This is a genomic window from Moorena sp. SIO3A2 (assembly GCF_010672265.1).
Classification (GTDB): domain Bacteria; phylum Cyanobacteriota; class Cyanobacteriia; order Cyanobacteriales; family Coleofasciculaceae; genus Moorena; species Moorena producens.
This window is the reverse complement of record NZ_JAAHHC010000006.1, coordinates 115,343-230,685: the sequence shown is the minus strand read 5'-3', so window position 1 is coordinate 230,685 and position 115,343 is coordinate 115,343. Positions and strand designations below refer to the sequence as shown.

81 protein-coding genes and 5 pseudogenes (2 of these 86 running past the window's edge) are annotated in these 115,343 nt (G+C 44.5%); 41 read left to right on the top strand and 45 right to left on the bottom strand.

All coding sequences use genetic code 11. The features are described from left to right. The 3 genes in view from F6K64_RS08710 to F6K64_RS08700 are tightly spaced (each overlapping or abutting the next) and all read left to right on the top strand, a layout consistent with a single transcriptional unit that may run on beyond the window. Positions 1–669: the final stretch of a P-loop NTPase fold protein gene (locus F6K64_RS08710; protein ID WP_287265276.1), read on the top strand. 693 nt of this gene lie to the left of the window's left edge; the window shows 669 of its 1,362 coding nt (coding positions 694–1,362); its start codon lies off the left edge, out of view; the stop codon is at positions 667–669. Next, positions 615–6,035 carry a WD40 domain-containing protein gene (locus tag F6K64_RS08705; RefSeq protein ID WP_287265274.1) on the top strand — a complete coding sequence of 1,807 codons (5,421 nt, stop codon included), beginning with the start codon at positions 615–617 and terminating at the stop codon, positions 6,033–6,035. Before F6K64_RS08710 ends, F6K64_RS08705 begins: the two co-directional genes overlap by 55 nt. Further along, the gene (locus tag F6K64_RS08700; RefSeq protein ID WP_287265273.1) at positions 6,019–6,168 is read left to right on the top strand and encodes a hypothetical protein; all 150 of its coding nucleotides are present in this window, start codon (positions 6,019–6,021) and stop codon (positions 6,166–6,168) included. Before F6K64_RS08705 ends, F6K64_RS08700 begins: the two co-directional genes overlap by 17 nt. A gap of 5 nt (positions 6,169–6,173) precedes the next feature. Here F6K64_RS08700 and F6K64_RS08695 read toward each other — a convergent pair. Next, positions 6,174–6,990 (bottom strand): annotated as a pseudogene (locus F6K64_RS08695) (Rpn family recombination-promoting nuclease/putative transposase). A 69-nt stretch (positions 6,991–7,059) separates the two neighbouring features. Next, positions 7,060–8,550, bottom strand: a complete 1,491-nt coding sequence (locus F6K64_RS08685) for an FAD-dependent oxidoreductase (RefSeq protein WP_287265271.1) — start codon at positions 8,548–8,550, stop codon at positions 7,060–7,062. 347 nt (positions 8,551–8,897) lie between these two features. On the opposite strand from F6K64_RS08685, the gene F6K64_RS08680 reads away from it, so the two are divergent. Both F6K64_RS08680 and xseB read left to right on the top strand, forming a co-directional pair. Beyond that, entirely contained in the window at positions 8,898–9,029 is a 132-nt protein-coding gene (locus tag F6K64_RS08680; RefSeq protein ID WP_267875608.1) for a hypothetical protein, read from the top strand. A gap of 12 nt (positions 9,030–9,041) precedes the next feature. Next, positions 9,042–9,320, top strand: a complete 279-nt coding sequence (xseB, locus tag F6K64_RS08675) for an exodeoxyribonuclease VII small subunit (RefSeq protein WP_083373696.1) — start codon at positions 9,042–9,044, stop codon at positions 9,318–9,320. A 6-nt stretch (positions 9,321–9,326) separates the two neighbouring features. On the opposite strand, the gene F6K64_RS08670 is transcribed toward xseB, so the two are convergent. Next, positions 9,327–9,935: a hypothetical protein gene (locus tag F6K64_RS08670; RefSeq protein WP_287265269.1), complete on the bottom strand. Its 609-nt coding sequence runs from the start codon at positions 9,933–9,935 to the stop codon at positions 9,327–9,329. A 398-nt stretch (positions 9,936–10,333) separates the two neighbouring features. Then, the gene (locus tag F6K64_RS08665) at positions 10,334–11,527 is read right to left on the bottom strand and encodes a DNA double-strand break repair nuclease NurA (protein WP_008178770.1); all 1,194 of its coding nucleotides are present in this window, start codon (positions 11,525–11,527) and stop codon (positions 10,334–10,336) included. 254 nt (positions 11,528–11,781) lie between these two features. Here F6K64_RS08665 and F6K64_RS08660 point away from each other — a divergent pair, with 254 nt between their 5' ends. After that, positions 11,782–13,236 (top strand): NF038122 family metalloprotease, encoded by a 1,455-nt coding sequence (locus tag F6K64_RS08660; protein ID WP_287265268.1) that lies wholly within the window; start codon positions 11,782–11,784, stop codon positions 13,234–13,236. A 109-nt stretch (positions 13,237–13,345) separates the two neighbouring features. Here the strand turns inward: F6K64_RS08660 and F6K64_RS08655 are convergent, their stop codons facing one another. Further along, complete coding sequence (locus tag F6K64_RS08655) at positions 13,346–14,830, bottom strand: zinc ribbon domain-containing protein (RefSeq protein WP_229414271.1); 1,485 nt, start codon at positions 14,828–14,830, stop codon at positions 13,346–13,348. A 243-nt stretch (positions 14,831–15,073) separates the two neighbouring features. Between F6K64_RS08655 and F6K64_RS08650 the strand changes: the two genes are divergently transcribed. Beyond that, entirely contained in the window at positions 15,074–18,838 is a 3,765-nt protein-coding gene (locus tag F6K64_RS08650) for a two-partner secretion domain-containing protein (protein WP_008178767.1), read from the top strand. 103 nt (positions 18,839–18,941) lie between these two features. Here F6K64_RS08650 and F6K64_RS08645 read toward each other — a convergent pair whose 3' ends face one another. Beyond that, complete coding sequence (locus F6K64_RS08645; protein ID WP_154659656.1) at positions 18,942–19,103, bottom strand: hypothetical protein; 162 nt, start codon at positions 19,101–19,103, stop codon at positions 18,942–18,944. Between the two features lie 762 nt (positions 19,104–19,865). Between F6K64_RS08645 and F6K64_RS08640 the strand changes: the two genes are divergently transcribed. The 5 genes from F6K64_RS08640 (at position 19,866) to F6K64_RS08620 (ending at position 27,265) form a co-directional block, all read left to right on the top strand. Then, entirely contained in the window at positions 19,866–21,026 is a 1,161-nt protein-coding gene (locus tag F6K64_RS08640; RefSeq protein ID WP_008178765.1) for a phosphotransferase family protein, read from the top strand. 107 nt (positions 21,027–21,133) lie between these two features. Continuing rightward, the gene (locus F6K64_RS08635; protein ID WP_008178764.1) at positions 21,134–22,249 is read left to right on the top strand and encodes a T3SS effector HopA1 family protein; all 1,116 of its coding nucleotides are present in this window, start codon (positions 21,134–21,136) and stop codon (positions 22,247–22,249) included. Positions 22,250–22,627: 378 nt separating this feature from the next. Next, positions 22,628–23,011: a hypothetical protein gene (locus F6K64_RS08630; RefSeq protein ID WP_131827006.1), complete on the top strand. Its 384-nt coding sequence runs from the start codon at positions 22,628–22,630 to the stop codon at positions 23,009–23,011. Positions 23,012–23,479: 468 nt separating this feature from the next. Further along, entirely contained in the window at positions 23,480–23,659 is a 180-nt protein-coding gene (locus F6K64_RS08625) for a hypothetical protein (protein WP_008178761.1), read from the top strand. A 354-nt stretch (positions 23,660–24,013) separates the two neighbouring features. After that, positions 24,014–27,265 carry a type 2 lanthipeptide synthetase LanM family protein gene (locus tag F6K64_RS08620; RefSeq protein ID WP_008178757.1) on the top strand — a complete coding sequence of 1,084 codons (3,252 nt, stop codon included), beginning with the start codon at positions 24,014–24,016 and terminating at the stop codon, positions 27,263–27,265. 74 nt (positions 27,266–27,339) lie between these two features. Here F6K64_RS08620 and F6K64_RS08615 read toward each other — a convergent pair whose 3' ends face one another. The 4 genes from F6K64_RS08615 to F6K64_RS08600 form a co-directional block, all read right to left on the bottom strand. Continuing rightward, on the bottom strand, positions 27,340–28,077 hold the full coding sequence (locus F6K64_RS08615) for a peptidylprolyl isomerase (RefSeq protein WP_044492047.1): 738 nt from the start codon (positions 28,075–28,077) through the stop codon (positions 27,340–27,342). A gap of 557 nt (positions 28,078–28,634) precedes the next feature. Continuing rightward, entirely contained in the window at positions 28,635–30,188 is a 1,554-nt protein-coding gene (locus F6K64_RS08610; RefSeq protein WP_008178749.1) for a beta-barrel domain-containing protein, read from the bottom strand. Between the two features lie 243 nt (positions 30,189–30,431). Beyond that, positions 30,432–33,170 (bottom strand): peptidase domain-containing ABC transporter, encoded by a 2,739-nt coding sequence (locus F6K64_RS08605; RefSeq protein ID WP_008178747.1) that lies wholly within the window; start codon positions 33,168–33,170, stop codon positions 30,432–30,434. Between the two features lie 4 nt (positions 33,171–33,174). Next, the gene (locus F6K64_RS08600; protein WP_044492126.1) at positions 33,175–33,768 is read right to left on the bottom strand and encodes a helix-turn-helix domain-containing protein; all 594 of its coding nucleotides are present in this window, start codon (positions 33,766–33,768) and stop codon (positions 33,175–33,177) included. 53 nt (positions 33,769–33,821) lie between these two features. On the opposite strand from F6K64_RS08600, the gene F6K64_RS08595 reads away from it, so the two are divergent. Beyond that, a complete protein-coding gene (locus F6K64_RS08595) occupies positions 33,822–33,980 on the top strand; it encodes a hypothetical protein (RefSeq protein ID WP_287262753.1) in 159 nt (52 codons plus the stop codon). Between the two features lie 1,303 nt (positions 33,981–35,283). Here the strand turns inward: F6K64_RS08595 and F6K64_RS08590 are convergent. The 5 genes from F6K64_RS08590 to F6K64_RS08570 form a co-directional block, all read right to left on the bottom strand. After that, the gene (locus F6K64_RS08590; protein ID WP_008178744.1) at positions 35,284–35,673 is read right to left on the bottom strand and encodes an RNA-guided endonuclease InsQ/TnpB family protein; all 390 of its coding nucleotides are present in this window, start codon (positions 35,671–35,673) and stop codon (positions 35,284–35,286) included. A gap of 73 nt (positions 35,674–35,746) precedes the next feature. Continuing rightward, positions 35,747–36,607, bottom strand: coding sequence for an RNA-guided endonuclease InsQ/TnpB family protein (locus tag F6K64_RS08585; RefSeq protein ID WP_008178741.1), 861 nt, complete (start codon positions 36,605–36,607; stop codon positions 35,747–35,749). Between the two features lie 338 nt (positions 36,608–36,945). Next, positions 36,946–38,745, bottom strand: a complete 1,800-nt coding sequence (locus F6K64_RS08580; protein WP_229414267.1) for an adenylate/guanylate cyclase domain-containing protein — start codon at positions 38,743–38,745, stop codon at positions 36,946–36,948. 580 nt (positions 38,746–39,325) lie between these two features. After that, a complete protein-coding gene (locus F6K64_RS08575) occupies positions 39,326–40,108 on the bottom strand; it encodes an HAD family hydrolase (RefSeq protein ID WP_008178737.1) in 783 nt (260 codons plus the stop codon). A gap of 1,644 nt (positions 40,109–41,752) precedes the next feature. Continuing rightward, a complete protein-coding gene (locus F6K64_RS08570; RefSeq protein WP_008178736.1) occupies positions 41,753–41,959 on the bottom strand; it encodes a hypothetical protein in 207 nt (68 codons plus the stop codon). Positions 41,960–42,302: 343 nt separating this feature from the next. Here F6K64_RS08570 and F6K64_RS08565 point away from each other — a divergent pair, with 343 nt between their 5' ends. Further along, positions 42,303–42,674: a hypothetical protein gene (locus tag F6K64_RS08565; RefSeq protein WP_008178733.1), complete on the top strand. Its 372-nt coding sequence runs from the start codon at positions 42,303–42,305 to the stop codon at positions 42,672–42,674. 333 nt (positions 42,675–43,007) lie between these two features. Here the strand turns inward: F6K64_RS08565 and F6K64_RS08560 are convergent, their stop codons facing one another. Next, entirely contained in the window at positions 43,008–43,787 is a 780-nt protein-coding gene (locus F6K64_RS08560) for a hypothetical protein (RefSeq protein ID WP_008178731.1), read from the bottom strand. 1,096 nt (positions 43,788–44,883) lie between these two features. On the opposite strand from F6K64_RS08560, the gene F6K64_RS08555 reads away from it, so the two are divergent. After that, the gene (locus F6K64_RS08555) at positions 44,884–46,992 is read left to right on the top strand and encodes a cellulase family glycosylhydrolase (RefSeq protein ID WP_438941754.1); all 2,109 of its coding nucleotides are present in this window, start codon (positions 44,884–44,886) and stop codon (positions 46,990–46,992) included. Between the two features lie 239 nt (positions 46,993–47,231). After that, positions 47,232–47,408 (top strand): hypothetical protein, encoded by a 177-nt coding sequence (locus F6K64_RS08550; RefSeq protein WP_287248398.1) that lies wholly within the window; start codon positions 47,232–47,234, stop codon positions 47,406–47,408. Positions 47,409–47,604: 196 nt separating this feature from the next. On the opposite strand, the gene F6K64_RS08545 is transcribed toward F6K64_RS08550, so the two are convergent. From F6K64_RS08545 to lepA, 8 genes are all read right to left on the bottom strand, one after another. Next, a complete protein-coding gene (locus tag F6K64_RS08545; protein WP_008178726.1) occupies positions 47,605–50,199 on the bottom strand; it encodes a glycosyltransferase family 2 protein in 2,595 nt (864 codons plus the stop codon). 169 nt (positions 50,200–50,368) lie between these two features. Further along, complete coding sequence (locus F6K64_RS08540) at positions 50,369–52,981, bottom strand: cellulose biosynthesis cyclic di-GMP-binding regulatory protein BcsB (RefSeq protein ID WP_008178723.1); 2,613 nt, start codon at positions 52,979–52,981, stop codon at positions 50,369–50,371. Positions 52,982–53,170: 189 nt separating this feature from the next. Then, positions 53,171–54,475 carry a family 8 glycosyl hydrolase gene (locus tag F6K64_RS08535; RefSeq protein WP_202799141.1) on the bottom strand — a complete coding sequence of 435 codons (1,305 nt, stop codon included), beginning with the start codon at positions 54,473–54,475 and terminating at the stop codon, positions 53,171–53,173. Positions 54,476–54,839: 364 nt separating this feature from the next. After that, the gene (locus F6K64_RS08530; RefSeq protein WP_008178718.1) at positions 54,840–57,272 is read right to left on the bottom strand and encodes a tetratricopeptide repeat protein; all 2,433 of its coding nucleotides are present in this window, start codon (positions 57,270–57,272) and stop codon (positions 54,840–54,842) included. Further along, complete coding sequence (locus F6K64_RS08525) at positions 57,269–61,006, bottom strand: hypothetical protein (protein WP_008178716.1); 3,738 nt, start codon at positions 61,004–61,006, stop codon at positions 57,269–57,271. The genes F6K64_RS08530 and F6K64_RS08525 overlap by 4 nt, the downstream gene beginning before the upstream one ends. Positions 61,007–61,954: 948 nt before the next feature. Next, complete coding sequence (locus F6K64_RS08520) at positions 61,955–63,346, bottom strand: UDP-glucose dehydrogenase family protein (protein WP_008178714.1); 1,392 nt, start codon at positions 63,344–63,346, stop codon at positions 61,955–61,957. A 111-nt stretch (positions 63,347–63,457) separates the two neighbouring features. Beyond that, positions 63,458–64,408, bottom strand: a complete 951-nt coding sequence (locus F6K64_RS08515; RefSeq protein ID WP_008178712.1) for a UDP-glucuronic acid decarboxylase family protein — start codon at positions 64,406–64,408, stop codon at positions 63,458–63,460. Between the two features lie 275 nt (positions 64,409–64,683). Next, on the bottom strand, positions 64,684–66,495 hold the full coding sequence (lepA, locus tag F6K64_RS08510) for a translation elongation factor 4 (protein WP_008178709.1): 1,812 nt from the start codon (positions 66,493–66,495) through the stop codon (positions 64,684–64,686). Positions 66,496–66,670: 175 nt separating this feature from the next. Between lepA and F6K64_RS08505 the strand changes: the two genes are divergently transcribed. The 3 genes from F6K64_RS08505 to F6K64_RS08495 all read left to right on the top strand — a co-directional run bounded on the left by F6K64_RS08505 (position 66,671) and on the right by F6K64_RS08495 (position 70,002). Next, positions 66,671–66,955, top strand: a complete 285-nt coding sequence (locus tag F6K64_RS08505; RefSeq protein WP_008178707.1) for a type II toxin-antitoxin system CcdA family antitoxin — start codon at positions 66,671–66,673, stop codon at positions 66,953–66,955. Positions 66,956–67,087: 132 nt separating this feature from the next. Next, on the top strand, positions 67,088–68,809 hold the full coding sequence (locus F6K64_RS08500; RefSeq protein ID WP_044492116.1) for an ATP-binding protein: 1,722 nt from the start codon (positions 67,088–67,090) through the stop codon (positions 68,807–68,809). A gap of 542 nt (positions 68,810–69,351) precedes the next feature. Beyond that, positions 69,352–70,002: a DUF3386 domain-containing protein gene (locus F6K64_RS08495; RefSeq protein WP_008178703.1), complete on the top strand. Its 651-nt coding sequence runs from the start codon at positions 69,352–69,354 to the stop codon at positions 70,000–70,002. A gap of 129 nt (positions 70,003–70,131) precedes the next feature. Here F6K64_RS08495 and F6K64_RS08490 read toward each other — a convergent pair whose 3' ends face one another. Next, complete coding sequence (locus F6K64_RS08490) at positions 70,132–70,923, bottom strand: cobalt-precorrin-6A reductase (RefSeq protein ID WP_008178701.1); 792 nt, start codon at positions 70,921–70,923, stop codon at positions 70,132–70,134. Between the two features lie 2 nt (positions 70,924–70,925). Then, entirely contained in the window at positions 70,926–71,120 is a 195-nt protein-coding gene (locus tag F6K64_RS08485; protein ID WP_008178699.1) for a hypothetical protein, read from the bottom strand. Positions 71,121–71,848: 728 nt separating this feature from the next. Here F6K64_RS08485 and F6K64_RS08480 point away from each other — a divergent pair. The 4 genes from F6K64_RS08480 to F6K64_RS08465 all read left to right on the top strand — a co-directional run bounded on the left by F6K64_RS08480 (position 71,849) and on the right by F6K64_RS08465 (position 76,859). Then, positions 71,849–74,386, top strand: coding sequence for a mannose-1-phosphate guanyltransferase (locus F6K64_RS08480; protein ID WP_008178697.1), 2,538 nt, complete (start codon positions 71,849–71,851; stop codon positions 74,384–74,386). Between the two features lie 243 nt (positions 74,387–74,629). Further along, positions 74,630–75,265, top strand: a complete 636-nt coding sequence (locus F6K64_RS08475; protein ID WP_044492043.1) for a single-stranded DNA-binding protein — start codon at positions 74,630–74,632, stop codon at positions 75,263–75,265. 135 nt (positions 75,266–75,400) lie between these two features. Continuing rightward, positions 75,401–75,691: a hypothetical protein gene (locus F6K64_RS08470; RefSeq protein WP_008178693.1), complete on the top strand. Its 291-nt coding sequence runs from the start codon at positions 75,401–75,403 to the stop codon at positions 75,689–75,691. A gap of 220 nt (positions 75,692–75,911) precedes the next feature. Further along, complete coding sequence (locus F6K64_RS08465; RefSeq protein WP_008178691.1) at positions 75,912–76,859, top strand: lipase family protein; 948 nt, start codon at positions 75,912–75,914, stop codon at positions 76,857–76,859. Positions 76,860–77,278: 419 nt separating this feature from the next. On the opposite strand, the gene F6K64_RS08460 is transcribed toward F6K64_RS08465, so the two are convergent. After that, a complete protein-coding gene (locus tag F6K64_RS08460) occupies positions 77,279–77,437 on the bottom strand; it encodes a hypothetical protein (protein WP_287265267.1) in 159 nt (52 codons plus the stop codon). Positions 77,438–77,475: 38 nt separating this feature from the next. Here F6K64_RS08460 and F6K64_RS08455 point away from each other — a divergent pair, with 38 nt between their 5' ends. From F6K64_RS08455 to F6K64_RS08450, 3 genes and pseudogenes are all read left to right on the top strand, one after another. After that, positions 77,476–77,676 carry a hypothetical protein gene (locus tag F6K64_RS08455; RefSeq protein WP_008178689.1) on the top strand — a complete coding sequence of 67 codons (201 nt, stop codon included), beginning with the start codon at positions 77,476–77,478 and terminating at the stop codon, positions 77,674–77,676. Positions 77,677–78,097: 421 nt separating this feature from the next. Continuing rightward, positions 78,098–78,196: pseudogene (locus F6K64_RS38150) on the top strand (BrnT family toxin); the annotation flags it as partial. A 2-nt stretch (positions 78,197–78,198) separates the two neighbouring features. Continuing rightward, complete coding sequence (locus F6K64_RS08450; protein ID WP_044492115.1) at positions 78,199–78,453, top strand: BrnA antitoxin family protein; 255 nt, start codon at positions 78,199–78,201, stop codon at positions 78,451–78,453. A 308-nt stretch (positions 78,454–78,761) separates the two neighbouring features. On the opposite strand, the gene F6K64_RS08445 is transcribed toward F6K64_RS08450, so the two are convergent. The 5 genes from F6K64_RS08445 to F6K64_RS08425 all read right to left on the bottom strand — a co-directional run bounded on the left by F6K64_RS08445 (position 78,762) and on the right by F6K64_RS08425 (position 82,425). Then, entirely contained in the window at positions 78,762–80,342 is a 1,581-nt protein-coding gene (locus tag F6K64_RS08445) for a polyamine aminopropyltransferase (RefSeq protein ID WP_071104280.1), read from the bottom strand. Between the two features lie 3 nt (positions 80,343–80,345). Next, positions 80,346–80,639 carry a hypothetical protein gene (locus tag F6K64_RS08440; RefSeq protein ID WP_008178681.1) on the bottom strand — a complete coding sequence of 98 codons (294 nt, stop codon included), beginning with the start codon at positions 80,637–80,639 and terminating at the stop codon, positions 80,346–80,348. Positions 80,640–80,833: 194 nt separating this feature from the next. Then, positions 80,834–81,829 (bottom strand): hypothetical protein, encoded by a 996-nt coding sequence (locus F6K64_RS08435; protein ID WP_008178678.1) that lies wholly within the window; start codon positions 81,827–81,829, stop codon positions 80,834–80,836. 27 nt (positions 81,830–81,856) lie between these two features. Then, complete coding sequence (locus F6K64_RS08430; protein ID WP_267871971.1) at positions 81,857–81,991, bottom strand: hypothetical protein; 135 nt, start codon at positions 81,989–81,991, stop codon at positions 81,857–81,859. A 212-nt stretch (positions 81,992–82,203) separates the two neighbouring features. Continuing rightward, positions 82,204–82,425, bottom strand: a complete 222-nt coding sequence (locus F6K64_RS08425) for a hypothetical protein (protein ID WP_008178675.1) — start codon at positions 82,423–82,425, stop codon at positions 82,204–82,206. A gap of 91 nt (positions 82,426–82,516) precedes the next feature. Between F6K64_RS08425 and F6K64_RS08420 the strand changes: the two genes are divergently transcribed. From F6K64_RS08420 to F6K64_RS08410, 3 genes are all read left to right on the top strand, one after another. Further along, positions 82,517–82,717, top strand: coding sequence for a hypothetical protein (locus F6K64_RS08420; protein WP_008178674.1), 201 nt, complete (start codon positions 82,517–82,519; stop codon positions 82,715–82,717). Between the two features lie 230 nt (positions 82,718–82,947). After that, positions 82,948–83,268, top strand: a complete 321-nt coding sequence (locus tag F6K64_RS08415; RefSeq protein WP_202799140.1) for a hypothetical protein — start codon at positions 82,948–82,950, stop codon at positions 83,266–83,268. A 453-nt stretch (positions 83,269–83,721) separates the two neighbouring features. Beyond that, positions 83,722–84,222 carry a tetratricopeptide repeat protein gene (locus F6K64_RS08410; RefSeq protein WP_008178670.1) on the top strand — a complete coding sequence of 167 codons (501 nt, stop codon included), beginning with the start codon at positions 83,722–83,724 and terminating at the stop codon, positions 84,220–84,222. Here F6K64_RS08410 and F6K64_RS08405 read toward each other — a convergent pair. Continuing rightward, positions 84,208–85,413, bottom strand: a complete 1,206-nt coding sequence (locus F6K64_RS08405) for an RNA-guided endonuclease InsQ/TnpB family protein (RefSeq protein WP_008178668.1) — start codon at positions 85,411–85,413, stop codon at positions 84,208–84,210. The genes F6K64_RS08410 and F6K64_RS08405 overlap by 15 nt on opposite strands. Positions 85,414–85,470: 57 nt before the next feature. On the opposite strand from F6K64_RS08405, the pseudogene F6K64_RS08400 reads away from it, so the two are divergent. The 6 genes and pseudogenes from F6K64_RS08400 to F6K64_RS08375 form a co-directional block, all read left to right on the top strand. After that, a pseudogene (locus F6K64_RS08400) lies at positions 85,471–85,617 on the top strand (transposase); the annotation flags it as partial. Positions 85,618–85,918: 301 nt separating this feature from the next. Beyond that, a complete protein-coding gene (locus F6K64_RS08395) occupies positions 85,919–87,208 on the top strand; it encodes a tetratricopeptide repeat protein (protein ID WP_287265266.1) in 1,290 nt (429 codons plus the stop codon). Beyond that, positions 87,205–88,344 (top strand): tetratricopeptide repeat protein, encoded by a 1,140-nt coding sequence (locus F6K64_RS08390; protein ID WP_287265265.1) that lies wholly within the window; start codon positions 87,205–87,207, stop codon positions 88,342–88,344. Before F6K64_RS08395 ends, F6K64_RS08390 begins: the two co-directional genes overlap by 4 nt. Before the next feature lie 137 nt (positions 88,345–88,481). After that, positions 88,482–89,501: a PDDEXK nuclease domain-containing protein gene (locus tag F6K64_RS08385; protein ID WP_287265263.1), complete on the top strand. Its 1,020-nt coding sequence runs from the start codon at positions 88,482–88,484 to the stop codon at positions 89,499–89,501. An 82-nt stretch (positions 89,502–89,583) separates the two neighbouring features. Next, positions 89,584–89,688, top strand: a pseudogene (locus F6K64_RS08380) (PDDEXK nuclease domain-containing protein); the annotation flags it as partial. A gap of 46 nt (positions 89,689–89,734) precedes the next feature. Next, positions 89,735–90,190 (top strand): nucleoside deaminase, encoded by a 456-nt coding sequence (locus F6K64_RS08375; protein WP_044492035.1) that lies wholly within the window; start codon positions 89,735–89,737, stop codon positions 90,188–90,190. A 366-nt stretch (positions 90,191–90,556) separates the two neighbouring features. Here F6K64_RS08375 and F6K64_RS08370 read toward each other — a convergent pair whose 3' ends face one another. Further along, entirely contained in the window at positions 90,557–91,849 is a 1,293-nt protein-coding gene (locus F6K64_RS08370) for a glycosyltransferase family 4 protein (protein WP_044492033.1), read from the bottom strand. Positions 91,850–92,321: 472 nt separating this feature from the next. Here F6K64_RS08370 and F6K64_RS08365 point away from each other — a divergent pair. Continuing rightward, positions 92,322–93,392, top strand: a pseudogene (locus tag F6K64_RS08365) (ISKra4 family transposase); the annotation flags it as partial. A gap of 361 nt (positions 93,393–93,753) precedes the next feature. Here F6K64_RS08365 and F6K64_RS08360 read toward each other — a convergent pair. Both F6K64_RS08360 and mnmE read right to left on the bottom strand, forming a co-directional pair. Beyond that, the gene (locus tag F6K64_RS08360; RefSeq protein WP_008179108.1) at positions 93,754–94,506 is read right to left on the bottom strand and encodes a TauD/TfdA family dioxygenase; all 753 of its coding nucleotides are present in this window, start codon (positions 94,504–94,506) and stop codon (positions 93,754–93,756) included. 1,100 nt (positions 94,507–95,606) lie between these two features. Beyond that, a complete protein-coding gene (gene mnmE / locus F6K64_RS08355; RefSeq protein WP_008179110.1) occupies positions 95,607–96,986 on the bottom strand; it encodes a tRNA uridine-5-carboxymethylaminomethyl(34) synthesis GTPase MnmE in 1,380 nt (459 codons plus the stop codon). Here mnmE and F6K64_RS08350 point away from each other — a divergent pair. Then, positions 96,972–97,202, top strand: coding sequence for a hypothetical protein (locus F6K64_RS08350; RefSeq protein ID WP_131826988.1), 231 nt, complete (start codon positions 96,972–96,974; stop codon positions 97,200–97,202). The genes mnmE and F6K64_RS08350 overlap by 15 nt on opposite strands. Before the next feature lie 806 nt (positions 97,203–98,008). After that, the gene (locus F6K64_RS08345) at positions 98,009–102,004 is read left to right on the top strand and encodes a CHAT domain-containing protein (protein ID WP_161603123.1); all 3,996 of its coding nucleotides are present in this window, start codon (positions 98,009–98,011) and stop codon (positions 102,002–102,004) included. Positions 102,005–102,229: 225 nt separating this feature from the next. Here F6K64_RS08345 and F6K64_RS08340 read toward each other — a convergent pair whose 3' ends face one another. The 3 genes from F6K64_RS08340 to F6K64_RS08330 form a co-directional block, all read right to left on the bottom strand. Beyond that, a complete protein-coding gene (locus F6K64_RS08340; RefSeq protein ID WP_287265262.1) occupies positions 102,230–103,771 on the bottom strand; it encodes a phytoene desaturase family protein in 1,542 nt (513 codons plus the stop codon). A 50-nt stretch (positions 103,772–103,821) separates the two neighbouring features. After that, on the bottom strand, positions 103,822–104,178 hold the full coding sequence (locus F6K64_RS08335; RefSeq protein WP_008179116.1) for a Spx/MgsR family RNA polymerase-binding regulatory protein: 357 nt from the start codon (positions 104,176–104,178) through the stop codon (positions 103,822–103,824). A gap of 320 nt (positions 104,179–104,498) precedes the next feature. Then, positions 104,499–105,734: an LL-diaminopimelate aminotransferase gene (locus F6K64_RS08330; RefSeq protein WP_287265260.1), complete on the bottom strand. Its 1,236-nt coding sequence runs from the start codon at positions 105,732–105,734 to the stop codon at positions 104,499–104,501. Between the two features lie 489 nt (positions 105,735–106,223). On the opposite strand from F6K64_RS08330, the gene F6K64_RS08325 reads away from it, so the two are divergent. After that, positions 106,224–107,144 (top strand): class I SAM-dependent methyltransferase, encoded by a 921-nt coding sequence (locus F6K64_RS08325; RefSeq protein WP_287265259.1) that lies wholly within the window; start codon positions 106,224–106,226, stop codon positions 107,142–107,144. 93 nt (positions 107,145–107,237) lie between these two features. On the opposite strand, the gene F6K64_RS08320 is transcribed toward F6K64_RS08325, so the two are convergent. After that, positions 107,238–107,594 (bottom strand): hypothetical protein, encoded by a 357-nt coding sequence (locus tag F6K64_RS08320; protein WP_287265258.1) that lies wholly within the window; start codon positions 107,592–107,594, stop codon positions 107,238–107,240. A 142-nt stretch (positions 107,595–107,736) separates the two neighbouring features. On the opposite strand from F6K64_RS08320, the gene F6K64_RS08315 reads away from it, so the two are divergent. Further along, on the top strand, positions 107,737–108,312 hold the full coding sequence (locus tag F6K64_RS08315; protein ID WP_287265257.1) for a Uma2 family endonuclease: 576 nt from the start codon (positions 107,737–107,739) through the stop codon (positions 108,310–108,312). Here the strand turns inward: F6K64_RS08315 and F6K64_RS08310 are convergent. Beyond that, a complete protein-coding gene (locus F6K64_RS08310) occupies positions 108,301–108,450 on the bottom strand; it encodes a hypothetical protein (RefSeq protein WP_287265256.1) in 150 nt (49 codons plus the stop codon). The genes F6K64_RS08315 and F6K64_RS08310 overlap by 12 nt on opposite strands. A gap of 1 nt (position 108,451) precedes the next feature. Here F6K64_RS08310 and F6K64_RS08305 point away from each other — a divergent pair, with 1 nt between their 5' ends. Continuing rightward, a complete protein-coding gene (locus F6K64_RS08305; protein WP_287265255.1) occupies positions 108,452–108,913 on the top strand; it encodes a GNAT family N-acetyltransferase in 462 nt (153 codons plus the stop codon). Positions 108,914–109,445: 532 nt separating this feature from the next. Here F6K64_RS08305 and F6K64_RS08300 read toward each other — a convergent pair. From F6K64_RS08300 to F6K64_RS08285, 4 genes are all read right to left on the bottom strand, one after another. Next, positions 109,446–110,036 (bottom strand): transglutaminase-like domain-containing protein, encoded by a 591-nt coding sequence (locus tag F6K64_RS08300; protein WP_287265254.1) that lies wholly within the window; start codon positions 110,034–110,036, stop codon positions 109,446–109,448. A 699-nt stretch (positions 110,037–110,735) separates the two neighbouring features. Next, complete coding sequence (locus tag F6K64_RS08295) at positions 110,736–113,846, bottom strand: CHAT domain-containing tetratricopeptide repeat protein (RefSeq protein ID WP_287265252.1); 3,111 nt, start codon at positions 113,844–113,846, stop codon at positions 110,736–110,738. A gap of 6 nt (positions 113,847–113,852) precedes the next feature. Then, positions 113,853–114,944: a tetratricopeptide repeat protein gene (locus F6K64_RS08290; protein WP_287265250.1), complete on the bottom strand. Its 1,092-nt coding sequence runs from the start codon at positions 114,942–114,944 to the stop codon at positions 113,853–113,855. Continuing rightward, a protein-coding gene (locus F6K64_RS08285) for a tetratricopeptide repeat protein (RefSeq protein WP_287265248.1) crosses the window boundary here: on the bottom strand, positions 114,944–115,343 show its final stretch. The gene runs 842 nt beyond the window's last position; only the last 400 of its 1,242 coding nucleotides appear in the window; its start codon lies off the right edge, out of view; its stop codon occupies positions 114,944–114,946. The genes F6K64_RS08290 and F6K64_RS08285 overlap by 1 nt, the downstream gene beginning before the upstream one ends.

Genomic DNA, 115,343 nt, shown 5'->3' with positions numbered 1-115,343 from the left:
GAATACTTATTCATTGACCGGGGTGAACAGTTACGCCGACTCAATTGCCATATTGTGTACACAATTCCCTTGGCGTTAACTTTCTCCAATGAGTGCGAAACCCTGAAGAATCGCTTAGGTGGTGGACTTACTCCTAAAATATTACCGATGGTGCCAGTTAAACTGCGCACAGGTAAGGAGTTTCCCGATGGCATGGCTTTGCTACGAGAAATGGTACTGGTTAGAGCTTTCCCCAATCAAACTACTGAGGAACAATTTGCTTTGCTCCCGGAAGTATTTGATAATATAGAAACCTTAAACCGCTTGTGCCGAATTAGTGGTGGTCATGTGCGCAACTTGCTAGGATTATTGTTTGATTGTCTTAGGCAAGAAAACCCACCGATTCCCAGTGAGTGTTTAGAAAATGTGATTCTCGAACGTCGCGATTATCTGATCTCATCAATTACTGATGAGGAGTGGGAATTGCTGTTTCAGGTGGTGCAACAGCAAAAAGTCAGGGGTGATACGGAATACCAAACTCTATTGCGCAGTATGTTTGTCTTTGAATACCGCGATCGCGATGGAAATTGGTTTGGTATAAATCCAGCATTAGAAGAGGCACCGCAGTTTAAGTCATGGTTGAAACAAAATCACCAGCAGACGCTGCCCAATACAACGATAGTACATTAAAGGCTCTCTCTAGAGCGATCGCATTTTCACAAGGGGAATTTTCTCTTGTGATCGTGCGATGTAACTACCAGGGTTTGCAACAACAGATGCTGCAACGCCTCAAAGCACTGTGTCAGCCGCAATACCAGATTACAGAGTTTATCATACCGCCATCAGCTACCACCCTTTATACCACCATCCAAAACTACGAACACAGGGAATTGGGGCGTGGACAGGACAAGGGGATAGACAGATGCGGGAACAGGCAGAGTTCTAGTCCCATTGACTCTTCATCCCTTGACCCTCTTACCTCCTCACCCCCTCATTCCGCATTACTGATTGTTGGTTTAGAGTCAGTGGTTGCCCTTGAGGAATTACTGACCTCTACTAATCAAGTCCGGGATGAGTTTCGTAAACGCCTAACCTTTCCTCTAATATTGTGGGTTAATGACCAAGTACTGCAAAAACTGATCCGGTTGGCACCAGATTTTGCCAGTTGGGCAGCCACTCCCCTCAAGTTTGAACTGACCACCACAGAGTTAGTCAATTTTCTCGGACAAAAGGCTCAAATGGTATTTGCCTGTCTATTGAACTCTGGAAAGCCTTCCCCCTCAACCACGCCACAAATCCCAAATCCTAACCTACCCTACTCGAACGCCAAAGGCGAACAACCTCCCAACCTCCAACCAACCAACCAACCTTGGCCAAAAGGCCACGCTACGCGAACAACCAACCTTGGCCAAAAGGCCACGCTACGCGAACAACATTCCAACCTTGGCCAAAAGGCCACGCTACGCGAACAACATTCCAACCTTGGCCAAAAGGCCACGCTACGCGAACAACATTCCAACCTTGGCCAAAAGGCCACGCTACGCGAACAACCTCCCAACCTTGGCCAAAAGGCCACGCTACGCGAACAACCTCCCAACCTTGGCCAAAAGGCCACGCTACGCGAACAACCTCCCAACCTTGGCCAAAAGGCCACGCTACGCGAACAACCAACCAACCTCCAACCAACCAACCCCGATATTTGTATTACCTATTCCAGAAACTCAGCACTGCAAAACCAACGTCGATTTGAACTGGATTTCGCCCTAAAAGATTTGCACAGTCGTGGCATTACCTTGGACAAGGAATTAGACGCTAGTCTAGAATTTGTTTTGGGTCTAGATGACTATAAACGCGATCGCATAAATCTAGCCAAGAAGCGGTTTCGTAAAAGCTTAAGAGTTTGGCAGCAAACCGATAACTTAGAACGGCAGGGGTTATTATTGTTTTATCTCGGTTTGTGTTACTGTCGCCAGGCTGACCAAAATCAAGCTCATAAACAGCGCTATTGGGAAGAAGCTTGGCCGTATCTGCATCGATGTATGGGAATTTTCACCCAAGCGGGGCGTCACGATCTGGTGGCTATTTTTATTAGTAAGCTAGCTGAACTGCTGCAGCATCTACAAGCGTGGTCATTCTTACAAACCACCTCTCAACAGGCTCTGTCCCTTCATGAAACCTATGGGACTCAGGTGCAACTAGCCCAAGATTACGGTTTTCTGGCAGAAGTAGCCCTTGAGCAATCCCGATGGGACGATGCTGTTCAATTAGCCGAGAAAGCTCTATTAATTTTGGTTGTTGCTGCTGATGATCAGCCCCATGACCAAGGCTTGCATCCATTGCTATTAGCCCAGCTCTATCGATTATTTTTGGTAAAATCCCAAGGAAAGCAGGGAAATTTAGCAGAAGCGGTCAAGCAGCTGGAAAAAGCGAGTCATAAACTAGCAGATGCCATAGAATCCAGCAATTATCACTATGAGCCTCAGCGTTACCTGCACCTGTTGGAACGATTACGTAGCCTTTACTTTGAACAAGGGCAATACCTAGAAGCATTTCGGATTAAACAAGAACAACGGGCAGTGGAGCAGCTGTATGGCTTCCGTGCCTTCATTGGTGCTAGTCGTCTACAGCCACCACGAGGAGCTAATAATCCCAGCTGGCATGGCGTACAGCCACAAGACCTTATTCCCCAGGAAATGGCAGCTTCCGGACGTCAGCGAGATGTAAACCGCTTAATGGAACGGATTACCCGTGCTGATCACAAACTGACAGTTATTCATGGTCAGTCAGGGGTTGGAAAAAGTTCCATTGTTCATGCCGGATTAGTGCCAGCACTCAAAAATAGACCCCTTGGCGATCGCATTGGGTTACCGATTGTGGTACAAGTTTACACCGATTGGGTGGGGGAACTAGATAAACACTTGGCCGATCAGGTATCAGGAAATGGAAATGAAGACCTCTTGATCAGGGAAAAATTTATAAATTCTAATGGTAACGGTAATGGTAACGATCTAATTTATTCTATCCTGGAGCAATTACAACACAACGCCGACAATAACTTGTTAACGGTTTTAATCTTTGATCAGTTTGAAGAGTTTTTCTCCGTTTATTCCCATCAATACCAACGCAAACTGTTTTATATTTTTTTAGTAAATTGTCTTAAATTACCCTATTTAAAACTAATTTTTTCTATCCGAGATAACGCCTTACATAAATTACTAGAACTAGAACATTATACTTGGGAAGTTATAGAAAGTAATATCTTAGATAAAAAGATTCGTTATCCATTAGTCAATTTTTCCTTAGAAGATGCTTATGCAGTTATTCAAAGCTTAACCCATCGGGCTAATTTTTATTTAGAGCCAGCTTTAGTTGACGAATTAGTCAGAGAATTAGGATCTGAAATTGGAGAAGTTCGTCCCATTGAGTTGCAAGTGGTAGGTGCTCAACTCCAAGCTGAAAATATTACGACTTTAGCTCAGTATCAGCACCATGGTCCCAAAGCCAAACTGGTGGAACGGTTTTTAGAAAAAGTTATTAAAGATTGTGGTCCTGAGAATGAAACAGCGGCTTGGCTAGTGTTGTCGTTACTCATTGATGACAATAAAAATCGACCCCTTAAGAATCGCTCGGAGCTAGCCATAGAATCATCCTTAGAAGACCATACATTAGATTTAATATTAGAAATTTTTGAGAAATCAGGATTAGTATTTATATTACCAGAAATTACGATCAACCGCTATCAACTGGTTCACGATTACCTGGTAGACGTTATCCGCAAGAAAAAGCAATCGAAACTGCAAGCAGAATTAGAAAATCTGCGCCAGAAAGACAAACAGAGCCAGGATAAAATTGAGCAACTGGTTAAAGAACAAGAACTCCAAAACCAACTGGCTGAAATAACTAAAAAACAAAGGAAAACCGAAGAAAAGCTGAATCGAATTCTCAGACAACGATTGCGAGAAGCACGTTGGGCAGGAATGGCATTGTTCAGTCTGATGGTGATTACCGGTATACTTGGGGTTCGCTACGCTATCAGTAAAACCAACAACCATTTGAGTGACCTGAGCTACTCCTCAAAAGCTCTAGTTGATGCCAACAGAACCTTTGATGCCCTAATCCTAAGTTTAGAGGCAGCCCAGCAATTGCAGCAATCCCTTGGGGTGAATGCAGAGACCCAGACACGGGTAGTCACTGCTCTACAACAGGCAGTTTATGGGGTCAGAGAACGCAACCGTTTAAAGGGACATCGAGATTGGGTTAGTAGTGTCAGTTTTAGTCCAGATGGTCAGCTGATTGCCTCTGGGAGTCGAGACAAGACTATCAAACTTTGGGGCAAAAACGGTAAGTTGCTCAAAAGTTTCCGAGGTCATCGGGCTGGAATCCAAAGTGTCAGTTTTAGTCAAGATGGTCAGATGCTGGCTAGTGGTAGTGAAGACAAAACCGTCAAGCTATGGGGTAAGGATGGATCCCTAGTAATGACCTTAGATGGGCCAGATGGGCATACCGAAACAGTCCATTGTGTTAGGTTTAGCCCCAATCGCCAGATGATCGCATCGGCTAGTGAGGATAAAACTGTGAAACTTTGGAGTAAAGATGGTGCTTTACTCCATACTCTCACTGGTCACAGTGATTCAGTGTTGGGGGTTAGTATTTCTCCCAATAGTCAGTTAATTGCTTCTGCTAGTAAGGACAAAACTATCAAACTTTGGCGCAGGGACGGAACACTCCTGAAAACCTGGCAAGCTCATACCAAACCAGTGGTGAGTGTCAGTTTTAGTCCTGATGGCAACACTATTGCCTCTACCAGTACAGACAACACTGTCAAACTCTGGCAAACTAATGGGGAATTAATTGATACCCTCGAAGGTCATCGTAATTGGGTTCTTGATGTCAGTTTTAGCTCCGATGGTAAGAGGCTAGCTACGGCTAGTGCTGATCACACCATTAAACTCTGGAACAGTGATGGGGAATTAATCGAAACCTTGGCTGGACATAGCGAAATGGTGGTAGATGTCACTTTCAGTCCCGACAACAAGACCATTGCATCGGCTAGTGCAGACAAAACCATTAGACTCTGGGCTAGTGACGGGGGGATACTGGCACCGATCCGCCATAATCAAACTGTCAGAAGTGTAAGTTTCAGCCCCGATGGTGAAATGATTGCTACTGCTAGTGCAGACAATACCATTCAACTCTTGAGGCGTAAGGATCGTACCAGCAAAACCTTCTTGGCTCATGGTGAACCTTTGACTGCAATTAGTTTCAGCCCTGATAGCACGATTATGGCTAGCGCTAGTGAAGATAAAACGGTTAAACTCTGGAGTTTAGATGGCTCCTTGCTTAATACTCTAGAAGGACACCAGGATCAGGTTTGGGGAGTTAGTTTTAGTCCCGATAGTAAGTTAATTGCCTCTGCTAGTGCTGACAGAACCGTGAAACTCTGGGATTTAGACGGCACCTTAGTCAAGACCTTAGAGGGGCACCAGGATAAAGTTTGGGGAGTCAGTTTTAGCCCAGATGGCAAGCAGATTGCTTCTGCTAGTAATGATGGGACTGTAAAACTCTGGAATACTAAGGGTAAGTTGCTCAAAACCTTAGAAGGGGATAATCAAGAGCATAATGATGCGGTGAATTGGGTTAGTTTCAGTCCAGACGGCGAGATGATTGCTTCTGCTAGTAGTGATGGCACGGTAAAACTCTGGAATCGTGATGGCAAGTTACTCAATACCTTGAAAGGCCATAATGGTGCCGTGAATTGGGTTAGTTTTAGTCCCGATGGAACCTTAATCGCATCTGCTAGTGGTGATACAACGGTTAATCTTTGGAGTCGGGATGGACATTTAATTAATACCTTTAAGGGACACAACGATTCGGTGTTTGGAGTTAGTTTTAGTCCCGATGGCAAGTGGCTAGCTTCTGCTAGTAAAGACAAAACCGTGATCTTGTGGAATTTAGATGTGGATTATTTGCTAGAGCGTGGTTGTAGTTGGTTGTACGATTATTGGCACTATAACCGTGAGGGTCAGAGGGATCAGCTTTGTGGATTTTCACTATAAGGGAGTAGGGAATCGGGAATCGGGAATCGGGAATCGGGAATCGGGAATCGGGAGCAGCGCTATAGTTTATGAACTCTTGACTATTGCCTATTGCCTATTGCCTATTGCCTATTGCCTATTACCCATTACCTAAATATGTCAACTATCAGAAGACTGCTCAACCACCTGTGTAACTTGTTCCACCTCTAATTCTAAAGCTTGGGCAACTTGTTCTATGGTTAACCCCAACGCTAATAACCGAGGTATCGACTTTAATTTGCCTTGAATTTCACCTTCAAGTCTCCCCTCCTGTATACCTTCGGCTTTTGCCTCCTGATAAACTTTGGTTTGCCGTAAATCACTTAAGCTAAACATGGCTTCGATCTCCGTGCGACTGAGTTTGGGTAACTTATACACCAGTATGGTCTCTATTAATTGTAGAAGTTCTCGCTTTTGTCGTTCATTCTCCACCTCCTCAGTGGTTCGTTGAATCAAGTCTTGAGCAAATGCAATGGCAGAATCTTCCTCAGTGACAATTAGCTGTACTGTGGAGATACCCACCGATGGTGCAGAGGTCTCGGCTAATTCATCGAGATAAATCCGAGATACCCTTGGAGAATCGAGTAATTCTCGATACCTAAAAGTAGCTCCTTTCTCCACATTGCGGCTAGGGTAAATCACCACACCACGCCAATCATTGCTGAGTTCGGTTTTGTCTAAGTACAGAAAAATTTCACTAAAAAACCGGGAGTAAAATTGAGAGTCCCTCTGAAATTGGACTTCTACAAAATAAATTGGTTGTTGGGCTGTGGTGATTGTGGGCAGGAATACCCCATCAATTCTTGCATGCTAGTTGTTTGACTTCTACAGAAGCGAATTGATAAGCTTGTGCTTCTGTAGGGGAATGGTTAATTAATTCAAAAAAGATGCTGGGAAACGATTGAAACAGGCGATAAAATATGGTATCGGTTTTCACATTTAGTTCATTACTTAACTATAGAAATTCTACTACCTCATGGGTAGTAGAATTGCACTAACTAATTTGCTAGTAAATACCCCAATCATCAATAATTTTTTCTCTTTCAGAAACCGCCAATTGAGATAGATTTTTACCAAGAGCAGATTCCATTTCAGGGGAGAGAATTATGTGCTGATTTTGGTCAATAGCTATGTGCTTATCTACTTGCTCTTGGGTAAGAATACCCTGGCATACATAAGTTGATAGTATTTCGAGAACAACCTGAAATGCATTGTAAGGAATAGAAGTTAATTTAAACCCAGGAATATGAATATATTTACCCCCATTTTTATGGTGATATAGATAACGAATAGGATTATCATCTCGTTTGGCAGCATCTACCTCATCGATAGTTTTTCTACCAGGATAAACTTGAACCGCTTTTTTGAGCTTAATATTTTCCAATCCCTTAGCCCAAGGAATCCAGCGAGAAATATCCTGCTTAATTGTGCTCAACATTTCTGCTTCCGTTCTACCAGTTATTTTTTCCAAATTATCCAACCATTCCCTAGGAATAGTTTTCGGATTTTCGGCCAAGGGAATATCTAATTCTGCCTGGTTATATTCTCGACCAGAAAAAATTGCCAGATGATCGTATCCGACTTTAATTATTCCACCATATTGACCTCGAATGAGCATAGTACTAGAAAAACTTTTTTCGATTTCTGGAAACTGTTTTTTCAAGTCTGAGGGAATCTTGTATAGTCCATAAACTTTTAGCTTTACTAGATTTCCTTCGATATATTGCTCAAATTTTAGTTCTGGAATCGGAATGCCCAAACCCTTGGCATAACCAGCATTAACTATCGTATCGAAATAAAGTTGATTATTGTGATTTATCTTTAACTCGAAGTTTTGACTATTGATGGCAATATTACGTACTTCCTTATTGTAGTGAATGTCAACAAAATTTTCTCTAACAAGAAAATTAAACAGATTGATCATGTGACAAACATATTCGGCAATATTTAAGACAAATTGCCTAACTTTGACTGCACCAGCGATGTCCTGTTTGGCCGGATCGAAATTTCCAAGTAAGGGTTTGATGGCTTCTTGATCTAGTATCTTTACTAAGTCTTCTGGCTTGCCAAAAATAGCTTCATTATGAGAGTATTTTAAATGTTGCTGATAAATTTCAACCAAAGCAGCAGCAACATCTTTATAAGTTATCCCTTCTTGGTTAATAGCAGTGTTTCCTATTTCATTGGGTACTAAATAATTAACATAGCTATCTACAAAAACATACTCAGGCATTAATTGTTTAAATAAAATACTTTGTTTGAATAAATGTTCCAGTGTCTTTTTATGTGCACCATAAACAAAATGATGCAAAATACCTGTATTATTGAGAGAAGCTCCATTTTTATTAAAAACTTTTGATTCAGCTTCAAAAACCGATACTTTGGCGATACCTAATCTAGCTAAAATACATGCTGTTGAGACTCCCATAGCACCGGCTCCAATAATGGCTATATTTTGTCTTTGCTGAAGTGGTAGATTAAATACAGTTTCTAGCATTTTTTTATAGGGCAATCCCATCTAAATCAGGTTAAAATAGAAGCAAACGTGATTGGACTTCTTTTCCACGAGACTTCTTATTTTTGCTTGCTTCAAGGAGCATAGCAACGGAGTCGGAACGTTGATTTTATTTAAAGGGGCTACTTTTAGTATTTATGTTTAGTTCAATTGTTCTCTATGGCTGGTATCACAGTTGAGGGTGTGGAATGTGCCTTAAAAGTCACTAAGTCCGATTGTCATAATTGGTTTACTGACTGCTGTTACTTTACCTCATAAGTCTTAGAATTGCTATATACTTTATTAACTATTGCCTCTATTCCTCTCCTGGGATGGGTTAGGGGTGGGTTATGCCTCTTGCCTCTTCTCCCGATTACCGATTACCGATTCCCGATTCCCAATTCCCGATTACCGATTCCCTGTTCCCGATTCCCTGTTCCCGATTCCCTAAAATCCAAAAATTCTGTACCTTACCCCATTGAGAATTACTATCTATGGAAACTCAACCTGATTCAAACCTAACTGATTCAAACCTAACTGATTCAAACCTAACTGAAATCCCTTCTGGAGAAACCTGGAACTATGAAGCGACGGTGGCTAAAGTGGAAACTATCATTAGGCAAATAGAAACGGGAGAACTAGCACTAGCCGACGTGTTTGATCAGTTCTCCGCTGCTGTCGAATATCTCCATGAATGTGAATATTTTCTGGATCAGCGACAGCAACAGATGGATTTGTTGATTGAGACGCTGAGTGATGATTCAGATTTTTAAGAGTAATTAGCCCATTCCTTGAATACCAACATGTCCAGCAAAGGCATACCAATCTTCACTAAAGCCCTTGAATTCCAGATCTTTCAGGGTAAATTTTACGTGATTCTCCTCCAGGGTAAACTTAATCGTATTATCAGCACTAGGTTGATCGGCAACAATCACCAAATCAGTGCCTGCTGGAATTTCCTGCTTTGATGCTTCATTCAAGATATTAGATTGAATAGGAGCTCGCTTAATTACCGTATCTTGATTAAAGAAAAGGTTAAGTAAAACGGGTTGATTGACTAAGGTATTCTGATAAATAGGAATGTTGAAAGCAGTCTTATCATCTTGTTTAGAGACTACATTACTAACCGTTTCTACCGGTTGCAGACTCTCCATCATAATGGCTACATGGTCTTCAAAGGCATACCAATCACCACTGAACCCCTTAAACGCAATATCTTTTAAACCCAGTTTAAGGTGATTGCCAGATTCCTGACCATAATAGCCAAGTACTAATATAGTACCTGCTGGTATCAGCTGACGTTTATTATCAGGCAATTGCGACGATTGAATCGGCTCTTGCTTGAGATAGCTATCTTGCTTAAACAGAATTCTTAATACATTTGCCATGACATGATACCGGTTTTTAATTGGATAAGGTAAAAATTTTTTAGAATTGAGAATGTAGAATTAAGAATGTAGAATTAAGAAGGTAGAATTAAGAATGTAGAATTGAGAATGTAGAATTAAGAATGTAGAATTAAGAATGTAGAATTAACCATTCTGCTTTCTGCCTTAACCATTCTGCCTTCACCATTCTTCATGCTCCATTATATATGAATTCTAAATTATCCATTATATATAAATTCTAAATTCTCCATTCATCATTCACTATTCTGCATTATAAATTCTAAATTCTGCATTCACTATTCTTCATTCTGCATTCACTATTCTTCATTCTAAATTCTCCATTCTTCATTCTAAATTCTCCATTCTTCATTCTACATTCTCCATTCTTCATTCTACATTCAACTAATACTACCCCGTTTACGAGCCTCCTTATAGGATATTCCCACATTTTTGACACCTGCACGAATCATTTGTTGTTCAAGCAAAGCAAAGAAGCGATTCCGGTCACCGGCCTTAATCACGGCCTGATTATGAGCTTCAGACACAGCAATGGGATAACCATATCCTTTATAGACCTGGCCCAGCATTAAACTCAAGGCTTGATTGAGCAATGCCGAATTCTGGGCTACCCATTCTGGCATCTCGATCCGAGCAATTTCTGTACCCACATGGACATAACAGAAATAGATCCGGTGATGGTCGTATAAATCCAGAATCCGTGCGGAACTCTGAAATAGAGGGCTACGCTGTCCTGGTTGCAATAAACTTGCCCAGAGAGTGGTATCCCGCAAGGGGTCAATCACCTGACAGGGCAACTTGTCCGTGAGATTACCACATTGGGTGATACATTTGGGTGTTTCATAGGGACAAGCTGGTAATCTGAGGAAATTAACCATTTCCACACTACGAGAAGCGCTCAGGTAACCAATCAGGGGTACATTAACAGAACGCAACTGCTCCCAAGCTGTTAGAATCGGAGGCAATATGCGATCGCGTGCATCCCCTGGCATCCCATCAAGAAACCAGTAAATTAGGGAACCATCTACTATCGCTAAATTGGGAGTATCCCTGTGGGGAGCTGGTGGCTTCACCCAACGGCAAGCCATTTCTGCTAACATCGATACTTCGGAAATGGTGCGCCGATGCCCCATCCACTCCTCCGTGCGAATCCCCCACTGACGAGAAATATATAAGTCTTCCGGTCGGTAGAACACTTCGGGCACACTATCCAACAGAGGGTAAAGACTTTGTCCATAGTGCAACATTACCCGACCCACATTAATCACATAACAGTAGAGAATTTCGTGGTGAGAGGGGGAAATTTGAGACCCATCGGTGGCGAAAACACTATGGCTTTCAGGGGGACTACTGATATCAACACAAGTATCCAGAGATTCTACAGGTGTTGCCGCCGTGAAAATCATGCGATCGCGCCATTGCTGATGAGACTTGACCAAACTCTCTTGTTGTTTTTTAGCCTTTGCCAGTAATTGTTCAGCCCGTTCTAGGCGTTGGCGAGACGCCACTGCCTCTAGTCTCAGGTGCTTACTAATACCAGGAATTTGTCCTGCCAGTTTTGCCAGATCAAGCATGGAGAGCTGATTAGTAGATTTACCGTAGATTTGCTAATTTCAAACTAGTGATCTGTAACACACTTTTCTTGTGATCCTAAACGACTCATTAAGTGATCCTAAACCAACAGAGATAAATAAACACAATTGTATACATCAGGCTCCAATAACAAACGCGATCCTATACACCAGCCTCAGATCACAAACACGATTGCATACATTACCTTTTCATACTGACAGTATTCATGTCAGTAATTTCTACGAGGTAAGATTTTATGAAGAATCGCCAATTAATGATGTCCTTGTCCCTGGCATCCGCAGCCGTAATTGGTGGTAACGCCCCAGCTCAAGCCATAGACTTCGACTTCAGCTATCAACCAGGAACGTCCCTCGAACAAATGCTCGGGTTTGAAATGGCTGGTGAGATTTGGTCTTACTATTTAACCGATAATGTCACCGTCAAAATTCACGTTGATGTCACCGACGACTTGCCCTCAAACATCCTCGGTGGGGCACTCCCTGGTCTGCAAAAGTCTAAAAAGTACAAAAAATTTCGGAAGAAGCTGAAGTCCGATAGAACGTCGGTAGATGATTATACTGCTTATGATAACCTGCAAAAACATAACTATAATGATGGCCATAGTGGCTATCATGCCGTGTTTGAAAGCAGAAATGGGTGGTACAACAAAAACATTGCTCTGACCAATGCCAATGCCAAAGCCATAAATTACCACAGGAATAACTCCCTTCTCGATGGCTATATCGTCATGAATGACGCCTTCAATTGGAGCTATGATTACCAGCGTAACGCCCCAACCCCATCAAACACCATAGACTTTCTCAGTGTCGGCATCCATGAAATTGGTCATATCTTGGGCTTCGTCAGTGGGGTGGATTCGACGATACTCGCGGATTATGACGCTAGTTATCAGATGAACCTTGACCGTCTGATGCGTACTACCTCCCTGGATATGTACCGCTATAGTGCCTGGAGCGAAGACCAAGACATGCTTGAATTAGCCTATGGTGCCGACGCCTACTTTTCCATTGATGGGGGTAATAAAGTTCTGGCATACTTTTCTGAAGGCAAGGATCCCAATTTAGGATTAGGAGGTGATGGCTATCAAGCCAGCCACTGGGACGGTATGGGCAATGATTTGGGTGTTATGAAGCCAGCCCTAGGTTGGGCAGAGAGGGCCGATATCTCAGCACTAGATTTACGAGCATTTGATGTGATTGGCTGGAACCTAAACTCCACTGTGTTGGGCTCAGATGGACGCCCCAGTGACTCAAATATGACCCTAAATCTCAATAACTTGCTCAACAACGCCAAGAATACCTTAGCCAGCAAAATCGGTGCCTACTTCAATGATCCTAACTGGAATGCCTCATGGATCGACTGGTATATCGCCAATGGCTATAACGAAACAGCAGGATCCTGGCTAGATCAAGACCGGATCCAGAATGTGCTCGACATCTACGAATGGGGCTATGGTGGCGGTGCTGGTGGCGGTAGCAGTGGCGGTGGTGGCGGCAGTGGCGGTGGTGGCGGTGGTGGCGGTGGCAGTGGGCAAGTATTAGGCCAGTTGATAGAACAGCAGCGGTTTTCTTCAAATTTCAATTGGTCAACCTTCAATGCTGACCAGGGATCGGCTCAGGTGCCAGACCCTGGGGCTACCAGTGGCTTAATTGGGTTAGGTCTGTTGGGGATACTCTTAAACCGGGATTAATCGGAACAATTCCGAATAAAAAGGTCAAGGTCAATTTATTGTTGTCTGAGTGAGGGGTGGTCATACAGCAATTGGAGTTAAGCCTCCCACCCATCTATCTAGACGTTCCTCACATCCCGGTGAGGAGTTCCTTAAAAGCTTGAGTTTTACTATGCTTAGAGTCAAGCCACCCTAGCTCAACCGCGTCAATAAGACTCAAGTCCATACCTTTCAAGAAACGCGCGGTACGGCGCAACAATACTGCTTGAACTTCAACCCTGGTCATAAACCGGGAGATTTCCTGGTCTGTACCGCGAGCCAGGATATTCTTCGCAGCATTATAGTCAGCCTGCAACACGACCCCATTAAACCTGGTAAAACTGTCCCCTTTCCTGACCCCTAACAGGGTGCCAGTTACGGAGTCAATTTGCGACGTGTAGCTCGGTTGAATTTCTGAAACTACTGAACCAGTCCAGTTAGCCCATTTCTGTAAAGAGTCCCGGATTGCTCCCTTCATCCAAGTATTTAACCTGCGGGACATCGCTAATGATTGACGAAAACCTTTGATTGCTTGGGTCAAATCCTCCGCAAAAACTTTTAACGATTCTCCCCTAAAAAGAGATTTAGAAGCAGCGCCTATTACAAAAATTACTGCTTGGTCTTTTCTTAAGCGACGATTCTCTGTTTTCCGGCTCAGATTATTTTCTAGTATACGAGCCGACTTAGCTGGGTCGATTTTCTCTAATTTTCTATGCAGTGCCCATAACTGGCCACGATTTCGGTTTTTCTTAACAATTCTGTCAGATTTATTGGTCGCTAGTTTACCTAAGCCAAGACCGTGTGCACGACCATCTGAATCATAAAATACTTCTGTGTAACCCTTATCTACACCAACACAACGACATTCAGTCGGATTATTGATAGTTCCATGATCAACCAAAAAATGGATTTCAAAGCGCTGCAAATGAAGATTGTAAATTAGTCGGATCTGTCCTGTTATTTTTCGATTATATCTTACCAGAATTCGATGGCGTTTACCTCGACGTAACCCAGCCAGTTCTAACTGGTAAGTGTGGCGAGAAATCCGTTGGCAGGAGTAACCGTTTTGTTGATAGACTATTTGATTTTTTATCCTTGAATGACCCCGCTGAAACTGCTTCCTAACAATTCGAGGCAAAAATGGATCGTCTAGAAAACTGGGACTTGATAGCTGTTTATAGCATTGATTTCGACGTTTTTTATTTTCTTTACCTGGAAATCGCTTATGCAGGATTTTTCCTAATGCTTCAATACAAGCAGCTTGTTGGGCACTAATGGCTTTACCGACATCGCTAACTGTCCATTCCATTAGTTTAGATGGTAGACCTAAAGATTCTGGAGTTCTCAAAGACCTAACCTCTGGGTAGGCTTTCCGCCAGTCGAGTCCCCAATGGCTAACGCTGCCAAGCTTGTTGTAGGATTCAGAACGAACGATGCCTAAGCGTTGCATCATGGCAACAAGCTCAGCTTCAACTACCATTGACATCCCAATTACTGGAACTACCTGAGTTGAGAGCTTTTTGACTGTGCCTGATTTTTTCTTCCCCTTAGACATATTCGAGCTTGTTGTAATCATTGTCCATTATACCCCAAAAAATCCCATTTTGTACCGCTTTTTGGGGGTTTAATGGCAAGGCATTGGTGGTCTGTTCAAGGGTCGTAGCAGATAGTAAACAGGTATAGCGCTACGCGCTATAACAAGTACGGTAGAGCCAAAAATTTCCCCTTTTCTAGTCATAAGCGTTACTTGGTCTAGAGGTTTGGGAATTCTAGAGGATAGTTCTTGCCCACGACATGCTTCAGTCTCTAGAAAAGCCCCATGGTCACCACAGATTTTTGTAAATTGCCACCTAAGTCGCATCACAATAAACCCTTAAACCAACTCCTGACCTTGCCCATTGCCTGTTACCTAGTGGCTCAGATGCCCTTGCTCTGCTCAGCTCAAATTGTTCCAGATAATACTCTACCGAACAATTCCATTGTTACTCCTAATGGCAATATCATTGAGATTACCGGTGGTACCACTGCAGGAGGTAATCTCTTCCATAGCTTCGAGCAGTTTTCCGTTCTGACTGGGAATACAGCCTTTTTCAACAATTCCCTGACTATTGACAGTATTATTAGCCGGGTCACTGGTGGCTCCATCTCTAAGATTGATGGCTTAATTCGGGCTAACGGTAGGGCTAACCTGTTTTTAATCAATCCCAATGGGATTGTGTTTGGTTCGGAGGCTTCCCTAGATATTGGTGGCTCGTTTATCGGCTCTACCGCCAACAGCATTAAATTTGCCGATGGCAGTGAATTTAGTGCTACCAATCCCCAGGAGCCTCCCCTGTTAACCATTAATATTCCTACTGGTTTACAGTATGGCTCCCAAGCCAATCCAGGCAGAATTGTGATCAACGGGCCTGGGAACAATCTGAGTATTAATCCCGCTACATTTGCAGTAATCAGAGACAATCGACCAGTGGGGCTGGAAGTACAGCCAGGTAAAACCTTAGCCTTGGTGGGGGGTGATGTGGCGGTTGCAGGAGGAAATCTCACCACAGCAGGAGGACGGATTGAACTGGGCAGCGTCCAGGGAGAAGGGATGGTAACGCTAACCCCAACTAACTCAGGTTGGACATTAAGCTATGAAGATGTAGGACAATTTCAGGATATTACCTTGTCCCAAGGGGCGTCGGTGAGTACCAGTGGTAATGGCGGGGGTGAAATCCAGGTGCAGGGTCGGCGGGTGACCCTTAGTCAGGGGTCAGCCATCTTAGCCGATACCCTGGGCAGTGGGGCTGGGGGAAGTTTGACGGTAAAGGCGACGGAGGCATTGCAAGTTATCGGTACCGTTGTAAATAATTTCTTTTTCAGCCGTTTATCTAGTGATGTAGCACCAGGGGCTACAGGGAATGGGGGTAATTTATTCATTGACACGGAACGCTTGCGGGTTGCTGATGGCGCTCAGATCTCCAGTGGCACCTTTAGCTCCGGGAATGCTGGCACCTTGACGATCACCGCTGCTGAGGTAGAGGTGATTGCTGGCTCGAACTTCGGTCCCAGTGGTTTGTTTGTGCCAGTAGCACCAGGGGCTACCGGGAATGGGGGCAATTTGCTCATTGACACGGAACGCTTGCGAGTTACTGATGGGGCTCAGATCTCAGCTAGTACCTTTGGCTCTGGAGATGGAGGAGATTTGCTAGTTCAGGCCAAGGAGGTAGAACTGATTGGTACAGCTTTTGGCATCTTCCCCAGTACCTTGTCGGCAAATGTGGAACTAGGAGCTACAGGGAATGGGGGCAATTTGCTCATTGACACGGAACGCTTGCGAGTTACTGATGGGGCTCAAATTTCAGCTACTACCTTTGGTAAAGGGGATGCAGGTGCTTTGAGGGCGCAAGTCACTGAGATGGAACTAATTGGTACCTCATCAGAGGGATTACCTAGTGGCTTGTTTGCCAATGTGGAACCAGACGCGATCGGGAATGGGGGCGACTTGACCATTGAAACTGAGGGTTTGCAGCTGACTGATGGGGGTCAGATCGCAGCAATTACCCGTGGTGAAGGGGATGCAGGTTCTTTAACCGTAAAGGCAATCGATTTGCAATTGAGTGGTACCTCACCACAGGGATTAGCCAGTGGCTTATTTACAGACGTCAGAGCAGGAGCCATTGGTAATGGGGGCCAATTGACCATTAACACCGAACGCTTGCGGCTAACTGATGGGGCTCAGATTGCAGCTAATACCTTTGGTGAAGGGGATGCCGGTTCTTTAACCGTACAGGCAATCGATCTGCAATTGAGTGGTACGTCAACCGAAGGATTACCCACCGCTCTGTTAGCCAATGTGGAACCAGACGCGATCGGGAATGGGGGTAAATTGACCATTAACACCGAGCGCTTGGGACTGGTTGATGGAGCCCAGATCTCAGCAATTACCCGTGGTGAAGGGGATGCAGGTTCTTTAACCGTAAAGGCAATCGATTTGCAATTGAGTGGTACCTCACCACAGGGATTACCCAGTGGCTTATTTACAGACGTGCGACGAGAAGCCATCGGGAATGGGGGCAAATTGACTATTAACACCGAGAGCTTGCGGCTCAGTGATGGCGCTCAGATTGAAGCTAATACCTTTGGTAAAGGAAATGCCGGTTCTATAGAGGTAAACGCAACAGACATCGAATTAATTGGTACCTCACCACAGGAATTAGCCAGTGGCTTATTTACAGAAGTCCGACGAGAAGCCATCGGGAATGGGGGTAAATTGACCATTGACACCGAACGCTTGCGGCTGAGTGATGGGGCTCAGATTGCAGCGACTACCTTTGGTGAAGGGGATGCTGGTTCTATAGAGGTAAACGCAACAGACGTCGAATTAATTGGTACCGCCACGAATTTTGCTAGCGCTATATTTGCCAATGTGGAATTAGAGGCCATAGGTACAGGGGGTGAGCTGACCCTTGAAACCGAACGGTTGCGCTTGGTGGATGGGGCTCAAGTGGCAACCATTACCAGAGGCGAAGGGGATGGGGGAACCTTGAGAGTTCAGGCACAGGAGATAGAACTGATTGGGAGATCAGACCTAGGTGCCAGCGGATTATTGGCGAATGCGATCGCAGGTAGTGGTAATGGCGGTAAATTAGAGGTCTTCACTGATCAGTTAAGTATCCGAGATGGAGCAACGATCAGTGTCAGTAACTTCCAAAGCAATAACCTCCTAGCACCAGGGCAAGGCCAAGCTGGGGATATTGAGATTGTGGCAAACTCGATCGAGCTTTCTAACAGCGGAGCGGACACTCCCAATGGTGGTGGTATTACCGCATCCAATTTCTCGGCGGGAGGAGGCAATATTGATATTTCCGCTAATCAAATCACCAGTAATCGAGGGCAAATCACTGCCACTTCTGAGCTTAGCGGCGGTGGTGATATTAAACTTACTAGTGACTTACTGTTCCTTTCAAACCAAAGCGCCATTAGTACCAGCGTTAATGACAGTAATGGTGGTGGCGGTGATATTAAGATTAATAGTGATTTTGTAGTGGTTGTAGAAAATAGTAACATCGCAGCCAACGCCATATTTGGTCCTGGCGGTAATATTCAAATCACTACTCAAGGTCTGTTTCTGTCTCCAGATAGCCAGATTACTGCCAGTTCTGAATTTGGTATTGATGGTCAAATCAACATTAGCAACCCAGACCCAACTCAAAACCTGGGATTAATCCCATTACCAGCAACTATCATCGATACCGGTCTACTCATTGCCACAGGCTGTAGCACCGATGATGAGCAGAATGGATTTGCTCTGCTTGGACGAGGGGGCTTACCCACTGACCCCACTGACCCCCTCAAAGGTGAAACCATTTGGATAGATTGGCGAGATTTCTCAGCAACCAGGCGTCAATTGTATCGGGCTGCTCGCAATCGGGGGAAAAAACCCAATCAGGAACCTCAAGTGACAGCGAAAAAGCCACCAATTATTGAAGCTCAAGGATGGATCATTAATCAGGATGGAATTGTGGAGTTGGTGCCTTATCCCACTGGTCCTGAGCTCAAACCAGTATTGAATAGGACCATCAACTGTCATAATCTTAGGTAAGCATAATAGGACTGTCAGCTATCAGCCGTCAGCTATCAGCCGTCAGCTATCAGCCGTCAGCTATCAGCATTCAGCTATCAGCATTCAGTTATCAGCATATGCGCTACGCGCACGCTTGGCCTTTGGCCACGCTCCGCGAACGCGAACAGCTATCACCTAAAGGCTGACGGCTGACGGCTGACCGCTGAAGGCTTACCATCAACAAACGCGATGCTCTTAAGGCCAAAGGCCACGCTACGCGAACAGAGCCACTACGGGAAGGCATACATTAGAATCATAAAACGAATGCGATCGCATACATTAGAATCATAAAACGAATGCGATCGCATACATCAGCCTGTGATACTCAAAGCATAGATTTACCAGAATAAAGTGAAAATTATCCTTAATTTTCGGTCACCAATGTCATTTTATCCAGCAACCGTAGTCTACATAATTTACAAATAAATCATAAAACCCAGACCTCTATAATTTTCTATTCTTTTTAAATATTTTGATGACATAACTAGTTTAGTTATAGAGCAAATGGAATAGGAAGCAGGGAACAGGGACTAGGGAGTAGGGAGCAGCGATGCAGAGCGGTCTTGGGGGAAACCCCCGTGAGGCCACTGCATCGCTTTTGCAATTAGGCAAAAATTCGGGAGAAAATTCCCACACTCCTCACACTCCCCGCGCCCCCGCCCCGCGCCCCCGCCCCACACTCCCGATCTTTTTTACAAATATGAGATGCACCCTTTCCCCATCTCGCTATCTCGCTATCTCGCTATCTCCCGACCCTCCCCACACTTCCCACATTTCCCACATTTCCCACATTTCCCACATTTCCCACATTGATCACATTTACCACACTTACCCTGAATAGTTTAGGGACATAAAAGTTTTAGTTGCGTCTGTTTTTAAGCAGAAATAATTGGCAGAATAACTTTCTTTTTACCTATACTACTGAATATAGTATTTTTCCTATTAATAAGGTTTTAAACACCTATTTTTACCCTGTTCCCTGTTCCCTGTTCCCTGTTCCCTAATTATGACATTCATATTAAACTCTCATAATGTTTTTGACTATCTAGCTGCTCGTGGTTTATGCAATCCCTCCGAGCAAGCTCTCAGTAAAATTGAGCCACTGGAAGCCAAGAACTTTAACTTATTGCTGACCTTTCCAGATGGTCATAAGCTGCTCGTAAAGCAGGAGCGACATAACCAGGAAGGGAAAGCCGCTGGTGAGTTTTTGAATGAATGGCGAATTCAAGAATTCTTACAGCAATTTCCAGAACTTGCTAACCTCCGCTCTTTGATACCAGAGGTGCTGCATTTTGATGGTGAGAATTCCATTATGGTTTTCCGCTATCTCGATGACTATCGGGATTTAATGGATTTCTACGCCAAGGAAAATATCTTTCCTCCAGAGGTTGCTGCCACCATCGGCACCCTTTTAGGAAAAATCCATCATCATACATTTAATCGTAAAGACTATCAAGATTTATTCTGTAGTGAAACCGATAATATAACCACTGACCAAGTGCCTAGATTAGTTAACAGTTTAGAACGAATTGGTCCGGAGATTTTTGGTGCGGTACCTGCTGACGGGCTGAAATTCTTTGCCCTTTATCAACGATACGATAGTTTAGGGCAAGCGATCGCACAACTAGGCAATGGTTTTGCCCCCTGCTGTCTGACCCACAATGACCTAAAGCTAAATAATATCCTTCTGCACCAAGATTGGGAGCATGAGAGTACCAGCATTGTCAGGCTAATTGATTGGGAGCGCTGTAGTTGGGGAGACCCAGGGTTTGATTTAGGAACACTGATCAGTAGCTATGTCCAAATCTGGCTGAGTAGCCTAGTTATCAGTAAATCTTTAAGTATTGAAGAATCCCTAGGTTTAGCCATGACCCCCTTGGAACAGCTCCAGCCTTCCATTGCTGCCCTAACTAAAGGGTATTTTGAAACCTTTCCAGAAATTTTAGAACACCGACCTGATTTTTTGCGGACAGCAGTGCAATTTACCGGTTTTGGTTTGATTCAACGGATTCGGGCGATGATTGAGTACCAAAAATCCTTTGGTAATGCCGGGATTGCCATGCTTCAGGTTGCCAAGACCTTGTTGTGTCGTCCAGAAAAATCCATGCCCACAATTTTTGGCCCTGCTATTGCTGAATTAATTCAACTCAGTCCTTCCGCTGTTTAAGACACTTATAGCGTTTTTCATAGCTATGAGGTACACAGGATTTTTTCCCTACTCCCTACTCCCTACTCCCTACTCCCTACTCCCTACTCCCTACTCCCTACCAAAGCATGATCCAACTACTTGATTCTAGAGAAATTCAACTATCCCAAGTCGCCAATCAGCAATTACTAGATGTTCTAGACGATATTGTTAACAAAGTAAAAATCCAATCAGACTTCTCTATTCACCATTCAGATTACAAACCGTTGGAAATTCCAGCCGAAGCTGTGGAACGTTTTCAACGGATGCCCGAAGAGATGCAGCAAAAATATATCAGTCTGCAACTGCGGAGTTTTCTCTATGGTATTTATTACAATGGCTCAATGCGAGATACTCTCGCACCGGAAGCAGATACTGAAGCTGCGCCACTAGACCTAGAGAACAATACCATCCTGGGAGTAGATGTGGGATTTTATCAGCGACTCCACGACAGCAATAGTGGCAAAGGCTACTTTGACCCTGGTTGGTCTGTTCTCAGAGAAGAAAGTGATGGCACTTTGGCTGTGACTAAGGGAGGATTGAGGCTGCATATTGAACGGGAGCAGCATCTGCCAGCATCCCAGCAATCTGCCACCGTCGGGGATTCAGTAGCAATCCGTATGCCTAAGAATTTGGTGCAAAATGGCTTTTATATGGCCGTTGGCAATCTAGAAGCAAATCGTCCGCAAACAGACCAGTCAGTGACTGTGCGAATTTACTTCAACTTGACTCCTGACGGTGCAGTTGCCGTAATGGGTAGCTTAACCCAACAGCTGAACGACATGGAAATTCCGTTCCACTTTAAAGTTTTGTACAATCCCAAGGACTACGAACGACACGATTCGGGGGTACTCTACTTTGATAAGCGTAACTATGACGCTGTTGAGGGAGTTTTAAAGACTGTTTATACAGAGCACCAATCTCATTTTCAGCCAGATGTTCCCCTATTTACCATGGAGCTAGCACCAGGTTTGGGGTTAGCAGAAGAACCAGACCAAAAATTTGCCGAACAGGAAAGCTTTGGCATGAATCGCTGTCAGATTGTGGCCAATGGGTTGTTGGAAGCTTGGCATCAAGGGGATGATTCCACTGAAGGAAGGATGAAGGCTATCCTTGGGCAATTTTCTAGGCTGGGGATTGACTTGGAGCGTGTTTATCTGAATGCCAATTCTGAAGATATTTACACATCATTAAATTTCTCTTAGTCGAAGTAATCAAAAATTAAACCTTTTTTGGATCTACCGAACCTAGTATGCATAAAAACGCTGAAATTACCACTAAATATGATTGGGTATTATATTTATAATAAATCATTTTATCAAGAACTAAAACTCCCGCCCCATAAGGATTATAATAATTAGTTTTTCAAAGTTTTACATAGCCAGTTCGGTAGAGCCTAAAAAAAAAGGTTTACTTATGACATCAATAAAATAAAAAAAACTAAACCAACTCAATTAATCCAAGTATGATTCAAACAGAGATCAAAAATTACTAATTGATTCCTATAGCAATCCTAAATTAATTGTGATAATTTTTATTCCCTACTCCCTACTCCCTGCCTCACTTGGGTAGGTTTTTTACATTTGGGCGACTACGTACTGGCACTCTTGTTGAAATTTCGCCAAATATGTCTGTCGGAAAATCTCCCAGAATTTCCACCGATTACCGACCCATCTCCCGCTCTTCCCCTCCTGGTCGGGGTTAGGGGTGGGTTCCGATTACCCATTCCCCATTCCCCATTCCCCATTCCCCATTCCCCATTCCCCATTCCCTATTACCTATTACCTATTACCTATTACCTATTACCTATCTCCAAAGTAAAAAACCTACCCTTGTCAGCTACTCCCTGCTCCCTGCTTCCTACTCCCTACTCCCTACTCCCTACTCCCTGCTCTCTGTTCCCTGCTCCAATGCCTTGGAGGCGATCGCAAACTACTCTGGAATTCTGGATGCTGGGTTTGAGGTAATCCCCGTCAAGTCTTTCCCAGTGGATCCGGTAGGGGGTAATCCAATTCCTTTATTAATTTAATTATAATAGGGTAAATGTTGACTGTATCAACCTAGGACGAAAGTGCCTTAACCAATTACTGGTAGAAACTAATCTTAGTCTTTTAGTCCAAGAGTAGTCTTGGACTATTTTTTATGTTTTTTCTCAGCTTCACTAGTTTTGTGGACATAACTAGTTTAGTTGATTCACTAAATTAGAGAGAGGTTAAGTATCAGAATAATGGTAAAGGTTAATTGTGAGCTATGAATAGGTTTAGCAGTAGGTAACTACATCTAATTTAGTGACAAAAGTGTTTTTGGTTTAGCATCAATAAGCTATAAAAATCCTAGACAGACTAAATTAATTTTAATAGGATAAAAATAGGAATCAAAAATTACTAATTGATTCCTGATCAACAACACAAATTCATTATTGGAGCAAAACTCAAATGGCTAACATCAAAGTTAATAACATCAAACCTGCTGGTGCTGAGTTGTTCGGTGATTCTGAAAGTTTTATCAAGGATCTCCAAGACAACGAACTTGAACTAGCAGGGGGTTCGGAGTGCCCTTCTCCATTCCCCACTTCACATCCTGGTAACTGCCCTACAGGCACTGAAGTTTTCTGATCCATTTGCAGCCTATAGCTTAAGCTTAGCACAGGGAGTAGTCACACACAAAAGGGCTTCAGCCTTGTGTCAAGTTTCCTACAGCAGGAGTTGCAGCGGTTTCGATACCTGGCACCAGTGACATGGATTAGGGAGGTTAAACCTCCCTGATTCGCAGCACTACCAGGTTCAAGAGATTATTCATTTATTTATTTGAGCGAACGGGACAAAATCTCCGATATAGCGTTTATCGCAGTTATGAGGTACAGTTTTATTTGATGTTGATTCCCTATATTGATGCAGTGATCTCTATTATCTTTTCCCTATTCCCTATTCCCTGTTCCCTGAAAAACCAGAACTTTGTACCTCATAGCTATGATAATTGCTATAAATGAACTGAGTATGGAAATAACAGCAGTAGAATTATCACAAATAGCTACTATAGCTACCAATGCAGCCTTTCTTTCAGAGTGCTTAAATTGTCCTTTTGAACGGGATTTTAATCCCCATAAGCTTGACCAAAATCTCATTGAAGAACGCCTCAAAACCTGGTGTAAACTCCTGGGAGGAGAAGACAGACTTAAGAAGCGCCTTCAGTGGAATGGATGGGACTTAAACACAGTCCGTATTTTACTGGGAACAGCGGATGTGATTGATAATCCTACTTTGCCACCTTGGGCGGAAACCCTGAAAGAATTAATTGAAAGTGGCGCAATTACCTTACTCGGTATAGAGGGAGAATATAAATCACCAATTGACTCCCAAAATCCCTTACCTTTTGAAGATTTTTATCTTCCCTTTATCCTAGTAGCACAGCGGAAACTATACACTGGTTTATCGGCAACTCGCCCTCTGGAATTGCTGAGTCGAGAAGCCTGGAAAGCCCTAGAAAGGAGCCTCCTACAAAAACTGGTTGATTTAGGGGCAAAAACCTTACTATTTGAATTTTACAAATTTCGGGAAAGTCAGCCCTCTTATGAAAAGATCGATTCCCAAGAAAGCCAAAGTAAAGCTTTGTATTGCGCCTTGATCCAAAACCTTCTCCAAGATGGGGGACTGGCATTTTTTCAGCAATACCCAGTCCTGGCTCGCTTGATAGCCACAACTATTAACTTATGGGTAGAATCTACTACTGAATTTATCCAACGTCTACAAGAAGATTTATCGGCAATTGAACTTATCTTTTCTGACCGCAAAAGCTTAGGAAAAGTTGAAAATGTTGAGACTGCTTTCTCAGAACCTCATAATGGGGGACGCTCTGTATCAGTTCTTACCTTCTCCTCGGGTGTAAAAGTGGTATATAAGCCCAAAGATTTGGGTCTAGATGTTGCTTTCAACCAGTTGCTAGACTGGTGCAACCAAAAGGATACCTCTTTACCCTTCCAACTAACCAAGATTCTTAATCGTCAGGGATATGGCTGGGTTAAATTTGTTGAGCAGCAACCTTGTGAAGATAAAGCTGCAGTCCAACGCTTCTACAAAAGAGCAGGAATGCTATTATCTCTCCTCTATGTCTTAGGCTCAAGTAAATCTCACAAGACCAATGTCATTGCCAGCCGTGAATATCCAATTATCATCAATGTTGACACCTTAATGTCTCCTATAGAAAAAAGTTTTAGTGAATCAGAAAACTGGTTCAAATACTCAGTTATAAAGACAGGCTTTTTACCTTCTTGGGAAGGTAATTTAGCCTCAGCAAATACTCGAGACTATAGTGATATTGGCGGTATTTACCCCCAGCAAATTAATTCCTCAATAGAGTGGAAATTTATTAACACAGATGGGATGCAATTAACTCCCAAAACTACTATTATTCCGCCTCGGAATAATGTCGTCGTGCTAGAAGAGGAAACCGTCTGCCCCAATGACTACCTTGAAGAGGTAGTGACGGGTTTTGAGGAGATGTATCGCCTCCTAATCAAACATAGGGAAACTCTCCTAACCGAGAATAGTATTCTATCAGGCTTAAAATCATTAAATTCTCGATTTATTCTGCGCCCAGCTAGGGCCTATAGTGTTATCTGTAAGCATAGCCTCAACCCACAATATTTGCGTAGCGGAGTTGACTATAGTATTGGAATAGACACTCTCAGTCGAACCTACTTAACTGCTGAAGAAAAACCGGAAGCTTGGGTAACTTTGCCAGCGGAAATCAAATCTTTACAACAGCAAGACATTCCCTATTTCACCGTATCCTGTAATAAGGATACCTTAGATGTTGGACTAGACCAACCCATCAAGCACTTTTTCAAAACTTCTAGTTACCAACAACTAATTTCTAGGCTTCAGAGTCTGGATCAACAAGATTTAGCCCTGCAAATTAAATTAATTCGGGGAAGTTTTTTGGCCAGGTTTGCTCATCTGACAAAAAAGAATGTTGCACCCCAGGCGGATTCTTATCAATTTCTCCCACTTACCCCTGAACAACTACAGCAAGAGGCACTCTCAATTGGCAATCGTCTTATCGCCAATGCGATTATAAATAATGACAGCTGCAACTGGATTGCCATAGAGTATATGTTTAATGCCAAGCGCTATCAACTCCAGGCGTTGGATGATTCTTTATATCAGGGGCGCGCTGGAGTTAGCCTATTTCTAGCAGCCTTAGCAAAACTTACTGGCAAAAGCGAATTTCAAAAAGTAGCTCTAGCAGCTCTCTCTCCTTTACGCCAGTCTCTTCAGAACACTAAAACTACCGGAAGATTAATTCAGTCTGGACTCGGTGTGGCAGGATTGGGTGGGATAATTTACAGTCTGGTTAAAATTAGTCAGTTTCTCCAAGAGCCAGCCCTCCTCAAAGATGCCCAGCAGGCAGCAAAACTGATCTCTCCACAGGCGATCGCTGGTGACCAAACGTTGGATATTTTGGGTGGAGTAGCTGGGGCAATTCTGGGCTTATTATCCCTCTACCAAGAAACAGGTGAGCCAGCTATATTGGATACAGCGATCGCCTGTGGCAATCGTCTCTTATCAAAACGAAGTAATACTGTCCCGAGGGCGTGGAAGACAATTTGTAAAATCCCTTTAACGGGATTTTCTCACGGTGCAGCGGGTAATGCTTTGGCCTTATTGCGGTTATATGCTGCTACAGCAGACACTGCTTATTTGGAAGCAGCACAAGAGGGAATTGAATATGAGCGGAGTGTCTTTGACCAATCTGCCCGAAATTGGCCAGATTTCCGTTTCTTGGAGAAAACTAATCAAATTAGCTTCATGCACACCTGGTGTCACGGAAGTGTTGGCATTGGATTAGCACGTTTGGCAAGTTTATCCATTCTAAAAATAGAAGAAAATTATGCTGACATTGAGATAGCTTTGGAAACCACGCAGAACTACAGCAGACCGAGTAGAGATATAGACCATCTTTGTTGCGGGATATTAGGCAGAACCGAACTATTTGTCGTCGCCTCCCAAAAACTTGGCAACCAAAATTGGCTTAAAACTGCTAGGAAGCAGGCAGCATGGGTAGTAGAAAGGTCAAAAGAACATGGAGGATATACTTTTTTCTTTGATTTCCCTAACTCGCTGTTTAACCCTAGTTTTTTCCGAGGTACAGCAGGGGTAGGGTATCAGTTGTTACGCTTAGCATCTCCAGAATTGTTGCCTTCAGTGCTGATTTGGGAGTAGAGTACCGTTGAATGGTTCTGTTGCGAAAACGCTCTCGCTCTTGTAGTAAGTAACTCCACCCCACTATTTAGTATCTACTCTATTTGCTTAATAACTTCAACTTCCCCAATCTGTCCCTTCAACCACCCAGTAAACAAATCAGACACAATCTGAGCACGCAACTTCCCATCCAATTCCGATTTAACAATCTCCTCAACCAAAATTAGATGCACTCCCTGAGAACTCACAATCGGTTTAAGCAACTGTGGCGGCTCAGCCGCAAACACAGCCGCAGAAATTTCCGGCTTAAACTCGTGACGCTTAACGATTCCCCGATATCCTCCAGAGCGCCGTAACTCAGTATCCTGGATGTATTCGTGAGCAATCTCATAGAAACTTGTCTCCCCTTCATCCAGGGCATAAAACAGTTCCATGGCTAGGTCTTTATCATCTAAAACGACTTCGTAAATAACGGCAGCAGCATAATCCAGCTGATGTTCAAAGAAATAGGGTTCAACTTTATCCGCAAACAGATGTTGAACTAACTTATTAGCTATCAAATTAGTGTAAACTACTTCTTCAAAATCATCTAAAGACATACTATAGTTTTGCAGCCATGCCCAAGTGTCCTCGGAATTCTCAAGTTTGTTCATTAACCGGAATTGGTCGGCTGCCTGTTGAAGGTCTTCAATTTCTACACGGATGCCAGCACTTTCCGCAGTAGCGGCAATAACCTTGCGGGTAACAATCCCTTCAATCATGTCAGGGATTTTGTAGGATAGCTTGACTTGGTTAAAAATATCTTCCGTGGTAATCGTAATAGCTGGTAACATGATTTTTTTTTGGTAATTTTTGATTGGAAATTTAGGGAGTAGGGAACAGGGAACAGGGAACAGGGAATGGGGAATAGGGAATAGGGAGCAGGGAGCAGGGAGTAGGGAGTAGGCAAGAGGCAAGAGGCAAGAGGCAAGAGGCAATAGGCAAGAGGCAAGAGGCAATAGGCAAGAGGCAAGAGGCAAGAGGCAAGAGGGAAAAAATCTTGTGTACTTCATTACTATGAGAAATGTTATCAGCGCGTTTATCGCATTTATGAGGTACGCTTTATTGCCTCAAAGTCCCCCTTATTAAGGGGGATTTAGGGGGATCCCTTCCTCATGGGAGAGAAAACTGTTACATATAGCATTTTTGCTCATTGTGTTGATGCAGTCGCTGATTATAGCACTACCGATTAAGGTGAGGACATTGATACAAGTAGAAAAGCTGTGATAGTAAACTTTTGCCTTTTGCCTTTTGCCTTTTGCCTTGCCCGTAGCGCTATATGTCCAACTCCGCACACTTCCCTCTCTTTCCCTATTCCCTGTTCCCTGTTCCCTGTTCCCTTCAGATAGCACTACAATTCCAAACCCCCCTGTTGCAATTTCTTAAATGGATCCAGAACTAAATCAATAATCCGACGCTGCCGGACAATGACTTCTGCTGTTGCGGTGTCCCCTGGGCGGAGAGCAATACATTCCTTTGGTGTGGGCATACAGGTTTTATTGAGCTGAATTTCTAAGTCATAAGTAGGCACTTTACCCTGCTCTGTTTCTGTAAGCTTGGAGGTTGGAGAAATCTTGATTACCTTGCCTTCTACTACCCCATAGTCTTGAAAAGGATAAGCATCAAACTTCATTTTTACCGCCATTCCTTCCCGTAACGACCCACTTTCTGAAATAGCGATCTGGGCTCGCAGGGAAAGGAACGACCCCTTTGGAGCAATCTCGACTATAGTGTCTCCAGGTTGCACCACAGCTCCAGCACTTTTGATTGGTGACTGAAACACTATTCCCTCGATCGGAGCCGCTAACATCCTTTGCTTTAACTGAATTTCCAAGGATTTAATCTGACTTTTCGTCTGAGATGCTTCTGCTTTGAGGGTAGTAATTTGGGTTTCTATATTTTTCAGTTGTTCCTCACTTTTTAGTAAAGCCAGTTTACCAGAATGAACTAAAGTTTTATAACTCCGTTCTTGCTCTTGCAAGCGCAGGCGAGATTGTTTAATATCAGCCGATGCTTGATGAATCGTCTTTTGATAAGTACCTTGTTGTTCTTTCAGGCGAGACTGAGCTTGTTTTATTTCTAATTCAGTTCTGATTATAGTTTTCTCGGCTTCTTTGGCTGACTGTTGCACATCTAAAAAGCGTTCTTTTGACAAAACCCCCTCTTTATAAGCGTTTTGGTAACGGGGAATTTTTTCCTGAGCACTTTCTAAACGAATGGTTTCTAATTCATAGGCAACCTTGCTAGATTCAATAGCCTGCCGTGCCTGGTCTATTTGTGCCAACAGTTCTTCCTTTTGTAAACTGTAGGCGAACTTGAAGGCTTCCAGATTCTGCCGTGCTTGCTCGACTTGCGCCTGTTTTTCTAACTCTTGAGCTTGGTTTTGTTGCTCCTGGGTACGCAGAGCCAGTATCAATTGGTTTTTCAGCACCTCTAATTGATTCAGCCGATTCTGTTGCCCTTCTAATTTTTTTTGTTCCTGCTGAAGTTCAGTGCTAACTAACTCCGATTCCAGTTCTAGTAAGGTTTGACCAGCCGTTACCAATTCCCCTTCTTTGACCTTAATTGCTGCTACGGTTCCTGCTACTGGCGCATCAAGTTTGATGGTTTCCCCCGTAGGTTCCAATCTTCCTCTAGCTTTCCCCGTCTCATCCACCTGAGCGAATATCGCCCAAGGTAAGGCAATACCAATAAATACTATCAAAAAATAGAGTAATCCCCTTGTCCAAACCTGAGGTAATGTATCAAGCAGTTCCTTAGTCGCATAAGACCATTCATGACCCTGGAGTCGTTGATCATTCCTAGGTTGAGAAGTCGTTTCTTGGGTGAGTAACTCCTGATAGGGACCCTGGTCTGGAATAGTTTGAGTAGGACTATGTCCATTCAATGTATGATTTTCAGGCATAGCAGTATTTTGGATTGTTGGCTAAAGGATTCAAAAAAAATTACGGTAGATTAAATCAGCTGAGGCAGGGCTGGGGAGGATCGAGCCTTGGGGATGTTGTTAAGGGTGTTGATCCCCCTAAATCCCCCTTAATAAGGGGGACTTTACCGATTCCTCCCTGTTCCCTGTTCCCTGTTCCCTGTTCCCTGTTCCCTGTTCCTGACTTCTGACTTCTGACTTCTGACTTCTGACTTGCGCGTAGCGCTATAGCTGCTGCTGATTGAGATAGAAATAATGTCCTCGCTTTGCCATTAAGTCTTCGTGAGTACCGCTTTCAATCAAGACCCCTCTATCCAGGACTAAAATCAGGTCAGCTTTGCGTACCGTAGAAAGACGGTGAGCAATAACTAGGGTGGTGCGGTTTTTGAGAATAGTATTGAGATTGGTCTGAATAATCCGCTCTGATTCCGCATCCAGGTGGGAGGTGGCTTCATCGAAAATTAATAGGCGGGGATTTCCCAAGAGGGCGCGAGCAATGGCTAAACGCTGTCGCTGTCCCCCAGACAACATCCCTCCTCCCTCCCCAATCTCGGTTTCATAGCCCATGGGCAGTTTTTGGATAAATTCATCGGCACCGGCCAGTTTTGCTGCTGCCATAATTTCGTCTAAGGTGGCTGAGGGATAAGCCAGACCGATGTTTTCTCGAATTGTCCCTCCAAACAGAAATGTATCTTGATCCACCACACCAATTTGCTGGCGCAAGGAGCCTAAGGAAAGACTGGTGATATCTTGCCCATCAATCAACACCTTCCCATCTGAAGGAAGATACAGCCCCAACATCAGCTTGGAAATAGTGCTTTTCCCGGAACCACTGCGCCCCACTAGGGCTACCATTTGCCCTGGTTTGACCTCAAAACTAAGATTTTCCAGAACATTGCTCTCACTTTCTGGGTGATAGCGGAAGGTGACCTGATCAAAGCGAATGTGACCGCGCAACTCAGGTAATGATTGCCGTGCCTGATGGTGCAAATCTTCTTCTGGTTGGTAATCCAGCACATCATTGATGCGCTCCATGGCAATCACGACTTCCTGAAATTCATTCCACAGTACCGTGATCCGCTGGAAAGGCCTGATCACCTGACCCAGCAACATATTAAAAGCAACCAATTGCCCAATGGTGAGCTGATTTTGAATCACCAACCATGCCCCAAACCAGAGCAGTGCGGTAGTGGCTAACCCCTCGATCGTATTGCTGAAAATCTGGAGTCGATTGCTAATAACCTGCCCAGAAAAGTTAGTTTTAACTTCTTTATTTAATAACTCTTCCCAATGCCAGCGTACGGTTTGCTCAACTGCTGTAGACTTGACAGTGCGGACACCAGAAAGTACTTCAATCAGATAACTACTTTCTTTTGCGATCGCATTAAAGACTTCCCGAGAAATTCGTTTTAAAAACGGTGTAGAAATCAACGCCAGCAGGAAAAAAGGTGGCACAATTACCAAAATTAGCAGCGCCATCTTCCAACTGTACCAAAACATCAACCCCACATAGATAAAAACTGTTAGTAAATCTAGCAGGATAGATAACGCCTCACCGGTGAGAAACCGCTCAATTTTACGATTTTCCTGAATCCGGGAGGTAATATCACCCACAAAACGAGACTCAAAGAAACCCAAAGGTAATCGCAAGGTATGGCTGATAAACCCGACAATTAGTGCTAGGTCTACCTTATTCGCGGTGTGGTCAAGCAAGTATTGCCGCAACCCGGTAATCGCAACCCGAAACATAGTAAACATCAGCAATCCTAACCCCACAGCCGTTAGGGTGAGGGTGCTCCGTTGCACCACTACTCGGTCTAAAATTATCTGGGTAAATATCGGTGTAATCAGACCAAATATCTGGATCATCAGGGAAGCAAAAAACACCTCCAGCAACACGACACTGTGAGGCTTTACCAACTCAAAAAATTGCCAGAAGGAGGTCTTACTTTCTTTGGTATCCTTCAGGATTGCTGTGGGTTCCAGTAGCAGTGCATAACCAGTCCAATCCGCTTTGAATTCCTGATGGCTCAGAGTTTTCTGACCAAGACCAGGGTCAGCAATTACCACATGCTTGTTGGTAATTTCATAAACAACAATAAAGTGTTTTCCTTCCCAGTGGACAATAGCAGGTAGCTGTTGTTTTGCCAGTTGATCCAAACTAGCTTTCACCGGTCGAGTGGAAAAGCCAATACTTTCCGCCGCCGCTGATAGTCCCCGCAATGAAGCGCCATTACGGTCGGCATTGGAGATATCTCGCAAGCGATTAACACTGAATCGTTTTCCCCAATAGCGACCGATCATCACCAGACAGGCAGCACCACAGTCAGAACCACTCTGTTGGGCAAAAAACGGATAGCGCCGGATCACTCGCTGCCACAAATGACCAACTTTTTGAGTAGGGCTAGGAAAGTAAGCTTTGCTAATGGTTTGCTTGGGCTTTTCGTCTCCTGAGGTGGGGATGTCTTTCTTCTCCGCTACTCTTTCTACTTCCCCCACTCTCCCTTTCTCGGCTTCTGCCAAAGGACTCTCCGACGGCATCAGCAGGGAATTTTGCCCTTGGGCCTGACGATAAAAATGTTCGCGGATTTGGGGATGTTTGCTAATTAGGGGAAATAACAGTTCCGGAGTTAGATAACAAAGCTTGGTTTTGAGGGAAGCTCTGGCTGAGTAGCACTCAAAAGACTCCTCTGGAAAGAAAGTACACTCCCCAAAGGAAGCTCCGGCTTCTAGATTGGTAATTAACTCCCCGGCGCTATTAATCAGTCTGACCTTTCCGGAAATCACAATATAGACCCCAGCCTCGGCGTCTGTTGACTGCCAAAATTGACCGACCGTTGGCTCGCGATATTTGATTTGTTTGAGACAGCGTGATAGTTCTGGTTCTGAAAGAGAATGCCCTAGAGTATGGGCGAGCTGCTGAGGGGAAATCAGTGGATTAGATGTGGATGTATGTCGAACCATAATCTCATGCCATGTTGCTGGGATTGAATAGCCAAAAACCATTGGACTCGGAGTCATTAGCGGATTTCAGGTCAGAAATTAAGATGCTGTGACCATCCTTTTCCCGTCCCCTAGGGGATTTAACCTCTGTCCGTTTTGGTATAGTCGATAATCCCATGTCCTTGAGCAATCGTTGCAGGTGGCGATTGCTCAGTTCAATCCCGAATTCTTTTGCCAGATGTTTGTTCAACCAATTCACTGTCCAGCGGCGAAAGGAATAACCATAATCCCGGGGACTCTGGTTAATCAGTTCTTTCAAACGGTCTAAATACTGCTCATTGACTGCCTTGGGGCGACCAATTGGACAATCCTGCCATTGGTGAGCCATCCCACTACGAGCAATATGCATCCAATGTCTTACTGTTGCGGCACAACACCCCAAGGTTTGACAAATTTCCGTTTGAGATTTGCCCTGATCTGCCAATAACATAATTTGAATCCGCTGACGGTAGGACTCATGTAAATCCTCTTCTAGACTTTTTTGGAGTAGTTTGCTTTGGAATGGTGTTAAATAATGACTTTTAAGAATTTTGGCTTCTTTACCTTGCTCGTTGTTCATATCAATCGGTTTTCTATGTACAACAGCCCTAAATTGGGCAGTTTTAACATTCATTGAATGTAAGCTATCAGCCGTCAGCTATCAGCTTATGTGCTACGCACACGCTACGCGAACAGCGGTCAGTAATCAGCTATCAGGTATCAGCCTATGGGATAGGTCCCAGCGTTGAAGCCTGTGCCACGCTACTTGAGGTGCTATCAGCTCAAGGCTGACGGCTGACGGCTGACGGCTGACTGCTTAGTAATGAGCTATTTATAAACCCTATATAAACCCCAATAATTAATCGAGCACAATCAACTTACACTTCCAAGACAGATAATTTGAACCTTGATGTAAGTAATTAGGAGTTCAATAATAGTTGAATCAAATCTTGGTATTGATGGCTGAAGTATCTCCCACAAAAGATTATATAATTAGTCGGATTAAAATCAAAATTTACCATTAATAAATTCTGAAATATTGTCCATATTTGCTCCACACATATGGACTAATAATTGACAAAAATTAACAGAATATTAAAAAAGTTTATCCGAGTAATTATCACTAAAACAATGGTTATATAAAGGTTATCGCTTTCACGAAAAATTAACTAAAACTTTAACTCTATAAAGCTTTGATAAAAAAAACTTTTATCAGATAAAATTCCATAGTTTATTCCTTTATCCACAATGGATGTAATCTGTAATTATCAGGGGATTGGAATTAGCCACTAGCCGGGACCTTAGCACCGATGAAGTGAGCATCACTGAAGGCTGACAAGGCTGCTTGTCACACCTGAATGCTATAGCTAGTTTTTTGATTGGAGTGGAAGCCTGAGTTAATGCAGTTCCCTGGGTAAGACTTTAAAGGTGAGTGTCATACTTCACCATGTGCCCCATGAGCTGAGTGTCTTGGTCCGCAAACCATTACGATGGCTGCAAGCTGCTACATGTATAAGCAATCTTGAGTTGGTAGTAACGGCTTCTTTACCTATTATTCTTAATCAGAGCTAATGCTGACAGTACCCAAAAGGGTACTGTTTCACTGCACTTTCTGTGTTAAGGCAATATCGATTGATAGCAGTTCTCAATTGAAAACTGCTATAAACCACAACTAGGATTACATTAAAAATCTGAAGGGGGCTTGGGGAAAACTGGTTGAGCAAATTTTGCTTTTGCGATCGCATAACGTAAGCATTCAGCGAATGCGCTACGCGCACGCTACTTGAGGTGCCATCAGCCATCAGCTAGCAGGCGGTTTAACTGCACGGGCTCGGATCAGTAAAACGAGCAGGGATTTTCAACCAGCCGTACCAGCACCCCCCAGCTTGTTTACTACCGACCGTTGATTAGCATTAGGCATTAGGCATGATAGCTGACAGCTGACGGCTGAATGCTTGCTGCGTCACCTTTGTCGCCCACAGTAGCTCAATCTGCTAGATTAATTTGCCACAAACCATACCAATTTCTGACTGCCAACCATACTGTAGAGAGCAATCCCGCCAGGCTCAAAGTCAAACCACTTTGACACTCCCCGCTAATCGCGAGACGGGGATTCTTGGTTCAACGAGGCAACTTGCTTTGACAGGTTTTCACCAGCAAAAGTAGAGGTTCCCTCTCCCCAAGCGTTTGGATCATTTAAGATCAGAGTTCCGGTGTGCCCCACCGTACTCAAGGCTCTTTCCAAAATATTGATTGCAGCATTATGGTCTCTATCTAGAGAACAACCACACTGACAGACATGGGTTCTAGTTGATAGAGACTTTTTGACTACTTCACCACAATTAGAACACTCAGCAGAAGTATACGCTGGATTAACTGCAACAGTTACTTTGCCAAACTTAGTCCCAAAATGTTCCATCCATTTCCGGAATTGATACCAACCTGCATCATTAATAGATTTGGCAAGATAGTGGTTCTTTACCAAGTTTTTAACCCTTAAATCGACCTAGGCGACCAGGTCGTTTGACCGGACTACGCAACCTGCCGGAGACGAAACCTTAGAAGAGTGCAGCCTTACAACAAAACCTGCCACCTTTGATGCATAGCCTATCAACTATAAAGGCTGCACTCTTCTTGCGGTAACTTCTAACCAGTCTCTTGGCATGTTCTTCACGCTGCCTACTTATTTTAAGGTGTGCCTTACCTAGTCTGTTAATTGCTTTCTTTCGGTTAGCAGAGCCTTTCTTTTTCCGGGAAACCCGACGTTGATAGAATTTTAGACGCTTTTCTCCTTTTCTATAAAATCGAGGATTGGGTACAGTATTGCCATTGGAGTCAGTGTAAAAATCCTTTAGTCCAACGTCCAGGCCAATAGTGGTTCCTGTTGCTGGAACAGACTCATTAATATCGATCTGAATGCAAAACTGAACATAGTACCCATCTGCTCGACGGACTATCCTGACTCTCTTGATCAGCTTTTTGTCAAAGCGCCATAAGTCCCACGTACCCTTGAGCTTGAGTTTTCCTATTCCTTTTTTGTCACTAAAAATTATTGATTTTTTGTCTGGGCATAACTTCCATCCAGTAGTCTTGTATTCCACTGAGTGACAATGTTTTTTGAATCTAGGAAATCCTTTCTTACCAGGAATTTTATTTTTGCAGTTGTCATAGAAACGGGCAATTGATGACCATGCTCGTTCAGCACTGGCTTGACGAGCCATAGAGTTCAATTCATTGGCAAACGGTAATTCTTTAGCTAAGACGGCACAAAGAGCACTTAAATCAGTTTTCTTGACTCCTTTATTGTCCATCCAATAACGGATGCATTTATTTCGAATAAATTTAGCGGTTTTTATAGCTTCATCTATCGCATCATATTGTTTTTGCTTCCCGTATGCCTTGAACTCTATCACTATCATCACGTATCGACCTTTTCTGCTTACTTTATTCTACACCACACTGCAATATTCATTCCGGTATCTCCTAGACTGATTATAGTAAATGAGTAGTTTAAATCAGCTTAAACCCTTAAATAGCAAGGGATTCAATAAACTAAAAATACATTGTCTTGATGCAATAACGAGTGGTTTTGGGTCTGTGTGCGGAACACCGCGACGCACCTTGTACGCCCCGTGGAACGGCAGTCGCTCATGGGGGTTTCCCCCAAGACCGTGCTGCATCACTACCAAAAATCCCTATATACGACGCTTGCCTCTTGCCTCTTGCCTCTTGCCTCTTGCCTTTCCCTAGCTGACGGCTAACTGTTGATACCTAACGCCTTATATTCACTTCTATCATTTATCGACTTGTATAGAGAATCAAGCATTTTATTTACCTCTGGAGGTTGGGATGTAAAACGGATATAAAAACCTTTATTTTCTGGTTCAATTGACGTCACTTTAGCATAGATATCATCACTATATTCTGCTTGGTATTGATTTAATATATTCAGGCTTATATTACTTAGCTCTACCGGGAAATTCTCTCTTATTATCTCATAGGAACGCACTTTCGCTCCCTTAGCTGAAAGCTGAACTAAACTTCCAAGAAAAAGATTTTTACCGATATGCTTTTCTTCCAAAATTTTGTAGGTGAGTGGTATGGCTTTAGGAAGGAAAAAAAATTCTTCATCTTCTTTAGGTAGAAAGAGATTATAGTCATCACCAATACCCACAACTTGATAGATAGTAATTGGCTGTTTAACCCCTTTTGGTTGTACCTGTTTGTGCCCGTGAGTAATCACGATTGACTTAACCTGTTCAAAGGTAGATTGTGAAATAAGAATTTGACCACCTATGGTATAGGATTCAATGCGATAGGTTAAGTTGACTTGGCTACCCACTACACTGTAATCGGTGCGTTTTTCCGAGCCAATATTACCCACCACAACATCACCTGTGTTGATACCAATACCCATTTCTAGAGGTGGATAGCCCCACTCATTCATCGTTTCGTTGACAGGAACCATTGCCAATTGCATCGCCACAGCACAAGCCACTGCCCGTTTTGTATCGTCTTCTCTCGCCGTAGGAGCACCAAACAAAACCAAAATTCCATCACCCATGAACTTATCAATGGTTCCTTGGTATTTAGTAATCACCTCTGACATATGTTTCAGATAGAGATTGAGAATTTTAACCACTTCTTCCGGAAGCAATCGTTCTGATAGCGCTGTAAATCCTCTTAAATCAGAGGTTAGTATGGTGAGAGTTTTGCGCTGGCCTCCCAGTTTCAATTCTTCGGGTTTTTCCAGTAACTTATCTACCACTTCCTTACTCAGGTAACGCCAAAAAATCTGACTAATGATTTGATTCCTTTTTTCTAAATCTTGGTTAGCTTCAGCCAAATCAGCCGTGCGTTCCCTAACCCGCCTTGTTAATTCCTTTGCTGTTTGACGCAATCTACCGATAACCAGAATTAGCCCTGAGAGTGCCAACACAGATAGTCCTCCTAAGGTGATAAATGTACTCCTCAGACCCATTTGTGTGTGTACCACAAATTTGTCTAGAGGCTGAATTATTTCCAAAACACCTCTGACATCTCCTACTTTCCAATCCATTCTGGGACTATCCGGATGGCTGTTATGACAAGCAATGCAGCTATGCTGCATAATGATGGCTTCTGCATATCGAAATGAAGAACGACCTTGGATCTGCTCTTGGCGAAAAAATGACTGAGTGGGATATTTTCTCAAGAATCTGAGTGCATCCCATTCAAAATCATCTTTCGGACCCCCTTCACCTTGTCGATTGGGAAAGGGATAGTCACTGTAAAGCCTGATTAAAGCTCCCGTATCATTGGCACTGATGCGCGAACCCAGTTCTATCACATAGGTAGCTGGATTAGGAATTCCCCCTTTTTTGGTAGTGTAGTCATGGGTAACGGTAATCCCATCAACAGTTTTAGCACGAGTAACCACCTCAGTACTGTAGAGGTTACGTGCCTCATTAATAAGTTGAGCGGATAAGGCTGAATACTCTAGTGCGTGGGATTCAATTAGATCCATTGACAGACGAGACATACTTGAGAGGGCAATTCCCACTCCCAGGCAAAACATGATCGTTAGAACCAGGATTATTCTCTGAAAAATTTGGTTTAGTAACCAGTTCCAGAATTTAAAAATTAGGTGTCGCATCCCATAGAAACCCTAACCGAAAAGCGTTTTATTCAAAATCCCTTTCACCCCTGGTTGAGAAGACAATCTCAGAGGTGATAGTTATAGAGTTCTCTGAAATGCTGCCAAAACCTAAATTTCGCTTCCAGAAGGACTAATACCGTAAGCATTCAGCCGTGAGCTTTTAGCTCACGCTACGCGAACAGCTAGCTGTCAGGCGTCAGCTTTGTGGCACAGGCCACAAGCGCTGTAACATAACTCAAATTAAATGAATGCTTAAGTCTTTTATTTAAAAGACTTAACTCACATTAAAAGAATGCTTACCTCTTTTATTCAAAGGTGCGCTTTCCGCATCTAATTATTAAATGCCCCACGGGTCGCACCTAAAAGCACCGATTGCGCTACTTGAGGTGCTGCGCGAACAGTAGCACCATCTGTAGCGCATTAGCTGATAGCTGATAGCTGATAGCTGATAGCTGATAGCTGATAGCTGATAGCTGATAGCTTACCTAATACCTAATAGTTAATCGAGCCAATTTGAAAAATCCTGGGAAAATTGCTCAAGAGACAACAACTGAATTCTCGGGTCATGACCAGCAGATTCTTGCTCAGCTTTGGTGTTGTAGCCCCAATCAGCTAGATACAGTTTCACCGGTTTGAGGTCTGGCTGCTGTTGCACAGATTGAAGGGTCTTGAGCCGATCTTCCACAAACCATAGTGTTACGGCTTCCCCTGGAAAAGTTTCAATTAATTGTCGTAGGGTTTGATGTTTGGGTCGTTTGGACTCCTTGCCAATAATCCTCTCTTGTGGTAAGTTAATACCTTGTTGCTGCAATAGCTGCTTGATGAAGCGTCCTTCTTTAGTAGAAACAATATATAGCTGTGTGGTATTTGTAGAAAGTATTTGATCCAACCGCTCAATCACACCAGGATAAAATTGGTGTAGACTCAACCAAGCATCTAAATCGGTGGTAATCCATTTATCCCGAATAGTGTCTAACTGCTTAGCTATATCGGTTCTGTCTAAGGTCTCGGAATTAACGATAGACTGGGCAACTGCTGACCAATCCTGCAAAATCTTCTCTTCTGAAATACCGAGAATCAGCGCGTGAATCAATATTGGCATTTCCCAGCCGGTTTCGATCACAGGTCGTAAGCGGTAGAAGCTAGCTGCTAAATTCTCGGGTGGTGTTTGACTAGCGGGTTTCCAAATTTGACAGTATGTACGCCACGCGGTCTGAAAATACTCTAATAGTCCGTTACACAGAACACCGTCAAAGTCGAGAGCCAGAATTGTGGGTACCATTTCACTTAATTAATACTTATGAATACTACAAATTACTATACTCAAGATTAAGGGAAAAAAGTCAAAGATTTTACCTTTACATTTTCCCCTTAATCTTTACCATTATGCAATATAGCAATCCGATCTGATTCGTGAAAGAAATGGGCTGCTTTAAGGCAGAAGGCAGAAGGCAGCTATGCTGAAGGGACCGGAGTTGGAACTAGTTTTTAAGAAGTCCAGTGATTTTACAAATGATTTAGGATTGCTATAATAGATAGCAAGGTTTTAGTGAATTGGTATAATTTTATAGCACCCTATCAAGTGATATAGCAATCCGATCTGATTCGTGAAATAAATGGGCTGCTTTAAGGCAGAAGGCAGAAGGCAGCTATGCAGAAGGGACAGGAGTTGGAGCTAGTTTTTAAGAAGTCCAGTGATTTTAGAAATGATTTAGGATTGCTATAGTCTCTATGCAACTCCAGCAAATTTAAGAAGATCGACAATACCAAATATGCCTGGATGTGAAGCCAGTGTTGGTCTCCAATCCTGGTCTTGATTTAGATATAGCAATTATCATAGCTATGAGGTACACAATTTCGGGATTTTAGGGAACAGCAGATCACCGGAACAGCGGATCTGGGAAGAAAAAAGAGGGAATAGGGAATAGGGAATAGGGAATAGGGAATAGGGATGCGCTGCATCAAGAGGTGCGACCCGTGGCGAATTTAATAATTAGATGCGGAAAGCGCACCTAACAGGGAATCAGCTTCCAAGAAGACTGTACCTCATAACTGTGAGAAACGCTATAAGACATACGGTTTAATCCGTAGTGCTCTCGAAACTGCTTGTCCTGATGCTAGACTAAAGGTCAGATGCCGCAACAGGTTTCGCTGAGCTCGATAAGAGGGGGAAGGAAAAAGCCTGCCAAACCTACCATCGTAGAATCTGGATCTTGGGGAACATCTCTTAGATAGAGTCGGCCATGTCTGGTCATTGCGTTTCTTGTGTGTTGTTTACTCGTATTTTGAGTATGGAAAACGCCACCAGCTTTGGACAGTACCCGTGTGGGTACCTTTTTTGAAAAGGCAAACGTCATGTATGCAAAAGTCCCTCTTTGGTCAGAGTTTCAGAATTTGATCTTGGTGAGGGACTGCTGGCTTGGGAAATATGCGTTCCCGTAGCGTGGCCTACGGCCAATCGCATTACTGACTAAATTACTCAATTACTATAGCGCTATATATAAGTGAGGAGCTCTCAAGGTATATAGCGTTTTCATTTCACCTGAAAATGCTATACTTGTTAATCCAAACCACTATTCCTCCTCAAGGAACCATAAAAACTAATAGGAGTCACCACCTAATCCAGGGTTTTTGAGATCAAGTTTTTCGATCAGCCCTTGTCCTGTGCCCATCGGGTGCATCTCATATTTGTAAAAAAGAAGGGAAGTGTGGGAAGTGTGGGGCCCGGGCGCGGGAAGTGTGGGAATTTTCGCGCGAATTTTTGCCTAATTGTAAAAGCGATGCAGCGAGGTAGCGCGGTCTTGGGGGAAACCCCCGGAGATGAAACCTGATTACGTTGAGCCAATGAGCGTCGGCAGGTTATGGGTATTTGGTTTAAGTTATGTGAATAAGGCTCAACTGTCTTACGGTAACTTCAAACCACTCGCTATTGCATCAAGACAGTGAGATGCACCCTGGCCATCACAATAAGGATAAAGGTAAAGGGAAATTTTTCGGGTTCATCCCAGGTTACTGTCACTCTAAATCTTGACTCTTGGTCAGAGCAATAACTGAAAAAACTCGCTTCCTCGTAAGTTATTCCCGCCTCACTGGTGTGGGGATATAAGTCAAGATAAATTGGCCATAAATTCAATTAGTCGTTAACTAAAGTATAACTTAAAAAAACTAATTGCAAACTATGGATTTTTTTAAAATTTAAGCGTTATAACATTGCATAACTGACTAAATACTACCAATCCATGTTCTTTTTAGAGAATCAACTACGACAGCTACAGCTACATAAATTTAGCGTTTATATCACCAGACCTATTACCTTGGGATACCAATGGTAATAAGTTATTATCCCACGGGATAAATTCTCAAGAGCAAACCCTAAGAGGATTTGTTCGTTGTAGACTACAACGAATTTTAGCGAATCCATTTTTCATCAATTACCATAAAGAAAATAAGAGCTATAATAAACTTAGAGGTACAAAATGAATACTTGGGTAAAGTCAGAAGCTGCGTACCTAGAAAATCATCGCCCTTGGTACGAGGGACCTCATGGAACTTGCAATCTCCTCAAACCCACTCTCATCCACATGGGAGACGATAAGCCACTTCATTTGATGTTCCCTGTCCATTGGACTGAAGCTATAGATGCCTTACCTCAAGCTAAAACAATGGCACGGCAACTCAATGGGTTCTTAGTACTACTGCTTTATGGACAGGCATCTGACCAAGAAATTCAATCCTTGGTACTAGAATTAGCAGAATCCCAAGTTCTCCCCCTATGGCTAGGTTGGCAAAATAGGAAAAGGTTCGACCGCATTGTAGCAATGCTTTCCAATCATTCTGAGCTTAATTGATGTCAGTGCATATGATGTCAGTGCATAGTCAGGGTGCATTCAAGCAATTCAGCATTGATCTTGACAGTGCTTGCATACTTTGTGACGATAATTCTTTAAGAATCAGACCTTGAATTATTGAAGCAATAGAATTATTGAAGCAATCCACATCAACATTATGAACAGACTAGAAACACTCCAGCTGAGGTGATTAGGGCTTTTATTAAAACATTACGTCGTAAGATTCCGGTTTGACTAGTAAGAAAAGATAATGACTAACCCTTGATATGACTTAACTATCAATATCTAGGAATTAGCCATTACCAAGTTTTTTTGGTAGCTATCTGATCACGACTACTCGAGTGAAGTTTTGGGTGACCGTCTTTCCATAGCCTTTTTTACAGTGACCATCTGAGACATCAGATGCTGAATTTTAGTGTAGAGTTGGTCAAACTCATCACGATTAAGGGAAGTTGGGTTAATCTGTGGCTCCTGAGCAGCATTGGGTGGAGCATAGGCTAGAAATGATTGAACCGATGGAAACCTAGCCGTAGCTGCTCGCACGTCCAAGTCGGGTTTAGTGGGGGGTTTAGTGGATGGTTCATGGTCCACTGCTTGAGTGTTAATGATTACTGGTTCAGTTACCGACCCAGTTTCGGGAATCGGATGGTAGGTTTTGGGCAAGGGTTCAGAACTGACTTGCTCAAGATTGGTAATTGGCTGGTAGTTGTCGTTCAAAGATACTGAAGTGTCTTTATCTGAGGTAAACTCCCTGAGTCCAGAAGCATCTAACCTAGAGTCTGAGAGCTGAAGTGTCTCTAACAATTCCTCCTTTTTCTTGAGATTTTCCTCAAGACCGGATAACTGTGCCTCTATATCAGACCGGTTGCGGTCAGCGGAGCGCCATCCAGTGATCGCCACCGTAGCAGTTCCTAGAGTCACACTTAGTAGCGCTGCTAAGCCCAAGTAAGGTGGAGCTACGTCCATTAGTTTACCATCAAACACTGGCTCCTCTTGCACTTGGATATTCAAAGGTTCAGAGCCAAACCAAGCCAGTGGTATGGTTAGGACTGCAAACAGTGCAGCTGAAAATACGATCGGTTTCAGGACAAATTGTTTAATCGGAGATGTCATAATCAGTAGTTTCCTTGGATAGTTGCCGCATAAGCCATTTAACCTGAGCCGTGCAAAACTCTGCCAAGTTTTGATCAAATTGTCAAGAGTTTAGTCTTTGGCTCACTACTTATCAGTGGTCAGCGGCAGAAGTTTTTTGTAGCTACACCCCTTAATACTTTCGCTTTTCTTTAAGTTAATCCGTAGTGAGCCCATGTTTCATAAAACTTTCATGAAACGGTTCACTAACTTGATGAATTTTATATGAATAACTAGTAAAGCTATATAAACCCGGTCTAGATTGAAACTTGCAGTTCCTAGTGATCACCTGAAAGCTTTACAATTCAGGGGCTATGTAGCTCACAATACTCCCTGAAAAAGGGACGGTTTTCAACGTGGATGTGGGGGAAACTAAAAAGGGTTATGGAGCTAAAACCCATGTTCAATAAGTATTTGACTGTATGCCCCCCCAAAAGTTGTTGAGTTTTTTTAATACCTGCCCTGACTTAGTCTTTGGAATCTGTCAAAATACTTTGTGAAGGTTGTGTAACCCCCACCAGAAATTCCTATAGGTGCGCTTTCCAATGGGCGAGTAAATCGCCCTTGGGTCGCACCTGCTGATTTCGACTCTAGGCTTTACCCATCAAGCATTACAGGATTTTTAATCAGGGGCATTTTCTGGTTTCGGTTTTGACGAGATACACTGACATTAGGGCTAGTTTTGGGTATTGATATTAAGGGATTGTCTATCGTCACCTACCCATTGCCCTATATATAGTTGCTTAATTTAGTTTGTCGAGTTAGCCAGGGTGAAGGAAGCTCAATCTCAAGTTCTTAGGTGCGCTTGACCTTGGCGAATTAAATTTGCCACGGGTCGCACCTCTAGTTGTGACTAACTCTACCTCTTCTCTTGTAGAAACCGATGTCTAGATTTTTCCGGCACATATCCCGAGTTGCCCGCATCCTATCAACTATCCTGCTGACAATCATCAGCCATTTCGGGCAGCCTCGACGGCGCAAGCCTGGGCATAGTAGGCTTCCTAAGTACCAGCGAACCAAATTTACACTTCCTTGGCGAATCATTGGTCTTGGCTTAGCGTTAGTCTTTTTATCCCTGATGGAATTAACCTTGCCTTCTCACCATCCTGTTGATGCAGCCAATGCAGCAAGAACCATGCAGCTACCTCTTTCTACCCAAGGATCACAACTACTTGATTCCCTAGGTCGCCCGATATTACTCAGAGGGGTGAACTGGTTTGGGATTGAGACAGAGTTGCATGCTCCTCATGGGTTGTGGAAACGAGACTACAAGGATATGTTGGCGCAGATCAAAAGCTTGGGCTACAACATGATTCGGCTGCCGTTTTCTATCCAATCCCTAAGAGCCTCAGAGGTCAGTGGGATTGATTTCAACATCGGTAACAATCGGGAGCTTTACGGTAAATCGCCCTTGGAGGTCATGGATGCCATTATCAAGGAAGCCCAGCAGCAAGGCATATTAATTTTGTTGGACTGTCACCGACTCAATGACCAACGTATTCCTCCATTATGGTATGGGGATGGGTTTACGGAAACTGATTGGATAGAAACCTGGAAAATGCTGGCAACTCGTTACCGCAATCAGCCTAATGTCATTGGTGCAGACCTGAAAAATGAACCCCATGGTCGAGCCAGCTGGGGAACAAACGATCTAGCCACTGACTGGCGACTGGCAGCACAGAGGGCTGGTAATGCCATTCTTGCGGTCAACCCCAATTGGCTGATAGTTGTTGAAGGTGTGGAAAAGAATGTTCCACGTCAACGACTAGCAACCCATTGGCATGGGGGTAATCTGGAAGGGGTTAGGGAATATCCAGTACGTTTGTCTAATGCCAATAAGCTGGTCTATTCCCCCCATGAATACGGCCCTGGAGTTTTCAATCACCCTTGGTTTTCAGAACCGAGTTTCCCTAACAATTTGGAATACCGCTGGGAAATTGCTTGGAACTATATCGCTAGAGAAGGCATTGCGCCGATTTTGATCGGAGAATTCGGTGGTAAGGAGGTAGACCCTAACTCAAAAGAGGGACTCTGGAAGCGGCGGCTGGTAGATTACATTAATCGAAACAATCTAAGTTTTGCCTACTGGAGTTGGAATCCCAATAGTGGGGATACTGGCGGGATCCTGCAAGATGATTGGCAGAGTTTGGAGGGTCCTAAACAACAACTGCTTCAGGGACTGCTAATTGCCAACAATTTCGCCCCGAACGTGGGAGTTGCTCCGATTATCCCGTCAATTTCCATACGGCGACCAAGTTTCCCACCAGGCAGAACCAAACCAATGCCCACGCCATTGCCAAATTCCCAACCCAGCTCAATCGGGCAAATGCCTACACCAACACCAAGTGGGCAACCATCCAGGAGGGTTGCACCACTACCTCCACCCCTCTCTAATCCCACACCCAGGAGGGTTGCACCACTACCTCCATCCCTATCCAATCCCACACCCAGGAGCGTGGCACCACTACCCCCACCTAACCTGCGTAACAACCCTGGTGTAATCGCACCGTTACCGGCACCTAACCTGCGTACTAACCCTGGTGTAATCGCACCGTTACCGGCACCTAACCTGCGTACTAACCCTGGTGTAATCGCACCGTTACCGGCACCTTTACCTGCACCATCACCAACTGTCACACCAAGGCAAGTTACACCCCTTCCCCTACCGTCACCCCTTGCTAATCCAGGTTTAAAGGAGCCACTACCTTTACCATCCCCCAGTGCCAAACCCAGCGGCATGGCACCCTTACCTTCACCGCCACCGGATACCAACCAAGGTTTAAGGGAGCCAATGCCAACACCCGAACCTAGCCCTAATCTCCCTAACCCTAATCTCTCTACAAGGTCACAGACTCGAAACCGTGTCCCTTTAAAAGTGGTACCTAACCTGCATTCAGATTGGCAAGAAGGATTTTGCATCGGTATACAGGTTATCAATGAGGGCAGTACTAAGGTTGAAGACTGGGAATTAACATTCCAAATGAATCAAGCTGCAATTAACAATAGTTGGAATGGTAATTTCCAACCCCGTAACATGGAAAACTCTCAATCCTCTAAAGACTATGTGGTCACCCCGCTGGATTGGGGACGATTGATCGAACCTGGTCAAAGCCGTCATTTAGGATTCTGTGCCAACAAGCTGGGGTCTGACTACAAACCCAAGCAAATGTTGGCATCAGGGCATTGAACTTCCCCAACCGTCTTGGATGGGGATTCCCAGGCACAACCAAATAGATTGTTATCTCCTAGGGCGTAACTTTCCCCCGCACCGGGGGTAGCTGAGTAAGGTCAATTCCCAGTTTTTTAAGACCTTTATCTTTTATCTTAACACTATTTGAAAGGGAAAATTCATCCCCAAACTATTAGTCAAGGGGTATTCTTTTCCCTCTCAAACTCTCCCTTTTGATAAATAAAAGTTGAATGGGATTGGCCTACGGCCACCCTACGCGAACGCATCGCCCTGGCAGGATTTACCCAATCGCATTTCTGACATCTCCCCTGATTGAGATGCCATTGGCCTACGGCGACGCTACGCGAACGCCGAAGCACTGGGACTACTCCCACAATCACCCAGAGAGCTTTAGGGTTGTTGTTACCCCGTGAGGTTTAAACCGTCAACCTTGGCCAATAGGCCACGCGTGCGCGTTCAACCCGATTAAACCGTCAACCTTGGCCAATAGGCCACGCGTGCGCGTTCAACCCGATTAAACCTTCAACCTTGGCCAATAGGCCACGCGTGCGCGTTCAACCCGATTAAACCTTCAACCTGATTAAACCTTCAACCTGATTAAACCTTCAACTACAGTACTTTCAAAAGCTGTTTAATTTTGGTCTCCTGTTTCTGCTTTAATTGGTCTGGGAACTTCAACTCAATGGCAACTTGATCGGATAAATCTTCGACATCCACAATTTGAGCCAACAATCGCTGTGGTAACTGGTTAGTCGATTCCTGACTCAATAGCAAGCCAACGAAGGGTTGGTCTTGCTCCATTCTTCGTAAATCTTCTGGTGTGAGCAATGGACTAGTTTGCTCCGTGGTATCAGAATAGGCAGTGCTGCGTTCTAATTCAACCCGTAAACTCATCACTCCCATTTCAGTTGCCCTACCACTGTAAAACTTACCTTCCCAATAAAGCTGAACAGTAGCCCTAATCTGTTTACGCACCTTAGTACTAGTTTGGGTATTCAACTCTCGGAAGGCACGGAACACACCAGTGGCTAAGAAACCTAAGGAGCCCATGGGTCGGTCTAAGGTCGCACGCTTCTGGGAATACCACTCCCTGACATCGGAATAAATTACTAGGACTAAATCATCTAGCTGAGCTTGAGTGAGGTTGATCAAATTAATCGCAAGGTGAACTTGATGGTCACTAATCGGTGTCTTGCGGATAATTTCTCCAGCAACAAAGGCTCGTCTGCCGTAATCTCCCACAATTTCAAGGTCTACTTGATCAGGTAGGTTGGGCCAGCTATCTAAGGCAATTAAAACTCCGCTTTCTGAGATATTAACCGTTTCCCCTGGCCAACTCTGGTCAGTGGTGTGAATTGTCACCGGAAGGCGTCGTAGCAGGCGGTGTTTGGGGCGTTGTTGGGGTTGTTCAAAGGCAACCAACAAACCTGCTGTCAGCAGAATCAAGTTAAAGACGCACCACATGGCGTTAACCAAGACCGCTTCTGCATCTTCTGGACGGAGCAGCAGCCAAAAGGGAACAGCTAGTAAGGCAGCAATCACTATAGCTGTTACTACCAAAAGACCCTGTACTGACTGCCAATCAAAACTCCGCTGACTAACCGATACCCCCTTGTCAGTTACATTAAATGAACCGAGCTTGGGGTTAATCACCGCCATCAGAGTGACATACCCCGTCTGGAATGACATCACAAATTCAAACACCTCGTTCCAGAAGGAAAAGCGAACTTCTTTGTAGGTGATATAGTTAGCATTGAGGCTAATCAGTAGATGGGGCAGGGCATAAAATAAGGTTTCTAGCCCCAAACCCTGAATGGGATTGATGCCAAACAATAGGAATAGAGTGGGAGTGACAGCGTAAATCAGCCGGGGAAAGCCATAGAAGAAGTGGGAGGTGGCTGAAAAATAACAAATCCGCTGGCCTAAGGTGAGATGTTTTGCCTTCCAGTTCAACAAGGGGAATTCTAGCCGTAGAATCTGAGCCATTCCCCTTGCCCAACGCACTTGCTGACCCACATAGGAGGCAAAGGTTTCAGGGGCTAAGCCAGCAACCATAATCTGGTCATAGTACACTGACTCATAACCTAAGGAATGGAGTCGGAAGGCCGTGTGACAATCTTCTGTAACGGTTTCAACGGCAATTCCCCCAATCTCCAGCGCATGGTTTTTGCGAATTACCGCTGCTGAGCCACAGAAAAAGGAAGCATTCCAGAAGTCATTGCCCTTTTGCAGTACTTTATAAAAGAGTTCATTCATCACTGGAATCTCACCCTTAGTCTGGAGATTTCGCTCAAAGGGGTCGGGGTTAAAGAACCAGTGGGGCGTTTGCACAAAGGATACGTTTGGGTTGTAGAAAAACCCGACTGTGCGCATCAGCAATTTTCGCACTGGAATGTGATCGCAGTCCAGAATCAATACCAGATCGCCCTTGGTAGTATTAAACGCTGTGTTGATATTACCTGCCTTGGCATGATCATTGTTAGGTCTAGTCAGCAATTTACAGCCGATTTCTTCGCACATCTGCTTCAACTTTTTGCGACGCTCTGGATACTTTCTGCCATCATCTAAGACATAGACTTGTTTTTTATCCTCCGGATAGTCCATAGCCAGAGCGGCTACTGCTGTATTGCGGACAATTTCCACAGGCTCGTTGTAGGTTGGAATGTAGATATCAACCTTGAACCATTGGTCTTGAGGATAGTTAGCCAGATCAACGGTTTCTCGGTCTTTGATTTTGAGAGTTTGAAAATAAGCTAGCAATAGGGTTAGAATTGCATACAATTCCGCCCCCAACAACAGCACACAGAAAAACCCGTTGATCCAAGTATCAAAATTTAGGGTATAGGCAAAGCGATAGTATAGGTAGCGCATGGTGGTCACCAGGCTCAGCCATACTAAAAACAGATGAAAATACTCACTGACTGTTTTATCAGATTGTTTGGCTTCAGTGCGCACTACCACTTGACCAACCAATATTAGTGCGATCGCTACAATCCCCTGCTGCCTGACTGTTAGGGGTGTAGTAATCAGGGGTATGGATAGCAACACCAGCAGCAAAATCAGCCACGACAAGTGATTCGACCCTAGCCGTGCTAGGACTCGGTCAAAAAACCGAGGTAGGCGATCAACGAGTAATGTAATTACAGGGGATCGACGAGGGCGATTTTGCCTATTTCTCGATTGTTTGAATAAGGAAAAAGACATAGCAATTTATAGCATTTTGATTTGAGATGTGAAACTAATATTGATGTAAGTATTCAGCCGTCAGCTATCAGCTGATAGCTGACAGTGGAATTTTGATTTAATCCTATTTAATAGACAAACAATCCTAAAGACTAATTAAAACTAAAGAATAATCACTAATCACTAATTCCTAATGACTTTTTTGATCTGTCACACGCTTGAGGTACAACTGGCTAATGCCATAAAGTAGGAAGGTTACCCCCAGAATACCTAAAGCTAGGAACCACCAGTTTCGTTGGAGGAAGAACGATGCTTTACTGAGGGCGGAGGTTTTTTCAATGCGCTTCTTAGAACCGGCTAGTTCAAAGAACTCTAGCTTATAGGCATCGGGGTCATAACCAGCAGGGTCTTGTTGATAACTACTAACTAAAACCGTATCCTTCTGCAACTGGTAGAACCAAGAATCTTTAGTGAGAATCTGCCGCACGCGGTCTAAGCCATTTTCCGTTTGACCACTCAAAGCCAAAAGTACCCGCTGATTGTTATAGGGAGACATGATTTGTTTAATTACCCCTTCACTATCCGGTAGAGTCTGGACACTAGCTTCACCCCACTGACGTCCTAGAGCATTACTCAAACGCAAACCACTTGACTCAAATACCTCTGGAAAGGGAAATTCCTCCCTGGTGCCAATTCCAACTAGATTTCGCTTCCTCTTGATCTGATCAGGCAATTGTTCAATGGTGTAAACATCCATTTGTACTGAATCTGCCTTACTTAGACGTCCTAAACGCTCACTGATAGCCATGAGGGTGAGCAGATCGTTATCAGATGGCGTCTCTGACAACACGATCGCTGTATTAGACAAATCTTGAGGAGCTGCAAATGGGTAACCTACTTGCAACAGTTCTAGATTAGGTAGTTGAACTGAGGGCTCCCGATTAACTTTGAAGCTGGTCTCAGCATGAACCGTACCCGTTAGTTGTTGATCGGTGATTTTACCACACTCCTCTGGTTCCCTGGGGTTCAGCCGGAAAGCAACTTTGATTTTAGAGGTGGGTTTAATCAGATTGGCAGGAAGATCCACTTTCAGGGTTTCTCGCTGTGAGCCATCCCTCTTGGTCAAGCGTTTACCACCAATTAGTACATCATCTAGTAAGACTTCTACAGCAGAGGTGCGAGGATTGACCTGGGGACCATAGCTGTAAACTAAATTCATGGAACTGCCCCGTTTAAAGCGATCATCCGGTAAGGCCCGAAAATCAAACTCTACCGGTGGTGCTGAAGTGCCTCGCACTGTGACGTCCTTAAAGGGTTTACCATTGGGCTGAGTAGCGATGTCTTCTAGAGTAAAGGAATTTTCTTCTGGCAAATAACCAGGCCAATTTCTGGAGGATGGTATTGGTACATCCGGAACCTGATCCACGAAAATTAATTGACCTGTGCCAAGTTTACTGGTATCTGGCTGTACTAAAAACTGGGCAGCCTTTTTCACGCCATCTGAACCATTGCCAGTCACCACCAAGACCGGGTTACTGCCATCATTGACGGTGGTAAGTGCCAGCACACCGACATCATCGGGTAAGGGAATCTGAGTCCCATCTAAAATTTGATTCCCGGAGAAGGTAAAGGGCAGTTCTAAAGACTTCAAAACCGGTTGATTTCCAGGAGTCCCCATCACAACTAAACTATCGCCCCACTCTAATTCGTCGATAGTCTCTACCAAACGGGTGGTAATGGGACGGAAGTCAGCCAACCTGCCTAGGGAAGCCTGTAAACGAGGCGCAGCAGTCAACCAAGATTCTAAGGACTCCACGGATCGGGTCTGGACATTCCCCTGCGGCAGCATATAAGCAATGGGATTGGCATCTAAGCTGAGTTGATCAAAGAAAGGATAAGGATAGCGACTGAAGTTTAGGGGAATAGGTTCAACTTGGTATTGGAAGATTAATTTTGAATCCGGCAAAACCTCAGTCCACAACGTGGCATCCCCTCCATCCGTACAACCCTTGGTGTTGTGTTGCTGGGCTACTAGGGAAAGTTCATTGTAGTCCTGGATCAGGGTCGTTGGGATAGCAAACATGACGTTAGCCACCTGAGACTGCTTGCGGTTGAGAGGGACACTTGCCACACTGGTGCCATTAATCCGCAAGGTCAGGTTAGAGCGATTTGCCATCAGGGCTGGTGAATGCTGGAAGCGGATTAAGGCTTTGGCGGTTTTTATCTTCCAACCCCGAGGACGGGTAAAGCCCAGTCTTGCTTCCGAATAAACCCCCCGCATACGGAGGCGATTGCCTACAATCGGAGAGCGATTAAATTGCAAGATGTACTCACTTAATGGGATATTCGGGGTAGAAGAAATCGGATTTGGAGTAGATTGGGGCTGTGAACGAGGTTGGGGCTGGGAGGGGGATTGGGTCCGCCGTGGCTGAGGTCGGGCAGCTGGCCGAGGTCGGGCGGGAGCAACCCTTGCTGGGGCACGATTAGAGCGTCTTTGTCGTGGCGCTGCCGGAGCAGCTTTTGGTCTAGGTCGGGCAGCTGGCCGAGGACGAGGACGAGGTCTAGGTTTGTAGACTGGAGCCTTAGTGGGAGTTTTGGGTAAGGTGTACTTCTGGATGAACTGGTCTTCCTGTTTTCTGAGGTTACCGTCCCCTTGAGCTCTAGTTAGGGTAGTACCGATGCCCAGGGTTAAGACCATGCTTGTACATAGCAGCAATAAGGATAATCTAGGACCATAGAGAGCACGTCGTTGATGATTAGTCGTAGGATCTTGGGCTTGGGAGCGGCGAAACAAGAATTTCATAATTGTAACTATAGAGAATACTAGGAGAATAGTAAGATCACCCTTAATTTATAAAGAAAAGTTGTATGGCTTAGGCTTAACTTTAACGATTGAGACCATTTTTGTCACCTGTATCACCTGATTGATCGGTATAGATTGATCGGTATATTTATCGGTATAGTTATTGGTATGTTTAAACTATTCCCCTCCCTAACTGGGATTTAACAGGTTGCGGTCGATGGCTGTGGTAGGCAATAACCCTAACCAAGCTAAGTTTTGGGTATAGTAGGCCGATTGATCATCCCAAATCCCTTCCTGATATTGTGGTATTAGTTTCTGCTCTATCAATTCTCTAGCCATGGCTGGTTCAATTAAACGTAGGGCAGAATAAAGCATGGCATATTGGGAAGTGGCTTCGTAAGTCACCGTTGGTTTTCCCTGGATGTCAATCCTGGCGGGCAGCTTTGAAGAAGAACGCCACAGGGATTGCAAATGCTGCGTGGCAGTACCGAGATAGGAAAATGCTTCTGGGGTATTGAACCAAGCTGCATCCCAAGCAACTCTCCACCACACTCGGTAGGCATCAAAGCTATAAGAACTTTTGAGTGGACTGTCTGGTGGCAATGGCTGGAATTGACCAGTTTCGGTGTCAAAGGCTATCCAATCGCTGGGTAAGCCTACAGCAGAAACCTGGGAAGACTCTCTTAACACCTGGTAGCTACTATCCACCAAACTTAACCAGTCATGGTTGGGGTCAACTTGGGCAAAGAGACGAAAGGAGAAAGGAGCAAGATATGAGGGGTTGAGATATAGAATTGATGGAGAAGGCACAAAGGCTGCTACAGGTCCTGGCAAAAGATAGCGCTTTCCCCTTACCTCTTTGGTGGACAAGTTCCACAAATCTTCCAGCTTAATTAAGGCTAAGTCCAAGTATTCCGGACGATTCCAGCGGCGGTAAGCTAGGATTAATGCTGTTGCTGCATCAATATCGGCATCGCTGGCAAAATTTCTGTCAATCGCACCCCAGTTACCGCTTTGATCACGACCCCACTTCCACACCCAAAGTTGGTCTTCGAGAGTACCATTAGTTCCTGAGCGCTTGAGATTGTTTTGAGACCATTCTAAGGTCAGGGCAAAGGTGGTGGGGTCATTGGCAATTACCGCTCGCAGCATCCCATAGGCTTGCCCTTCAGAGGTTGAGCGATCGCTTGCTTCGTAGTCGATGACTCGCCCGTCTTTTTGAATAAATTTCTCTTTGTATACAGTCCAACTTTCTGCTATAATACCGCTTTCGTCTATAGGTAAAGCAGTCTGGGGAGCCTCTGGTTCAGGATACTCACGGTATACTGAAGGCGTTTTGCTTGGTGATGACTGGGGTGGTGAAGGGGTTGGAGATCGTCTTGACAATTGATGGGGAGCACAACCCCATAGACTCAACAACATAATGGTGAAAGTAACGATAGAAACGCTGAGGGTGCGACCCATAAATAAACCTTGACGGCTGTTGTATGACATCGTAAATTTGCGGCTCTTACATTTACTCCTCAAACATAGTTGGATACAAGCCTCTGGATTGATCCAACGTAGTCTTTTAAGGGAAGAAGTCTGAACCTAAGCCTAGCCTAAAAACATCAGAGTTCAGAATTATTCAATTCTGATATTGGCTTTAAATGTCTGGATTATTCATTTGTGATTATAAAACTGCCAATTTTTAAGTGTTAATTGCCATTTGGGATTTTCCCTTGTCATACCTTAATCCTTTATACTTCATCCTTCATCCTTGACACTTCATTCTTCATCCTTGACACTTCATCCTTTATACTTCATTTAGAATTTATTCTTTACACTTGACACTTCATCTAGACTTCATTTTTTATCCTTAATCAAAACGTTCCCAAGGCGGTTGGAAACCCCTGCGGAACAGAAATCCTTCTTGGATTTGCTGTCTCTGACGGGACAGGGTAGCAGTACTAGACCCTCGACTGAATTCCTCCAGTCGTAGCTGTTCCAACTGTTCTAGGGCTTTGACTTTAAAATCTTCTGTCTGATTTAGTCCAACTAAGGCACGACGTACCCCGAAATCCAGGGGTTTGATCGCAAGACCCCTATAATAGAGTTGCTTGGCGGAGTCAAAGCGTCGTTGTTGGAAACGAACACCACCTAAAGCAGCAATAATCTCAGTGTTACTGGGTTCTGCGGTCAAAATCACCTGATAGGCGCGTTCTGCTATGTCTAACTGATCAATCGCTTCTGCCAATCGCCCCTGCAACAAGTATGTCTGAACGGAGTAGGGAGCCCGATTGACTAATTCAATCACCTGAGCTCTAGCTAATTCTGGACTACGCTGAGCAATAACCTGAATTAAACGGCGGTTTACTGGTATGTTGTCTGGTTCAGATTGCAGCAGCGAAATGTATAGGGGTTCCCGTGTGGGATTGGCAGGTAGAGCACCGACTAGAGCAAAGAGTTCTTGGGGCGGAAGCACATTGGGTTGTGTCTGCAACCAATAGTAGACAAATGCCTCAGCTTGGGATTCTGGAATCAGATTCGCTTGATAGGCAATTGTAGCTCGTGCTAGCTGTAGGTTAACATCACTAGGATTGAGCGCCACTAGTTGGTCATAAACTGCCACAGCTTCCCCTGGTCTATCCTGTAGCAGAAGTATAGATGACAATCCTTGCAATGCTCCATTGAGAATATCCCGTTGTGGGTTGCTGGCAATCAAGGCTTGGTAACGCTGGCGGCTAGCAATCCAGTTACCCTCAAGACGTTCAATATCTGCCGCTAGCAACTGTACTACCAGATCGTTAGCTCCCTGGGGTGTGGCGGTATATGTAGCCAACGCATTTCTAGCTGAGATCAAGTCATTGGCTTCAATGTAAAGTTGAGCGATCCGAAAGTACAAAAAGGGCGCGTTAACCCCAGATGCCAGGATATTTTGGTAAATAGATAGAAATTCTGGCCCCGGCGGCTCGATCGGGATCAAGGCGTCTGCCACCGCTTGCAATTCGCTGGGTTCAGTAGGTAGGGGAATCAGTATGGTCGCTAGACGGTTGCTCAATTGAGCTTGAGAAATTAACCCGGTCTGACTTTCCAGACCCACGATCTTAATCATCAGACTACGGTTATCAGGCTCGAAGGCAAGCTGTTGTTGGTAAAGCTGCAATGCGGTTGCCCGTTCGCTGGGTATGCCTGTGAACACATCAGCTATCTCCCGAATTAAGTTAGGGTCATTAGGATTCTCTGCCAGTGCCTGGCGGTAGAGCATAGAGACTTGGGGTTCCAGGGCTGGATCTTGATTTTTATTGCGAATTTCATTTAGCGATCGCGCTAAGGGCAATGTGGCTTGGGGGATACCTTGTAAAGGCTCTAATACGGCCAATGCTTCAGAGATCTGTCCATTTTCGGCATAGGCTTGGGAGAGGGCGGCTCTGGTTTGGATGCCTAGGTCGTCGAGTTGATCGATGAGGGCGAACCCCACTAACTCGTTTTCCAGAACCTGCACCGCCTGAGCCGCATTGCCGGTTTGCCTTAAGGATTGGGCATAAGCCAGGACAGCATAGCCACTAATCACATTCCCCGTAGCGAGGTATTGGTTAAAGAGTTCCAGACCCCTTTGAGGGTTACCGTTGTAGGTGTAAACTTCTGCTGCCCCTATTAGCACATCTGGACTAGGGTCAGTTTGCAGCACAATTTCATAGTCTGCGATCGCCTCACCAAATCGCTGCTGATAACCATACAGCAGAGCTCGCCTGCCACGAGCTTCTGTATCATTGGGATTGATATCGAGCAAGACCGTAAGGGCTTCAATTCCCTGAGTCTGCCATTCTTGTTTATATGTCCCTAGCAGACCTACTGCACTTAGGGCTAACTCATTGGTGGGGTCTTGAGCGAGCACCTGTTGATAGGCATCCCAAGCTTGGTCAATCAATCCCTGTCGGCGGTAGGCGATGGCTAGGCCAATCTTCGCATCAATGGATTGGGGATAACGCTGGACAGCTTGCTCAAACTCTTTAATTGCCTCTTCCACTCGTCCTTCCCTGAGCAGATTAAAGGCTCTGATAATCGGCACCGGAATAGTTTGGGCTTGAGCTGCCTCAAGGCAAAAGGCAAGAGGAAAAAGGTAAACAGTCAATGGTAAGAGGTAAACGGTCAAGGGTAAGAGGTAAATGGGAAAAAACTTTACCACACGGCGACACTGATGGCAATGTGAATCCAGTCCCTTTGCCTTTTGCCTCTGACCTGAGGATTCTCCGCTCTTTATGGGGGGTAAGCCTTTTCCCTTGTTCCTTTTGCCTTCCTCTAGAATCATGGAGTAAACCTACCTCTAGGAGTTACATCAAAATCGGTTTTCAATCGAAATCCGGCAAACGTTTCCTTGAAACTATTGCGTTGCTGAAGGCTAAAACCAAGCCGCACATTCGGTAAAAATTGGAAATCGTAGTATAGCTCTAACACATCTGGTACATCATCCCCATTTTCCTGGCGCAATTCCTCATTGGACAGATCCCGACCATAGGCTAACCCTACCCGGTCATTCTTAGAAAATAAATCCAAGAAGGTGATTCCGAAACTGTAGGTGTTTCCCTCTTCATCCAAATCCCGGTTGCGGTAAATCCCATAGCGACCAAATATGCCCATATTCAGTTCAGGAATAAACACTTCGCCATTGACACCAAATGCTTCTTCATCATCATTCTTGTTGATGCCAAAGTCATCCCTTCCCCGTTCGATGGAGAAAATTTCCCGGAAGCCACTATTGGCACCACCATCCCTGCCTGAGGCATAGGTTCCTCGCACGATCACATTATCGTAGCGCAGACCAATTTCTCCTGCCAAGCCATTGAGGTCAAATCGCTCCAGACTCTCAGCTGATGAAAACAGAGCAACTTTGCCTTCTATATTGTCTGTCACTGCCCAGTTAACCAATAAACCTGGACGAGATGCGATCGCAGTAGCACTCAAGGCTGGATTAGTTTGAAAAACTGGATTAAAGAAATGGCTTACCCCATCCTTGGCAAAACTATTCCGATCAAAGTAGGACGTTAAATCCAACTGACCGACGGAAAACCGCAGAGTGGGTAAGGTGCTAGCAGGAGCAGCCGTAAAGAACAACTGATTGATAGTTGCCCCTTCGTTAGGTGAGTCTACCAATTGGTCATTTTCGCTAGTCAGATCTAGGGTAGCTCCAAACAGGAATTGGGGCGTTAGCACATAGTTTCCGTCCAAGCGAGCTCTGGCTACTGAATTTTCCCCTTGAGTCACGAAGCTGCCCTGGAAACGCAAGGATGCTGGGGTTAGAGCGGTGCTAGGCAGCAACGGGCGACCGGTGGATTGGGCGGTTGAATTGCCTGGCGGAGAAGTTGGACGATTTAGGTTTGAGTTGGGAGCCGGTGGCCAGGGTTGTAGTGCTGGTTGGAAGAAGGGTACTTGACCAAAGCCAGGGGTGTTGGGATTTGGCACCACTGGGATCGGAGTGACTTGCCCTGGTAGCGGTGGTTGGGGTGTGGCTGGAAAAGGAGACTGGCCAAAGCCAGGGGTGTTGGGATTTGGCACCACTGGGATGGGCATGACTTGCCCTGGTACCTGACCTGGGGGGGTAGTTGGGAAAGGAGACTGGCTCAAGCCAGGGATGTTGGGATTTGGCACCACTGGTACTGCCATGATTTGCCCTGGTACCTGCCCTGGAATGGTATTTAAGTAAGGTAGCTGACCTAAGCCCAAGCCATAACTAGTGCCCCCCATGGGAATGGGATTAATCGGGACTACTGGCCGGGGGGCTGGGGAACTTCTCAGATAGGGCAGCTGACCTAAACCCGAATTGTAAGGACTACCCCTCATGGGCATGGGATTTACTGGGGCTGGCAGAGGAGCGGGCATGGGTCTCGGGTAGGGCAACTGACCGAAGCCAGGGTTATAGGTAGTACCCCCCATCGGAATGGGATTGACTGGGGCTGGCAGGGGAGCCGGTGTAGTTCTCAAATAAGGTAGCTGACCTAACCCAGGGTTATAGCTAGGGTTATAGCTAGGGTTATAGCTAGGGTTATAGCTAGGGTTATAGCTAGGGCTATAACTATTTATTCCCTGGGGGGTAGACATGCCGAACCCTGCCGTTGGCATCAATAGTAAAGTTTGTGGTACGTAGGGCAATTGACCAGGATTACCATTACTCGTACCCAACGGCATCGACCCAGTTACTCCTGGCATCATCGGCATCAATAGTACCGTTTGTGGCACGTAAGGGAAATAGCCCCAATTCGGGTTAGGAGTATTGCTTCCCAACGGCATCGAGTTAGGAAGTGCTGGCAATGGCGCTGGTGTCTTGGTTTGTGGGAATACAGGCAGTTGTCCTACCGATTGGTTTTGGTAGTTATTCAGAAATAGGGGTGTCGCCGTTCCTTGCCCTAGCTGTTCCGGCAGGGTTGGTGGGGAAGGAGGCAGTTGCTTGAATTTTTTGGGAAGTTTACCAGCATTGGAGGGAATTGGCCCTGTTGGTACTGGCAAAGGTGCCGTTTTTGCTTGGGAGGTTGTCTGCTGGTTGGAGCTAGAGTTGGCACTATTTGGAACTAACTTCGGAATTAGGGATGGCAGCAGCTGATTACAGGCTGTGTTTGTTTGGCAGTTGCTCCACTTAGCTGGAACTACTCCTTCCAAATCCACACTCGAACTGCTGCCATAGGGCAACAGTTGGCTGAGCTTGAACTCCGTGAACTTTAAGTCTATTTGCTCTAGGTTTAGGGTCGATGATGACACTAGAGGCTTTTGAGGTGATGGCGTTAACGCTAACTTGTCTATTTTAGTGTCAGCTTTAGTGTCAGCTTTAGTGTTAGCAGATTTCTTCTGGGTGACTAGCTTAGAGTTAGCTGGTTTGCTCTGTTTTAGTTCCGACGACTCTGGGGCTGGTGAGCCTAGTTTCGAGGTAACCTCATGGTTAGGTCGATAAGAGACTTTAGTTTTATTGGGCACAGATGACTTGGCTAACCCATCCCTGTGTCCTGGTTTTAGATCCAGTTTCCCTGGTTTTTGAGGCTGTTGAGATAACTCAGGGATTCTCGAACCCACCTTTTTGCTAGTGGTGGTGTTTGGAGAAGCCAAGGCTTGGGCTTTTCCGAAGGCTGGGACTGCCCTAGCTCTAGACCTGGCATAGGGTGACCTGAACTTGGGTTTAGTTGATTGTCCTTGCTGGCGGTTACGTCTCGGCTGGGCTAGGGTAGTGCTGTTTTCTCTACCGTTACTGCTTTGTACAGCAGACTTTTTGCCTTTGGGCCGTGCTGGAATAACTTTGGCTATCTCCTCTGGCTGGGGCTTAGCTGTCGCCTGGATTGGAGCAGCTACGGTTTTTTTGGAGGCAGTTCTTGGGGTAGCTGAGCTTTGGGTTTTCAGCGGTGCAGAAACAGCTTTAGCTGTAGAGTCCCGTTTGGCTAATTGTTGCTGCTGCAACCGAGATAATGGTAAATCCCCTGGCCTGGTAGCGGCAGAACTGGGCTGAGCCGCCTTGGTTTTAAGCAGTGGAGGGATAGCCTTAGGGGTAGCCCTTGACTGGCGTGACCCTAACTTAGGCTTAGCTGCCCGTTTAGCTGGTTGTTCAGTCTGGGATTTAGAGTGCGGCAGCACAGATGAAGCCAGTTTTCTGGTGGAGTTGGTCCTTGGGACAGAAGACTTTTGGGTCTTAGTTGGCTCAGGGATTTTCTCCTGTTTACTTCCAAGCTTTCCTAGTGCTATAATTTTGGTTTGGGGGGCTTTTTCACTTTCCTCACTAACGGATTGACCTGAATCATTGCTCTGATTTGTCCGGAGCTGCTCTAAGAACTTAGTATGTTTAGATATAGCAGTTGCCTGAGCTGGTTCAATGGCACTCAAGGACAGCATCCAGACTACGGCGAATGACCCAGTACTAAGCAGTTGCATCCATAGAAGGACATTCTTAACTATCCATCTCAGACATTGACTAGTTGTTTGCTGGATTGTCTGGGTTTTTTGACTAATCAATCCTTTCTGTAAACCCTGTCGCCGCTCTAGGAAAGGGCTTGGTTTTGGGCGACTCATACTACCTCCACTCTCATTGATCTTGCCTGACCAGTTATGGTCAAAAATTTAGGACGCACCCAGTTTTAGAGGATTTTGGCTCATTTTTGTGGAAAAATGAACCAATATTAGCTCATATACCTCATATTTACCTGGACTGTTAGTGAATCTAAGCCAAAACTATCACCAAAATTACCATTACTAGAGTTTAGTGCTTAGCTCGATTTGTCGCCAACTAGATCACGCTTGGGTTACTGATCAGGTTTGCTGATAATCAATGGTTGCTGGCATCCATGAAGCCATTAAACCATCCACATATCTAATCCCCCCAATAGTTAACAACCAAATCAGTTCCCTGACCTGCCCTTTTGTGGTAGTGCCGATTTTTGGGTAGGACTTTAAGACTTGCCGTACACCTAGCCAATTTTAATGGGGATTACTGGTTAGTTAACTAAATTTAGATGCTTTATGCCCCGTCACCAAGGGTGCGGGGTGCTGACTGGGCTTTTGTTCTTGATCAACACCAACATTAGTCTTAACACAAAGTTGTTGCCAAATCCCAACAACTAAGATTTTTAGCTTTGGGGATGGGGTTTGGGTACTCAGCTAGTCTTCACAAAATAACTGAGGGGTCAAACCCCTCAGTTATTCTAGTACAGGATTTCACTTATGGCAATTTACATATAAGTCAGGTAAACTTGCTATCACAAAAATTCTAAAGGTGCGCTTTCCGCATCTAATTATTAAATTCGCCACGGGTCGGACCTAAAAGATGCCGCTAATTTTGTGACCAAAGCGCTCCAGGAAAGTCCTGATCCCTGGAGCAGGAAGTAACAACACAACTTGATTTTCCCAAGTCAGAGGTTTGTCGGGAAGTTTTAAAGGTAAAGTTGTCAGATAGAGTTAATCAGCTGCTCTGACAACTTTAGGTTGACGATCAATCCTAGCTCTATGAGGAGGGGATATAGTTCAACAACCAATTCCCAAATACGAGAAACCAGCACGTTCTAGCTGGTTCCGATCTAGGCAGTTGCGACCATCAATGATCACCGGATGATTCATCAGCTCGGCCATCTTACCATAGTCGAGCTTCTGGAACTGATCCCAATCTGTAACTAACACTAAAGCATCACAGCTATCAGCCAACCGTTCTGGATCCGTTTCGACAATCACGTTAGATAGACCATGACGCATCCCAGTTTGGGAAATAATTGGGTCATAGGCTTTGACCTTGGCTCCGAGTCGGTTTAGTTCCTCCACCAGATTTAGAGCAGGAGCATCCCGCATATCATCAGTATTGGGCTTAAAGGTCAAACCCAACAGCCCCACTGTTTTACCTTTGAGGATTTTCAGCTCTTTCTGGAGTTTTTCAACCGCAAGTAGACGTTGGCGTTTGTTGACACTGACAGTGGCTGTCAGCAAATCCGCTTCATAACCGTAATCTTCAGCGGTATGGAGTAGTGCTAAGACATCTTTGGGGAAGCAAGAACCACCCCAGCCAATTCCTGCTTGTAAAAACTTGTTGCCAATCCGGGAATCTAAACCAATTCCTTGGGCAACTTGGGTAACATCAGCACCTACGCGATCGCAAATATTGGCAATTTCATTAATAAAGCTAATTTTAGTAGCCAAAAAGGCATTAGCCGCATATTTAATCATCTCAGCTGAGCTGAGATCTGTACCTAGCACTGGAACTGGGGGAAGGGATTTGTCTTCAGCAAACTGGCGTTCGACAATTGGTTGATACAGTTCCTTCATCATTGCGATCGCTTTTTCGCTATTGCCTCCTAGGACAATACGGTCTGGATTAAAGGTATCGTAAACTGCTGAACCTTCTCGGAGAAACTCTGGATTACTGACCACATCAAAATCCGCGGTAATGTCTTCTGCTGGTTCAGTTTCAGCTTGCCCTCCTGCAGTTACCAAAGATTTCTGGCGTTCAGCTACCCCATCTAGGACAATCATCCTTACCCAATCTCCAGAACCAATGGGTACCGTTGATTTGTTGACAATTACTTTGTAACCATCCTTGAGATGGGATCCAATCCCTCTGGCCACAGCTTCCACATAACGAGTGTCACTTTCTCCGGTAGGTAGGGGGGGAGTTCCCACTGCAATGAATAAAATTTCCCCATGGTCTACCCCAGCCGCCAAATCTGTGGTAAACTCAAGTCTACCTGCATTAGCTGACTCCTGCATTATTTCCGACAGTCCTGGTTCATAGATGGGCGACTGTCCAGATTTCATCAGCTTAACTTTTTCTTCGTTGTTGTCTACACAGATTACTTGATGACCGATATGGGCTAAGCAAGCGCCAGTTACTAAGCCCACATATCCTGTACCAATCACACAAACGCGCATGGACCTATACCTCAATTAATATAAACTTCAATGGTTAGTAAAGGTTAAGAAAGTCTCACGGTTGGAGCCACAGATAGTATTGGCACCCTGACCTGAGGTTGATTGATTTAATTAAATCTGATTGTTTTCCTCTTGAGGAGTTAAACGCTTACGGAAATCGGACACTGTGAAATCTAACCCTTCTGACAAAGTAATAGTAGGTTCCCAACCTAGTAAGGTTTTAGCTTTACTAATGTCTGGTTGCCGACGTCGGGGGTCATCCTGAGGTAGAGGCTTAAAGATAATTTCTGTATCAGGATTCACCATTTTCTGAATCGCCTGAGCGAGTTCTAATATAGTGTATTCTCCAGGATTCCCGAGATTAATCGGTCCGGTATGGTCATTATTCATAAGTCGAATTAGTCCTTCGACTAAGTCGGAGACATAGCAGAAACTTCGGGTCTGTGAACCATCCCCATAAACCGTTAAGGCTTCCCCCTTCAGAGCTTGCACCACAAAATTGCTAACGACTCGCCCATCATTTTCCAGCATTCGAGGACCGTAGGTGTTAAAAATGCGGGCTACACGAATGTCTACACCATTTTGTCGATGGTAGTCAAATGCGAGGGTTTCTGCCACTCGCTTGCCTTCATCGTAACAACTGCGAATCCCAATGGGATTGACATTACCCCGATAATCTTCTGACTGGGGATGGACATCCGGATCCCCATATACCTCAGACGTGGAGGCTAATAATAATCTCGCCTTCACCCGTTTGGCTAACCCTAACATGTATAGGGTACCCATGACATTGGTTTTGATAGTCTTGACGGGATTGTATTGGTAGTGAACTGGGGATGCTGGACAAGCGAGGTGGTATATTTGATCAACTTCTAACCGAATCGGTTCAGTGATGTCGTGGCGGACCAACTCAAAGTAGGGGTGTGCCAGCCATTTCAGGATATTCCGTTTGTGACCAGTGTAGAAGTTATCCAGACAAATAACTTCATGACCTTCTGCCATCAAACGATCAATTAGATGGGAGCCGATAAAACCAGCCCCACCAGTAACTAGTATTCTCATGCCACTGAACTTTTGTGATGTGAAATCAATCCTAAACTAACCTCTGAATTTAACAGTGTCCAGTTAGACAATTTTTACTTAATTTATGGCAAAAAGTCCGGATATATATCTCTCCATATAGTTTTTCACCTACCTTGAAAACCAATTCCGTAATTACCGAAGGTTATCATCGAATTCTCTTGGCTAACCGGTTGAGAATTACTAGGTTGGTAGTAAGCATTCCGAGATTAGTACAAGGCTTTCAGGTCTGGACTTTTAATGACTGAATCCCCCCTCTAGCCTTGGTCAAGACGCAATACTGCCATAAACGCTTCCTGAGGAACATCAACAGTCCCTACAGCTTTCATCCGCTTTTTACCTTTTGCCTGCTTTTGGAGAAGTTTTTTCTTCCGGGAAATGTCACCACCGTAGCATTTAGCCAATACATCTTTTCTCAAAGCCGGAATATGTTCACTAGCAATGACTCGACTACCAATAGCCGCTTGAAGAGGAATTTTAAATTGGTGTCGGGGAATGAGTTCCTTGAGTTTCTCCACCAAGGTACGACCCACATAGTAAGCTTTGTCTCGGTGAACAATTACTGCCAGGGAGTCCACAGGCTCCGCATTAATCAGTAGATCCAGCTTGACTAAGGGATTATCTCGGTAACCAATGAGCTGGTACTCCATACTGGCATAACCCCGAGAGCGAGACTTCATTTGATCAAAAAAGTCAGTAACCACTTCTGCTAGGGGTAATTCATAAATTAAAGTAGTCCGTCCTTGGGCAAGATAAGTCATATCCTTAAAATCCCCACGGCGGCTTTGACAGAGTTCCATCAGAGTCCCAACATAGGTTTCTGGGGTAATCATTTCTACCCGGACATAGGGTTCGGCAATTTTTTCCCGTTCTTGGGGGGATGGCAGGGTACTCGGATTATCAATTTCAAGGACTTCTCCCTGATTGGTGGTCACTTGATAGACCACTGAAGGGGCGGTGGTGATTAGCTCCAAATCATATTCCCTTTCCAGGCGCTCTTGAACAATTTCCATGTGCAGCAAGCCTAAGAAACCACAGCGGAAGCCAAATCCCATCGCAGAGGAAGTTTCTGGTTCGTAGTTCAGGGCAGCATCATTGAGTTTCAGCTTATCTAATGCCTCCTTTAAATCCTTATACTGGTCAGCATCAGTGGGAAACAAGCCACAAAAAACCATCGGTTTGGCTTCAGTGTATCCCGGTAAAGGGTCAATAGCTGCTGCTTTTGCTAAAGTAATGGTGTCACCAACACGGGCATCGGCTACCGCCTTAATGGCAGCAGCCAGGTAACCAACTTCACCGGCGTGGAGTTCATCCACTTGGACTTGGTTAGGGGAAAGCACCCCTAGCTCATCAATTTCGTACTCCTTGCCAGAGGCCATCAAGCGAATGCGATCGCCTTTTTTTAGAGTGCCATCGACCACTCTGAAATAAACGATTACGCCACGATAAGCATCATAGTAACTGTCAAAAATCAACGCCCTTAGGGGTTGCTCTACGGTATCGCTTGGAGGTGGAATTAGATGTACAATAGATTCGAGGATGTCTTCGATACCGATACCTTCCTTGGCTGATGCTCGAATCGCTTGGCTACAATCAAGACCAATGATATCTTCGATTTCGGTACTTACCCTTTCCGGTTCAGCTCCAGGCAAGTCTATTTTATTTAGAACGGGAATAATTTCTAGATCGTGTTCAAGGGCTAGGTAAACATTTGCTAGAGTTTGAGCCTCTACACCCTGGGATGCATCGACTACCAACAGTGCTCCTTCACAAGCCACTAGTGAGCGGGACACTTCATAGGAGAAATCCACATGACCGGGAGTGTCAATTAAATTGAGAACGTACTCGTGACCATCGCTAGCAGTATAGTTCATCCGAGCCGCTTGCAGCTTAATCGTAATTCCCCGCTCCCGTTCCAAATCCATATTGTCCAGGAACTGTTCTTTCATCTGGCGGTCGCTTACGGTACCAGTAGCTTGCAGTAGGCGATCAGCTAAGGTCGATTTCCCATGATCAATGTGGGCGATAATCGAAAAATTGCGAATATGAGAGACAGGGGCATCAGTCATAAGCTATTGGTATAAACCCAGTCAATAACTGGTCTATTGAGTTCATGCTTCACTTAATGTATTTTAATGTTTTCCGTCAGAGGTAAGGGTACTATCCCTGGAATGGTTATAAGTGAGCCAGGCTAATTGTCAGTTATCGTAAAGTTATATTAGTAGTGTTATTAGCCCATCGATTATGAATGATCATGCCTTACATCAAGAGGGTTTGCTTGAAAACCACCTTGAGTCTACCAAAGCTACTAACGTAGATCTATCACGTTCAGCTGACAAAGAAGAAATTTCTATTCATTTGGATACGGAACTCTTGGATCAAATCAAACACTTGACTAATGATCCGAGTAAAGTAATAGAAACGGCAATTCGTCAATGGCTTAGGGGTGAAAGGGGAACAGATCAGGAATTAGCCCGTACCTTTGACCGAAATCCTCCCCTGCCGCCCCGAGGTGAGTGGAACGATTGATAGACAAGAGGTAAAGGCATCTACTTTGAGACGTTGCCATTGGCTCGTGGGTTAGGGTTGGTTGGTTGCATTTACTTGTTGAAACGGGAACTGAGGCTCCCGGTGTTGCTTGTAGTTTCCAGGTTTCTTTTAATGGCTGCACCTGTGAATTTTCAATGTTTTCAAACTGGATATATAAATAGGCAATCCGCTAGTGCACAAGGTGATTCTAACTTTTTGCAGGGTTTAGGGTGTGAGCTGGTTTATACTCAAGAGGCATCGGGTAAATGCCTTTCTTTTTACTGGCAAGCTGCTGAGCAATATGGTCTGAGTTTGACACAAGTGGTGGGACTTCCCCTAGAAGATGCATTCTGCCCGACTGAAGCCGAAGCCTACCAAGAGAGGCTTCAGAGAATTTTGAGCAAGCGTTCCCCTGAACGTTGTGTTCAATCGTTTTGTTACCAGGACAGATCCTTTGCCTTTGAGTTGGTGATTAGCCCCATTTTGCCAGCGGATGGTGAAGCAACCACTGTTCTAGTTATGGGTCGCTTTTTGCCGGAATCATCAATATTGGAATGGCGGGAATCTCCTACAAACCTAAGTGTAGACCCCCATCAACAATTACTCACCAAAATTTCCCGGCAGATTCGTCGGACCCTCGATCTAGATACGATTTGGCAACAAACTGCCCAAAGTCTAGGGGAGGCACTCCAGGTAAGCCGTTGCCTCGTCTGCTATTACAAACCAGACGCACGGGTAACCAAGGTGCAGGCAGAATATTGTCAAAAGCCCTTGCGGTCAATGGCGAAACAACTGCTACCCTTAGATTCTGAGCCTTACCTCGAACAAGCCCTCACTAGTCAGGAGCCACTGCTGGTAGAACACATTCTTCCCGGTGAATGGGAACAGTTGTCTGTGTTGGTGGTTTCAACCTCCTATAAAGATGAACCTAATGGTTTGATTTGCCTACAGCAGTGTGGTGATCGCCGTCAATGGAGTGCCGCAGAAATAAAGTTAGTGGGAGAATTGGCTGAACAAGTCGGCACAGCGATCGCTCATGGCACCCTTTACAAGGAGTTAGAAATAGCTAGCGAAAGGGCTGAAGAAGCTTCTCGCCACAAAAGTGATTTTCTGGCTAATACTTCCCATGAGTTACGTACCCCTCTCAATGGCATGATTGGGTTTCTCAAGTTGGTTCTTGATGGCATGGCAGACGATCCACAGGAGCAAAGGGATTTTATCCAAGAAGCCTACAATTCTGCATTGCATCTGCTCAATATTATTAATGATATCCTGGATATTGCCAAGATTGAAGCTGGTAAAATGGAGCTAGAACTCGCTCCAGTAGAATTAGATTCTCTGTTTAGAAAAGTTGAGGACTTTACGATCAATCAAGCCCAGCTCAAAAACCTCAGCCTCAGAATTGAAATGCCTGATGTCTATGATGGCATTGTTATGTATGGTAACTATCAAAGGCTGCTACAGGTCATGTTAAACCTAGTCGGCAATGCCATTAAGTTTACTGATGAAGGTGGGGTGACTGTTAGTGCTGAGGTGATCCGAAAGAAGATAACTTTCAAAGGTACAGAATTCCCAGGATTGGTTAAAGTTCGAGTTGCCGATACTGGCATCGGTGTTTCCCTCGACCAGCAAGACCGGCTGTTTCAAACCTTTACCCAAGTCGATGGTTCCCGGACTCGCCAATATGGCGGCACGGGTTTAGGCTTAGTCATATCCCAAAAGCTGATTGAAACCATGGGGGGTGTGGTCAATTTTTTCAGTATGGGGGAAAATTTAGGGTCAACAGTTACCTTCACAGTACCTCTTTATCAAGTTCCTGTGATGATTTCCAATCAAGCAACTGATATTGATTAACCATCCACTCTTTAGGTTCCCCTTACGTAAGGATTCAGCCCTTAGCTTTTTACGGAAAACTTAAACTAAACTTACTAACACTTACAAGCCATAATAAATTTGGGAGTAATGGTGAAAAGTGTTAGTATTAGTTTTAGCTGAAAGTTAGATTAAACGTAAGCATTCAGCCGTCAGCCGTCAGCCCTGAGCCTTGGCCAAAGGCCACGCTACGCGAATGGCTCACGCTGCTTGAGGTGCTTTCCATAACTCAGCATTATTCGAATCCTTTCTTGTTTTATTCAAAAGTTCCGTAGCTTTATAATAGCCCATAAGCACATCAAGTAGCACAATCTGTAGCCCATTAGCTGATAGCTGATACGCGACACGCTGATAGCTTACGCTTAAAGTACCTCACCAAATTTAAAGATTCTCTATAAAACAGTAATGCTATAATAAGCACCGTCAGAGATTAGTGAGTAGTCTTTGGATAGTAACACTTCCCTAGTATAGTTTGTCTAGTTTGGGAACTATTAGCTCAAAATATCGGTTGACTTAACAAGACTATGATCGAAAACGAAACAGCTCGTGAAGTGTTCCAGGCGGCTTACGAAAACCGCTACACCTGGGACGACAATTTTCCTGGTTACAAAGCTGACCTGGAAATTAAGCAAGGTGATGAAGTATACACTGGTCAAGTTCGCATTAATAGTGATCACAGTGTTGAAGTCAGTGGGTTTGATGATGAAAAGGTCAAAGAAAGTGTCTATAACCAGATGCGGGATATTGTGACCCATCGCAAGCGGTCATCCTTTGAAAAAGCCCATGGGAAAAACCAATTTAGCTTTGGTGAAAACGATTCTACTGGTGCAGTGGAAATTTTGGTCAAGGGTGATGCTATGGGCTCTAACTATAAAGTCCGGGGTAGGGAAATTTGTCATGTCAGTCGGGTTATGGGTCCGATGGCTTTTACAATTAATACCAACCATAGCCTAGATACAGGAGAAGGGTATATTTCTTCAGGCTACAATGCCATTTTTCGCAATGCCAAAACTGGTGATTTGATGGCTAAACGAGAATTTGAGGACAGGTTCGAGAAAGTTGGTGATTATTATATTATGACTCGTCAAGTAGTTTATGCCATCGAGGAAAAAGGGCGGACAGCTACTGAATTCAACTTTTATAATATCAGGTTACTCCAACCAGCTATGGTTTAAACTTTTGTTGTAAGCATTCAGCTATCAGCTATCAGCCATCAGCTAAAGACCAACGGCTGACAGCTGACGGCACCTCAAGTAGCACCATCTGTAGCCCATAGGCTTACCTGTTATTTACCGGGAGAGAGTTCAAACATAACGTACGCAAAACTCTAATGCCACAGATACATGGCTGGTTTGCTGCGGATAATCAACAACTGGGCGAGTAATTATAACTAGGGAGATGCCTAACTCAGTAGCTACGGCTCGTTTGATATCTTCTCCCCCAGCAACCCCAGAGGCCTTGGTGACCACAACAGAGATGTCCCAGTGATGCCAGAGTGCCTTTTCCAAATCAGCTGGTACCGGAGGACGCAGGGCAATAATTCGATCCCGGCTAAATCCAGACGCGATCGCTAAATCAATTGCAGTAACACTGGGGAGAACCCTGGCGTATAGGGTTGATTGGTCTTGCCAACCACGGAATAAGGGTAAATGTTTATAACCGATTGTCAGTAATACCCGCTGCTGATGGAGATAGTTACCAGCAATCAGGTCTTGGAAACTATTGAGATAAATTATTGGTGAATTGTCTAGTTCAGAACTTACCTGAGAATTTAGCTGTTGCCTTTCAAAACGCAGGTAAGGTATATGCCGAGCACAAGCGGCTGAAATCGCTATTTGGGAAATTTCCACCGCATAGGGGTGAGAGGCATCTAGGATCGCTACAATACCATGGTTCTCCAAAAACTGCTCTAGCCCATTTGTATCTAAACGTCCGACTCGAACCCTTAAATTTGGGGTTTGGGGATAGAGGGATTTAGCCGCTGTTGTGGTAACGGTTACTGTACAGGGAATCCCCCTGAATGCGATCGCATTTGCCAGAGTCACACTTTCGGTGGTTCCACCAATCAGCCAAATACGGCCACTGCTATCTACCACTCCTATCTGCCCTTAAGGGCTTTAGTAAAGTTTTTGCGATAGGACTTATTGGCAACGATTAAAGCTGGCCACAACAGTGACAATGCTATCCGATTGGTTAAACTCCGGCTGAAGTCAGTCCGCTCAAACCCCCTCCAGAATTTCCACACGCCATACCCATAGACTACCAGTAACCCGAAGACAATTAAGTTAGCCATTCATCAAAAATCTTGCCATATTTGGAAACCCCGTCTCAAGTAAGATAGGCGTCTCGCCTGACAGGGAGGAAAAGCGAGCCCTTGGGGCGGTTTTAACTACCGTCGATGAATCTGGGTAGAACACATTTGGTTATTGTGACATGGTTTTTCACCTCGGGTGCTTTTTATAAGATAATTTTTATATTAATGATAATTTTACCTTATCAAGCAAGTGTTAGACCATGACCTCAATACCATAAGTGTGTAGGTTAATCAACAGGTGCGACACGAAAGCGCACCTACGAATTGATTCGGATTACAGCTCAAAGTAGCATTGATCCAGATCCAGTTTCTCTAGTCTTCATTATGTGGTGTCACCCTTAGGAGTTACAGACTAGCCAAACTCAGTAGTCATGATTACGTGAGTGAAGAAGGAGCGGGTCAACACGGGATCTTTCTTCTCAGGGAGGAGGAAACTTGGCGACACCAGTGTCGTTGTTATGGTTCCGCCAGTCTTTGTCGAAAGCACTATTTAGGTGCGACCCGTGGCGAATTTAATTCTTAATGGGTCAAGGGCACCTATGTGAATCACTTATGAATCACTATCGACTAGGCCATACCAAAATCACGGTTTTCAGATCAAGTCACTGTTTGTGGAGGAAAGTACTTCACTAAAAAAAGCCCATAAAAAGACAAATGAACGTAGACAACATGATCAAACCCCTTAACGGGTTAAAAGAGGAGGAATTATGCGAGCAGTGCTGATGGCTGGTGGTTCAGGAACACGGCTTAGACCGTTGACCTGTGATCTGCCCAAGCCCATGGTGCCAATCCTGAATCGACCCATTGCGGAACATATTGTTAATCTACTCAAACGGCACAATATCACTGAGGTCATTGCCACTCTTTACTATCTCCCAGATGTCATGCGGGACTACTTCCAAGACGGCAGTGACTTTGGGGTAAAGATGACTTATGCGGTAGAAGAAGAACAGCCTCTGGGTACTGCAGGTTGTGTTAAAAATATTTCCGAATTACTCAATGAAACCTTTTTAGTCATTAGTGGCGATAGCATCACCGACTTTGATTTGACTGCTGCGATCGAATTTCATAAAGCTAAGAAATCAAAGGCGACATTAATCCTAACTCGCGTTCCCAATCCCGTTGAGTTCGGGGTGGTGATCACCGATAAGGAAATGCGCATCCGCCGATTTTTGGAAAAACCTTCGACCTCAGAAATTTTTTCCGATACTGTTAACACTGGCACTTACATTCTTGAACCATCGGTTCTAGAGTACCTGCCATCAAATGAGGAATGTGACTTTTCTAAAGACCTGTTTCCGAAACTCCTCGAGAAAGATGAGCCAATGTATGGCTATGTAGCTGAGGGATATTGGTGTGATGTTGGTCACCTGGAGGCTTACCGAGAAGCCCAGTATGACGGCTTAATGAATAAGGTCACACTAGACTTTGCTTACCCAGAACAATCCTCAGGAATGTGGGTGGGACAAAATACCTATATCGACCCTACTGCCAAGATTGAAACCCCAGTACTAATTGGTAGCAACTGCCGGATTGGGCCAAACGCCCACATCGAAGCAGGAACAGTAATTGGCGATAATGTTACCATCTCTGCTCACGCTAACCTGAAACGACCGATTATTTGGAATGGAGCGTTAATTGGTGAAGAGGTTAATCTGAGTGCCTGCACCATTTCCAGGGGAACCAGGGTAGACCGTCGTGCTCAGGTTTTGGAAGGTGCCGTTGTCGGTTCCCTGTCTAAAGTGGGAGAAGAAGCTCAAATTAGTCCCACTGTAAGGGTTTGGCCAAATAAAACTATAGAATCAGGTGCAACATTGAATATCAATTTAATTTGGGGCAACACTGCCCAACGGAATCTTTTTGGTCAGCGGGGTGTCCAAGGCTTAGCCAACATCGATATTACTCCTGAATTTGCCGTTAAGTTGGGAGCGGCTTATGGGTCTACCTTAAAACTAGGCTCCCAAGTATCACTCTCCCGTGACCAGCGTAGTATCTGTCGCATGGTGACCCGGTCTTTGATTGGGGGGTTGATGTCTGTGGGTGTCGATGTCCAGAACCTAGATGCAACCGCAATTCCCGTGGCTCGAACCGTGGTACCAACCCTAGGGGTCTCCGGAGGTATCCATGTGCGAGTGCATCCTGACCGACCAGATCATATCCTGATCGAAGTTATTGATGCCAAGGGAATTAATATCAGCAAGGGTAAAGAGAAAAAAATTGAGGGGGCTTACTTTAAAGAAGACCTAAGACGAGTCCAGATCAATGATATCGGCAATGTTAACTACCCGATTCAGTTAATCGATATCTACGGTACTGCCTTTGAGAAGCATCTCAATGTAGAGGCAATTCGCAACAGTAGTGCTAAGGTAGTTATTGACTATGCTTATGCTGTGTCTGGTGCGGTGTTACCCCAACTGTTAGCGAAATTTGGGGCTGATGCAGTAGTCCTCAATGCCAGTTTGAAACAAACAGCTATCTCCACAGAAGAACGAGAGAGTTTGCTCAATCAGCTGGGTCAGGTGGTCGAGGCCCTAAAAGCCAATTTTGGCGTGCAGGTCTCTGCTAATGGGGAACAGCTGATTTTGGTTGATGAATCGGGAATCTCGATTCGAGGTGAGGTATTGACTGCACTGATGGTCAATATTATGTTAACCTCTAATCCCAGGGGAACTGTGGTGGTTCCAGTCCAGACATCAAGTGCGGTGGAACAAATTGCCCGACGCCATGATGGCAAGGTGATCCGCACCAAAGCTAACCCCACAGCACTGATGGAAGCTTCTCAAAGCAACCCCAATGTGGTATTGGGAGGTAGTTGGGACATGGGCTTTATTTTCCCCCAACTACATCCAGGCTTTGATGCCATGTTTGGAATCGCCAAGTTGATCGAGATGCTGACAGTCCAAGAGCGATCGCTTGCTGATATTCGTGCCGAACTCCCCCGGGTATGGTACAAAACCGTTACTCTGCGCTGTCCTTGGACAGTTAAGGGTAGCCTCATGCGTCATCTGGTCGAAACCCATCCCAGTGAGCAGCTCGAACTTGTCGATGGAGTTAAAATTATCAACCCGCAAAATGATAACTGGGTGTTGATTTTACCCGATGCTGGCGAACCCTTAGTTCATATTTTTGCCAACAGCGATGACCGGGATTGGGCTGAGGAAAACCTCAAGCATTATCGCAACCATGTTCAGGAATTCGTTGAAAAAGAACAAGGTGTAGAAGCACAACCTTCAGCCGTGTCATAAATCCGATTAATCGGCTCTTAACAGGCATAGCGGTGGCTTTCCTCAGGTGCGACCCAAGGGCGATTTACTCGCCCATTGGAAAGCGCACCTAAAGAGTGTTTGTAGACCTCAGGAAAGTCACCGCTATGCCCTTGTTGGTAGTTAATTGTTGGTAGGTTAAGTTCAATCAAAGAAAAGCCAAGAGTACTGGTACGCTTGTTCTATAATAAGGAGTCAACATTCAAAGGACCAGGGATATAGGAGATGAACAGCTGCATTTTAATGGCACAAATTATTCAGGATCCAGAACTGCGTTACACCTCAGAGAATCAGACACCCCTGACTCAGATGCTAGTACAATTCGCCAGTGTTAAGGCTGAGGAATCCCCATCCACCTTAAAAGTGGTAGGTTGGGGGGAATATTTGGCCAATGAAATTAAAACAAACTATTCCACAGGCGATCGCGTGGTGATTGAAGGTAGCTTAAGGATGAATGTGATTGAGCGACCAGAAGGGTTCAAGGAAAAACGGGCAGAATTGAATGTTTCCCGGATTCACAAATTGGGAACAGATGATCACTTTGAGCCACAAGTCATGGGCTCGGAAAGAACTTTCCAGCAGACCCCAGAACCATCTCGTCCCCAAACCATAGGTGCGCTTTCCGTTGGCGAATTAAATTCGCCACGGGTCGCACCTCATGATAAGGTGGTATCCATGGAGCAACATCGGATGTCGTCATCAGTTTCTTCTCCTAACAATACCGGACAAGATTTTGCTTATACCAGCACTGAACAAAATACTGAGCAAAGCTTTGACTCTTCTTTTGGGTCTTCATCTCCTCAAAACCCAACCTCTGGTAGCCCTAGTCATCAACAAGATTTAGATGATATTCCCTTTTAGTTATTAGGAGAAAAGATTATAGCTTTTATCATAGCTATGAGGTACACAAAATGTGTTACCTCTTCCCTATTCCCTGCTCCCTGCTCCCTGCTCCCTGCTCCCTGTTCCCGACTTCTGCAAGAAGTCTATTAAATTGTGTTTCAACTTCTTTACGTACTGATCTATGCCCTCCAGCCTTATCTAGACTTGATTTGCTTTTGTTTGGCTTGGGGGATAATGATGATTCTAGCTTGGACGGTTTTGTCAGCAGTCCGAGAAAGTTTTGCTGTTGCCAAACGACTGCATCAAATTCCCTGTTCTAACTGTCAGTTTTTTACTGGTGATTATCGTCTTAAATGTACCGTGCATCCCTCTGTTGCTAATTCTGAAGCAGCAATTAATTGTATAGACTTTTGTGCAAAAAATAATTACATGACTAGGGTTTAACAGACTCGACAGTAATGCCATTGGCTTCATCCTTGCTGCTGGGGAGGAAGCCTATATAGCAATCCTAAATTATTTGTAAAATCACTGGAATTGTTAAAAACTGGTGCCTTCTCCCTTCCCTTCTGCCATCTGCCGTCTGCTTCCTGCCTTAAAGCAGACCATTTCTTTCACAAATCAGATAGGATTGCTATATATAGCAATCCTAATGAAAGCATGCGTGATGGATAACACAATTACTTACCTCACAACTGCTGACCTTGATTCCACCAGGGCCATCCTTTTAGCGCAAGCAAGCAGTCTAACTTATGATGCTTTTGATAAGCAAAACCCTGCTGAGTGTCTTGAGGTGTCTCCACCGGATGGTTATGATTTTGTAGACTACTGGACTGGTGTTGATGCGATTTTTAATAAATACAAAACTGTTGAGTGTTATGGTGTAGTGTTTCGATCTCAGCAGTCTCCTTACACTTATATATTTGCCTTTAGAGGTACTTATTCCACAGAGGATCTAATAGATACTTTTGGTGTTAATCATACAACATTTGTACCTTATCAGGAAGATGTTGTAGTGCCATCTAAGCTTAGGGTTGAATCAGGTTTCTACCATATCTATTCCAATAGTGATGGGAACACACCCTCGATGCAGAATCAGGTGTTTGCCCTAGTTGATAAATACCAAGCATCTGAAAAACCGATCGATACTCTGTATATTACTGGCCATAGTTTAGGCTCTACACTGAGCACTTTATTCACACTTGATATGGCGTTGTCTAGACCAGATATCAAGTCTGCAAGCTACAACTATGCTTCCCCTCGTGTAGGCAACCAAGCATTTGTAGAATTTTATCAACAACAGGCACCGCAACAAAACCCCGAGACACGAACTATTCGTATCCAAAATGTTTATGACAAAGTTCCTTGTGACCCATTTAAATATGAAGGATATCAGCATTTGCCCTATGCCTATCTAGTTTCATTTTCTCGAGACAACTTAATGGGTAAATTTGATGTTATAGACAATCATCATTACAAAAATTATAAAACTGTTTTGAATTGTGCGTTGGAGAGTGAAAGTGGCTTTTGTGAGAGAACCTTTGACTACGATCAGGACAAAACGATGAAGTCGGTGAAACCAGATCCTAGTCAAGTCTGTAGATATTGGTTGTAGCTCTTGGTCTGGGGTTGTCTAGCGGATTTCAAGTTTGTGAGGTACAAATTTTCTGGTTTTAGGGAACAGGGAACAGGGAACAGGGAACAGGGAACAGGGAACAGAAAAGAGGCAAGAGGAACCCAGCCCTAACCCCTTCCAGTTGGGTAGGGTGCGTTAGGGGTGGCCTCATTTTCCGCCTCGTAGCTAGGGTTTGGATAGCCCGCCCCGTAACGCACCACGGTGTCAAACAGCAAAAATGAGATGCACCCAACCGATCCCCCGTTGGTCCCCCTTAAAAAGGGGGACTTTAAGGCAATAAATGCTATAAAAACTAATAGTTAAAAACTAAGGGATTCTCTGAAAAAAAACCTACGCGATTGACCGAAGTCACGCTACGCGATGAAGCTAAGCTTCCGCCCTTGTGCGATTGACCGAAGTCACGCTACGCGATCGCTAATTTTATAAAAGCGATTATATGAAATATACGCTACGCGATGAAGCTTCGCTTCCGCTAAAAGCGATCGCTTATTTTTTATTAATCCCAAAACTACCAAAAAAAACTTCTCAAAACCCTTGACAATTAAAGTTATAATCATTACAATAATCAATATTAACCGAAATTAAATTTTTTATGATGTCACAACAATTCAGCCAAAACTTCAAGAAACAACCTGCTCATCAAACTCTGAAAGGTTCTCGTGAAGCAGTAATTTATAGCATGCAGATGCTTTACGCATTAGGCTATGCAGAGATAGCGGAATGGACCCCTCTGGAACCGACTGATGTTCCAGGGGAAGTGATCACTACAATCACCAAGTATTGGTTGTTGCCATAACACTTTGTCTTGATGCAGTCGCTCATGGGGGAAACCCCCAAGACCGCGCTGCATCGCTAAATTTCTGGGGGGGTTTCTCCCCGGGGGCCTTGGTTTTGGTCGAATCAGATAGGAACTGATCAGGTTAAGTTTGCTAATTTTGTGACATAAGAAATTGAAATAGTCGTGGATAGTATTTCTACGGCTATTTTTTTTTGATACTTATCGAAAGAGGGAATTTAGAATTAAGAATTAAGAATTAAGAATTAAGAATTTATAATTAAGAATTAAGAATTTATAATTAAGAATTAAGAATTTATAATTTAGAATTTAGGCGTAGGGTGTGTTAGGGACGGGCTCGCCAAGACGCAAGCCATAGCAAGTGTTAGGTTGTTGCCCGTAACGCACCACCGCGTCAAATAGCATGCATTGAGATGCACCCGTTTTGGTTGTGGTCTATACCTGGCGAGGTGATCAAATCCGTTTGATTTCAGCTCGCAAAGCCACTCGTACTGAACGTAAACAATATTTGGAGGGATGAAGATGGAAGCTGAGTATGATTTTAGTCAAGGTAAGCGTGGCGCGATTGACCCGATGCCATCTGGTAAAACTCGGATCACAATTTGTTTAGATAACGATGTTATTGAGTGGTTTCGTGAGCAGGTACATCTATCTGGTGGAGGCAATTATCAAACCTTGATTAATCAGGTGTTGCGTCAGCACATTCGGCATCAATCGATAGAAGTAGAAGGAGATCAGGAAACTATTCCGATCACAGAAATTATTCAAAGTCAATAAGCTTGATAACATTATCGCTCCGGTAACGATAAAGGAATTTAATCTAAATATTTCAATGGTAAGTTATTAGGATAAAACGTTGATTGACTATAGTCTCTTCAGACAATTCGTGATCCTGAAAATGTTTATACTCACATCTGGCACCATTGGGATTAATCGTCGGTGGGCAGTGCCTATCTAAGCACAAAGCTGAGGTGATCTGATCTGTCTCAAGCACTGCCCACCCTACTTGCTAACTGGCGACAAACGTCAGAACAGTTTTCAATAGAAAGCCGTCCTAGAAGGAGGGGGCTTTAAACCCAATTTTTTTAGTAAGCTGCCCAACGGGGGTCAGATTGGTAGCGTACAATCACAGGATGAGCAAGGCGGTTGACCTCGACATTACCCAACTTAATATCTCCTGGCAGCTCAAACAAGGAGTGTAAAATGCCTGGGGTCAGAAAGCGAGTTGATACGGATAAATTGAGGGTGTCCGGCTGAATCGATCGCCTTGATGCTAGGACAAAACCCCAAGGCCCAAAGCTGGGGACATCTATAACATAGGGATGAACTAATAGTCCCACATTTTCCAAGGTTGCGGCAATACAACTCAGAACATTGGGAGCAAAAAAGGGACTAGATGCCTGAGTCACAAAAATGCCTTTGTCTGCTAATCGCGGTAAGAGACGGCGGTAGAATCCTTCTGCATAAAGCTTGGCAATAATCTTTTGATCGGGGTCGGGAAAGTCGGCAATAATCACATCAAAGGTTTCGTTGAGTGCGGGTGCCCTAATGAAAGCATCAGCATACAACACTTCGACACGGGGGTCGGAAAAAGAGTTATCGTTAACTTGGACTAATTGAGGGTGATGACTAGCTAACTTGACAACCTCGCTGTCTAAATCGATGAGTAGGACTCGTTCGACTTCTGGCCATTTGAGCACTTCCCGCAAGGCCATACCATCACCTCCACCCAACACCAGAACCCGACGCCTACCAACACTAGCACTCATGGCGGGATGCACTAAAGCTTCATGGTAGCGGTATTCGTCGAGGGTGGAAAATTGCAAATCGCCATTGAGGAAGAGACGAACATCCTGTCCTTGTCGTGTGAGGACAATGCGTTGGTAGGGAGACTGGATGCGGGTGATCACTGGCCCACTATACAGAGTATTTTCCAGCTTGTCGCTAATCGGAATGGCTAAGGGAGCCAAGGTAAACAGGAGAATACCTAGGGTTAAACCCAAATATCCCCAGGGCCGCAGTCTGGGAAAGCGTCTGCCAATGGCAAACACCATCAAGGCCGGTAATGACCCTAAGACAAAAGCCGTAGGAAATAAACCGATAATGGGTAATAAGAGGATGGGAAAAGCCAGGGAACCCAGTAGTGCTCCCAAATAGTCTAAGGCTAAAACACCTGCTAATGCTTCCCGCACCCCTTTGTCCAATTCCAGAATTCGGGTCAGTAGCGGCACTTCCAGTCCTGCTAGTACTCCCAGGACAATAGTGACGAAGAATAAACCCAGCCAGATGGAACCATTCCTAACAAATACAGCAAATAGTCCTAAAGGCAATAGGGCAGTTAGGGGAGCAATGAGTAGTTCAACTTTGACAAAGACTAAGAGTAGTTGGTGTTGTAGAGATGGGGAATTGGTCTGATTGACAGCAATAAACTGACTCAGGTAAGACCCTAGACCCATTGCTGCGAGAAATACTCCAACGGAAATACCATAGGATAGAGCTTGATTCCCTACCAAGTAACTTGCTAGAGTTCCCAGCAACAGTTCTACCGCTAGTCCACAAATTGAGGAAACCGCAGCAGCAATCATGAGCAACCAACGCTGGTCCCGTTTGAGGGATGGGATGCTAGAGTTAGGTATCGGTTTCCCATCTGATATCGCATCTTCCATCGTCTATTTCCCGGTAGCCGGACCGCCTCCGCGAAAGCTACCATAGTCTGAGCGATTGGGGGACGATTTCCAAATACCTAGATAATAGTAACCGGATAAATATGTCCGATGTCGGGGCCAGTAGTTATTTTGTTTTTCTTCCCGCAGGACAAGGGCTGAACGCTGAGTGTAACCTGCGATTATGGTAAATAGTGCGATCGCAACTGTCGTCGCTGTCAAAATTTTAGTCAACATGGGATCAATTCCTGGATGGAAAATAGAAGTAGTGCGAGCATCTTGCTCGCGTAGTGGGAGCATCTTGCTCGAAGCCCGTGAAACAGCTAAAACTGTTTGACACTCCCCTAGCTGTTTCTAATATCATGTCCGGTTGAATACTTATACTAAGGGCAAAAACAAGGCAGAAGGCAGAAGGCAGAAGGCAGAAGTAAAGAAGTAAGGTTTCATCGAATAAGGTTTTTGATAACTAATTATCCGGACATGATATAAGCTATTCATGGCGTATCAAAGGTTGGACTAATTTTTACCACCTCAACGCTTGTGAAGGTACGGTTGCCATCAATAACTCTCAAGGTTGTGCGATCGACAGATGCATCTGGGCATACTTCCACATAGAAGCCATAGGAACTGCGAGATTCCAACAGGAAGAATGTTTGTAGTTTACCTGTTGCTCCCTTGATCTTGCCGTTGTTTTTGAGATAGGTCATAGGCAAGGGAAACGAATGGTTATAGATTTGCTCACCATAGGAGTCCTTGAGAAAAAGGCGAACTTCTAGTTTTGATGGGGAAGTTTCATCTGCCTTAACATCAACTTTAACCCGCACAAGGCGATTTGCACCACCGACAGTAGCGCGATCGCTGGGGTCGCTATCGTTAATCGTTTTGAAGATGGCTTTTTTCCCGGTTAATGGCGTTGCATATAAAGTCATCAAGGTCAGACATAATGTCCCCACTAAACCTGGCCAAAGATAGCGCGTATCTATCACTCCATTTTGGACAGTTACCTGAAACGGCACTGGTTGATCAAGTACTTTTCCTGATGTATCCCCATACTCCAAAACTGCAATGGCAATGGTCACCATCTCTTCCTGCTTGGCGCGAACATCAAGTCCTGCTAACAGGTCATCGTCTTGCCAACTACCAGACTCCCCATCATCATACCAAGTTCCTGATTCATTCCAGGCTTGCTTGATGGCGGAGGCGAATGCTTGACCTTGGCCATCGAGTAACTGGATTTCATAAGTAACCCATCGGTTAAGGGGAATTTTTGCTTTAGCTTCTATGCGAAGAGCACCAATCAGCTGGCGCTTGAGGGACAGTGTTTGAAGTTGCAGCGGTTCCTCTTCCCTGGCACTGACGGTAGTAGATAGCAGTGTTTTCTGGAACCGATAACCATGGAATAAGGCTAAAAATACCAGTAGTGTAGACCCGATAGCAATATAAGGGCAGGGGTCGATAAAACCACTAGTACGTTGAGTTTGAATAGTCACTGGTTTTTATTGTGTCTGTATAGACTATTATCTACACCGAGCCAGAGGTGATGTCCACAAACTCCAGTTTTTAGCACCAGTGATAATTGTCTGACCAAAGTAGAAAAGAGTTTTTGTACCAACACGACAGGCATATTCCAATTCTAAATTATAAATTCCCAATTCTAAATTATAAATTATAAATTCCCAATTCTAAATTATCAAAAATTTAACAAATCAAAAGTTTTTTTCTTTTCCTATTCTGTGTTGGAGACATCGGTGATTCTGGAAGAGTTTTTGGCCTAGTTGGAGAAGATGGCAAACTAGGGTGTTGGAGAGCAATGTTCCTACTATGCAGAGTTAGTTGCCGCCGACACCAAGCAAAATGCAGGATATTAATACCCATTTCCCACAGCAGTGCGGATCATCTCTCGTGGTAGAGCAAGCTCTTCATCTAGTCCCCAAGCAGCTGATAAATTACCAACTATAATGACAATTCCTCCCCCAATCAACATTTTAATTGGTTGTCCTTGAACAGAGGGAAGAGCCGCAAAGCTAACGCTACGCGATGAAGCGAAGCTTCCGCTAACAGCGATCGCTAATTTTTTATTAACCATAAAAATCCCAAAAAAAACTTTTTAAAACCCTTGACTACTCAAATCATAATCATTACAATAATCAATATTAACCGAAATTAAGTTTTTTATGATGTCACAACAATTCAAGCAAAACTTCAAGAAACAACCTGCTCATCAAACTCTGAAAGGTTCTCGTGAAGCAGTAATTTATAGCATGCAGATGCTTTACGCATTAGGCTATGCAGAGATAGCGGAATGGACCCCTCTGGAACCGACTGATGTTCCAGGGGAAGTAATCACTACAATCACCAAGTATTGGTTGTTGCCATAACACCTTAAATTTCTGGGGGGGTTTTCTCCCCCGGCCAAGGTTTTGGTCTGGTTTTGTAGCGTGACCTTTGGCTAATCAGAGCAGGTTATATTTGCTAATTTTGTGACATAAAAAATTGAAATAGTCGTGGATAGTATTTCTACGGCTATTTTTTTTCACTTTACTCCCGACTCCCAACTCCCGACTCCCGACTTCCTAGTATAAAAAATGCTATAGCAATCCTAAATCAATTGATAGAATGTTTGTTCCCTGTTCCCTACTCCCTGTTCCCTACTCCCTGCTCCCTGTTCCCTGTTCCCTGTTCCCTTTGGTATATAATTAAAAAAATAACCTTTAATTCAAAAGCGATGGAAACTCAAGACTTAAAAACACTGATTAAAGAAAGCATCCGAGAAGTTTTGAGAGAAGAAAGACTCTTACTCTGTCATATGTTAATGCCTTACGTTAGTGATCAAGAGCAACAAGAGCTTGACACCAGCTTTGGCTTACCTCAAGACTATGAGACTGAAGAAGTAACTGATCTAACAGATGGGATTAAAAATGACTATTAAATTCCGCAAGAGTGCGATTAAATTATTAGAGTCTGCTGATAATTAAACTATTCCCATCACATAAATTATTCAAACTCAAGGAGCTTGTAAAAATTATCGTTACGGTAACGAACAAGGAATTTTATATAAATATTTAAAGGGTAAGTTATTAGGATAAAACCTTGATTGACTATAGTTTTTTAAGACAATTCGTGATCCTGGAAATGTTTATACTCACATCTGGCACCATTGGGATTAATCGTCGGTGAGTAGTGCCTACCTACGCCTAAAGGCCAGCTGATCTGATCTGTCTCAAGCACTGCCCACTCTACTTGCTAACTAAACTATACTTCGGTTGCTATAAATCCCAATAGCTATAATTTCAGTGGAAGAATAATAGTGAGTGGCACACTACTGTATCACCCCCACTTCCTATCGTGAGGTTTGTTGCGTATCTCAAACGGTGTTCAGGAAATGAATCAAAACCTATCTGTTAAGGGAGCAGCAATTTTAGCCACCGTTGTCGGTGTGATGGCAATGGGAGTGGCTTTCCCTAGGTCTAGCTGGGGGCAAAGTATCATTGCTCAACAACCCAGTTCACCAGGGAGTGAAAGGGCTGAAGAGTTATCCCTAGCAGAAGCCTCTCAACTCAATCAGCAAGCCATTGAGCTTTTTCAGCAAGGAAAGTACTCAGAAGCGATTCCCCTAGCTGAGAGAGCATTAGAGATTCGGCAGGAAATCTTGGGAGAAGAACACCGTGATGTGGCAGAAAGCCTCAATAATCTAGCATTCCTCTACTTTTACAAGGGGAAATATCCGAAAGCCGAACCCCTCTATCAACAAGCCTTAGCACGGAAGAAAAAACTGCTCGGTCAAGACCATCCCGATGTAGCAACCAGCCTCAATAATCTGGCATTACTCTACAAAAGCCAGGGCAGATATGTTGACATACTCACCGTCCTAGAAGAACGGTGATTCTTGACAGATCATCGGGGTGTGCTGCCGAACGCGCCCCGCGTGACCTACGGTCTCAACAGTCTTATCGCCCCTCCTTGCCCATTTAGAGTCATGCCGATGCCCCATGCCGACTTTTTCTATGTTTCTAGCAGCGTTTATGTCTCTGTCCTGCTCGGTTCCACAATTAACACAGAGTATTGAGCGTACGGACAAATCGAGTTTCCCCCACTTGAACCCACAATCTGAGCAGATTTGACTAGTGGGTTCCCAACGGCTTATAACCCGAAAATCCCTGCCATATTTATCTGATTTTGCTTGAGCTAGACTCCTAAATTCTGACCAACCTTGCTGGCTAATAGCTCGCGCTAGTTTGCGATTTTTGACCATTCCTGACACGTTAAGGTCTTCTAGGACAATTACTTGGTTCTCGCTGACTATCCTAGTTGAGAACTTATGCAGGAAGTCTTTCCTTTTGTTGGCGATTTTATTATTTAGTCTTGCGATCTTAATGCGAGTTTGCTCCCTCCGGTTAGACCCCTTGGCTTGTCTAGCAAACTTTCGTGTTTGTTTGCGTAATTTTCGATCTAGTTTTGAATAGTCAGGACTCTTGACATGACCCCCATCACTCATTACCGCGAAAGTCTTGATACCTAGATCAATCCCAATGCTTTGGTTCTTGGCATCAACTTGAACAGGCTCAATATCTACTACAAAGCTCAAGAAATAATTGTTAGCACAATCTAAGATAATGGTCACAGAGCTTGGATCAGATGGCAATTCCCTAGACCAGATCGGTTTGACTACCCCAATCTTGGCTAAGTAAACTCCATCACCTTGAATAGAGAAACCTCTGCGAGTTAATCTTGCTGATTGATTATTGGAACGCTTTTTGAATCGTGGAGACCTAACTTTTCGTCCTTTTCGTTTTCCATTGTGCGACTCAAATAAGTTCTTAAAAGCAACTCCCAAATCAGCTACGGACTGCTGCAAAGGAACGACTGACACTTCAGACAACCATTTTCTTTCTTCGGTCTTTTTAGCCTGAGTTATGACCAGTTTCTGTAAGTCTCCAGATTTTAGAACCTTCTTAGATTTCTTGCAAATAGCCAGAGCATCGTTCCACACGACTCTGACACAGCCAAACAGCCTAGCTAAGTCCTGTTTCTGTTGGTCAGTTGGATAAAAACGATATTGGTATCTTGCTTTCAATTGGCGTTTTATAGTTGGTCTGTACTCCGATTATAGTGTAATCTACAAGATTTGACAATGGGTTTACGGAATATTGGCACAGTATTAAGCTCCTTGCAAATGCACCTAGTATGCGTAACTAAGTACCGCCAAAAAATATTGACCACTGAGAGTCTCGCGGCCATTGAAAATTCGTTCAAAGAAGTGGCTAAGAAAATGAATTTTTAAATTAGAGAACTTAATGATTTGTTCGCGTTCGCCTTTGGCGTGGCCTACGGCCAAGCGTGGCCTACGGCCTCAAGTTACCGTAAGAATAAAGGAGCCAAAATTCGCCAAGTTTTAACCAAAGGTGCGCTTTCCGTATTAAGAATTAAATTCGCCACGGATCCCACCTCTTTTACGTATAGCTGAACAACCATAAAGGCTCCTTTATTCTAAGGTTTCGTCTCCTAGAAGGACAGGGCTTGAGACCCATTTTTTTGGTCAATATCGAGCTGCCCTCCAGTCCCTAGCCACAGATTCTCCCTTGAGTGATCAACAAGCTCTAGAGATTCTGTGTGCCAGAGATGCACTCCACAATGCCCTCACTGAGGAACCCTTCATACTTGCAGAGCTTCTAGAGTGCATCCATGAGCTAGATGCCCAACTCCAACAACACAAACAACGGATTGACCAAGCTCTGGAACTTTCTACCTATCGTCACAGTCTACCAACAAAGCCTAAGGGCTGGTGGTGGTATTTGGATCAACAGCGTCCTCCTCATCCGCTAGATCGTTACGACTGGGTGTTTAACGGTGTGACCTTTGCAGGTTGGAGTGTCAGTCTGGCTCTGCTAGTCAACATTGTTAGTCGTTTCTTAAGTGGTGGTCCCGGTGTAGCTGGCACTTCCGCCATCATTGTACCAACTCTGATCACTCTGCTGAAAGCCAAAAGTGACCTTACTGAAGAAGAGCAAAAAGATAACGATTTCTCAGAAGCATTGAAAAAATGTTTTGAGGAATTGCTAACTCGTTTGAAGGTGCCCAAGTTTCTTCATGCTGAAACCAAGTTTTTCTCCACTCTCGCTCTAGTGTTGGGATTGCTAGGGTTTTGGTCTAGCCTACCCAAGATTTCAGTTATTTACGGTCAACGTGGCTTAGAGCACTATCGAGCCGGTGAGCTTAGTAGTGCCGAAGCCGACTACCAAAGAGCGATTGCCCTTGATCCTGATAATGCTAAGGCCCATTATAACCTGGCCGTAGTTTATGAAGACTGGTTACAGCTCAAGAAATCAAAGCAAGAGTACCAGTTGGCAGTAAGTGCCAACATTCCTAGGGCATACAACAACTTGGCCAGACTCTACATTCTAGAAAAGGACTATCCTAAAGCGGCAAACATTTTAGTTGAAGGTCTAAAATTAACCACAAAGCAATCAGTTTATCCAGAGGATAAGTACAATCTCTATAAAAATTTAGGGTGGGTAAGATTCAAACAAAACCGGGATGATGAAGCTAAAATTGCCCTGGAAAAAGCTATCAATATTGCTAAGAATCCAAAGGTAGCAAACTATCTGCCCAATCGTGCCTCTGCCTCTTGTATTTTAGCTCAGGTCTTTGAACGTCAGAAAAAACCTGAAGCTTCCCAGGAATCTCTAAAGGAATGGAAAAATTGTCGCGATTTAATCCTAGAAAATCCTCTGATTTCCAAACCAAACCAATGGCTGGATCTAGCTAATGATTTAGGAATAGGAAATCCTTGGATTCCAGAAGAAGACACCTGGTTACATCTAGCTAATCAACGTATTCAGAAAGCTCAACAACAGAAAACAATGCCATGATTTGGAAACGTCTATTCTCCATCTTCCTACTTTCCACGGTTTTAATCGCGATCGCAGCTCCAGCAACTATTCCGGCTGAGGGTATTTACGAGATCGCAGCTCTCACAGGAGATGTTCAAGTGAAACGTCCCCTGTGGTTTGGTTATCGTCGGGCTTACAAAGGAGATCGCCTCAAGCTCACAGACCGAATCTGGGTCAAAAACCCTCAGTCCTCTGCTACAGTTTCCTGCAATAATCTCAGTAATTGGGAAGTTGCTGTAGGAACAGCTTTTAAGGTGTCTGAAGGTTGCTCAAATTCAGGAATATTGTTCCGACCGGAAGATGATCTTGCACCTGGACGTGGCATCGAGAATGAAGACCTTCCCTACCTGATCAGTCCTAGGAATACAGCACTACGTCCTAATCAACCCCTGACCCTGCGCTGGCATGCCATGAAAGAAGCCACCCACTATGATGTTACTATTAAGTATCTGGCAAGACCAGTGTGGGAAAAACGGGTATCTGAACCCATAGTTGATTACCCTGATAGCTCCCAACTCCGACGGGATCGGGATTATTTTATAGTTGTGACTGCTAGTACCGGTGTCTCTTCACCTGAAAATCCCGATCAAGAGTCAGCTCCCACCATTACCCTGCTGACGGATGAGCAGGAGCAGGAGCTGAAGAAAAACCTAGCTCAGATTGAGACACAAAATCTGGATGCAGATGCCAAAGCTTTGGGGCAAGCTCATCTTTATCACAGCACTTGTCAAGATCAAAATTATCCCAACACTTGTCTCAATCAAAATGCCATTGAGGTTTTAGAAACAAGAATCAAAGCTGGTACAGACAATGCTGCCATTTATCAGCTCCAAGCTGACATGTATAAGCGCATTGGACTAAAGCGACAGGCTCAGCAGCGTTACCGCACAGCCCTGGCACTGGCTAAAAAGACTAACAATTTGCCATTGCAGGCGGAAATTCAAGAACAGCTTGGTGAGATTGCCCACAACCTAGAAGAGTTTGCTGAAGCAGTTGAATGGCTAGAGGCTGCTGAGGCAATTTATCAAAAGGGTTTAAATTTGGAAGATCCAGAGGCACAAGGGAAGCTAGAGGAGCTAAGAAAGGATATTGAGGATTCTCGACAGAGGATTTGAGGGGATAACTAAGTAGTCAGGGGTCAGCTATCAGCTATCAGCCAACGGCCAACGGCTGACCGCTGACCCCTGACCGCTGACTGCTTTAGGTTTGTTATGATCACCTTTTGGACAAATGTTGTTGAAACGGAAACCAGATGAGTGACTTGGATTCAGGGAAGTATCGGCAACTACTAGTAGAAGTCAAGCAGCGCATTCGCGAGGCCCAGTACCAATCTCTCAAAGCAGTCAACAAGGAATTAATTACTCTTTATTGGGATATTGGACGGTTAATTTTTAGCCGTCAACAGGGAGAAACCTGGGGTAAGTCAGTCGTAGAACAACTAGCAAAAGACTTACAAGCGGAGTTTCCAGGTATCAGTGGCTTTTCGGTTCGGAATATCTGGAATATGCGCAATTTATATCTCACCTACTCTCAAAATGAAAAACTGCAACCATTGGTTGCAGAAATTGGTTGGAGTCATAATTTGCTTATTATGCAAAAGTGTAAAGATGACTTAGAGCGAGAGTTTTATATCCGGATGACGCGGAAATTTGGCTGGACAAAAAATGTTTTGATTCACCAAATAGAGAATCAAACCTACGAGAAAACGTTGCTGAATCAAACTAATTTTGAACAGACAGTTTCCGAGGATATTCGTAAGCAAGCTAAGTTAGCCGTTAAAGATGAGTACACCTTTGATTTTTTGGAACTAGCTGATCAGTACAGTGAGCGTCAGTTAGAGCAAGCAATTATAGCTAAAGTCGAACCATTTTTACGAGAAATGGGAGGGATGTTTGCCTTCATTGGCAGTCAGTATCGCTTAGAAATTAGCAACAAAGAGTATTTTATTGATTTGCTGTTATTTCATCGCAGTCTCAAATGTTTGGTAGCAATCGATTTAAAAATCGGGGAGTTTTTGCCGGAATATATAGGCAAGATGCAGTTTTATTTAGCAGCGTTAGATGACAAAGTTAGGCTAAAAGAGGAGAATTATGCCATAGGAATTATTCTGTGCAAGTCTAAAGATAAGACCATTGTGGAATATGCGTTGAAGGAGTCAAACAAACCGATTGGTGTTGCTACTTATCGAATAGTTTCAACGTTACCACAACAATTGCAGAATCAACTTCCTGCACCTGAACAAGTGGCTTTGTTATTGGAGGGGGTGGAGTGATAGTAAGCATACAGCGGTTTGCGTAGCGTGTGCGTAGCACATAAGCTGTTCGCGTAGCGTGCGCGTAGGGCATAAGCTTACTCGTTTAGAAATTAGCAACAAAGAGTATTTCATTGATTTGCTGTTATTTCATCGCTATCTCAAATGTTTGGTAGCAATCGATTTAAAAATCGGGGAGTTTTTGTCGTAATATATAGCCAAAATGCAGTAGCTCAGAGTGATGAGGTGGAATTGTGAATCAGTTTATGCTAGCAGCATTTAAAGAGGCTCAGATGGGTTTCCAAGAGGGAGGAATACCGATCGGTTCAGTTGTGGTTAAGGGTGGTGAAATTGTAGGGCGTGGGCACAACCGGAGAGTCCAAAAAGGTAGTGCAATCCTTCATGGCGAGATGGATGCTCTTGAAGATGTTGGCTCTCAACCTGCTTCTTTTTATCAAGATGTCGTTTTGTACACTACATTGTCACCATGCAGTATGTGTACTGGCGCGATTTTGTTGTACAAGATCCCCCATGTTGTGATTGGGGAAAACAAAACGTTCTTAGGTGAAGAAGAATTACTTCGTTCTAGAGGTGTTATTGTTGAGGTTTTAAACGACGATAGTTGCTATCAATTAATGCAAGACTTTATTCTGAATAACTCTAAACTTTGGAATGAGGATATTGGTGTTGTTGATAATAATGATTTATAGCGTTTGTCGCATTCATGAGGTACAGTATTATTTGAGGTGGATTCCCTGTATTGATGCAGCGCATCGCTATTCCAGATTAACTCTTATCTGTTCCGGTGATCCGCTGTTCCCTGTTCCCTAAAATCCCGAGTGTACCTCATAGCTATGATAATTGCTATAATTTGAATTACTGCCGAAATTAGCCAGCAGTAATAGGGATGAGCAAACTACTCATCTTTCCAAGATAATACCGATTTTTAAGAATTACAAAAATCCGATGCACCTATGACGTTATTCGTTAGGGTCAAGGCAGAAGAGGCACTTCTTGAAGATTTTAGCTAATCTTATTCAAGGACAGATTGGGTTTGAACTACTTGTGTCAGGTAGTCAGGACTGTATCTTGGAGCTGGCTAGGTGGTCAGCAATCACCTTGTGATAGATCTTTATCATGTGATCTACCTTAACTTCCCAATCAAAATGTTGCATAACTTTATTTTGGCCCATTCTTCCCATATCAAGGCGTTTTTGGGGTGAGTGGGCCAGCGTCAGCATTGCATTGGCAAGACTATCAATAAACTCCTCTCTAGAGGAGGGTTCTACAAGAATTCCACAAGAAGTATCGAGATAATCTGCTGGGCCTCCCCAATTAGTGGCAATCACTGGAAGTCCCTTTGCCATTGCCTCAAGCACCACTGCCCCACCACACTCTAAAAGACTGGGTAAAACAAACGCATCAGACTGCTGTAATTGCTCTGAACACTTTTCCTGAGAAAGCCAACCAGCAAAAAATACTTTACCAGTATTGTGGATAGTTGTGGATAAAATCTTGAGTTCTTGTGCTTGTTTCTCTAATTTATCCCTCTCTGTTCCATCACCAATAATAGTTAAGCTGATAGGAAACTTTAGGGATGCCTGTTTAAAAGAAATCAGCAATATATCAACGGCTTTCCAGTCCACAAGCCTACCAATAAAAATATAATTTACTGTTTTTATTTCACTGTTGCTAGACGCAGATAATAGAGGCTTAAATATAGATAAATTTACACCGTTTTCTACTATTTTAATTACTTGTTTGCAGGCGACTTGAGGTAGTGCTTTTCGGGTTCGCTCATTTGCCACTATGAGTAATGCTGCCTGTTTCTTTCCAGGTATCAATTGGTTCATAATATTTAAAAACTTCCGTCCCAAAAATATGGTTAAATTGACAGTTTTCTTTTGGAGTTTATGAAAACCTGGAGGATAGTCCATACCACCATTCATAGGACCAATAATGATCGGTACACCCATTCCAAACAGCATAGATGGCTCTTTAGGGGATACTGGAATCGGTTGATGAATAATATTGATCTGCTCCTGCTTAACAATACGGCCAATGATTTGCCGCTGGGTCAGCTGGGTCAAAAGACGCATAACTAGCCCTAGGGTAAAGTAGGATAAACGGGTAGGCAGCAGATTACCTAACTGCCACAACATACGATGCCAAATGGTGTCAGGAACATAAGCAATATGTTGATCTTGGGGAAATAATGCCTCTAATTCTGCACGAGTGCGTTCGTGTACGACTAACCAAGTAGGAATTCCTCGTTGGCGCAAAATTCGATAGTAATGTAATGGAAGAGCTGCTTCACCACCAAACTTTGCAGATGCATGTTCCGCTGCAATCAATACTCGAAGGTTCATATTATATACCCTATGTTCTGTGATCTGTTTATCCACTAGCACCCGGGATTGACCTTTGGTCACGCTACGCCATGCGACCTAGGAGCCGCTAAAACCGATCGACTACACTTACTTTGTCACTCTAATTACCTATACAGGGTCAATGTATATTGTCAATAAACTACTAATATTTCTTAATAAACTCGGCCTTATTGTGCTTGTTGACAATGTATTTTCCACATATAGCAGTCTTAAATGATTCGTGAAATATATTGGCCACGCTGCGCGAACGCCAAATCCCTATAACCCTTGCCCAGCAACGATTACCGATTTTGCTGATTTTACAAATGATTTGGGTGCGGCTCTTCTAGAAATACGGTATTATTTAAAATAAGAAAACTAACAAGCTTGTCAGAGTAAGGCTTTGAGTCAAAAAAACCGTTAAGGGACGTTTCTTGTACATAAGTGGAAAACCGGGGTTAAATTCAGAGATATGCAAGCATCGTACTCAAATGAAGACATCTTCTTTTCACCAGCACGAGAGCTATTTGAAGAAATCGTAGAGTGGTTGGGTTCAGATCGGGTTTGCGGTGCGCGAGCATGGGGAGTTAGAGAACAAATTACTGGAGAACGGGTACGAACTATTAAGACGGCAACTGCCGCGGTTATTTTGATAGACGTAGTGATGACGAGATTGAAGGTGAGTGTTTGGGTAGTGACCAAGCCAGAAGAACTCATAAGAAGAAGTTGACTCGTAAACTGACCACCTTATTTGGAACCGTAAGAGTCAATCGAATTGGTTATGGAGGAAGGAAGCTCAATTCCCTGAGTCCATTGGATGCGGAATTAAACCTACCGCCATCCCAATATTCCCACGGACTGACAGAGCGAGTCGCAGTAGAAGTAGCCCGTTCGGGGTTTGGTGAAACAGTAGAGATAATTTCCCAAACAACCGCAGCCAAAGTTGGTAAGCGTCAAGTGGAAGAATTAGCCTTCAATAGTGCCTGTGACTTTGACCAATTTTACCACCAGCAACAATCACATATAGAGCAATCTCCACAAACAGGGGAAATAGTAGTGATTACTGTTGAGGGTCTTGGTGTAGTGATGCTAAAGGAAGATTTACGTGCTCATAAAAGAATTAGGGCGCTGGCAAAGAGCAAGAAGTTAAATAAACGATTAACCCTTGGTGAAAAACGAAACTCGAAGCGAATGGCTACAGTAGCTTCGGTTTATACCATTGACCCATTCGTTCGCACACCTGAACAAATTGTCAATCCGGAAGGGGAGGAGCTTGATATTAAAGAACTCAAAAGACCCAAGCCTCAATCCAAGCGTGTTTGGGCAAGCTTAATTAAACAGCCAGAAGTAGTTATTAGCGAAGCATTTGACGAGGTATTGCACCGCCGAAGCACTCAACAAAAACACTTTTGTGCTTTGGTAGATGGTAATAAAACTCAATTATCGCGCTTTGAAGAAGTTTGCGAGCAAACACCAGATTAACTTAACAATTGTTCTCGATATTATCCATGTAATTGAATATTTATGGAAGGCGGCATTTGCCTTGAACCTATCCCACTATTGTCCGAAAACTTGATAGACTGAAAATCAAGTAATCAGAAAAACTTGAACAGATAAATGCCAGGAAGATTTGAAGGATTAAGTGACATAGAATGGGAGCTGTTTGAAAAGNCTGCCGACTATAAAGGCGACCCTCTACTTACGGTAACTTCAAGCCCTCCGGGCATTACTACTTTCAGGTCGGTAAGTTACGGGTCTCTCTCCCGGCTCAGCCTGCGGTTTCTCAGCCTGTACCCTATGCTTTAATTGCTTTAATTACACCCTAGCGCCAAGGTATTGTCAACTCGGCGACTCAAGTCGCTACGGTCTTTCATCCCCGGTTTAAAAACACGGGGCTTTCAGCCTTAGGAGTTCCGTAAGAAGATGCGTTGTAGTTCTCGAGTGGGATCGCTATAGGTGGTTCTTGAATGTGCTATACATTTGTTGTCCCAAAGCAACAATGAGTATTGGTTCATCCGAATAGCCATGTGATTTTCTTCGTAATACGCTAGAAATCGGTCGGCAATTTCTCCCAAAAACGGCTCGGGAGTAAAGGGCTTTAGGTTCTCTGGATCGGGGCTGTAGTCACCGTATTTAATATAGTTACAAGAAAAGCGGAAAACAGGCTTCTTACCCTCAAATGACAGGATCGGATGAATTGCTCCCTTGGTGCGGTTGGCGTGGACTCCCCTGGTGGCACCAAAATGGTGTCGAGTCTCCATGAGTTTTTTCTTTTCTTCTTCCGTAAGAGTCTTCAGGAATCCTTCCACATAAGCCAACGTGGTCATCCCACCACCACAATCAGAAGGCTTTTTGCACCAAAGCACTAGATAGTTCGGTGGGGTTTGATAATCGCTGGCTTCTGTATGAGGAAGCAAACGCCTTTCACCTCTGGCATCGGAAAATTTCATCAATTCTGGTTCATATCTGACATAGAAAATCGGTTGCCCATATTGCAGGATTAACTCACCACCTGTGACCAATTTTGAAAATTCGATCCAGTCAAAATTGGGGTCTTCAGTTTCCACATAAATAAAGTTGTTTTGCTCCAGTAAGTTCTGATAATCAGTAATTGATTTATCAAATTCGGGCATTTTAATTGCCTGAGCAGTTAACATCAAAACTCCTTTTTTTTATAAGGCTGACAAAAATTAACTATAGGGGAAATAAATTCAATACTGGTTACTTGTTTACATTTTTTTACAAAAAAACACATAATAAAATATAAAACAACTAATTATTAAGTAATTACAATGGATTCGTGATATATAAGGGTGTTTCTCAACCAGAGGTTTTGCCATTTATGCCACGGGGGACTTTCATCTGTTCAAAGTTTCCCTCTTAAGCTGCTGTGCATTTTCTTGATGCCGTCGCTCATGGGGGAAACCGCCTGTTCCCTTGCTGCATCGCTTAAATTGCCTATTTTCCAATTAGAAAAAAACCTCAAAACCCTCTCCCCATCTACTATCTACGCCAGCTAGCCAGTTAAGTGTGTAACAGCTTATTAAGGGGGGCTGTAGTCATAGTCAAGCTTTTAGCATTTAAGACAAGCTTCTAGATTCAGTCTCTTAGAGACTTTTTGTTAAATAAAGGTTAAAGTTAGTTAAAGTTAAATAAAGCTTAAATTATTGCGTAGGGTGAGATAGGCGGCGAGTACTTTAAAAGCTCACCTGTAGCGAGAGCTGTCTGCCTTAACTCACCCCTATTAAGTACTCTATATTTCTTAAGATTTACTTTATAAATAGTCTCTAAGTTTTAGAGCAATTCTGATTTGGGTGAGGTTTTTAGGGAGCTAAGGCCGTGAGCCACGCTTACTGGCAGAGCCAGACGCTGCGCGAACGCGAACAGAGCTGGTAAGAGGGAAGAGGTAAAAAATAGTGAATAATGGATAATTGCCTTTTGCTGATTACCCATTATTCACTATCCATTAGCAGCCCAGTAATAAGATAAGTAATCGTAAGCATTCAGCTATCAGCCGTCAGCCGTGAGCTAAAAGCTCACGCTACGCGAACAGCTTATTTTATTCAAAAGCACCATTAGTAACGTACGCTATGGGCATAAACTGTTCCCGTAGCGTGGCCACAGACCTTTAGCAGGGATTGCGCTACTTGAGGTGCTGCGCGAACAGTAGCGCATTAGCACCTCAAGTAGCGTGGCCGTAGGCCTTTAGCTGATAGCTGACGGCTGAATGCTTACAAGTAATCAAACAAACTTAATATTACTTCCCAATACAGAAACGGCTGAAAATGCGGTCAAGCACTGATTCGGTTACTTCCTCTCCTGTAATTTCTCCCAAGGCTTGAATTGCTCCACGCAAATCTATCGTCCAAAAATCTAAGGGTAACTCTTTTGCAATAGTTTCTTGCACTTGCTGAAGAGACATTTTCGCCCGGGTCAATGCAGCAGCTTGTCGTTGGTTAATGGCTAAATCTAAATCAGCGGCTTGCAGGTTGCCACGATTTACTGCGTCAAGAATTGCCTTCTCCAGAGCATCAATCCCTTGATTGTAGGCAGCAGCTGTCTTCACTACCCGCTCTATAGTATTAGGATAGGATAGGGTAGATTCAGCCTTATCACTGGCTAGGTCAGTTTTGTTAATTACTAGAATTACGGGACGTTCTTGCACCTGTTGGTAAATTTCCTGGTCTCCTGCACTCCAGCCAGTGGTTGCTTCAATCACCAGTAATACTAAGTCAGCCGCCATCGCTGCACTACGCGATCGCTCTACTCCAATCTTCTCCACTTGGTCAGCCGTTTCCCGAATTCCTGCTGTATCGAGCACCTGTACCGGAATTCCCCCAACTACTAACTGGGATTCTACTACATCTCTAGTGGTACCAGGAAGGTCAGTGACAATAGCGCGATCGCATCGACTCCAGGCATTCAATAAACTGGATTTTCCGACATTGGGTCGCCCCAGGATTACCACTTTTAAACCTGTGCGCAATAGCTCACCTTGATCCGCTGTGGCTAATAGTTGGGATACTTCTGTTAAGATATTGTTAAGTTGAGCTACAATTGCGCCTTGATCAAGGGGCGGTAAATCCTCCTCAAAATCAATTCGAGCCTCAATTTCTGCCAAAATATCCAGGCAAGTAGCTCTAGCTTCCCGAATGGGTGTGGCGAGCTTGCCCTGCAACCCAGCTAGGGCCGCTTGAACCGCTGCTGGGGAGCGAGACCCCACTAAGTCAGCAACACTTTCTGCTTGAGTCAAATCCAAACGCCCATTCAAAAATGCCCGCAGGGTAAATTCTCCTGGCTGTGCTAATCTCGCTCCTTGTTCTAGGCACAATTGCAACACTTTTTGTACAGGCATGATCCCACCGTGGCAATGGAACTCTACCACATCTTCACGAGTGTAGGAACGGGGAGCTTGCATAATTAGCAGCAATGCCTCATCCACTAGCTGTTGGGTTTTGGGATGACGCACATAGCCGTAGAGAATCCGGTGACTCTCCCAAGCCTGACGCCCCGGTGCCTGGAATAAAGTACGGGCAATTGCGATCGCATCTCTTCCTGACAGTCGCACAATACCGATACTCCCTTGTTGGGGTACAACTGCTGTTGCGATCGCAGCAATGGTTTGACTCTCGAACATTTCAGATCAAATTCGGTTAACTTACCATCATATCCCTTTTCGTGGTATAGGAGTCGGGAGTCGGGAGTCGGGAGTTGGGAATCGGGAGTCGGGAATCGGGAATCGGGAGTCGGGAGTCGGGAATCGGGAAAAAATGCTGTTTACCTGATTAGGCTAGAAACCGCATCACCTATTAGCGTAACCGAAAATTCCAGGCACTATTTGGGAAGTGATTAACCAGAGTGGTCAGCGGTCAGTGGTCAGCGGTCAGCGGTCAGTGGTCAGTGGTCAGCTTAAAACAAGGTAATAGGTAATAGGTAATGGCGTTGCTGAATTAAGGAATGAATGCGCGATCATTTGGTTTGATTGAAGCCCCCTAAATCCCCCAATTCTGGGGGACTTTGATAGTTTTGTTCCCCCCAGAATTGGGGGGCTAGGGGGGCAAAACCATACGCATAATCAGCAACGCCTAGGTAATAGGTAATAGGTAATAGGTAATAGGTAATAGGTAAAAAATCCTATCTACCTCATAGTTATGAAAAGCGCTGATAGCTGATAGCTGATAGCTGATTGCTGATTAATTATAGCTGATTGCTGATTGCTGATTGCTGATTGCTTACGTATTAGCAGCAAAGCTGACTGCTGTTCGCGTAGCGTGGCCAAAGGCCTTTAGCTGATTACTGACATAGTTTTTGATATTGCCATTAATGATAACAATAATAAATGAGTTGTGAAAACGATAATATTTGGTAAATTTCTACGAATAAATCCAAATTTTACCTTATTTATTTCACGGTAGAAATATAAGGGTAATCTTACCACTACTCTAGTATTTGTTTGTATTTTTTTGATAAAGATGACCAGATCTTTGTGAAGTTTTTAACTACTGCCAAACCTAATTTATCAAGATTGCAATAAATTTAACTATATAATCAAAGATTCGATTAATTTTGTTAATTATCCAGCAATTTAAATTTAAAATTAAAACCGATTAAGATAACGAAATAAAAAAGATTTTACGAATAAGCCAGATGAAATTAGCTGTGAGTAGAATTAGTCAATCCCTGAGCGTCCTCTATGTGTTGGCAGGACCTCTTTGGGTTATACCGACAATAGCACAGCCGATTCAAGCCGATCACACCACTGACACGGAAGTTATCCAAGATGGTAATCGCTTTGATATTGACGGAGGTACTCAATCAGGTGATGGCTCTAATCTATTTCACAGCTTTCAGGAGTTTGGTTTAGACCAAGACCAAATTGTTAATTTTTTGTCTCAACCCGGTATCAAAAACATTCTCAATCGGGTTACAGGTGGCAACGCTTCAGTGATTAACGGTCTCATCCAAGTCACAGGGGGCAACGCCAACCTGTTTTTAATGAATCCAGCGGGGATAATTTTTGGTGCCGATGCCCAGCTGAACATTCCAGGATCATTAACCGCTACCACCGCTACAGATATTGGCTTTGGTGATAATAATTGGTTTAGTGCCTTTGGTGACAACGACTACTTGTCCTTAATTGGAACACCTAGTGTATTTAGGTTCGAGACATTAGGTACACCAGGAGCCATTATCAATCAGGGCCAGCTAGAGGTGACACCAGGAAATAACCTAACCTTACTGGGTGGCACTGTGATCAGTACTGGAGAACTGGCAGCACAAGAGGGAAAAATTACGGTAGCTGCTGTACCAGGGGAAAGTTTAGTGAAAATTACCCAAGAGGGGCACTTGCTGAATTTGGAAATTCACCCCCTACTCACTGACCAACAATCCTTGACACCTGTGCAATTGCCTGAACTTTTAACTGGCCCTGATGTAGGTCATGCCACAGAATTCAAGGATAATGGTGATGGTACTGTAACGTTGCAGGATTCAGGCATCACTTTGGAGTCTGGGGATGTAGCGGCAAAGGAAGTAACGGCAGAGACTGCAACCCTGTCCGCCAACAATAACCTGACTCTAGTAGAAAGCCAGCTGTCTACCACGGGAGATTTAAACCTACTTGCCCAGAATAAAGTGGTGGTAAGGGATACTCTTGAGAATTCCTTCAATGCTATAGCGGGAGGAGACCTCTACATTCAGGGGGATTTAGGCATTGATATTCTGGCACTGAATCATCCCAAGACACCCTTTCAGAGTGGGGGTAATCTCAGTTTAGTTAGTGATGGGATTATTTCCGGAGATGCTCACTTTGCTAGTGGTGGTAGTTTCTCGATTCTGAATTTATCCGGTAAACCAGGTAATTTTCTGAGCTTCTATGACCCGATTATTATCTCTAGAGGCGATGTAAAATTTGGCGATTATACAGGAGCTTCTCTGAAAGTAGAGTCTACTGGAAGTATTGAGGGGGGAAATATCAAGATCACACAGCCAGACACCACTGGCTCGATTCCCACTTCAGATCCAGATTTTGAGAATTTGACCCAACGCCGCTCTCTGATTTTGCGAGCAGGTTTGAGTGAGGATCAATTGAGTAATTCAGTTAATTTTGATCCTAATCAATCAGTCACCGTAGAAGGGACAGAATTCTCTAATCTTGAACAGAATTTACCTGAAGGGAGTATCACTATTGGTGATATCGATACAAGTTCTAATCCGAGTGATGCTGCACCTGTAATCTTAGGTGATGCTGGACCCGTAATCTTATCAGCTCAAGACGACATTATATTCCGTAATAATGATCGTCCGGATGTTACCACGATCAGGACGACAGAAACAGGGGGTAGTAATTCTGGTGATGTAACCTTGGAAACTGCACAGGGAAGCATTGAGGTAAATGGTGAGACTCTCACAATTATCACCGAGGCATCAAACGGTGGAGATTCTGGTAACTTAACCTTTAACGTTCCAGATTCAAACAATGTTAACTTTGAGAATATTGAGATCAACACACAAGCTCAGAGGGGTGGCAATGGTGGTGATATCATAGTCTTCGCTCCTGACATTACTAGCGAAGCTGATGCAGAAGCAATACGAGAACAAATAGAATCTAACTCACGGTTAGATGCTCTCAGAGGTACGGAAGGAGAGATTACTATTAATCCGGGAGATCCAACGGATGATGGCACAGTCACACCACCGGATGATGGCACAGTCACACCACCGGATGATGGCACAGTTACACCACCGGATGATGGCACAGTCACACCACCGGATGATGGCACAGTTACACCACCGGATGATGGCACAGTCACACCACCGGATGATGGCACAGTTACACCACCGGATGATGTAACAGTTCTACCACCGGATGATGGCACAGTCACACCACCGGATGATGGCACAGTCACACCACCGGATGATGGCACAGTCACACCACCGGATGATGTAACAGTCACACCACCGGATGATGTAACAGTTCTACCACCGGATGATGGCACAGTTACACCACCGGATGATGGCACAGTTACACCACCGGATGATGTAACAGTTCTACCACCGGATGATGGCACAGTCACACCACCGGATGATGGCACAGTCACACCACCGGATGATGGCACAGTCACACCACCGGATGATGGCACAGTCACACCACCGGATGATGGCACAGGTACACCACCAGAGAATGTAACGGTTTTACTACCGGATGATCTAACAGTTTCACAACAGGTAGACTCAAAAATCCCCACACCGGATAACTCATCAATAACACCGCCAGAGGTTCCACCATTGGTAGAGCAACCAATCACACTGGAGGCGACCGTTACAAGTGACCTAGTCTATGGCATAGAAAAAGCCTTCACAGAAGAATATCAGGCATACTTTCTGCGACAGCTCAAGACCAAAATTTCTACTCAGAATGATGTGCGCGATCGCATTCGTGAGCTTGAGCGGGAGAAGGGTCTCAAGACTGGGGTTATTTATGTCAGTTTTGTCCAAAACTCCCTGACATTACCAGGAACTCGATGCCAAACTCCAGCAATCCCAGCAGCCGAAATTGACCGAAGATTTGGTTACCGACCCTCTGATCTACCTTTAGAACCGGAAAAATGCTTACAACAAAACGATGACCAGCTAGAACTGTTGCTGATCACAGCAGACGGTAATCCAATTCTGCGGCGAGTCTATAACGCAAATCGTGCTGAAGTCCTAGCTGTGACTAGGACCTTTCATCGAACACTGATAAATCCCCGAAGCTTGGATGATAAGGATTATCTCAAACCAGCTCAGCAACTTTACCAATGGCTGATCGGACCGTTGGAGGCTGAGTTAAAAGCTAATAAGATCGAGAGCCTGATATTTGCCATGGATCAGGGGTTGCGCTCCCTACCCCTGGCTGCTCTCCACGATCAAAAGAATTATCTAGTGGAAAATTATAGTGTCAGCCTGGTGCCTAGCCTTAGTTTGACCTATTCTCGGTTTACCCATGTTCAATCCTTGCGACTGCTGGCGATGGGAGCCTCCCAATTTTCTGATAAACAGGATTTGCCTTGGGTAAAAGTCGAGTTACAAACAATTATCAACAAACTGTGGAAAGGTAACTATTTTCTCAACGAAAGCTTCACTCTGGAAAATTTAAAGGCTCAACGAAAAAAACGGAAATTTGGCATCATTCACTTAGCTACCCATGCTCAGTTTAATCAGGGAGCTCCTGAAAATTCTTATATTCAAATGTGGGACGAAAAACTGGGGCTCGATCAAGTGGAAAATCTGTTTTCTGAGCCATCGGTAGAGTTGTTGGTACTCAGCGCTTGCCAAACCGCTTTGGGAAATCGGGAAGCAGAGCTAGGTTTTGCTGGCTCAGCCTTTCAGGCAGGGGTTGACTCCACTCTAGCAACCCTTTGGTCTGTCAGTGACCAAGGGGCTCTGGGGCTGACTACAGAGTTTTACCGTCAGTTGAACAAGACACCGAGTAAAACTGAAGCCTTGCGACAGGCACAGTTGGCAATGATTCGAGGCAATGTCCGGATCGAGAATGATCACTTATATAGCTCTGGCAAGAAAATTGCTTTATCCTCAGAATTGTCAGGATTTGGAAAACAAAGCTTTACCCATCCCTATTATTGGGCTGCTTTTTTGCTAGTTGGTGATCCTTAGTTATAGGTAAGCTATCAGCTATCAGCTATCAGCTATCAGCTATCAGTTATCAGCTATCAGCTATCAGCTAATGCGCACGCTACTTGAGGTGCTTTTTAATAAAAGAGGTAAGCATTGGTTTAATCTGAGTTAAGTCTGCTGACGGCTGACGGCTGACCACTGACGGCTGACCACTGACGGCTGACGGCTGACGGCTGACGGCTGACGATAGTTGCCCAATCTAGGTCACAACCCAATCGTTTTCAGCATTTCCAAATGCTTTGAAACCGGTACAAGGGTATTGGCAGTAATCATCCCGCTGGCGGCAACGGCTGGTAAGCCAATACCGGGAAAGGTTGAGTCTCCACAACACATTAGTCCAGGTAGGGGTGTGCCAGGACCTGGAAAGATGCCAACTCCTGCTCGAATGGCTGGACCGTAGGAACCTCGGTGGCGGCGCAGAAAGCGTTCGTGGGTGAGCGGTGTACCGACTAGAGTGACCTCACAACGGGAACGAATGTCTGGAATGATCCGCTCCAATCCTTTCCACATGATTTCTGCACGCACCTGCTTTTGTTGTGCATAGGCTTCACTGTTACGACTCATGCCTTGCCAGAGTTCATAGGGTTCGTTACCTGGAGTGTAAACGTGAATCACGTGTTTTCCTGGTGGTGCTAGGGATGGGTCTAGAAGGGATGGAATCGATAGCACTACTATATTCTGGGGAGCGGTAACACCCTTTTCCCAGTCATTAACGATAATGTAGTGGCAGGCTAGGTCTTTTTCTAGTCCTTCAGCATCAATGCCTAAGTGGAGATGCATGAAGCTGTCACACTCAGGGGTCGCGTTTCTCTTGGCTCGATAGGATTTTGGTATTGCTGAATCTGGCAGTAGTTTGAGGGTATCCCATACTGAGATATTAGATACCACTGCTTTACGGGCTCGGATTTCTTTGCTGCCCCGCAGACGCACACCTACGGCACGGTTGTGCTCCACTATCACTTCTTCAACATGAGCATTAACTATCAACTGACCGCCATGTTTTTCCAATCCCCGCACTAGGGCATCAACTAGGGCACCACTACCACCAATCGGATAATCTAGCACTACTTCTGGTCGATACCATTCCGCAAACATAAAGGCCATCTCTGCCGCAATGGTTCCATCCGCTGGTAGTCCAGATAATAGAAAAGAAAGCAATTCCAGCCAATTACGGCTAAAGTTGTCTTTGAGAACACCGTCCATAATCTGGCTAAAGGGTCCTCTGAGCTTGATAGAATCCCCAGCATATCGTAGAAAAGAGGGGGCAAATCGGCTGAGGGTGACCACTGCGCCAAGATCAAAACGGATGGCAGCTAGGGGAATTGCGATCGCAGCCTTAGCTAGGGGTTCCATCACCCGCTGAAGCTCACGCCATTCCGTTACAGCATCTTTACCACGAAGCCTGGCTAGAACTTCACAAAACTGATCCGCACCAACGGAGGTGTCAAAGTCACCTTCAGGCAAACGGCAACCCCATGTCTTGTAGTTTTCCCAAGATAAATCCTCACCGATGGCATCTAGCAGTTGTCGCAGAGGATTGGAAGAAGGGCTGTAAGACAAACCTGAGTAAAGAGACGGACCGGAGTCAAATTTGAATCCATTGCGCTCAAAAGCGTGAGCAGCACCACCAGGGATTGAGTGGCTCTCGCAGACTGTGACGTTAAAACCGTAGCGAGCTAGAAGAGAGGCGCAGCATAAACCACCAATCCCACTGCCAATTACAACTATATCTGTTTCTTTACTCATCCTTGGGCTCGATAGTTTGGTTTATTCTATTGATAATTACGACAAAAATACTATATTACCAATTTTTCTCGTATCGTTTCTTCATTTGCCCTAAACCCTACCAACACCGCTGTGCCATCCTTCACAAACAGGGGTCGTTTCAGCAGCATCGCATCTTTGGCAAAGGCTTCAACCCACTGCTCTTCGGTCCAAGTCTTTTTTTCTTCACCTATTTCACGGTAGGATTTCCCAGACGTATTACGCATGGGTTTAGAGCCCAAGGCTTCTACCCAGCTGCTAATCATATCAGCAGTTGGTGGATGCTCTTTTGTGTTGATAAAATCATAGTCAACACTGTTATCTTCCAGCCATTTAAATGCTTTTTTGCAAGTGCCGCAGTTGGGAATACCGTAGACTTTAATTGACATAATTTCTATCCTTATTTGCAAGAAAGGGAATCGGGAATCGGGAATCGGGAATCGGGAATCGGGAATCGGGAATCGGGAGTTTGATAATTTTAATTTACCGAAAACTGGGGCAAGTTATAATTTAAAATAGGGTGTAGAGCGTAGGATATAGTAGATAAAAATTATTGAATTTATTACTAAATTACACACCTGGTAACCCCACACCCTACGGGCGCATCTCATTAAAGCTGTTTGACCAGGTGGTGCGTTACGGGGCGGGCTCTGCCAAGGTGACGACCCATACCATGAGTTCGATCCCGCCCCTAACGCACCCTACGCAACTAAACTTTGAATTTATCGGTAATCCGCTGCATCGCTTCGTCTACATTTTCCCGACTATTAAATGCGGAAATGCGGAAATAACCTTCCCCGGCAGCACCAAATCCAGAACCAGGGGTTCCGACTACATTGGCTGTGTTGAGTAATTTATCAAAGAAGTCCCAACTGGATAGACCATTAGGTGTTTTGACCCAAACGTAAGGGGCATTTACACCACCATATACTGTTAATCCAGCAGCTGTTAGTTGGTCGCAAATAATTTTGGCATTTTCCAGATAGAAGTTAACTAGTGCTTTAACTTGCCCTTGGCCTTCTTCAGAATAAACGGCTTCAGCGCCTCGTTGTACAATATAGGAAACCCCATTAAACTTAGTACAATGGCGGCGGTTCCAAAGTGGCCACAGTTCCACATCTGAACCATCGGATGCTTTGGCTGTTAGGGTCTTGGGTACTACTGTTAATGCACAGCGGGTGCCGGTAAAGCCCGCATTCTTGGAAAAAGAGCGGAATTCAATGGCACAATCCCTTGCTCCGTCAATCTCGTAGATGGAGTGGGGTAGGTCTGGATCAGTGATAAAGGCTTCGTAGGCTGCATCAAAGAAAATGACCGAGCCATTAGCTTTGGCATAGTCTACCCAAGTTTTGAGGTAGTCTTTGCTAGCGGTTGCTCCGGTAGGGTTATTGGGGAAGCACAGGTAAATTAAATCAACCTTCTCGGAGGGAATCTCTGCGGTGAAGTTGTTCTCGGCGGTAATCGGTAGATAAACCAAACCCTCATATTTACCGCTATCATCAGCATCCCCCGTATGACCAGCCATGACGTTGGTGTCTACATAGACAGGATAAACTGGGTCAGTAACGGCAATCTTGTTATCTTTCCCAAAGATGTCGAGAATGTTACCGGTGTCGCACTTGGAGCCATCGGAGATGAAAATTTCTCCAGCTTCAATCTCACACCCCCGGCTTTGGAAATCGTGGGTAGCAATTTTTTCCCTTAACCAAGGGTAGCCTTGCTCTGGACCATAACCTTTGAAGGTGGCGCGATCGCCCATTTCTTCAACAGCTTTGATTATAGCGGTGCGGCAGGCTGCTGGTAGTGGTTCGGTAACATCACCAATCCCCAGCTTGATTAGCTTAGCATCAGGATTGGCTTCTGCGAAAGTATTGACCCGTCGCGCAATTTCGGGAAATAGGTAGCCAGCTTTGAGTTTGAGGTAGTTATCGTTAATGGTTGCCATAGTAGATTGCTATAAACGCCTTCAAAATAGCTTATATCAAGTCTGGTGGAATACCTATAATTAGGCTGGGGAGATAGGGAGATGGGGAGATGGGGAGATTTTTATGAAGGGTAATTATTCCGACATGATAGTATAGCCCTACGCGCAAGTCCGCAAGTCAGAAGTCAGAAGTCAGAAGTAAGCTATGACTAAGTTTCGGAGTTTACAAATGTCTTAATCTGAATGCGTAGTGCTATACAAGTTTTTTGTAAGCATATGCGCTATGGGAACAGGTGTCAGCGGTCAGTCGTTGGCCTTTGGCTGATATAGCAATTCTCTCTCCCATCAGGTACAAAGGGATCCCCCTAAATCCCCCTTATAAAGGGGGACTTTGAGGCTCAAAAGCGTACCTCATAAATGCAATAAACGCTATAGCTTATGGCTGATAGCTGATAGCTGATAACTGATAACTGATAACTGATAGCTGATAGCTGATAGCTGATAGCTGATATGGAAATTCCGAAATTACTCAACACTCAAATCGGTGATGTAGCAGCTACATCCCTACTGACTTTATATTGCCATGCCCTAGAAAGCCAGTCAAAAGACCCAATTTTATATGATCCATTAGCTGTTGAAATTACTGACAAATTAACTCCTGAATTATCCCAATCAGATAACAAGCTTTATCATAGCTTAGCTAAGGGCAAGGTAGAAAAAAAATTGGTGGTTCATATTGCTATGCGCGCCAAACGCTATGATGATTATACCAGAAATTTCCTGGAGCGATCGCATAAGCGATGCAGCGCGGTCTTGGGGGTTTCCCCCATGAGCGACTGCATCAAGAACAGAATTGTTGTTAATATTGGTTGTGGATTGGATACTCGTTTCCACCGGATCGATAACGGTAAGGTGATATTCTATGACCTTGATTTCCCAGAGGTGATAGCAGTTAAACGGAAACTGTTACCAGAAACTGACCGCTATCGCTTTATTCCGTCTTCGGTATTTAATTATGAATGGATGGAACTAATCAGAGAGTTGAAGGCTGATTCAGTTTTATTTATGGCAGAAGGCGTGTTTATGTACCTTCAAGAAGAGGAAGTAAAATCATTAGTATTGAAACTGCAATCAACTTTTCCAGGCTGTGAACTTATTGCTGAATTTGTCAAGGCTGCTTGGTTAAAGCCGCCCCTGCGAGCAATCATCAACAGAAAATTACAACAGGATTTGCATTTGGGAAAAGATGCCACTTTCAAGTTTGGTATTAAAGACAGTAAAGACTTGGAGGCTTGGAATCCAGGGCTTGAATTCCTTGATGATTGGTTTTATCTTGATGAACCAGAAAAGAAACTTGGTTTGCTGAGAGTTTTCAAAGATATTCCATTTCTCAGGAAAATACAGTGGACTGCTCGCTATAAGTTAAATTGAAAGGGAATCGGGAATCGGGAATCGGGAATCGGGAGCGGTGCGACCCGTGGCGAATTTAATTCGCCTACGGAAAGCGCACCGAGGGAGTCGGGACTAGGAAAAAATCCGGCGTTGCGTCAGTCTTGGAATGAATAGGAGTAGAGTGGGCATCCTGGCCGCCCGAAAATAGATTGAAACTGGCAAGATGCCCGTTCCACAGCTGATGCCCAGCATCCTGCCCACCCGAAAATAGATTGAAACTGGCAAGATGCCCGTTCCACAGCTGATGCCCAGCATCCTGGCCGCCCGAAAATAGATTGAAACTGGCAAGATGCCCGTTCCACAGCTGATGCCCAGCATCCTGGCCGCCCGAAAATAAGCATGAAACTGGCAAGATGCCCGTTCCACAGCTGATGCCCAGCATCCTGGCCGCCCGAAAATAGATTGAAACTGGCAAGATGCCAGTTCCACAGCTGATGCCCAGCATCCTGCCCACTCTTAACATCATTCCATGATTAAGCAACGGGAAAAATATTGTGTACCTGATAGTTACGAAAAACACTTTAAACATTGAAACGTGTTGCAACAACCGTCATAATCAAGGAGATTAACCATGAATCCATTAATTTTAAACAATCCACAAAATACCCCAATCACCAATGAGCAATTTTATCAACTTTGTGCTGCTAACCGTGATTTAAAATTAGAACGGACTGCTAAAGGAGGCTTAATTATTATGCCACCCACAGGAGGGGAAACGAGTAAGCGGAATTCAGATATTAATTTTGAGTTAAACTTATGGAATCGGCAAACTAAATTAGGAATAACCTTTGATTCATCGGGAGGATTTACACTGCCTAATGGTGCCAGTTTTTCCCCTGATGCTGCTTGGATACCCGTGGCTAAATGGGAATCCTTGACACCTGAACAAAAAACCAGATTTTTACCCTTATCTCCTGATTTTATCATAGAATTGCGTTCACCTAGCGATTCGTTAAAACTTCTGCAAAACAAAATGCAGGAGTATATGGACAATGGTTCCCGTTTGGGCTGGTTGATTAATCCGAAAAACCGCCAAGTCGAAATTTATCGTCAGGGGAAAGAAAAAGACGTTTTAGACAATCCAACAACATTATCAGGAGAAGATGTTTTACCCGGATTTGTTTTAACTATTTCATTAATTTGGTGAATCAATTACAGCAGTCCAGTAGGGTGCGTTAGGGGCGGACTTGCCCTCATCTTGAACCTTGTAGCCAGCGTTGAGATAGTCCGCACCGTAACGCACCACTAAGGCAAAAGGCAAGAGGCAAGAGTAACCTCTGAACAAGATGTTAATCCGTAACTACCAAGTATCAGATGCCAAAGCTATTTTATATGTCTACAAAAATGCTATCATGGAGATAGCATCACAGGCTTATGATCGTAAACAAATAGAGATTTGGTCATCCTATCCTAAGGATATCGACCAGTTTACGAAACGGCTGAGTATGGGAATAACACTTGTTGCAGTTGATGGCAATAAGGTGGCGGCTTTTGGTCAATTAAATCCCGCTAATCACATTGATTTACTGTTTACAGCAAAAGACTACTCTCGACAGGGATATGCTACAGCCATTTACCAACAATTAGAAGATGAAGCGTTAAGGCAAGGGGTTAGTTGTCTCTATACTGAAGCTAGCATAATTTCTAAGTATTTCTTTATCAAACAGGGATTTACTATCATTGAACCGGAGACTGTATTGCTTAGGGGGGTAGGGTTTGAACGGTTTAGGATGGAAAAGGTAATCTAAGCAGTCAGCGGTCAGCAGTCAGCGGTCAGCGGTCAGCGGTCAGCGGTCAGCGGTCAGGGGTCAGGGGTCAGCAGTCAGCGGTCAGCGGTCAGTTTATTTTATTCAAAAGCTGTTCGGTGTAGCTTGCCCATAGCCCATTAGTTGATAGCTGAAAGCACCTCAAGTAGCGTGCGCGTAGCGCATAAGCTGATAGCTTAGGCTTTCCGATTGCTAAAATAGTAGACAAATTTGTTGTTTTGTTGAACAGTAGCGATCGCAAAAGCAGAGAGAATGCGATCGCTTATTTTTCTCCTCTACCCACCCTTGCCACACTTATAGTGCTTACCACCTGTTAGGGGCTTTCAACCTAGTGGTGCGTTACGGGTACGCACTAAATTCTTCATTCTAAATTCTTCATTCTAAATTCTTCATTCTAAATTCTTCATTCTAAATTCTTCATTCTAAATTCTTCATTCTAAATTCTTCATTCTTCATTCTAAATTCTTCATTCTTCATTCTTCATTCTAAATTCTAAATTCTTAATTCTTCATTCTTACAATTCCTCCAACAAAACATCTGGCAGACTACCAAGCATTTCATCCCAAGTATTGCCAGCCTGTAATGCTTCGATAACTATAGGAAGTGGTTCAGAAAAAATGTTAGGAAAGTCAGCTTCTGCGGGAAATCGAATGCTGAAAGCTAATTGCTCCTTTGGGGGATTGAACTGAGCATTAATTCCCTCACGGTTTCCTCTGGGATCAATTCGATACCAACCGAATTCAGCTAAGTAAACGGCATTCAAACCATGCAAACTGTAAGGCTCACCATCGTCATTAATACTTAATCGTTGATAACAAAAGCCTGCTGGAATTCCATTGGCTCGTAAGAGGGCAGCTAGCAAATGGCTTTTTGCATAACAATAACCGGTTTTATACTTAAGTACATCCGAGGCACGACAGGTGACAGGATTCATTTGATAGTCAACGCTATGACGAATTTGATCGCGAACCCATTCAAAACAGGCTTTTGCGATCGCATTCGATGTTTGATGCTCTAGGGCTATTGTCTTCGCCAGTTCCAGAACGCTAGGATGTTGCCAATCGATGATTGCAGTGGTTGGTAGATAGTCTTGTGTATTCTCCATGTTAAAAAGGGAGTCGGGAGTCGGGAGTCGGGAGTCGGGAATCGGGAATCGGGAGTCGGGAGTGAAAAAAATCCTAATTAAAGTAGGGTGGGCAAACTAATCTATAGCGTTTATAGGACTCATGAGGTACAAATGGATCCCCCTAAATCCCCCTTAAAAAGGGGGACTTTGAGGTTAATTATTGTACCTCATACATGCAATTAACGCTATAATCATTAATACTCATTCTAAACCAAGGTTTTTTGCCCACCCTACAACCTAAATTCTTAGAGGTTGTCTGAGAAGTCTCATTTGCTACATCTAAGCCCCCTAAATCCCCCGAGCGAGCAATCCCTCGCTCGGGGGACTTTTAGCAGCAAATTGATTCTTGTTCCCCCCAAGCGAGCAATCCCTCGCTTGGGGGGCTAGGGCGTGTTTTCAAACTCGGAGATCCCCCTAAATCCCCCTTAAAAAAGGGGGACTTTGAGTATGGCTCCCCCCAAGCGAGCAATCCCTCGCTTGGGGGGCTGGGGGGGATCATAATCTTGCGGAAAACTTTGAAAACACGCCCTAGGGGGGCAAAATTCAGTATAAAAAAACTTTTCAGATATCCTCTTAATTCTTAATTCTTCATTCTAAATTCTTAATTCTTCATTCTCCATTCTTAATTCTTCATTCTCAATTCTTCATTCTAAATTCTAAATTCTCAATTCTTCATTCTCAATTCTTCATCGGTCTCCAATTCCCCGAAACAATGAAACTCGCCCAATAATAAGGATGCTGATACCTCTGATCTTTCAACATGTCCAGTTGGGTCTGCCGCAGAGCCTCGGTGCGCCCCATGTTCTGGTCTAGCAAGCGCTGATAGTAAGCCAGCATCAGCTCTTTGGTGGCTTTATCCTCTACCTTGCGCAAACTGATCAGCTGAGTTTGTGAACCAGCAATTACAAAAGCCCGACGCAAGCCATAGATGCCCTCTCCTGAACTAATCCGTCCGGAACCGGTATCGCAAGCGGATAAGACCACCAACTCCGTGCCAGACAACTTAAGTCCTACGGCTTCCAAGGCAGTGAGTACTCCATTCTCTGCACCAGTTCGCTTCTGCTTAAATCCTGCTAGCACTAGTCCGGAAAACAGCATGGGATTGTCATAGAGTGTGGGCAGTTCTTGATTGGGAGTGCTCTCAGAGAAACCATGGGTAGCAATATGCAGTATCCAGGGACTATTGACTTGTTTGACTGCTGACTCAGTGGCCTTAGCCCCCAGTAGAGGGTCTACTCCCAGCATGTCAGCGATTTCTTTTACTTCCTCAGCGGTGCCTGGTAATGGTGAAAAGTCCAGCTTTGAGAGGTCAATGGAACGGGTAAGGTGGGCACTGGGGAGATTGCTATGATTTTGATTAGCAATCAATTCACCAGCAGAACGGTCAAAGTCAGGATTGCCCAACAACACCGGAGGAGTTTGACTGGCAGATTCCTGGGATAATCTCAGTAAGTCCCTGCCAGAGGTAAGGTAAGTAAAGCGATAGTTTTCTACCAGATACTGCTGCTGTTGATCCACCAGGGCTTCAAAGGGAATCAGGTTGAGCTCTCCTTCTGGGGAAAGTAAGATATATCGAGTAGACCCTAACAGTTTGCGCACAGGCTCCATCAACCTCTGATCCACTTGCCGTGCGGCTTGCTTCAACTGAGCTGTGCGTGTGTCTTTGTCTTGAAGAGAGAGGCGAAACAGCTCCAGGTCTGATTCAATCAACTCAACTTCCCCTAAATCAATGCCCTGGGGGTCTCCTTGGGAATGAAGCACGTAGGCAGCGTAGCGAGGGGGACCAAAAGGTTTAGCTATTTCCGGTTTAGGATTGAAAGGTTGATACTTGACCAATTCCACTAGGGCCGTATTAGCTGGAATCAGCTTTTGAATGGCTTCGATAGTCACACTTTGGTTAGCTGTGCGAAAGTCAGGGCTGCGACGGCTAATTTGATCCTCTAATTGGTGGGCTTGTTCAGAGAGAGACTTAACCCTCTCTTGATAGTATTTAAGAGGTAGATTTGGGGGTCGGTTGTAGGTCAGATTGGCTTGTTGAGTGGGGTTAGAATTGAGGTCTTCCAGTAACCTTGGGCTTTTAGGGTCTAAGCCTTGGCTGTAGAACAAGTTTGCTAGTTGAGTGCGGGTAGCGTTGAGGTCTTCCAGTAACCTCTGGCTTTCAGGGTCTAACTGTTGACCCAGGACTTGCTGGCTATTGGTGATGAAATCGAGAACACGACCTTTTCGCCGCAGGACGGTAGTCAAAGCCAGACGGGCTGCTCTGGGATTGTTGGGAGCTGCGTTGAGGTGCAGAGAAATGACTGCGTCTGTCCCACTAGAGATAGTATCGAGGTACTTTTGCTTTTGAGGCTCAGGACCAGCAACCAAATTAGAGTTAAGGTTCCGTTCTTCTACCTCCAATCCTTGCTCAAGCAGCTCAAGGGCAGGGGTGATCTTACCTTGGGTGTAATACAGTAGCGCCAGGTTGTTGAGGCTGGTGGCGACATCGGGGTGTTGCTCTCTTAGCAAGCGTTTGAAAAGCTCTAAGGCTTGCTGGTAGAAGGGTTCGGCCTCTTGGTACCTGCCCTGGCTTGAGTACAGTAACCCCAGGTTGTTGAGGCTGACTGCCACATCAGGGTGTTCCTCTCCTAGCAAGCGTTTCCTAAGGTCTAAGGCTTGCTGTAAGAGGGGTTCGGCCTCTTGGTACCTGCCCTGGCTTGAGTACAGTGTTGCCAGGTTGTTGAGGCTGGTGGCCACATCGGGGTGTTCCTCTCCTAGCAAGCGTTTCAAAAGCTCTAAGGCTTGCTGGTAGAGGGGTTCGGCCTCTTGGTACCTGCCCTGGCTTGAGTACAGTAAAGCCAGGTTGTTGAGGCTTAATGCCACATGGGGGTGTTCCTCTCCTAGCAAGCGTTTAATAAGGTCTAAGGCTTGCCGGTAGAGGGGTTCGGCCTCTTGGTACCTGCCCTGGCTTGAGTACAGTCCCGCCAGGTTGTTGAGGCTGGTGGCCACATGGGGGTGTTCCTCTCCTAGCAAGCGTTTGCTAAGGTCTAAGGATTGCCGGTAGAGGGGTTCGGCCTCTTGGTACCTGCCCTGGCTGTCGTACAGTCCTGCCAGGTTGTTGAGGCTGGTGGCCACATCGGGGTGTTGCTCTCCTAGCACCTGTTTCCTAAGGTCTAAGGCTTGCTGGTAGAGGGGTTCGGCCTCTTGGTACCTGCCCTGGCTTGAGTACAGTCCCGCCAGGTTGTTGAGGCTGGTGGCCACATCAGAGTTTTCCTCTCCTAGCACCCGTTTCCTAAGGTCTAAGGCTTGCTGGTAGAGGGGTTCGGCCTCTTGGTACCTACCTTGGCTAGAGTACAGTCCTGCCAGGTTGTTGAGGCTGGTGGCCACATCTGGGTGTTGCTCTCCTAGCAAGCGTTTTCTAAGGTCTAAGGCTTGCTGGTAGAGGGGTTCGGCTTCTTGGTACCTGCCCTGGCTATAGTACAGTGCTGCCAGGTAGTTGAGGCTGCTGGCCACCAGAGGGTGTTCCTCTCCTAGGACTTGTTGCCAAATCCCTAATGCTCTTTCTGCTAGGGGGATAGCTTCTGAGTACTTTCGTTGTTGTCCAAGTTCCAACACTTGCTGAGTAAGTCGAAATGCTTCTGCTAGTTTTCTTTTAATTACAGATTCGGTTAGCTCAGTTGATGGTGAGCTTTCTTGGGCTTGGGCTATACTCATCTGTCCCCATGGTGGCAGGGGAACTGCTCTGATCCCGATCACACCGACTATGGTAGCCGCCATCAGCCCTGGGTTGATTAGGATTTTTGGCTTCATGAACGATTAGCTCCCTAAAATCTTAACCATTTGTTGTTCCAATTGACCTGCCCTGACCTGATCTCCCAAGGTTTGATAAACCTCTTTCCCTTGCTCTAGCCACGCGATCGCTTCATTCTTCTGGCCGATAATCCCACTGGTAACTGCCAGTCCCCCAAGCACTTGAGCTTGAGTATCTAAATCTCCCGCTGCCTTGGCCAGTTCTAGGGCTTGCCGGTAACGCTCCCTAGCTAGGCGATTTAATCCCACCTGTTGGTAAATGTCCCCCAGAAGTTGATAAACCCGGATCGACTCAAGTCCATCAGCTAAAGCTGTTTCCAGCAGGTTAATGGCTTCAGCGTTTAAGTCATTGCTGCGGTACAAATGAGCCAAGGCTAGTGCTTCTGCTGGCTTACTCAACTGCTTTTGCTTAATTTGCTCTGCTGCTGCCCTTACCTCCTGGGCTTTTTCCTGACCGAGGATGCTAAACCCGAAACTCCCTTCATCTTTAGAACTTTTGCCTTGGTCAGTCTTGACAATCAGCCAATAACGAGCACCTGGTTGTAGGGACTGCTTGCCTGAGTAAACTATCTCCGTTGCACTGGTTTCCTGAGTCCACTTCACCCCTGGACCTATCACTGTCACTTGGTAAGTGCTCGCGCCCTCAACCTGATGCCAGCCCAAGAGCGGTTGCTGATTAAGCACAGAACTATCCCGAGGTCTAAGAATATAAGGAATCTCTGGATTATTGGCTGCTCTTTCAATCACTGTATCCTGGTCGGATTGATATAGCTTTGGTTTTGAGGTAGGAGGACAGCCTTCAGAGACGATATAGTCTCTGCCACCCTCGGGTTCCCACGGCATTAAGTTCTGGCACAGGACTTTAGCAAAGGTATTGCTGGCCAGTAAGAGGTGATCCTTAGCCGCCAATGGCGCACCAATAAAGGCTGGCTGATAATCCTGCCAAGTGGAACGCTTCATTTTCACCTGACCTTGTGGACGAAGGGCCACAACTAGATTTAAACCATTTCCGATCGGACGAGCTGGTCTAGCTAAGCTGACTACCAAGCTCAGCCCCAGGAGCAAGCCAATCAAGAGTTTCCATTTTTTCCATTGCATTAGAGTTTACCTGCCTTCTTTAACGCTTTGTAAGCTAAAACTAACCATTTCGGTTGATCAGGATTAACAATTGAACCTAGCTCAGAACACGTTTGCCATTGTTCAAGGGCTTCGCTATTGCGCGTTTGCTGTTCATAGACCTGAGCCAACAAACAGTGGGCTGAAGCGCGAGTTGTAATTTGTTCCAATCCCTCTGGTGTAGTGGCTAAAGCGATCGCTCCGGTTAGAATGCTCTCCGCTTGGTCTAGTTGCTGCTGTTGTAACAATGCCCAACCGAAATTTTTCATCAAGTTGTATCTGATCCTCAAGGGCTGATTTTCCGTCTCCTGTAAACTTTTCCACAGCAGAGGTGTAGCCAATTCTGGTTTATTCTCCAATATCCACAAGCGAGCCAAATTG

Coding starts and splice junctions, on each gene's coding strand:
- F6K64_RS08335 (WP_008179116.1), bottom strand. CDS start 104,178: ATGTCAATTAAAGTCTACGGTATTCCCAACTGCGGCACTTGCAAAAAA.
- F6K64_RS08555 (WP_438941754.1), top strand. CDS start 44,884: ATGGAATTAACCTTGCCTTCTCACCATCCTGTTGATGCAGCCAATGCA.
- F6K64_RS08410 (WP_008178670.1), top strand. CDS start 83,722: ATGAATCAAAACCTATCTGTTAAGGGAGCAGCAATTTTAGCCACCGTT.
- F6K64_RS08600 (WP_044492126.1), bottom strand. CDS start 33,768: ATGAACAACGAGCAAGGTAAAGAAGCCAAAATTCTTAAAAGTCATTAT.
- F6K64_RS08680 (WP_267875608.1), top strand. CDS start 8,898: ATGCCTCTTGCCTCTTCTCCCGATTACCGATTACCGATTCCCGATTCC.
- F6K64_RS08575 (WP_008178737.1), bottom strand. CDS start 40,108: ATGGTACCCACAATTCTGGCTCTCGACTTTGACGGTGTTCTGTGTAAC.
- F6K64_RS08530 (WP_008178718.1), bottom strand. CDS start 57,272: ATGATTCTAGAGGAAGGCAAAAGGAACAAGGGAAAAGGCTTACCCCCC.
- F6K64_RS08625 (WP_008178761.1), top strand. CDS start 23,480: ATGGCTAACATCAAAGTTAATAACATCAAACCTGCTGGTGCTGAGTTG.
- F6K64_RS08670 (WP_287265269.1), bottom strand. CDS start 9,935: ATGGCAAATGTATTAAGAATTCTGTTTAAGCAAGATAGCTATCTCAAG.
- F6K64_RS08585 (WP_008178741.1), bottom strand. CDS start 36,607: ATGATAGTGATAGAGTTCAAGGCATACGGGAAGCAAAAACAATATGAT.
- F6K64_RS08520 (WP_008178714.1), bottom strand. CDS start 63,346: ATGCGCGTTTGTGTGATTGGTACAGGATATGTGGGCTTAGTAACTGGC.
- F6K64_RS08610 (WP_008178749.1), bottom strand. CDS start 30,188: ATGCCTGAAAATCATACATTGAATGGACATAGTCCTACTCAAACTATT.
- F6K64_RS08525 (WP_008178716.1), bottom strand. CDS start 61,006: ATGAGTCGCCCAAAACCAAGCCCTTTCCTAGAGCGGCGACAGGGTTTA.
- F6K64_RS08665 (WP_008178770.1), bottom strand. CDS start 11,527: ATGCTTGATCTGGCAAAACTGGCAGGACAAATTCCTGGTATTAGTAAG.
- F6K64_RS08540 (WP_008178723.1), bottom strand. CDS start 52,981: ATGAAATTCTTGTTTCGCCGCTCCCAAGCCCAAGATCCTACGACTAAT.
- F6K64_RS08475 (WP_044492043.1), top strand. CDS start 74,630: ATGAACAGCTGCATTTTAATGGCACAAATTATTCAGGATCCAGAACTG.
- F6K64_RS08390 (WP_287265265.1), top strand. CDS start 87,205: ATGATTTGGAAACGTCTATTCTCCATCTTCCTACTTTCCACGGTTTTA.
- F6K64_RS08635 (WP_008178764.1), top strand. CDS start 21,134: ATGATCCAACTACTTGATTCTAGAGAAATTCAACTATCCCAAGTCGCC.
- xseB (WP_083373696.1), top strand. CDS start 9,042: ATGGAAACTCAACCTGATTCAAACCTAACTGATTCAAACCTAACTGAT.
- F6K64_RS08685 (WP_287265271.1), bottom strand. CDS start 8,550: ATGCTAGAAACTGTATTTAATCTACCACTTCAGCAAAGACAAAATATA.
- F6K64_RS08340 (WP_287265262.1), bottom strand. CDS start 103,771: ATGAGTAAAGAAACAGATATAGTTGTAATTGGCAGTGGGATTGGTGGT.
- F6K64_RS08580 (WP_229414267.1), bottom strand. CDS start 38,745: ATGTTTTGCCTGGGAGTGGGAATTGCCCTCTCAAGTATGTCTCGTCTG.
- F6K64_RS08455 (WP_008178689.1), top strand. CDS start 77,476: ATGTCACAACAATTCAGCCAAAACTTCAAGAAACAACCTGCTCATCAA.
- F6K64_RS08330 (WP_287265260.1), bottom strand. CDS start 105,734: ATGGCAACCATTAACGATAACTACCTCAAACTCAAAGCTGGCTACCTA.
- F6K64_RS08295 (WP_287265252.1), bottom strand. CDS start 113,846: ATGAAGCCAAAAATCCTAATCAACCCAGGGCTGATGGCGGCTACCATA.
- F6K64_RS08440 (WP_008178681.1), bottom strand. CDS start 80,639: ATGCTCCCACTACGCGAGCAAGATGCTCGCACTACTTCTATTTTCCAT.
- F6K64_RS08325 (WP_287265259.1), top strand. CDS start 106,224: ATGGAAATTCCGAAATTACTCAACACTCAAATCGGTGATGTAGCAGCT.
- F6K64_RS08515 (WP_008178712.1), bottom strand. CDS start 64,408: ATGAGAATACTAGTTACTGGTGGGGCTGGTTTTATCGGCTCCCATCTA.
- F6K64_RS08545 (WP_008178726.1), bottom strand. CDS start 50,199: ATGTCTTTTTCCTTATTCAAACAATCGAGAAATAGGCAAAATCGCCCT.
- F6K64_RS08500 (WP_044492116.1), top strand. CDS start 67,088: ATGGCTGCACCTGTGAATTTTCAATGTTTTCAAACTGGATATATAAAT.
- F6K64_RS08460 (WP_287265267.1), bottom strand. CDS start 77,437: ATGATTATAACTTTAATTGTCAAGGGTTTTGAGAAGTTTTTTTTGGTA.
- F6K64_RS08565 (WP_008178733.1), top strand. CDS start 42,303: ATGAATACTTGGGTAAAGTCAGAAGCTGCGTACCTAGAAAATCATCGC.
- F6K64_RS08300 (WP_287265254.1), bottom strand. CDS start 110,036: ATGGAGAATACACAAGACTATCTACCAACCACTGCAATCATCGATTGG.
- F6K64_RS08445 (WP_071104280.1), bottom strand. CDS start 80,342: ATGGAAGATGCGATATCAGATGGGAAACCGATACCTAACTCTAGCATC.
- F6K64_RS08650 (WP_008178767.1), top strand. CDS start 15,074: ATGGTCACCACAGATTTTTGTAAATTGCCACCTAAGTCGCATCACAAT.
- F6K64_RS08465 (WP_008178691.1), top strand. CDS start 75,912: ATGGATAACACAATTACTTACCTCACAACTGCTGACCTTGATTCCACC.
- F6K64_RS08620 (WP_008178757.1), top strand. CDS start 24,014: ATGATAATTGCTATAAATGAACTGAGTATGGAAATAACAGCAGTAGAA.
- F6K64_RS08420 (WP_008178674.1), top strand. CDS start 82,517: ATGTCACAACAATTCAAGCAAAACTTCAAGAAACAACCTGCTCATCAA.
- F6K64_RS08660 (WP_287265268.1), top strand. CDS start 11,782: ATGAAGAATCGCCAATTAATGATGTCCTTGTCCCTGGCATCCGCAGCC.
- F6K64_RS08425 (WP_008178675.1), bottom strand. CDS start 82,425: ATGGTTAATAAAAAATTAGCGATCGCTGTTAGCGGAAGCTTCGCTTCA.
- F6K64_RS08495 (WP_008178703.1), top strand. CDS start 69,352: ATGATCGAAAACGAAACAGCTCGTGAAGTGTTCCAGGCGGCTTACGAA.
- F6K64_RS08385 (WP_287265263.1), top strand. CDS start 88,482: ATGAGTGACTTGGATTCAGGGAAGTATCGGCAACTACTAGTAGAAGTC.
- F6K64_RS08655 (WP_229414271.1), bottom strand. CDS start 14,830: ATGATTACAACAAGCTCGAATATGTCTAAGGGGAAGAAAAAATCAGGC.
- F6K64_RS08450 (WP_044492115.1), top strand. CDS start 78,199: ATGGAAGCTGAGTATGATTTTAGTCAAGGTAAGCGTGGCGCGATTGAC.
- F6K64_RS08605 (WP_008178747.1), bottom strand. CDS start 33,170: ATGGTTCGACATACATCCACATCTAATCCACTGATTTCCCCTCAGCAG.
- F6K64_RS08360 (WP_008179108.1), bottom strand. CDS start 94,506: ATGTTAACTGCTCAGGCAATTAAAATGCCCGAATTTGATAAATCAATT.
- lepA (WP_008178709.1), bottom strand. CDS start 66,495: ATGACTGATGCCCCTGTCTCTCATATTCGCAATTTTTCGATTATCGCC.
- F6K64_RS08480 (WP_008178697.1), top strand. CDS start 71,849: ATGCGAGCAGTGCTGATGGCTGGTGGTTCAGGAACACGGCTTAGACCG.
- F6K64_RS08370 (WP_044492033.1), bottom strand. CDS start 91,849: ATGAACCTTCGAGTATTGATTGCAGCGGAACATGCATCTGCAAAGTTT.
- F6K64_RS08705 (WP_287265274.1), top strand. CDS start 615: ATGGTTGAAACAAAATCACCAGCAGACGCTGCCCAATACAACGATAGT.
- F6K64_RS08505 (WP_008178707.1), top strand. CDS start 66,671: ATGAATGATCATGCCTTACATCAAGAGGGTTTGCTTGAAAACCACCTT.
- mnmE (WP_008179110.1), bottom strand. CDS start 96,986: ATGTTCGAGAGTCAAACCATTGCTGCGATCGCAACAGCAGTTGTACCC.
- F6K64_RS08535 (WP_202799141.1), bottom strand. CDS start 54,475: ATGTCATACAACAGCCGTCAAGGTTTATTTATGGGTCGCACCCTCAGC.
- F6K64_RS08560 (WP_008178731.1), bottom strand. CDS start 43,787: ATGACATCTCCGATTAAACAATTTGTCCTGAAACCGATCGTATTTTCA.
- F6K64_RS08485 (WP_008178699.1), bottom strand. CDS start 71,120: ATGGCTAACTTAATTGTCTTCGGGTTACTGGTAGTCTATGGGTATGGC.
- F6K64_RS08615 (WP_044492047.1), bottom strand. CDS start 28,077: ATGTTACCAGCTATTACGATTACCACGGAAGATATTTTTAACCAAGTC.
- F6K64_RS08305 (WP_287265255.1), top strand. CDS start 108,452: ATGTTAATCCGTAACTACCAAGTATCAGATGCCAAAGCTATTTTATAT.
- F6K64_RS08645 (WP_154659656.1), bottom strand. CDS start 19,103: ATGCCTTCCCGTAGTGGCTCTGTTCGCGTAGCGTGGCCTTTGGCCTTA.
- F6K64_RS08315 (WP_287265257.1), top strand. CDS start 107,737: ATGAATCCATTAATTTTAAACAATCCACAAAATACCCCAATCACCAAT.
- F6K64_RS08290 (WP_287265250.1), bottom strand. CDS start 114,944: ATGCAATGGAAAAAATGGAAACTCTTGATTGGCTTGCTCCTGGGGCTG.
- F6K64_RS08640 (WP_008178765.1), top strand. CDS start 19,866: ATGACATTCATATTAAACTCTCATAATGTTTTTGACTATCTAGCTGCT.